We start from the raw sequence: 113,131 nt of genomic DNA on the forward strand, positions 1-113,131 counted from the left end.
CCGGCGGTTCTCCGACGACGTGCCGCACCAGGGGCGTGCGCAGACCGACCTTCGCGGGCGAGCAGTCGGTCCGGGTCCGGTTGGGCAAGAGCAGAAACTCGTTGAACGTCCTCGAGACCTCGGCGATGACCTGTGCCACTCGTTCCTCCAACCCCGTCGGCCGGAACCCGTCTGCCCGGCCGTGATGGCCGCCCCGTGTTCCAAGACCCGGGCAGGCAGACGGCGGCTGACAGCTGCGGAAGTGTCACGCGCTGCGGCAGAGCCCTGACTTGCCCGCGGTTCGCACCGGAGGCGGCCGTGACCTGGCACCTTATCGACTGCCCCGCCGCCGCGCGAATCCGATCGGGTTACCCTGCTGTCCGACAGGGCCGGGGCCCCAGGGCCCGGGCCACCGCCCCCGCAACACGCACGAGGAGCGCCCCGTGGCCGAACAGGTACCCGCCGGCCGGCCCACCCTGGAGGCGGTGGCTGCGCGCGCCGGAGTGTCCAGGGCCACCGCGTCCCGGGTCGTCAACGGCGGCGACGGCGTCCGCAGCCACCTGGTGGACAAGGTCCGCGCGGCCATCCTGGACCTCGGTTACGTGCCCAACCACGCGGCCCGCACGCTGGTCACCCGGCGCACCGGCGCGGTCGCCGTGATCATCGCCGAGCCGGAGATCCGGATCTTCTCCGACCCCTTCTTCTCCCGGCAGATCCGCGGCATCAGCAAGGAACTGACGGCGCACGACACACAGTTGGTTTTGCTCCTGGTCGAGCACCGCGGGGACTACGACAGGATCGAGCGGTATCTGGCGGGCGGCCACGTCGACGGTGCGCTCGCGTTCTCGCTGCACACCGACGACCCGCTGCCCGCGATCACGCGCCGGATCGCCATGCCCACCGTCTACGGCGGGCGTCCCGGCTGGACCGGGCAGGCGGAGGGGGCCGCACCGTACGGTCCGCTGTCGTACGTCGACGCCGACAACCGCGGGGGCGCGCGCGAGGCCGTACGGTACCTGCTGTCCCGGGGGCGGCGGCAGATCGCGCACATCGCCGGGCCGCCGGACCAGACGTCGGCGACCGACCGGCTCGACGGGTACCGGGACGTACTGCTCGACGCGGATCCGGCGCTGGTCGCCGAGGGGGACTTCACCGCGGCCGGCGGAGCCCGGGCGATGGCCGAACTCCTGGAGCGCTGCCCGGACCTCGACGCGGTGTTCGCCGCGAACGACCTGATGGCGACGGGCGCGCTGGGCGTGCTGCGCGAGCGGGGCCGGTGCGTGCCGGGGGACGTGGCGCTGGTCGGCTTCGACGATGCCGAGCTGGTGGCGGAGAGCGCCGATCCGCCGCTGACGACCGTACGCCAGGACATCGAGGGCATGGGGCGGCTGATGGTCCGGCTGCTGCTGCGGTCCCTGGATCCGGCGCACGGGTCGCACCGGGTGCCGGCATCCGTGATCACCCCGACCTCGCTGGTGGTGCGCGGATCGGCCTGAGGCTCCTCTTTCGGATCGGGCATGGTGGCGGGCCCCGCACCCGGGTGGGTGCGGGGCCCGAGGCCTGCCGGTCGTGCGGGTCCTCCGTGCGGCTAGCCCGTACGGGAGGCGCCCGGACGCTCCCAGCGGTAGAACTCCTGGGCCATGGCGTCCTTGGGGCTGCGCCAGGTCTCCGGGTTGTGCGGGCTGACGTAGGCGGTGAGCCGGTCGCTGAGGTCCCGGAACTCCGGGTGGCCGGTGACTTCGGCGATGGCCGGGCCGGGGGGCCGGTCCGACTCGATGAAGTGCATGTACACGTCGCCGAACTGGAAGAGGCTGCGGCGGGTGACCCCGACGAGGTGCGGCAGCTCGCCCGCGTCCGAGGCCGCGAAGAGCTGAGCGATGTCGGGGGCTGACTGCGGCGCCATGCGGGCCACGATGAGAGCGCGGTGCATCCGGTGTGCTGCCTTTCGTCTCAGACGCGGCTGGCCGCGGGCGTGCGGCTCTCGCGTTCGCGTTGTTCGATCTTCTCCCGGATCAGTTCCAGCTGGATCTTGGAGTTCCGGTTGATGTTCGCGGTCATCCAGGCGTCGTCGACGGGAGCCTGCGGCTTCATGGCGAAGTCCTGGGTCCACACCATCCGGGTGCCTCCGGGGACCTCGAAGTACTGCCAGTGGATGTCCATGTGCTCGAACGGACCGGTCTCGACCCGGCGGGCGCGCACGGTGCGGCTGACGGGGTCGGGAGTGCGTTCGGAGACCCAGCTCCACACGGTGCCGTTCTCGTCCGGGTGCATCGTCAGGCGGAAGCGGGTGGTGGGCCCGTCCTCCTCCAGGATCTCCAGCGAGGCGTACTCGCTGAACAGCTTGGGCCAGCTGGGGAGATGGTTGGTCATCTCCCAGACGGTGTCCATGGGCGCCTTGACGACGATCTCGTTCTCGGTGTGTCCTGCCATCTCAAGCTCCGGTCATGAGGCTGGTGTTGACGAGTTCGAGGAACTCTTTGGGGGTCTTGCAGCGGTCCGCGTCGGTGGGCAGGGCCCGGCCGCGCTGGTTCTCCAGCAGCCCGACGATGCCGAGCAGGCCCAGCGAGTCGAGGCCGTAGTCGTCGAACAGGGAGTCCGGGCGGTTCTTCATGTCGGCCGGGTCCACGGTGATGCCGGCCCCGGACTTCATCAGGGCGGCCAGCTCCTCGACGGTCAGTCGTTCGGACATGAGCGGCTCCTTCTGTCTCTAGGAGGGGATTTTGATGACGAGCGCGGCGTTGGAGCCCATGAGGCCCCGGCTCAGCACGAGCGCGGTGCGCAGCTGCGCCGGGCGGGCGCTGCCGGTCACCACGTCGAGGTCGTGGCACACGTCGAACACGTTCGGCGTGGGCGGGACGATGCCGTGCTCCAGGGCGAGGACCGCGGCGGCGGTGTCGAGGGCCGGGGCCGCGCAATAGGCCCGGCCCGTCCCGGTCTTGGGCGCCGTGACCGGCACCTTGCGCCCGTGTGCTCCGAGGGCGGAGAGGATCGCCGCCGCCTCGGCCCGGTCGGCTTCGGGGGTGCCGAGCGCGTCGGCGAAGACCACGTCCACCTCCTCGGGGGCGCAGCCCGCGTCCCGCAGGGCGCCCTTGATGGCGTGGGCCAGACCCTCGGCGGACGCGTCGGCCCGTTCGGGGTGGTGCGGGCCGGTGAAGGTCGCCGCGTGCCCGGCCAGGAGGGCCCGGACGGAGGCACCGCGGCGCAGGGCCGCCTGCTCCTCCTCCACCAGGAACATCGCGCCGCCCTCGGCGGGTACGAAGCCGCATGCCTTCTCGGTGAAGGGCCGGTAGGCCCGCTCCGGGTCCTCGTGGGTGCTCAGGGACTCGTAGCCGAGCTGGCAGACGATGGAGTACGGGGCCAGGGGCGCCTCGGTGGCTCCGACCAGCATGGCCTTGCTGCCCTGGTTGATGGCCCGGGCGGCGTGCGCGAAGGCGTCGAGTCCGCCCGCCTCGTCGGCGGCGACGACCCCGCAGGGGCCCTTGAGGCCCCGGCGGATGGAGATCTGCCCGGTGCTGGCCGCGTAGAACCAGGCGATCGACTGGTACGGGCCGACGTAGCGCGGGCCCTGGCCCCAGAGGTGTTGCAGCTCGCGCTGGCCGAACTCGCCGCCGCCCGACCCGGCGGCGGTGACCACGCCGACCGAGAAGGGGTCGTCCTCGTAGTCGGCCCGGCCGAGCCGGCCGTCCTCCAGGGCGAGGTCGGCCGCGGCGAGGGCGTGGTGGGTGTAGCGGTCGGTCTGGACGAGATAGCGTTCCTCGACCACCGAGGCCGCGTCGAAGCCCCGTACCTCACCCGCCACGCGCAGCGGGAGGTGTTCGCAGCCCTCCCGTGTGACGCGGCCCAGGACGGAGGCTCCCGACTGGGTCGCCTTCCAGAAGGCCTCGGCGCCGATGCCGTTGGGCGCGACCACTCCGATGCCGGTGATGACCGTACGGACGCTCACGAGACCACCTCCTCCTTGCGCTCGTCGGGGCGGGTCATGACGACCGCGGACTGGAAGCCGCCGAAACCGCTGCCCACGGAGAGCACGTTGCGCAGCTTGCGCTCGCGGGCGACGCGCGGGACGTAGTCCAGGTCGCATTCGGGGTCGGGGGTCTCGTAGTTGGCCGTGGGCGGGACGACCTGGTGGGTCATCGCCAGGACGCAGGCGGCCAGTTCGATCGCCCCGATGGCGCCGAGGGAGTGCCCCACCATGGACTTGATGGAGGTCATCGGCGTCTTGTAGGCGTGGTCTCCCAGGACCTTCTTGACCGCCGCGGTCTCGTGGCGGTCGTTCTGCTTGGTTCCGGAGCCGTGCGCGTTGACGTAGTCGATCTCGCGGGCGTCGGTCCGGGCCTGGGCGAGGGCGGTTTCGATGGCTCGGGCCATTTCCAGGCCCTCGGTGGTCAGCCCCGTCATGTGGTGGGCGTTGCCGAAGGTGGCGTAGCCGCCGATCTCGCAGTAGACGGTCGCGCCGCGGGCGCGGGCGTGTTCCAGCTCTTCCAGGACGAGGACGGCGCCGCCTTCGCCGAGGACGAAGCCGTCACGGTCGGCGTCGAAGGGCCGGGAGGCGTGGGCGGGGTCGTCGTTGTTGGGCGAGGTGGCCTTGATGGCGTCGAAGCAGGCCACGGTGATCGGCGAGACGGGTGAGTCGGAGGCGCCGGCGATGCAGACGTCCATCTTGCCCTCGGCGATGGAGTGGAAGGCGTAGCCGATGGCGTCGAGCCCGGAGGTGCAGCCGGTGGAGACGGTCTGGACCGGTCCGCGTGCTCCCGTCTTCTCCGCCACGGCGGAGGCCAGGGTGGCCGGGGTGAAGGCGCGGTGCAGGTGGGCCCCGGCGAGCCGGTGGTCCACGTCCCACCAGTCTCCCGACTGGCTGACGGCCACGTAGTCGTGCTCCAGGCGGGTGGTGCCGCCCACGGCGGTGCCGAGGGAGACTCCGGTGCGCCAGGCTTCGTCCGTGGTGAGGTCGAGTCCGGCGTCGCGCACCGCCTCGGCGGCGGCGACCAGCGCGAACTGGATGTACCGGTCCGCGCGGGCCGCCTCCTCGGCGCCGAGGCCGTGTGCGGCGGGGTCGAAGTCGACCTCCGCGGCTATCCGGGAGCGGAAGCCGGTCGGGTCGAAGAGGGTGATGCCGCGGGTCGCCGTACGCCCGTTGGAGAGGAGCTCCCAGAAGGCGGAGGCTCCGATCCCGCCGGGGGCGACGACGCCTACCCCGGTGACGGCCACGCGTCGGCGGGTCACGAGACCGCTCCCGCGCGGTCCGGGGGCCGCTCCCAGGCGGATCCCTCCGGGTGGACGGCCTCCTCCGTGTCCACGTGCCCGAGCTTGGGGTCCGGGGCGAGCGGTCCGAGGTGGAAGACCATGCGGGCCTCGGTGCCGCCGACGTTGCGGAAGCGGTGGCGCACGTTCATCGGGACGAGGAGTCCCTGGTCGGTGAGGAGCGGGTGGGCCTCGCCGTCGAGGTCGACCTCCAGCTCGCCGGCGACCACGTACACGAACTCCTCGGAGTACGGGTGGTAGTGCTCGGCGATGTGCTCGCCCGGCGCCATGACGGCCAGGCCCATGAAGCCGCTGGTGCAGCCCACCGAGGTCGGTGTGAGGACGGCCCTCAGGTCGCCGCCGCGCCGCGTGTTGGGCTGCGTCTCGCTGAGGTCCACGATGTGCGGTGGGCGTTGTCTGGTCATGGCGGGGGTTCCTCCTGGCGGTGGGGAGCCTGGACGGGGCTGGTGGGTGGGGGGGTCCGGGGATGTGAGGTCCGGGGGCCGGGTGGGCCGGCCGGGGGCGGCTGCGGGTCAGCCTTCGGCGGGGGCCCTGCGGTCGGTGATCAGGCTCATGGTGTGGCGGACCGCGGACTCGGCGGCCCCCTCGGATCCGCTGACGGGTCCGGCCATCAGGCGGGCGAGTACGGCCGCCTTGCGCGGGCCCCGGACGCCGAAGGCGGTTTCCAGCCCGGCGCCGTGCGGGCTGCGCACGTCGATGAGGCGTACGACGATGTCGTCGCGCTGGAAGATGCTGCTGCTCACGGTCGGGGCGTCGGGCCGGTGGGCGGCTTCCTCGTCCTGCCGGGCGAGGAACCGGGCCAGTGCCGGTCCGCAGCCGGGCTTGGCCGGGTAGAACAGCGCGTGGCGCCGTACGTCGGAGCGGTCGGCGCCGCCGGCCTCGCGCGCGGCGACGTGGTGGACGGCCGGGAGCGCGGCCTTCATGAAGAACATCCGGGCGGACTCGGGATTGCCGAGGTCACGGTCCTGTTCGAGGTGGGGGTTGATGGCCTCCTCGACGGCCCGTACCTCGGGCTGCTCGGAGACGTGCCGCAGGGCTGACATCAGGTCTCCGCGGACCTCCACCGTACGCACGACCCGGTTGCCGTGCATGAACAGGGTGGTGCGGCAGAGCCGGGTGTGGCCGTCGACGTCGGCCGCCGGGGAGGCGTAGCTGGAGAGGAGGGCCGCGACCTCCTTCTCGCTGCCGGGCTTGACCGTGAAGGTCAGGGCGTGGCGGACGATGTCGGCGCCGAGCCTGGGCGCTTCCTGGAGCCGGGCGCCCGTGGGCCGCCGCGCGTCCTGGTAGCCGCGGCCGGTCTCGCGCAGGACGGTGTACTTGAGCGGGCGCATGGCGCGGGCGCAGGCGCCGAGGGGGCGCACCTGTTCGGCGTGGTGCTCGCTGTTGACCCAGGCGAGGTACTGCGGTGCGCTCTCCCACTCGCTGGTGATGAGCCACTGCGAGGGGTTCTCGAAGGACTGGCAGAGCTGGTCGCTGATGTGGCCCGGTTCCGACGCGATGTCGTGGCGCAGTTGCTCGTACGCCTCGAAGAACCGCTGCTGGGCTCCTTCGTGGAGGTCCATCAGCAGGACCACCCGGAGCATGGAGCCGTCGAAGGCGGACTGTGACACCCGTTCGGACAGGGTGGTCGTCATCTGCTCACTCCTTCGTGAGGGCCCTGGGGGAGGGCGGGGATGTTCATCGCGTACGGACCCTCGTCCGTCCTCGGCGGTGACCGCCCCGGGCCTGCGGCCGTCGCGGGGACGGCAGGCCGGCGTGTCTTCGGGGGAACCGCTGTCGCTCATCGTCATCCGGGTGCGGACGTACCGCTACATCTCCGCATCAAGCGGGTGACAAGCGGCGTATCTCCTGAGCTTGGCCGGCGATCGGGGGCATAAAAGAGTGCACTCCCCCCACACAGAATTCAGGAGCTCGCAGCTGATGGAAGACACGGCAGATGTTCGCGTACCGGTTCTCGTCGTGGGCGGCTCCCTCGTGGGTCTGTCCACCTCGCTGTTCCTGAGCCGTCACGGCATCAGGCACCTGGTAGTGGAGAAGCACGCCGGCACCTCGGACCACCCGCGCGGGCGCGGTATCAACGCCCGGACCATGGAGCTGTTCCGGGTGGCCGGGGCGGAGGGCGCCATCCGGCAGGCGGCGTCCGCGCTGGAGAACAACATGGGCATCCTGCAGACGGAGTCCTTGCTGGGCGGCGACCACAAGTGGCTGGTCAAGGCCATCGACCCGGCCGGGGCGCTCAGCAAGTTCAGCCCGACCGGCTGGTGCGTGTGCAGCCAGAACAACATCGAGCCGATCCTCGCCGCGCAGAGTCGCGCCCAGGGCGCCGACGTGCGGTTCTCGACCGAGCTGATGAGTTTCGACCAGGACGAGACCGGGGTGAACGCGCTGGTCAAGGACCGGGAGACCGGTGAGCACATCACCGTGCGCGCCGACTTCCTGATCGCGGCGGACGGCCCGCGCAGCCCCGTGCGCGAGCAGTTGCGCATCCCCCAGTCGGGCAGCGGCGAGCTGTTCCACAACGTCAGCGTCACCTTCCGCTCGCGGCAGCTCGTGGAGGTGCTGGGCGACCTGCGGTTCATCGTCTGCTACCTGATGAAGCCGGGTGCGGACGGGGCGCTGCTGCCGGTGGACAACGACACCCAGTGGGTCTTCCACCTGCCGTGGCACCCGGACCAGGGGGAAACCCTGGAGGACTTCACCGAGGAGCGGTGCAGGGAGCAGATCCGGGCCGCGATCGGCGTACCGGACCTGGACGTGGAGATCGGCGGCAAGGCCCCCTGGCACGCTGCGGAACGGATCGCCGAGCGGTACTCCTCCGGTCGGGTGTTCCTGGCCGGCGACGCGGCTCACGAGATGTCCCCCACCGGCGCCTTCGGCTCCAACACCGGCATCCAGGACGCGCACAACCTGGCCTGGAAGATCGCGGCGGTCCTGAACGGCTCGGCAGGCATGGAACTGCTGGAGACCTATGGAGCGGAGCGGCACCCGGTGGCCGTGGCGACCGCCCAGCGCGCCTCGGCCCGTTCGGCGGAGCACAGCCACCCCGGGTACGCGCCGCCGCCCACCATGGGCGGCGGACCGGGCAGCGGGGTCCTGACGACGGCCATGGCCTACGGGTACCCGAGCGGGGCGTTCGTCGGCGGGGCGCCGGACCGCCCGGTCATCCCGGAGGGGATGCGCATGAAGGGCGACCCCGGCACGCGGGCCCCGCACATGTGGCTGACGCGGGCCGACGGTGAGCGGGTCTCCACGGTGGACCTGTACGAGCGCGCGTTCGTGCTGCTGTGCGGCGCGGGCTCGCCGTGGCGGGCGGCGGCCGAACGGGTGGCCGAGCGGCTGTCGGTGAAGCTGGACGCGTATTCCATCGGGTCCGCCGCCATCGGGTCCCCGAGGGCTCCCGGCACGGATCTGGTGCAGGAGGAGGGAGCCGACTGGAGCGAGGTGCACGCCATGTCCCCGGAGGGCGCCGTGCTGGTGCGGCCGGACGGGTTCGTCGCCTGGCGCTCGCAGGGGCCGGTGGCCGATGCCGAGGCCGCGCTGACCGAGGCGCTGTCGACGGTGCTGCGCCGGGCCTGACCGGCCCGGACGCCGATTGGTCCCCCTGCCGCCGGCCCGTAAGCGGGCCGGGGGCAGGGGCGTTCATGGGTGCTGCCGATCCCGTGCGGGTCGCGTCAGCCGCAGGCCCAGCAGCCCGCCCAGCAGCCGGAGCCGCGGTGCGCGGGGCGCCGGCGGCGGGCGGCCCCGGCGGGGGACGTTCCCGCTCCGGGGGCCGTTCCGGCTCCGGGGGCCGTTCCCGCTCCGGCGGAGTTGCGGCGGGCGAAGCAGGCGACCACCACCGCGATCGCGGCGAGTTCCTCGGGGTCCGCCACGCCCTTCTCCACACGGAGCAGGCTGGCCATCGGGGGCATCTGGGCTATCGGGGCGTCCTTCAGCATCGGCTCGGCCTCTCGCACAGGCGGATAGCAGGACCCCCCTCGCGGAATCACCAAGGACTCCGGACTCTGCCGACGCTAGCGGGGCGCGACACGCCCGGCATACCGGGCAGTTGCGCGAAAGCCCAGGTCGCAGCCGTGTCGACCGGGTGACGCCGGGGCCGTTCGCGGCGCTCGGCGATTGGGCCGTCCGAGTGGCGGCCCCCCGGAAATCCCGGTGCGGACGGCGTGGAGCGCCGCCTAGGCTGAAGGAATGAGCACCCGCACCTTCCGCATCACCGTCCGGGGGTCCTTCGACGGCCTCACCGAGGAGCAGCGTGCCGCGCTCCTCGCGGACGCGGCCCGGCACGACATGCTGACGGCCGAGTTCACTCCCGAGGGGCACCTCACGTACGACGTGGCGGCCCGGCCCTTCTTCACCTTCCGCTTCCTCGCCGAGGGCGAGGCCGAGGAGGACGTCCTGGACGCGACCGCCCATGCCGAGCTCGCCGCCGAGACCTGGCTGACGGAGCACGGGTACGGCTTCAAGCGGATCAGCTCGCAGGCCCAGGACCTCACCCTGGCCCCCATGAGCAAGCGGCAGCGGCAGGCGGCCGCGCGGGGGGACTCCTGAGCGGGAGTCCCGCGCGACCGCCCGCGGGGAGCGCGCCGGGCCGGTTCAGCGGGCCGTGCACTTCTTCCAGGAGAAGTGGTAGACGCTGTTGATGCTGCCGTCGGTGGAGTCGAGCGCCATGTAGCTGGTCGTCGAGGGATCCGAGGTTCCGACCTCGGCGCGCAGTTCGGTGTTGATGTTGAAGTTGCGCAGTTCGCCGCAGGGGGCGAAGACCAGGGCCTCGATGCCCGTGGTGTCGGTGGCCTGCCAGTTGTCGTCGAGCCTGCCCTGGAACTTGTGGGTGCGGTAGTCGGTCTGCTTCATGCCCTGGAAGTAGTAGCTGGCCTTCTGGGTGCCGATCGCGCCCTGCTGGAGGCTGCCGAATCCCCGGTAGTCGACCTGGGCGACGGCGTAGGTGTACCCCTGCGGGACGTGTACGAGCAGGGAGAGCAGACAGTTCTTGCGGCCGTCGGTCGGGGCGCTGTTGCCGCCCGCCATGGCCAGGTACTCGCTGTAGGTGACGGTGAAGGCCGAGTTGTCCTCGGCCACGGCGACGGTGGCGCTGCCCGGCCGGCACCCCGAGCCGTTGATTGTGGAGACGTCGACGGTCACCCGGTCCTCCGGCGCGGCGGGGGCCGCGGGGGCACCCGCCGCCCCGGCGGCGGAGGCGGGCAGGAGGGTGAGGAGGCCGCCGGTCACGAGGACGGCGCCGAGCGCGGAACGCAGTGTTCTGATCACGCGGCCATGCAATCGGTCCCTACCCGGCCGGTGGGGGAACGGGTGCGCGGCCTCACTCCGATGGCCGGGCCATTTCACCGCAGAAACGTTCGGGCAGCGTTGCGGGGAGGGCCGAACGGCTCATCGGCACGGCGCCGAGCACGTCGGATCACCCTATTCATCCCGGTATTTCCTATGCTGAGCGCCCTACGGAACCGCCCGCGCCGAGGAGCCCCATGCGCCGCCTGCACCGGTCCGCCCTGCTCTCCGCGACCGCGGCCGTCTGCGCCCTGGTCCTCGCGACCGCCCCGGCCGCGGCCGGGATGCCGGGGCACGGCACGGACGGCGGGACCGATGCGGCCGAGCCGGCCGATGCGGCCGAGGCCGCCGTGATCGGCGCCGGTCACGGGCGCGCCCACGCCGATCTGCGCCGCGCGGCCAAGGGCGCCGTGGAGTACCCGCAGGCCCGTCGCAACGCGAGTCTGGCCTCGCTCGCCGCCTCGCAGCGCGAGGCCAACTCCGCTTTCACGCCGGCGGTCTCGGGACGGTTCGCCGCGTACTTCCCCTCCCCCGACTTCGGTGTGCACGTGGCCCAGCTGCCCACCGGCAAGGTGCTGCTCTTCTCCTTCTCCCGGGTGGAGACCGACCCCACCAAGGAGACCGGCCCCACGGACCGGATCGGTCCGGCGAACGCGGGCCGCGCCTATCTGTGGGATCCGGCGAAGGGGACGGGAGCGCGCGCGTTCAAAAAGGTCACCCCGCCCGTCGTGCTGATGCCCGACGGTACGCACGCCCCGCGTCCCGCGCCGTTCTTCTGCGCCGGGCACTCCTTCCTGCCCAACGGGATGCTGGGGGTGTTCGGCGGCAACACCGGCGGGAAGGGCGGCAGCGGGGCGAAGCTGTCCTTCGTCTTCGACCCGTGGACCGAGGGCTGGTACCGCAACCGCGATATGGCGGTGGGGCGCTGGTACCCGTCGGTGGTGACCGGCGCGGACGGCCGCCAGATCATCATGTCGGGCCAGTCGGAGCGCGGCACGGGGACACCGACCCCGGTGGTGGAGCGGTTCCCGGCGCTGGGGCAACCGGTGCCCTGGCGCCCGTACGACATCCCGCTGGACCTCTCCGTGCAGCGGATGCGCTCCGACGCACCGTTCCGCAACGACTACCCTCACCTGTTCTCGCTGCGCGACGGCATGATCTACGGCCTCGGGCGCGACGCCGACCAGCAGTGGCTCTTCGACCCGCGCGCGCAGACCCGTACGGACCTGCCCAGGCGGCCCGCCGATTTCCGGGGCTACGGCTCCGCCGTGCCGCTGCCGGCGGGGCTCCGCGGACCGGACTCGGTGCTGGTGCTGGGCGGGGATCCGCTCGACCCGAACACCTACCGGCTGTCGGGCGGCGCCTGGACCACGGAGGAGCCGCGCGCCTTCGGCCGGACCCAGGACGACACGCTGATCCTGCCGGACGGCACGCTGCTGACGGTCAACGGGGCGAAGGACACCAGGGATTACGGGTTCGGGCCGTTCAACCCGAAGGCCGATCTGAAGTTCCGCCAGACCGAACTGCGGGGTGCGGACGGGCGCTGGCGGCTGGGGCCGGCCCAGCGGCTTCCCCGGGGCTACCACTCCAACGCCCTGGTGCTGCCGGACGGCCGGGTCATGGTCACCGGGGACGAGCTCCAGCAGATCGCCAACGACCCGGACATCAAGGACGGCATGGACGGCTCGATCGAGATCTACGAGCCCGCCTACCTGCACCGGGGAGCCCGGCCGGTGCTGGACCGGGTCCCGGCGGGCGAGATCGCCCACGGCGCGGAGTTCTCCGTGGAGAGCTCGACGGCCGCCGGCGTACGGCGGGCCGTGCTGCTGGCGCCGACCACGGTCACCCACGCGGTGAACACCAGTCAGCGCCATCTGGAGCTGCGGATGACCGGTGTCCGCGGCCGCACGATCGGGCTGCGGGCGCCGGCCACCTCGGCCGACGCCCCGCCCGGTTACTACATGCTGTTCCTCCTCGACGCCGAGGGTGTCCCCGGTGCGGCGAGGTGGGTCAAGCTCGGCAAGCGGTGAACCCGCCTGCCGTCAGCCGCCGCTGATCAGGAACTGCGAGCCGGGTTCGATCAGGATGTTGCCCTGGGCGGATCCGGTGATGGTGACGTTGGACAGGATGGCGTTGCCGCGCGCCCCGCCCATGGCCAGGATGCCGGACCCGTTGTTGGACTTGTCGATGGTCACGTTCGTGATCTTGACGTCGGGCATGACCCCGCCGCCGGTCTTGAACTGGATCCCGTCGTAGGTCGAGTCGTGGATGTCGGTGTCGCGGATGACGACACCCGGGATGGGCAGGTTCGACGGGAAGAGGGTGATCGCGCCGAACTCCTGGTCCTCGTTCCAGAACGCGCCGCCGGTGCGGAAGAGCCCGTTGCCCGCGATCAGGGTCTGCCCGGAGAAGGGCAGCGGGTCGTGGTCGGTCGCCAGCATGATGCCGGGGTAGTTCATGGTGTCGTAGATCAGGTTGTTCTCGATGGTGTTGCCGTAACCGCCGTACAGGGCGATGCCGTTGGCCCGCCACGGCAGCTGGATGGTGTTGTTGCGGAAGTGGTTGTCATGGCCGATGTCCACCGACTGGTCCTTCACGTACTTGCTGGACCACACCGCGAGGGCGTCGTCGCCGGTCGTGCGGAAGGAGGAGTTGAAGACGGTGGAGTTGCGGGTGCCGTTGGCGAAGTTGATGCCGTCGGCGTAGGTGTCGCGGATCCGCACGCCGTTGAACTCGATGCCGTCGCCGGGACCCCACAGGGCCGGGATGTTGTCGTAGTCACGGCCGACCCAGACGCCGACGTTGGCGTGCTCGATCCACACATTGGTGATCTTGGTGTTCTTGCCGAAGCGCCCGTTGAGGCCCACGCCGCCCTCGGCGTTGCCGTCGCCGCCGCGGATCCGGCCCGATCCGAAGATGGCGATGTCGGAGATCTGCGTGTTGTCGTCGATCTCGAAGCCGAAGTTGCCCTCGTGCGGGTGGTTGATGCCGCCGGCGTCCTGCGGCTGGGTGAGCGTGTAGAGCTGCGAGTGCCACATGCCCGCGCCGCGGATGGAGACGTTGCTGATGCCCACCTGGTTGAACTGGCCCCGGTTCAGCGGGTCGTCGGTGAGGATCTTCTGCTCCTGGCGCCACTGGCCCTGCGGGATCCAGACGCAGGCGATCTGCCCGTTCTGGTCCGCCGTCACGGCCTTCTGGATGGCGAGCGTGTCGTCGATGCCGTCGTTCGGGATCGCCCCGTAGTCGGTGATCGAGGTGCACTCCGCGGGCTTGGACGCCGCCGGGGCCACCTGCTCCAGGTCGATCAGGTCGATGACGTAGTACGAGGCCGTGTCGCCCGCGTCGCGCTGGAGGCGGAAGGTGGTGCCCGGCGGGTAGCTCTGCGCGAGCAGGGCGTGCGACTCGTCGAAGAGCCTGCGGGCGTCGCCGCCGGGGGTGTTGGTCAGACCCTCGGGGCTGTCGGTGCTGCCGTAGAGCCAGCTGTGCTTCGAGGAGAGGTTCAGCTTCTGGGCGAAGCTGCCGTTGACGTACAGGCTGATCGTGGCGTCGGCTCCGCCGCCGTTCGCGGCGTCCGGGATCGAGTTGCGCACGACGATGGAGTTGGCCTGGTTGGTCGAGGTGAACTGCACGTACTGGCCGGCCGAGGAGAGGCGCACTGACTCGCGGCCCGAGGACTCGGTGGCGAAGTTGGTGTGCCCGAAGGTGCGCTTGGCGTCGCTCTGCAGCAGGGTGCCGGTGTAACTTCCGGCCTCCGCCTCGTACTCGGTGTACGGGAGCGCCGCACCACGGCCGACGACCACGGCGCGGGAGTGGCTGTTGTTGGTTTCGTTGGTCTCGGTGACGAGATTGGTCCCGTCGGCGGTGGCGGTGAGGGTGGCTCCGCCGCTGACCGCCGTCCAGGTGCCGTTGATGGGCACGTTGACGGTTTCACCGGCGGGGATCGCCGGGGTGGGGCCGTTCAGGGTGGTGGATCCGGCGACCAGCCGGGTGATGGTGCCCGCGCTCACCGCGCTGGTGCCCCGGTTGCGGACTGCCACGGTGAAGGAGACCGCGGCGCCCACGGCCGGGTTGGCCGGGTTGGTGGCGATGGAGAGGGCTTCCAGGTCGGGGCCGGGGGCCTGGCCGACGACGAGCTTGGCCGCGGCCGTACGGCTGTTGTTGGTGTCGTTCTGCTCCGGAACGGTGCCGGCCGGGTCGACGACGGCGGAGACGGTGTAGCTGCCCATCGGGCGCTTGCCGACGGCGACCGGGACGGTGGCGGAGGCTCCGGCCGCGAGGGCGCCGACCGGGGCGCTGCCCGCGACGGCGCCTTCCAGGCTGACGTTGACGGTGGTGGCCGGGGAAGCGGCCGTACCGGCGTTGCGGACGGTTGCGTTGACCGTGACGGCGTCGCTCTCGGAGGGGGTGACCGGGGACCAGGCGAGGTCCGTGACCGTCAGGTCCGGATTCGGGGCGGCGGCGCCGATGACCTGGAACTCGGCTGCCTGTCCGCCGCCGGCCCCGGTGTTGCCGGAGAACTTCAGCTGGACCTCGGCGAGCCGGCCGGTGACGGGAACGGTCACGGTGTTCTGGTTGCCGGCCGGGCTGAACGCGTAGTCCGCGCGGGCCTTCAGGGTGGTGAACCCGCTCGCCGACTGCTCCCGGCCCAGGATCTCGAAGCTCTGGGTGCGGTTGCCCCAGGCGGGGTCGGGGTTGAGCTTGAGGACCACTCCGGTGACATCGGCGTTGGAGCCCAGCTTCACGGTCAGCGTGGACTGCTGGCCGCCCGCCTCCCAATAGCTGGTGACGCTGTCGTCGTTCGCGTTGGCCGCGACGAACGACTGGGTGGTGGAGGAGGCCTCGATGGGCTTGCCCTTGGCGAGGTTCACGCCGACGGGCGGCGGAGTGCCCGGGTCCCCGGGATCGCCCGGGTCACCGCTGCCGTTGGCGGAGTACACCTCGAGCTCCGATATCTGCGCGGCCTGCCAGCCCGTGTTGGCGGAGACGTTCACCCGCACGTAGCGGACCGTCGCGGCCGTGAACCCGATGGTCACCGCGTTCGACTGGGCGGGGTTGAAGACCCGGCCCGCCGAAGCGGACAGGGTGGTGAAGGTGTTCCCGTCGGTGCTGCCCTGCACGGTCAGCGTCTCGGTCCGCGTCTCCCACGGGGCGGGCAGCTTCAGCACCACCTGGTCGACGGCGACGCTGCTTCCGAGGTCCACCTGCACCCAGGTCGGGAAGGTGCCCGAAGGCCCCTCCCAGTACGAGCCTTGGTTGCCGTCGGTGACTCCCGGGGCCCCGTACCCGCCGAGGGAGCCGCTCGCAGAAACCGACTTGCCGAGGGCGAGGTTGGGTCCGCCCGCCGCCGCGGCGAGGCCGACGGGCAGGAGTCCGACCGACATCAGTCCCGCCACCACCGCGCCGGCCACCATCAGCCGGCCGCCTTGCTTCCATCTCATGCTGTCCTCTGTTCCATGAGGGGACCCGGCCCGACGCAGCCGCGCCTGCCGCAAACTTGCGTACCGTTATTAATTTTTTGAGTGATCTGATCGCAGTTATGCGGCCATGGCGCCACAGGTTTCTAGCAGATGACGACTTTGTCAACGCTTCGCACACGGAGGGGAGTTCGGATCACACCCCGGGCCAGCCGCGCTCCAGGTGGTCGAAGGCCACATCCAGGGCGCGCCCCGGGTCCGGCCGCGTGCCTGCGAGATCGGGAACCTCCAGGACGTAGCGGGCCAGAATCCGCAGCGAGTCGTCCCCCGACGGGAGTCCGCACTCCTCGGCGATGACCCCGGCCAGGGCCTCCTCGCAGCCCGTCCACATCCGCCGGGCGTAGGCGCGCAGCGCGGGCGTGGCGACGACGAGCTGCGTCTTGCGGAGGAACTCCGGCGCCGGGTCCGGGTCGAAGGGACCGCGGCCGGCGAAGAACGCGCGCAGCGCCGCCAGGACCGACACCCCGTCGGCCCGGCCGCGCACCGCCAGGGCCAGGGCTTCCTCCCGCTCGGCGCCGTCCTCCAGGATCAGCGCCTCCTTCCCGCCGGGGAAGTGTGCGAACAGGGTCGTCAGGGCCGTGTCGGCGGCCTCGGCAACCTCGGCGACCTTGACCTGGTCGAAGCCCTTCTCAAGGAAGAGCCGCAGGGCGGCGTCGGCGAGGGCCTGCCGGGTTGCGGCCTTTTTGCGTTCGCGTCGCCCGGAGCCGTCCGGTTCTGCCTCTGCCTTGTCGATGCGTGTCATGCGACCAGCATAGAGCCGCATCCACTAGCCACTGCGAAAGTGTATCGATTGCACTTTCATAGTCATTGTGCTCTTCTGGAAGGGGGTCGCCGGGCCCCACTCCCACCCCACTCCCACCCCACCCCCTCAGCACCGGCGCACCACTCACCCGGGCTCACCGAAGGAGCACCACCATGACCACCCACCACCCCCTCGCGATCATCGGCGCCGGTCTCGGCGGCCTCACCCTGGCCCGCGTCCTGCACGTGCACGGAATCGAGGCGGCCGTCTTCGACCTCGACGCCTCACGCACCGCCCGCGACCAGGGCGGCATGCTCGATCTGCACGAGGAATCCGGCCAGGCCGCCCTGCGCGCGGCCGGGCTCCACGAGGACTTCCGGGCGCTCGTGCTCCCCGGCGGCCAGGCCATGCGGATCCTCGACAGCGGCGCGGCCGTCCACCTCGAGCACGCCGATGAGCAGGACGGCGCGGACCGCGGCCGTCCCGAAGTGCACCGTGCCGCGCTGCGCGACCTCCTCCTCGACTCGCTCCCCGTGGGAACGGTCCGCTGGGGTGCCAAGGCCACCGGCGTACGGGCCCTCGCCGGCGGCGTCCACGAGGTGGCCCTGGCCGACGGGTCCGTCTTCACCACCGGCCTGCTCATCGGCGCGGACGGCGCCTGGTCGAAGGTCCGCCCGCTGGTCTCGTCCGCGCTCCCCCGGTACTGCGGCCTGTCCTTCGCCGAGGCGCACCTGTACGACGCGGATGTCCGCCATCCCGCGAGCGCGGCCCTGGTCGGCGGCGGGATGATGTTCGCGCTCGACGAGGGCCTGGGCCTGCTCGCCCACCGCGAGCCGGGAGGCACCGTGCACGTCTACGCCGCCCTGCGGACGGGCGAGGACTGGGCCGCCGGTTCCGCCCCGGAGACGGAAGCCGTCCTGGAGCGGTTCGCCGGATGGGACCCGCGGCTGCGCGCGCTCGTCGCCGGCAGCGACGTCCCGCTCGTGGGACGGCCGATTCACGCGCTGCCGGTGGGCCACCGCTGGGCCCGCACCCCCGGCATCACCCTGATCGGCGACGCCGCACACCTGATGTCCCCCTTCGCCGGGGAGGGCGCCAACCTGGCCATGCTCGACGGCGCCGAACTCGCCGCGGCCCTGGTCGCCCGCCCCGGGGACCGGGAGGGGGCACTCGCCGTGTACGAGGAGGCGATGTTCCCCCGCTCCGAGGCCGCCGCGGCCGAGTCCGCGGACAGCCTCGACCTGTGCTTCGGCGCCGGAGCGCCCCGGACCCTGGTGGAACGGATGGCCTCCTACGCCGGCTGAGCCCGGCCGGGCTCCGTCGGGTCCGGGGCCGGGGCCGGGGCCTGCGCCGGGGCCAGGCGGACCACCGCCGCGCGCCCGGAGCTCCGTAGCACGACCTCGCGCGGTCCGGTCGTCAACGCCGCGTCGTACGGCCCCAGTTCGGCGGAGCCGTCGACCTCGGCCGTCCCCTCCAGGGCGACGATCAGCAGGTTCTCGCCGGGCCGGACGGCGAGCGCCAGGTCGCCCCGTACGACGGCGGTGTCGGCGCTCACCACGCCGCGGCGGTACATCACGTTGAAGTTCACCACCGGCCCGCCCAGCAGCCGGCAGCCGGTCGGCTCGTCGCCGGGGAACCGCTGGGGCGCGTACCGCCGGTCCACGAGGCGTCGTGCGCCGCCGATCTCGAGGTCCATGCCGGCGCCCTCCGCGAGGGTGAGCGTGCGGTCCACGCCGGGGAACACGGAGAAGGCGCCGTCGGCGGTCACCTCCGCGAGGCTGACCCGCCAGCCGAAATCGTCCATCCCTGAGCCCTCGGGGCCGGCGGCGATCTCGCGGGTCACTCCCCCGCCGTTCTTCCACCGGGCCGCCGGGCGGTCGGCCGCCCGCAGGATCCGGATCACTGCTTCGCTGCTCATGGCACCCTTCCGGGCCCGGGGAGATCCTTTACGGGCCCGGTCGAGCCTATCCAGCCGACGGCCGGCCGGTGCGCTCAGCCGACCGCGAGGTCGTCACCGCAGAGCGACCTTCTGGTAGGCGGCGGCGATCGCGTCCACGCTGGTGCAGCTGTCGGCGATCAAAGCCGCCCCCGGGCCCTGCCGCGTGCGCGGCGGGGCCCGGGGGCGGCTCGGTGGTGAGGTGGCGCCGCTCCGGTGATGCGGTGCGGGCCGGTCAGTCGATCACCGCATCAGGCGTCGGCCTTCCCGGCAGACGGCACGGGGGTCTTCGCGGCGGACTCCGCGATGGCCACCGGCGCCGGGCTCCCCGCGGCCGCCGGAGTGGTGGCGCCCGTAGCGTCCGTCCGCGGACCGTGCGCCCCGCGCAGGCCGATTCCGCTGATCACCGCGACCAGGCCGAAGGCCACGGCGCCGATGACGAAGGTGAGGGTGAAGCCGGATTCGGCGGGCAGTGCGGGAACTCCCGCCGGGAGGTGTTCGATCGTCTTCGAGGCCAGGATGGTGGTCACGATGGCGCTGCCGATCGCGCTGCCGGTGGAGCGCGAGATCGAGTTGATGCCGTTGGCGATGCCGCTCTGGTGGTGCGGGACGCTCGCCATGATCACGGCCGGCATGGCCGCGTAGCCGAAGCTGACGGCCGCGCCCACGATGAGGCCGGCGCCGATCACCGAGACGCTGTGCCCGTGGTCCAGGGCCAGCCAGCCGAAGCCGGCGGCCCCGAGGGCCGCGGCCACGGCCAGTGCGGCGCGCGGCCCGCGGTGGCGGACCAGCTGCCCGCCGATCGGCGAAGCGAGGAGCGAGACGATCGCGCCGGGCAGCAGGAACTCCACGGAGGCCCGCAGGATGGAGGCGTCGAAGCCGTAGCCGGTCAGGGCCTTCGGCATCTGGACGAGGTAGGAGACGCCCAGGAAGTTCGCGAACATGCCGAAGCCGACGAGGATGCCGGCCAGGTTGGCCATCAGGACCGGACGGTGGACGAACATCCGCATGTCGACGAGGGGCTCGCGGACCTTGAGCTCGGTGAACACCCAGACGGCGGTCATGACGACGGCGCCCGCGAAGCTGCCCAGCGTACGGCCGGAGGCCCAGCCCCACTCGTGGCCCTGGGAGATCGGCAGCAGGAGCAGCAGCAGGGCGATGCCCAGGGTGAGCGCGCCGAGGAAGTCCGTACGGCCGCCGGTCTTGTGCCGCGTCGCCGGAACCAGGAAGACGACGGCGAGCAGCGCGAGCACGGCGAAGCCCGTGGCCATCCAGAAGGCGTTGCGGTAGTCGGCGTCGCTGCCGGAGGTCAGCAGGCCGGTGGCGACGAGCGCCAGGCCGCTGCCGAACGCGAGGGTGCCGCTGACCAGGGCCATCGCTCCGGGGAGCTTCTGCGGGCGGACCTCTTCGCGCAGCACCGAGAGGGCCAGCGGGAAGATCGCGGTGGCGGCGCCCTGGAGGACGCGGCCGAGGAGGAGCAGGGGCAGGGAGGACGCCAGCGCCGCGATGACGGAGCCCGCGACCATGACGCCGAGTACGGCCACCAGCGTCGGCTTCTTGCCGTGCTGGTCGCCGAAGCGGCCGAGCAGCGGCGTGAAGACGGCGGCGGACAGCAGGGTGGCGGTGGTCACCCAGCTGACGTTGGCGGTGGTGGTGCCGAGATCACTGCGGATCAGTCCCAGGATCGGGACCGGCAGCGTCTGCATCATCGACACGACCATGGCGGCCAGGCTCAGGGCGAAGACGATGACCGTCTCGTTCCGGCGGCCGCCGGCCTGGGTGGCGGCGGAGGGGGTGGGGCTCATGGCAGGGGGACCTTTTCAGTGCTTCAGATCGCAGATGTTTGACGTCATCAAGTACTTCGACTCCAGCAGACGGTAGACCTCAATAGTTAAGGTGGTCAAGTAAAAGGTTGATAATGTGAAGCACCTTGAGTACGCTCCGGGCATGAGCGCCACCACCCCCCACGCCGCCCCGACCAAGCTGGAGCTGCTGGAGCTGCTCGCCGCGATCGGCACCGCCCAGTGGCGGGATTTCGCGTCGGCTGCCGCGCACCACGGCCTCACCTCCACCCAGGCGAAGGTCCTCGCCCAGCTCAACGGCCCGCTCCCGATGCGGGGCCTCGCCACCCTCCTGGTGTGCGACGCCTCGAACGTGACCGGCATCGTGGACCGGCTGGAGGCCCGCGAGCTGGTCCGCCGCGAGCCCGACCCCGCGGACCGGCGCGTCAAGAACGTCGTGGCCACGGACGCGGGCCGCGAGGTGATCCGCCGGGTGCGCGAGGAGATGCAGGCCACGCACGGCGCCCTCGACGTCCTGGACGACACCGAGCGCGCGACGCTCCACACCCTGCTCGAGCGGCTGCGGCCGACCCTGGAGAAGGACGCCTGAGACCGGTCCGGAGTCGCCTCGCGCGAACGCGTTGGCCAGGGGAAACACCACCTGACAGACTGCAACGGCTTCAGAACATTCCAGGAGGACGCATGTCAGAAGAATCAGACACCCCGCAGAACGAATCGCCGGCCGAGGAGGCCAAGCGGAAGTTCAAGGAGGCCCTGGAGCGGAACGCCGCCAATACCCAGTCGCAGCAGGCGCACCAGAGCCGGGCGAAGATCCAGGGCGCCGGCGGCAACCCCGGGGGCAAGAACAAGAAGGTCCGCCGCAAGACCGGCTGACCGCCGCGGCGTCGCGTTGCCGCGACACCGCCCCCGCCGTCCCCGACCGGGTCCGGGACCGCGTACGGTCCGGATTCCGGTCGGGGACGGCACCCCCCAGCGCACGGGGCGCGAACCCGGGGCGCACGCGCACGTACGCACTCGGGGAGCAGGATCCGCCCGCCCGTCTGCATTGGGTCAATCGGCCGACGCGCGACCGCACCGGTGGAGTGCAAGGTTGAGCCACTCGGGTGATGGGTGATAACCCCCGGTGTCCACGGCAGTTGAGCAGCTCGTCCCGCCGAGGGCAGCTATCTCATGCGACAGTGCGACAGAAGAAGGATCTCCCACATGCTCAAGAAGTTCATGGCCACCGCAGCCGCCACCGCCGCCGTTCTGGGTGCCGGTGCCGCCGTAGCCTCCCCGGCGATGGCGATCGGCAACGACAACGGCGTCAACACGGTCAACGGCAACGGCGCCTCGCAGGTCTTCGGCAACCAGGAGACCGGCGGCGCCATGAGCCCGCAGATGTCCGCCATCCAGGGCTCCCTGAACAAGCTCTGCGTCGGCCTGCCCGCGAAGGTCAACGCCCAGTCGATCCTGGCGCTGGTCAACGTCGGCGTCCAGGACATCCCGATCGCGTCCAACCCGCAGAACCAGCAGTGCGCCGAGAACTCCACCCAGGCCAAGGGTGACGAGACCGCCTCGCACATCCTGGACAACATCCCGGTCCTCTCCGGCAACCTCTCCGCCGGTAGCTGACCCCCACAACCCGGCGCCGGTGCACCGCCCTTCGGGGCGTGGCACCGGCGCTTCGTTTTGGTCTAGACCTTGACAGGTCCAGACCATCCTCGCTTCAGTGGGCGCAGTTGTCCGTTGCCCCCCACGGCAACTCCCCCCACTGAAGGAGAACTTCCGTGAAGCGCACCCTGCGCCGCCGCGCCCTCTCGCTGGCCGCCACCGCGGCCGTCACCCTCGGCCTCGCGATCGCCCTCCCCTCCTCCCCCGCCGCCGCGGCTCCCGCCTGCGCAGGCGCGTGGGCGACTTCGGCCGTCTACACCGGCGGCGCGACCGCCTCGTACGGCGGTCACAACTGGCTGGCCAAGTGGTGGACCCAGGGCGAGACCCCCGGCACCACCGGCCAGTGGGGCGTCTGGTCGGACCAGGGCGTCTGCGGAGGCGGAACGACCCCGAACCCGGACCCGACCACCCCCAACCCCTCCGGATTCGTGGTCAGCGAGGCCCAGTTCAACCAGATGTTCCCGAACCGGAACCCCTTCTACACCTACAACGGCCTGGTCGCAGCCCTGTCGGCCTACCCCGGCTTCGCCACCACCGGTGACGACACCGTCAAGCGGCGCGAGGCGGCGGCCTTCCTGGCCAACGTCTCGCACGAGACCGGCGGGCTCGTGCACATCGTCGAGCAGAACACCGCCAACTACCCGCACTACTGCGACACGAGCCGGTCCTACGGCTGTCCCGCCGGACAGGCCGCCTACTACGGGCGCGGGCCCATCCAGTTGAGCTGGAACTACAACTACAAGGCGGCCGGCGACGCCCTGGGCATCAACCTCCTGGCCAACCCCTACCTGGTGGAGCAGGACCCGGCCGTCGCGATGAAGACCGCGCTCTGGTACTGGAACACGCAGAACGGCCCGGGCACCATGACCGCCCACGCGGCCATGGTGAATGGCGCGGGCTTCGGCGAGACCATCCGCTCCATCAACGGCGCGCTGGAGTGCAACGGCGGAAACCCCGCGCAGGTGCAGAGCCGGATCAACACCTACCAGAGCTTCACCCAGGTCCTGGGCGTGACCCCGGGGAACAACCTCAGCTGCTGAACCGGGCCGGCCCGTCTTCGGTCACCGTAGCCGCAGCGTGGTGGCCAGCTGGGCCCGGGACCGGACGTCGAGCTTCTGGTAGATCCGGGTCAGCCGGGCCTCCACGGTCTTCACGCTGACGAAGAGCTTCGCGGCCGCCTCCTGGTTGCTGGCGCCCTGGGCCACGAGCACCGCGAGGCGGGTCTCCGCCTCCGTCAGGGCGGCCAGGGGCCGGCCCCCGCCGCCGCCCTCGCTCCCGGACGCGGACGGGGACGGCTCCCTCGCGAGCTCCGCCCACGGGGTCGCGCCGGCCCGGGCGAAGGCCTCGGCGGCCGCCGTCAGCGCGGCGCGGGCGGGTGCGCGCCGGCGCCGGCGGCGCTCCACCCGGGCGAGGGCGAGCAGCGTACGGGCCCGCTCCAGGGGCAGTTCGAGGCGTGCGAAGCGCTCGGCGGTGTCCTCCAGCAGGGCGACGGCCGCCTCGGCGTCACCGTGCGCGGACAGGCACAGCCCGCGGGCCCGGTCGAGGGCTGCGATCACGCTGGTGCGGCCGAGTGCGAGGGCCGTCGTACGGACCCGGGCCTGCAATTCGGCGGCCTCGTCGGGCGCGTCGGCGGCGACCAGGGCTTCGGCCAGCTCTCCGTGCCAGCGCAGGATCGAGGGGTCGACCACCTGCTGGGCGGCTTCCAGTTCGGCCACGCGGCGCAGGGTGACCACTGCCTTCGCGGCCTCGCCCGTGGCCAGCTCGACCAGGCCGAGCACGTACAGGCCGCGGGAGAGGAAGATCTGGTCGTGCTCCTCCTCGGAGGCCTGGATACCGCGCCGGGCGTATCCGGCGGCGCGCGGGAATCCGCCGCCCATGACCTCGGCCATCGCGGCGACGTACCAGGCGGGGCCGGGCGAGAGGCCCGCCTCGACGGTCAGCCGCAGGGCGGCGCGGGCGTGGGCCGTGGCCGCGGCGCACCTGCCCCGGCGCAGTTCCACCTCCGTGAGGCTGCGCAGCACTTCGAAGACGTCCTCGGCGGATCCGGTGCGCCGCACCGCGGGCAACAGGACCAGGAGCTGGCGTCCGGCGTCGGCGAGCCGGTCGTCGAAGAGGGCGTGGCGGACGGCGAGGTACTGCGGGGCGTTGCGCATGCCGAGCGGCACTTCGGGGGCGGGCAGGGCGAGTGCCTCGGCGAGGATCTCCTCGGCGTCCGGATCGCCGAGGATGCGGCCCATCCGGGCCCGTACGGTCAGCGCCATGGCCTCGGCGACCTGGTCGCCGCCCCTTCGGGCCAGTACGCCGGCCTGCGCGGCGGCGTCGCGGGAGCGGACGGGGTCGCCGTCGCTGAGGTTGTGCTTCCAGGCGAGCCGCAGCCGGATGGCGGCCTGCAGGGCGGGGTCGCCCTCGGCGTCGGCCGCGGCGTGCGCGAAGGTCTCGTCGAGGGATCCGAGGGCCTGGCCCTCGGCGTCGATGACGGCGAGGCGGGCCCGCACCCGGTCGGCGGGCGAGGCGTCGCGGGCGAGTACGGCGCGGGTGGCGCGGCGGGCGAGGTCGGCGCGGCCGGCCCAGCCCGCGTCCTCGGCGGCGCAGACGAGCCGGGCGAGCTCCTCGCCGGGCAGGTGGCAGGGGGTCCGGTCGGCGGCGAGCAGGCCGAGCTCGGCGGCCAGGTCCCGCTGGCCGCGGCGTCTGCAGGAGGCCGCGGCTTCGGTGATCTCGGCGGCGAGGGTCTCGTCGGGGGCGTCCACGGCCAGCGCGCGGTGGCGTACGGCCTGAACGGGGTCGTCGACGGCGGCGGCCAAGGCGGCGTGTCCGGCCGCGCGTTCCGGCCAGCCCGCGTCGGCGGCCAGCGCGGTGGGCAGGGCCCCGGCGGTGAACCGGATCGTGCCGTCCTCTTCCACGGTGAGCAGCGCGGCCCGTTCTGCCACGGCGAGCTCGGCCTCCGCGTCGGGGCGCCCGGCCCGCCGCAGCAGCGCGGTGGTGGGGCGGGCGGCGAGGGCGGCGTACAGCAGGGTGCGCCGGGCCTGGGCGGGGACGGCTCCGAGGAGCCGTCGGGCCACTTCGCGGGCCTGTCCGGAGACGGGCAGCGGATCGGCGTGGTGGGCGCCGCCCTCGCGGGAGCCGGCGGCTTCGGCGAGGGAGTGGCCCAGCGCCAGGGCGAGGCGCGGGTTGCCTCCGCTGGCCTGGTGGATGCGGCCGGCGAGGCGGGCCGGGAGCCCGCGGCGCACCAGCAGTTCGGCGACCTCGTCGGTGCCGAGCGGGGGCACCCGTATCTGGGGGGTGTCCGGTCCCCAGAGGGCCTCGCAGAGCGGGGCCCCGCCCTGGACGCATTCGGCGGCGAGGACCCGTACCCGTGGCGGGGTCAGGCGCAGGGCGAACCGGAGCAGGTCGGTGCTCTCCGCGTCGAGCCACTGGGCGTTGTCGAGGGCGAGCAGGACGGGTCCGCGGGCGGCGAGGGAGCGCAGCACCTCGACGACGGCGAGGCGCAGGGCGACGTGGTCGCGGCCGACGCGGGGTGCGTCGGTTTCGCGCCGCAGGAGGGCGATGGCGGTGCGCTGCGGTCCGGAGAGGCATTCCAGCGCGGCGGCGGGGACGGAGGCGAGGAGGGCGGCGGCGGAGGCTTCCGGTATCCACCGGTCGGCGGCTCCGGGGGCGAGTCGCAGCACGGTCTCGTGGCGCAGCGCGGCGGCCTCGGTGAGGGCGCGCAGCACCTCGGTCTTGCCCGAGCCGGCGGGCCCGGTGAGCAGGGCACGTCCGTGCGTGGTCAGCGCGCGGTCGACCGCCTTGATCAGTTCACCGTGTCCGACGGTCGTGTCGGCGTTCCCCGTCGCCACCACCACGCACAGCCACCAGCCTCTCGCTTGCCCGTTCCTGTGCCCTTCCTGTGAGACGCGACAATACGAGGTCGGATGCCCGGCGGGCCCGGATTGTGACGCAGAATTCAGTCACGTGACAGGAAAACCCTCCGGACCTGCCGATACGTGGGGTATCGGCAGGTCCGGCGGGCTCGTTTGGTCCGTACTATCGCACCGTCAGGGGTGTTCCGGGTGCGGGTGGGACCGGGCTCAGAAGGTCAGGCTCCAGGAGTCGATCTTTCCGGTGTCGCCGCCGGCGTTGTCGTTGACGCGCAGCTTCCAGGTTCCGTTCGCGACTTCGGAGGAGGCGTTGACGGTGTAGACCTGGTTGATGTTGTCGGCGCTGCCGCCGGTGCGGTTGTGCACCGTGTAGACGGTGCCGTCGGGGGCGACGAGGTCGACCTTCAGGTCACCGATGTAGGTGTGGACGATGTTCACGGCGACCTTGAGGGTGGCCGGGGCGTTGCCGGTGACACCGGTGACGGTGACCGGGCTCTCCGCGGTGGCGTTGTCGCCGATCGCGAAGTCCGTGGTGTTCTCGAAGCCCGGGGTGGGCGGGGTGGAGGTCACGGCGGCGACGCTCGCGGCGGCGTCGGCGAGGCCGGTGCCGCAGCCGCCGGTGCAGGTGCCGGCCAGCGGACGGGCGTTCGTCTTGATCGCGGACTCGATCTGGGCGGGGGTCAGCGCGGAGTTCGCCGACTTCAGCAGGGCGGCGAGGCCCGCGACGTGCGGGGCGGCCATGCTGGTGCCCTGGTAGGGCTCGTAGTTCTCGGCGCCGGGGGTGGTGGCGCCGGTGTTCAGGGTGGACCAGATGCCGTTCTCGGGCGTGGTGATGGTGCCGGGCGTGTCGGTGGCGCGGCGGGTCTCACCGCCCGGGGCGGCGACGTCGACGATCGCGCCGTAGTTCGAGTAGAAGGAGCGGTCGCCGGTGCGGTTGCTGGCGGCGACGTTGATCACGTTGTTGCAGCTGGCGGGCGAGAAGCCGGCCGCGTCGGCGTTGCTGTTGCCGGCGGCGACGACGACGGTCGTGCCACGGCCGACGGCGGCGTTGATGGCGTTCTGGTACGTGGCGGTGCAGGCGCCGGAGCCGCCGAGGCTCATGTTGATGACCTTGGCCGGGGTGGCGTTGGCCGGGATGCCCGAGACGGTGCCGCCGGATGCCCAGGTGATGGCGTCGACGATGTCCGAGGTGGCACCGCCGCACTTGCCGAGCACGCGGACGGGCTGGATCTTCGCACCGTACGCGATGCCGGCGACGCCCTTGGCGTTGCTCGTGGCGGCGGCGATGGTGCCGGCGACGTGGGTGCCGTGCCAGGAGGAGTCACTGGCCTTGGAGCCGGTGCCGCACTCGCCGGCCGCGCTCCAGTCGCCCTGGTCGGCGGGGTTGTTGTCGCGGCCGTTGCCGTCGCGGGCGGCGGTGGAGCTGGAGATGAAGTCGTAGCCCGCGACCACGTTGGCGGCCAGGTCGGAGTGGGCGACGTAGCCGGTGTCGATCACGGCGACCGTGACGCCGGAACCGGTGGTCGTGTCCCAGGCCGCCGGAACGTTCATGCCCGCGGTGGGCTCGAAGAGGTCCCACTGCCTGGCGTACTCGGTGTCGTTGGGGGTGACGGCGAGGGCGTAGGCGCGGGAGTCGGCCTCGACGTAGGCGACGTCGGGGTCGGCGCGGAACTGGGCCATGACGGCGGCCGCGTCGGCCGGGGCGCCGAGGGTGACGAGTGCGGCTCCGGTGCCGAGGCGGCGCTCGAAGGTGGCCTTCTTCGAGGCCTTCTTGCCCTTGGCCGCCACGTCGGCGGCGGCGGCGGAGTTGGATCCGGCCTCGGCGGCCGAATTCTTGTACCCGACGATGAGGTTCTCGACGGGGGCCGCGGCGGCGGGGGCACCGGCGGCGGGCAGGGTCTGCGCGCCGGGGGCGGGATCCGCGGCGGTCAGCGCCAGGGAGGTGGTGGCGGTGCCGGCGAGCAGGGTGACGGACATCGCCACCACGGATATGAGCCTGCGTCGTCTGGATGCGTGCACGGTGTTCCCTTTCGCGGGCCGCCACAGGATGCGCCGGGACGGCCGGTTGGTGCAGTGTGGGAGGTTGACCGGCGGCCGCGGGGCCGGAACGGGCTGGTCAAGCCCGCCCGGCCGCCGCTGCTGCACACCACGTCGTCGCCTGCCGCAGCGTCGGGGCTGGGCAACGGTGGCACCGGCGAAGGACCGACTTGCCAGCTTCACGCCATGTGGGGTGGGCGCGGGGGCTGTTCGGACGGGGAGGATCGCCGGTGGGCAGACAGTAGGCAAAGCGGGGATGAACGCGATACGGGGAAAACCCTTGTCCGCACCCTGCCGGGCCCCCCGTAGGGTGGCCGGATCCCGACGGGCGGACGGCAAGAGGCCGTCCGGTACGGGGAGATGAGGAGGTCGGGGACGTGACAGAGCTCTATCCGCCGGTCGAGCCCTACGACAAGGGGATGCTCGACGTCGGCGACGGGAACGTCATCTACTGGGAGGTCTGCGGCAATCCGGACGGCAAGCCCGCGCTCGTGGTCCACGGCGGTCCGGGGTCGGGGTGCACCGAGCACGCCCGCCGGCTCTTCGATCCGGCACGCTACCGGGTCGTCCTGTTCGACCAGAGGGGATGCGGCCGCAGCACCCCGCACGCGAGCGATCCGGCGACCGACATGCGGCACAACACCACCGGCCACCTGGTCGCCGACATGGAGCGCCTGCGCGAGCACCTCGGCATCGGCCGCTGGCTGCTGTACGGCGGCTCGTGGGGCTCCACCCTGATCCTGGCCTACGCCGAGCGCCACCCGGAGCGGGTCTCGGAGATCGTCATCGCGGCCGTCACCACCACCCGGCGCTCGGAGATCGACTGGCTGTACCGCGGCGTCGGCCGGTACTTCCCCGAGCAGTGGGACCGATTCCTCGCCGGCTCCGGCGGCACGGCGCGCGACGGCGACCTCGTCGGGGCCTACGCGCGGCTGGCGGCCGATCCCGACGAGGAGGTACGGGCGAAGGCCACGGCGGACTGGTGCGCCTGGGAGGACGCGGTGCTGTCCGGCGAGACGAACGTCGCCTCCCGGCCGTACACCGGCAGGCCGGCGCCGGCCCGGGTCGCCCTCGTGCGCATCTGCTCGCACTACTTCTCGCACGGTGCGTGGCTGGAGGAGGGTGAGCTGCTGCGCGGGGCCCACCGGCTGGCCGGGATCCCGGGCGTACTGATCCACGGCCGGTTCGACATGGGCAGCCCCCTCGACACGGCCTGGGAACTGTCCCGTGCCTGGCCCGGCGTGGAGCTGACCGTGGTCGAGGAGGCGGGACACATGGGCGGCCCGGCCACCCTCGACCACGTGCTCGGCGCCCTGGACCGGTTCGCGGCCGGCGGCTGAGGTCCTTCGGGCGGGCCCGCCCCGACCGCTCAGGCGCCGACCGCTCAGGCCCCGACCGCTCAGGCCCCGACCGCTCAGGCGCCGGGCGGGTCCGACGGCGGGTTGAGCCTGCGGAAGTACGTCCAGCTGGTCTCGTTCGGCTCCGTCCACTTCTCGGGGGCGTGGGCGAACTCCGGGTGGCGGGCCGCGATGTACGCGCGGGTCCGCTCCGGGGCCTCGGCGTAGGAGTCGAGTTTGCGGCCCCGGCAGTGGAAGACGAGCCCGCCGGGGCGCGGGCCCTGTTCCATCCAGGGGAGCCAGGGCGACATCCGGGTCCAGGACATGGTGGACGGGACGCCGGGTGCGTCGGTGGCGAGGACCGAGGCGGGGGCGAAGAACTGGAAGAGCTCCAGGGCCCGGTAGGTGTCGTCGGCCGAGTTCGCGGGGTATTGGGAGACGGGCAGCGGGGAGGGGTAGGCGAGCGGGATCTCCAGGCTGAAGCAGACCTGGTCCCCCAGTTCGGTCATGGGGACCGGGAAGGGACGCCACTTCTGGTTGGCGGGGTCGTTCCAGACGTGGACCACGGGCTTGTCCTCCCAGGTCTCCAGGATCTCCCGGCTCAGCGGGTCCAGGTAGAACGCGGCCTCGCGGGTGAGGAGCTGGTAGGTCCCCGGCGTCTCGTCCTCCACCAGCCGGGCCACGTTGACGCCTTCGAATCCGAAGAGGCGCCGGTAGGGCTCACCGGGGCCCCAGGCGTGGACGTCACCGGTCCACCAGAAGGTGACCTCGGCTCCGTCGAGGGAGGCACGGGTACGGGCAAGGGCCTGGAGCAGCTCTTCTGGTGTCATACCGCCCCACTCTGCGCGGTCGGCCCGTAACGGGCAAGGACCGGACCGGCCATGCGGGGTGAACCGGCCGAGCGGGGGGAGCGGCCGAGCGGGGGGGAGCGGCCGGACCGGGGCAGCCGGCCGGTGCGGAAAAGCCTTTCCGCTGCCCGCTCCGGGCGATCTAGTCTTCGGCCCATGCCATCGACAGTTCGACTCCTGATCCTCGTCACCACCCTCCCGGGCCGCGGCCGGGAGCAGGTCGACGCCTACGAGCGCCTCGCGCCCGTCGTGCGGGCCGAGGAGGGTTGCATCCGCTACGACATGCACCAAGTGAGCGGCGATCCGGACCGGTTCGCCCTCATCGAGGAATGGTCCTCGAGGGCGGCCCTCGCCGCGCACGACGTCACCCCGCACATGATCGAGGCGGACGCGGCGAGCCCGGCGTTCCGTGCCGGATCCGCGGAGGTGATCGAGCTCGACGCGGCACCGCTGGCCTAGCCCGTCTCTTTCGGAACTCGCCGGTCAGGCCGGGCCCAGGAGCTCGATCTCGCGGGCCGCGCGCGGGGAGTGGACGCCCCGGTTGAGGGCTTCCGCGTACCGCAGTTCGGCGGCGGCCTCCGGCTCGTGGCCGCCCAGCCGGTACAGCCGGGCCCGTTCCACGTGGGTGAGCATGATCGCGCGTTCCTGCTGGGCGGGGCGGGAGGCCAGCGAGGCGTCCAGGGCCGCGTGGGCCGCGGGGTGGTCTCCGAGCAGGCCGAGGACCACCGCGCGCTTGAACTCCAGGGCGGCCGGGCGGTAGGTGTGGAAGGGATCCGGCTCGCCCACCGCGGCCCCCTGCGCCAGGTCGGCCGCGTCGAGCCAGGCGAGGGCCTCCGCCCGGTGCCCGAGGGCCGCGTGCACCTGGGCCGCCTGGGCCGCGACGAAGGCCCGTACGGCGTCGGGCGCGCGCGGGGCGATCTCCAGTGCCTGGCGTACGTAGGCGAGGGCGACGGCCGGCTGGTTCTGGTCCAGGGCGTCCTGGCTGAGCATCCGCAGGGCGATGGCCTGGGTGGAGGGTTCCCCGGCCAGCTCCGCGAGGGAGGCGGCACGGCTCAGGGTCCGGCGCGCCTCGGCGAAGGAGCACTGGTCGGCGTAACTGCGGGCCAGGAGCAGCACCGTGCGCGCCGCGTGGCCGATCTCGAGGGCGGACAGGGCGCCTTCGGCCCCGGTGGCGGTGAGGGCCGTGCGGAAGGTGCTCTGGAGGTACGCGAGGAGTACGGGCGCGGTGGCGTCCCCGCCGAGGGCGTCGACCTGGCCGGTGAAGAAGTTCTCGGCGGCCCGGCGCAGTTCGGTGTGGGACAGGGCGGGGACCCGGCCGGCATCGGGCCGGTCGCGCTGTTCGGGGACCCGGTGCGCCTCTGCGCCGCTGCGGGGCCTGCGGTGCGGGTGCAGACCGGGCACGGTGGCGAGGAGTTCCGCCGCCAGGGCGTGGAGTCCGGGGGCCGGATCGCCGCCGGAGGGGTCGGTGCCAGGCTGCGCCGGGGCGCTGTGGTGGGAGCCGGCGTGCTGCATGCCGGCCTGGTGCATGCCGATGTCGGCCGGGGCGACGGGACGGTTCAGCCGGGCGGCGAGGATCTCGCAGAGGAGACCGGGGACCGGGTCGCGCGGGGTGCTGCCGCGCAGCCAGTGGGCGACCGAGGTCCGGTCGTAGCCGGTGGTGAGGCCGGCCGCCTGCGCGCTCGTGTTGAGCCGCCGGGCCAGGGCTTCGTAGGTCCAGCCGGTTTCCCTGATCAGGCGGTGCAGGAGGTGGTTGGCAGCGGGCACGACGGTGGTCCTTCCTTGCGATGCGGGTCGCTCGAGAAGGTTGCTTTGCCGTATGAACAGTCAAACGGGGGCAAAGGTTGCGGGCCCCGTGCCGCGTGGCCCGAGCGTGCAACACCTTCAACGGATTCCGGCGCCCCGGCCGGTCGGTGACCGTCCTGCGGACGCCCGGTTGACGCAGGCGGGGGTGGGCGGCAACCGTGACCCGCATGGGGAACGAACGCCGACTGCTCACGCTGCTGATCTGCCTGGTGCTCGGCGCCGGGCTGACCGCCGCCGTACTGGGGGCCGCGCGCGCGGGCGGGCCGCGGCAGCCGGCCGGTGCGGACGGGCCCGTACCGGCCGACTTCGTGGACTTCCGGGAGGTCCCGCCCGGGCCCCCCGAACCCTCCGCGGCCGGTCCGCAGGCCTCCACGGGCCGGGTGTCGGTGGATTGCGGCCGCAACGAGGAGGGCCACTACAACGAGGACAACCTCGTCGTCTCCCCCGGCCTGCGTTCCGGCGCCCACCACACGCACGGCTACGTCGGGAACCTGTCCACGGACGCCTTCTCCACCGACGCTTCCCTGGACGCGGCCGCCACCAGCTGCGCGGGCGGGGACCGTTCCGCGTACTACTGGCCGGTGCTGCGCCGCACGGACCGTCCCGGACGCCGGCCCCACGAGGGATCCGCGGGCCACGGCAACGCGGGCGCGATCCTGCCGGAGGCGGCGGTGTCGGTGGAGTTCCTCGGCAGTCCGGTGAGCAAAGTGGTGGCGATGCCCCGGTTCCTGGGAGGGCTGACCGGTGACGCGGTGGCCTTCACCGCGGACTCCGACGAGGACGTGCGGGCGCGCTGGGGCTGTTCGGGCTCCCCGGACCGGTCCACCACCCGCTATCCGCGCTGTCCCGAGGGCGAGCGCCTCACCCGTACGCTCACCTTCCCGAGCTGCTGGAACGGTCTGGACACCGCGAGCCCCGGGCACCGGTCGCACCTGCGCTTCCCGGCGGCGAACGGTGTCTGCCCGCAGGACACCTTCCCCGTGCCGCGCTTGCGGATCTCCCTCGCCTACGACGTGCCCGCGGGGGCGCCCATCGCGCTCGACTCCTTCCCGGAGCAGCGCCACAGCCCGGAGACCGACCACGGGATGTTCGTGAACGTGATGACCGGCCCGCGGATGGACGAGGTCGTGGACTGCCTCAACCAGGGCCGCACCTGCCTCACCTGAGCGGCGGCGCGAACCACCGGCTTCCGGGTGACGCAGGTCACGTGAACCCGGTGCCCGTGCGTGGCGTGTTCTGACCGCACCAAAAAAGCGAGGAAGACGGAGAGGGTGAGATGGCCGGACCACTGTGGCCCCGCACTCGGCGGGGCTCGACCGACGAGGCACTGATCAAGTCCGTGTACGAGGAGCACGGTCACGCCCTGCTCGCGTACGCGACCCGGCTGACCGGCGACCGGGCCGCGGCCGAGGACATCGTCCAGGAGACCCTGATCAGGGCCTGGCGCCACTCCGAGGTCCTGGTGAACGGGAAGGGTTCCGTACGCGGCTGGCTGCTCACCGTGGCCCGCAACATCATCACCGACCGCTACCGGGCGAAGGCGGCCCGGCCGCCGGAGGTGTCCGGATCGCCCGCCCGTCCGCCGGTGGAGGCGGACCACGCCGACGCGGTGGTGGACGCGATGACCGTCCTGGGTGCCCTGGACCAGCTGTCACCGGAACACCGGGACGTGCTGACGGAGTTGTACTACCGCCAGCAGAGCGTCGCCGAGGCGGCCGACGCCCTCGGCATCCCGGCCGGCACGGTGAAATCGCGCTCGCACTACGCGCTCAAGGCGCTCAGAGAAGTCTTCAGGGACAGCACACGCACGGGCGGCCCGTCTCCGCGGCCCGGCGGACTGCAGGAGGTGGTGGCATGAACGGGCAGCGGCACGAGGAGGAACTGCTCGGCCCGTACGTTCTCGGCGTCCTGGACGACGCGGAGGTCCGCCGGGTCGAGGAACACGTGGACGGCTGCGTGCAGTGCCGTCAGGAGGTGACGGCTTTGCGCGAGATGGAGGCGGCGCTGGGCGAGGTGCCCCCCGAGGCGTTCCTCGACGGCCCGCCGCAGGGCGGGGACCTGCTGCTCCAGCGCACCCTGCGCCAGATGCGCCAGGAGGTCGACGGGGCGCGGCGGCGGCGTACCGCTTTCACCGGACTGGCCGTGGCGGCCTCGCTGACGGCCGTCTTCTGGGCCGGTACGCAGTTGGGCGGCGGGAGCACCGGCGTCGAGGCCCGGCCGCAGCCGCCGGTCTCGGCCGAACCGTCGGCGCCGCCGGAGGGAACCAAGGTGGCCTCCGCGACGGATGCGGTCACCGGCGCGCGGATGACCGTACAGGTGACCCCGGCGGCCAAGTGGGTACGGGTGCGCGCCGCGGTGACGGGGATCCCGGCGGGCGAGCGCTGCCGGATCGTCGTGGTCTCCCGGGACGGCAAGCGGACCACGGCGGGCGGCTGGGTGGTGGGCACCGCGGCCCACGGCGAGGGCAAGGGCGCGGCGCTGGACGGCTCGGCGGCGGTGGACCCGGCGGACGTACGGGCGGTCATGGTGGAGAACGAGTCGGGCACGGCGTTCGTGTCCGTACCGGTGCCCGCGTAGGCGGCCCTGCTGCACGCCGCGCGGCGGAGGTCGCGAACGTGACGGAGCCCGGGAGCATGTCCAGCTCCCGGGCTCCAGCTTGCCACCCATTTGCGCACACCGGCGGCGTTTAAGAGCCGCGGATCATCTTGAGATCGACGTGTTCTGCCGTTGAACTACAGCGCCACGCAAGAGGCGCCGGGGGGACTTGAACCCCCATCCGTCGATGTTCGCCCGCGCTCGGTCGATCCGGTGTTCGGCGGCGAATACTGAGACTGGAGCGAGAATCTGAGTTTGACGGGGCCGCCTCTGCCGGGCTTGGGCCACCCCCGCACGTGGTGCGGGGGGAGGGATTCGAACCCCCAACTGACACCCCTCGATCAGCTTCAACATCAGTTTCAGCTTGCGCTCATCGCGCACCCTCCGCTCGCGACGGAGGGCGAATGTGGGGGCTACCGGAAGAGGTAGCCGAATACCGCGTCACCGATCCGCTGGTCGGTGACCTCGCTGTTGTTCGCCTCCTCGCGGGCGAACTTGACGGACTGCTGGAGCTTCTCGACCCGGTCGAGGAGCTCGTTGACCCGCCGGGCGGGCAGCGCGCCGGAGAACTTCACCGTGGTCCAGTAGCCGACCGCCACGTCCTCGTAGTACACCTCGACCTGCGCCGGGTGCTTCTCCGTGGCCTCGGCCTTCACGTGGTTGCGCGGGACCTTCTTCGTGCGGATGGTCCGCACCGCGTCCGTCTTCCACGCGTCCGTCGAGGGGTCCAGGCTCCACGACTCGGAGGCGTCGAGCACCGGCAGCTTGCGCACGAAGGTGTGCAGGTCGGTGAGCTGCTTCTCCAGGAACAGCAGGTACGGGACGGGCACCTGGGGCAGCAGGACCGTGCCGTCGACCACCACGTCCGCGACGGCGGACCGGTTCGCCCAGTCCTTCGTCGCGGTCACGTCGAAGAGCCGGGTGAGGGTCGAGGCGGTCGCCCGCAGGGCGTCCTCGGCCTTGATCTGAACTCGGGTGGACTCGGGCGGGAGCTGCTCGCCCTCCTCGTCCTTGGGCTGGTAGGTCCGGGAGATGCCGGCCAGCAGGGCGGGCTTCTGCACGTCCTGGTGAGCCTGGGTGAGCTCCTGGAGGGCCTTGGACTTGACGCCCTTTTCGACTGCGATGATCTGATTCAGCTTCGGCACACCGCGAACCTAACAACCGCGCCGCGACAGCACATCCGATTAAAAGACAGCAGCCCGCCCCCTCCTGCACCGAGGGGGCGGGCCTCCCCGGTCAGGCCAGGCGGACCGGGAGGTCGAAGAGGTCGTTCTGGGTGAGGATCGGCTTGTTGCGGAGTTCGGCCGCGGGGACGGCCAGGGTGAGGTCCGGGAAGCGGGCGTAGAGGGCCGGGAGGGCCACCAGGGCTTCCAGGCGGGAGAGGGCCGCGCCGGGGCAGACGTGGGGGCCGTGGCCGAAGGAGATGTGCCGGTTCGGGGTGCGGGTGGCGTCGAACCGGCCCGCGGTCTCCCCGAACTGGGCCTCGTCGCGGCCGAGCGCGCCGAAGGAGACGATCAGGCCCTCGCCCTTGGGCAGGATCCGGTCGCCGACCTCCACGTCCTCGGTGGCGAAGCGGATCAGGACGTGCGAGGTCGGGCTGGACCAGCGCAGGGTCTCCTCGATGACGTTCTCCCAGGAGACCTCGCCCTTGAGGACGAGGGCGCGCTGCTCCGGGTGGGTCTCCAGGGCTACGACCGCGTTGACGATCAGGCTGATGGTGGTCTCGTGGCCGGCGGCGACGATCAGCTGGAGGGTATTGGTGATCTCCTCGGTGCTGAGGTGGTCACCGTCCTCGGAGGCCTCGATGAGGGCGCTGGTCAGGTCGTCGCCCGGGTTCTCGCGCTTGGCCTCGACGATGCGGGAGAACAGCGCGCCGAGGTCCGCCATCATCTGCGGCACCTCCTCGGGCAGGGTCTGCGTGGAGAAGAACTTTTCGAACAGGGTCTTCAGGCGCGGGTGTTCCTCGGCGTCGACGCCCATCAGGTCGCTGATGACGTTCATCGGCAGCGGGTACGCGAACTGCGCCTTGAGGTCCACCGTCTCGCCGGCCGGCAGCCCGGCCAGCTTGTCCAGCATGCCGGTGGTCAGGGCCTCGATGCCGGTGCGCAGCTTCTCCACCCGGCGCACGGTCAGGGCCTGCGCGACCAGGGTGCGCAGCCGGCGGTGGTCCTCGCCGTCCACGGTGAGCATCGAGCGGCCGGGGTTGGCGAGACCGATCAGGGGCCAGTCCATCGGGATCTCGCCGCGCTGCCAGGCGCCCCACACGTCGATGTCCTTGACGATCCGGGGGTCGGTGAGCAGCTTGCGGGCCTCGGCGTGGTGCGTCACGGCGTACACGGCCACGTCACCGGGGAGGACCACCTTGACCAGGGGACCTGCGGCGCGCAGCGCGGCGCTCTCGGCGTCGAGGTCGGCCACGAAGGGGTCCAGGACGATGGCCGCGGGGCCGGAGTGGTCGATCGGGCACGTCATCGGGTGGCTCCAAGGGCGGGGGTCGGGGTATAGGTCACGGGCAGGGCGGTCAGCCCGCGCAGCCAGGGCGAGGGGCGGCGGGCCAGGTCCCCGGCGGGCACGGCGAGGTCCACGTCGGGCAGCCGGTCGAGGAGCACCTCGATGCCGGTGCGCGCGATGACCTCGGCGACCTCCTGGGCGGGGAAGGGGCAGCGGTGTTCACCGTGCCCGAAGGAGAAGAAGGCGTTGTTGCCGCCGGTCAGCTCCCCGGCGTCGGTGCGCACGTGCGGGTCCGCGTTGGCGGCGCCGATGCCGAGCAGGACCAGGTCGCCCCCGGCGATGCGCTGTCCGCCCAGGTGGGTGTCGCGGGAGGTCCAGCGGCCGGCCACGTTCTGGGTGGGGGTGTCCTCCCACAGCACCTCGTTCATGGCCTCTCCGACACTGTGCCGGCCGCCCGCGAGGGAGGCGGCGAAGCGGTCGTCGGTGAGCATGAGGCGCAGCGAGTTGCCGATCCAGTCGGCGGTGGGCTGGTGGCCCGCGGCCATCATGACCATGAGGTCCTGGGCGACCTCCTCCACGGTGAATCCGGACCGGTTGGCGAGCATCCGGGACACCACGTCGGCTCCGGGCTCGGCGAGCTTGGCGGAGAGCAGCGCGAACATCGACTCGGCGAGGTGCTGCTGGCCGGCCAGGGCGCCCTCCCGCCCGTTGATCATGTCGTTCATGGCGCGCACGAGTCCGGGGCCCTGTGCGTCGGAGAACCCGTAGAGGCGGGCGAGGACGCGCAGCGGCAGCAGCATGGCGTACTCGCCGACGATGTCGCAGGAGCCCTTGCCGCACAGTTCGTCGATCAGCTGGTCGGCGAACCGCTCGGCGTGCCCCTTGAGTTCGAAGGGGTCGACGGCTTCGAGGGCCTCGGAGATGACGGCGGCCCGCTCGCGGTGGCGTTCGCCGACGGTGTAGAGGATGGAGGGCTGGCGGCGGCCGATCATGGGGAGCAGCGGCCAGTCGGCGGGGATGCGGTCCCACTGGTTCCACAGCTCGGAGTCCCGGGAGAAGAGCACGGGGTCGCTGGTGACCTGGTGCAGTTCGCGGTAGCCGAGGACCAGCCAGGCCGGTACGTCTCCGTCGAGGACGACCGGGGCGACGGCGCCGTGGTCGCGGCGCATCTCCCGGTAGAGCTCGGCGGGGTCGGTCTGGAACCGGGGGCCGCCGAGGTAGACGGGCTGGTGCTCGGAGGCGGCGGGGCAGGTCACGGGGTGGGCTCCGGGGTCTGGGACAGGGGGCTCGGCTGGAGGCTCGGCCGGGTGCTCGACAGCGCGGCCGTCTGGAGGTGCTGGACGAGGGAGATCAGGACCTGCTTGCTGGACTCCCGGGAGCGCGCGTCGCAGAACACCAGCGGGATGGCGTCCGGCAGGTCGAGGGCGGCGCGGATCTGCTCCGGGGTGTGCTCGGGACCGCCGAAGTCGTTGCATGCCACGACGAAGGGCGTGCCGTGGTGTTCGAGCCGGTCGATGGCGTACCAGGAGTCCGCCAGGCGCCGGGTGTCGACGAGGACGACGGCGCCGAGGGTGCCGGAGAAGAGCCGGTCCCACAGGAACCAGAACCGTTCCTGGCCGGGGGCGCCGAACAGGTAGAGCACGTTGCGGGCGTCGAGGGTGATGCGCCCGAAGTCGAAGGCCACGGTGGTGGCGCTCTTCCCGGCGATCCCGTGGGTGTCGTCCACGGCCTCGCCGGCCTTGGTCATGGTCTCTTCGGTGTTCAGCGGGCGGATCTCGCTGACCGAGCGGACCATGGTGGTCTTGCCGACGCCGAAGCCGCCCACGATGACGATCTTCAGTCCGTTGTCGGCCGTGCTGCGCAGTGCCTGGCGGTGCCGGAGCGGTTCGGCCCCCGGGGGCACGGCGCTCGTCGGCGACGCGGCTTGGGGGGTCGTCGCGTCAGAGATTGCGGAGTCCAACGAGCACCTGCTCCAGGATGTCGGGGTCGGTAAAGCTGTACGCGGAGTTCCCCGTACGCGGGTGCCGGGCGCGGATCCGTCCGGTGCCGAGCAGGTCGGCCAGCAGGATCCGTACGATCGAGACCGGGAGTCCGAGCTCGGCCGCGATCTCCACGACGGCCGTGGGGAACTGACACATCCGCAGGATCGCCGCGTGCTCGGACTGCATGCCGGGCACCGGATCGCTTTCGGCGACGACCAGGGTGACCAGGTCGAAGACATCGGATCCGGAGCGGCTGCGGCCACCGGTGAGGGTGTAGAGCCGGTCCGGCGAATCGTCCCGGCCCGGCCGGGGCCGGCTCATCCCCGGGGCCTGGCGATGAGGTGTTCGCCGAGCTGCTCGACCAGTTCGGACATGTTGTGGCCGACGAGTCCGGCGTCGGCGTCCTCGCCCGCGACGAGCGCGAGGTGCGCCCCCTCGCCGGCCTCGACGATGAACAGGATCCCGCCGTAGAACTCGGCCATGGCCGAGCGGACGCCGCCGGTTCCGTCGCCGAACTCGATGGACGCCCCGTGGGACAGGCTCTGGATGCCGGCGGCGATCGCGGCGAGCTGGTCGGCCTGGTCGACGGAGAGCTCGGGCGTGCGGCACAGCTTGAGGCCGTCACGGGAGAGCACGAGGGCGTGGCGTGCGCCCGGTGTGCGCTCCAGGAGGCCTTCGAGGAGCCAGTTGAGCGTCTCGTCGGTGGTGAAGCCGGTCATGATCGCGTGTTGCCTTCCGGGTCTGGGGTGTGCTCGGGCTGCTGCTCGTCGCCGGGGGCGCCGGCCTCGCCTGAGGCTGCTCCGCCGGGTGCCGCGGCGCCGCGGACGGCCTGGCGGAAGCTGCCGAACCGCGCGGCCGACCGGGACGCCCCGCCGGGCGCGGCGGCCGTGGCAGGGGCCGGGGCGGAGGCCGGGGCGGTACGGGTCTCGGTGCCCGCGCCGTCCGTGCCCTCTGGGTGGGCCGCTGCCAGGGTCCGGCCGCGGCGGCGCTGGGGCAGGCCGCTGTCGCCGAAGTGCGGGTGCTCGTCGGTGGATTCGGACTCGGCGCCGGCGTGGGCGCCGGCGTCAGGGCCGGTACCGGTACCGCTGCCCGTTTCACCGCCGACGGCGGTCCCGCGGTCCGCCGCCGTACGGTCCTGCGCGCGGACGGTGTCGTCCTGACCGGCGGCGGTGTCGTGCACGGCCTCGGGCTCGGGCCCGGCCGCGGCGGGAGCTCCGGGCGCCGCGGGAGCCTCCTGCGCGGACCGGGCGGACGGCTGCGCCGGGATGGCGAGCGGCGCGGCGGGGGCTTCGGCGGGCGTGCGGCTGATGAGCTCCTGCGGGAGCATCATCAGTGCGCCCGTACCGCCGCGGGCGGAGGGCCGGAAGGAGACGGTCAGTCCGTGCTTGCGGGCGAGGCGGCCGACCACGGCGAGGCCGAGCCGGGTGCCGGACAGTCCGGCCAGGTCCAGGGAGGCGGCGGTCACGGCCTGCTCGGCGCGGCGCAGTTGGACCTCGCTCATGACGAGGCCGCTGTCCTCGACGGTGATGACGATCCCGGACGGCACCTCCTCCACGTAGACGTGGACCTCGGCGGTCGGCGGGGAGAAGTTGGCCGCGTTGTCGAGGAGTTCGGCGAGGGCGTGCATGACGCCCTCGGCCGCGTGACCGGCGACGGCGGCGTCGCTGGTGGAGTGGAGCCTGACCCGCTGGTAGCCGCCGATACGGCCCATCGCGCCGCGCAGGATCGATTCCATGACGATCGGCTTCGCCCAGCGGCGGCCCGAACGGGCCCCGGTCAGTACGGCGATGGAGTCGGCGAGGCGGCCGGCCTGGGCGGTGCGGTGGTCGAGGTGGAGCAGGTCGCCGAGGACGTCCTCGTCGGCGTGCCGGTGCTCCATGTCGCGCAGGTCGGCGAGCATCGCCGTGGCGAGGGCCTGCATCCGGCCGGCGGCGTTGGCGGCCGCGGCCATGGCGGCGGCCCGGCCGGACTCGGCGCGGCGCAGCTCACCGCCGAGCCGCTCGCGGGAGGCGTTCTGGGCGGCGGCGAGTCCGTCGAGTTCGGCGGCGTGCGCGCCGGCCAGGTGCTCCAGCGTGGCGGAGTGGTCGCCCGTCAGGCGCTCCAGTACGGCGGTGTGTTCGGCGGTGAGGCGGGTGCGTTCGGCCGTGTGCGCGGCCGCGTCGCGGGCCGCGTCGGCGATCAGCCGGGCGATGTGCCCGTCACGGGCGACCAGTTCGGCGCTCAGGCCGGAGATGCGGCGGCGCTGCGTCCTGGAGGCGCGTGAGCACCAGGTCACCGCGAAGGCCGCGACCGCGAGCAGCAGGACGCCCGCGCCGGCGAACCAGCCGAGGGCGGTGGCGATGGACGACGGGGCCGCGGCCACCGCCGCCGTGGTGAGCGCGCCACCGGCCACTGCGGTGATCAGCAGGGCCAGCGCGGAGGGGCGAAGGGGGGAGGGCGACGCCGTCATCAATCAAAGCCTCATACCGGGCGTAAATGGAGGAGAAGGTTCCTGGCAACGAGGCATCACTATAGGAGAGTTGTTGATCGCTTTGGGCAGCTCCTGACAAGTTTTCCACTCAACCGCGACCGGTAAGTAGCCTTCTGGGGCGCTTTGACCGGAAGGGAAATCGCCGGCTCGCGATATCCGACCCGCCCGCGTCTCGGTGGCCGGACGGCGGCCGGACGGCGCCGGGAGGCCACCGGAGGCGATCCCGCCCCGGCGGCGCCGTTGCGGATGGCTGCGTACACGGACCGATCATCACATTGCGGCCCATGACATCCTGTGACGTCACAACTCGCCGGACGGGATCGGCGGACGTCCGGGGAATATGGGGAAGGTCCATGAGGCTCTGCTTCCTGGTGGAGGAGCACTATCGCCACGACGGCATGCCGAACGAGGTGGTCGGGCAACTGAAGTCCTGGGGCCACCGGGTGGAGGTACTGCGACCCGGCGGCTCACTGCTGCGGATGAGCGAGGCGGTGGAGGCCGGCGCCCATGACGCCTGGGTCCTCAAGACGGTGTCCGGCGGGCCGGGGCTGACCCTGCTCGAAGCCGCCGCCGCGGCCGGTGCCACTACCGTCAACGACGCCCGAGCGATCCGGGGCGTACGGGACAAGGCGCTGGCCGCCGCCATCGGGCGCGGCCGGGGGCTGCCGCTGCCGCCGACGTACGCGGCGGCCCTGCCGGAGCTGCTGGCCGAGATCCCGGCGTCGGAGTACCCGCTGGTCGTCAAACCCGCCGACGGCAGCTCCGGGCGGGCAGTGCACCTGGTCTCCTCTCCCGAACGGCTGGCCGCGGTGCTCCCCGAACTGGCCGGCGAGGGCATGCTCGTCGCGCAGCCGTACGTGCCGAACTCGGGCACCGACCTCAAGGTGTACGCGGTCGGCGGGGAGCTCTTCGCCACCGAGCGCCACTCTCCCCTGCACCCGGACGCCTCCGTCCCGGAGCGCCTGGTCCCGCTGTCCGCCGAGATCGCGGAGATCGGAGCGCGGGTCGGCGAGGTGTACGGGCTCGACCTGTACGGGGTGGACGTGCTGCTGGGACCCGACGGGCCGGTGGTCGTGGACGTGAACGACTTCCCGAGCTTCCGTCAGGTTCCCGACGCGGCGGCCCGGGTGGCCCGCGCGGTACTGGACCTCGCCCGGGGCGCCGGTTCGCGGCCCGGCGCCGGAGTCGCGGCCGCGCTCCCCCTCCGGCCCGGCCAGGCGATGTCGATCCCCCTCCAGGCCACAGCGGCGGCGGGAGCCACCGCTGCCGGTGCCGTCGCGGTGGTCACCCCGCCGCCCGCACCCACGGGAGAGCCCGTATGAGGATCGGCCTGATCACGGACAACCCCGGGCATCCGCTGCTCTCGGCGGCGGCCGGCCTCCTTCGGGCCGCCGGACACGGGGTGGAACTGCTGGATCCCGGCGCACCGGACACGGCCGCCGGGGAACCGGCCGACGCGTACCTCCTCAAGGCGCACACCCCGCAGGGCCTGGAACTGGCCCTGCGGCTGGAGCGGCTCGGCGCCCCGGTGGTGAACTCCGCCGCGGCGACCACGCTCTGCCAGGACCGCACCCTGATGGCGGAGCTGGCGGTCCGGGCCGGGCTGCCGTTCGCTGAAACCCGTACCGTCGGCGCGCTCGCGCGGTGGTCCGCCGGGGTCTCTCTGGACTCCCCCGTGGTCGTCAAGAGCCGCCACAGCCGCCGTGCGGACCTCGTGGCCCTGGTCGACGACACCGCGCACCTCGGGAAGTTGGCGCACGACTGGCCCGACGAGCCGGTGGTGGTCCAGGACTTCGCCCCGAACAGCGGCTGGGACCACAAGCTCTGGGCGATCGGCGACCGCGTCTTCGCGGCCCTGCGCCGTTCGGAACTCTCCCCGGAGGGCCGCGGCCCGACCCTGCCGCTGGCCCGGATCCCGGACGGTTGGGCCGATCTGACACGCCGGGTCGGCGAGGTCTACTCCCTGGACGTCTACGGCGTGGACATCATCGCCACCGCCGACGGCTCCCCCCTGATCGTGGACGTCAACGCCTTCCCCGGCATCCGCGATCAGCCGGGCGCCCCGCAGGCCCTGGCGGACCTGGCCCTGCTCCGGGCCTAGGCCGTCGCCTTCCGGTCGGCAGCGGCCGTCTCGCGGGTGCGGTAGAGCGGGGCGAAGGCGACCAGGAGGAGCACGGCTCCGAGGGGTATGAAGTCCTTGCCGGCCAGGGGCACCACGGCGTTGGCGAGGACCAGAACGGGCGCCCACGGCTTCAGGACGCGGCGTGCCGCGAGCTGGCATACCAGGATCAGTTGGCCCACGAAGAACAGCAGCGGACCGAACTCGTAGACCACCGGAAGCATGCCGGGTATGTCCTGGACCTTGGTGAACATCTCTTCCATGGCACCCCGGTCCGCTGACATGAAGCCGACGACGAGATCGATCGCGAACTGCCCCGCCAGCGACACCGCTCCCGCCACGCCGGTCCACAGACCCACGGTGGACAGCTTGCCGCCGCCGGTCATCGCCCGCATCGCGGCGAATCCCTGGACGAAGAGGACCAGCGCACCGAGGAAGCACAGGTGTCCGAGGCTCCAGGCGAAGCCCGGACCGCGGCTGCCGTCGAGACCGTCGAGGATGCGGATGACGCCGTAGGCCCCTGTCAGAACAGGTGCCGCGAAGAAAGCAGTTCGGGGTGTGGTCATACGCATGACGCTACGGGCGCGATACCCCGAGTCACATCGGGTACCGACCCCTGAGTTGTCCCCTAGACAACTCGCCCCGTGTACGGCGCCGGGATGACGGCCGTTCGTCATGGGCGCGTCACGGAACCGCCACAGCGGCGTATGGCGGGAACCTGCTCGGGTCAGCAGGCCGTGTACCCGCACGTGAGTGCCGGTGCGTGACCGGTCGTGAACCTCGGGGAGCACCCAATGCAGTACACAGCAGGCATCGGCCGGACCGCGGCGGCTCTGGCGACGGCCCTGGCGGCCGCGGCCCTGATGACGGGCTGTACGCCGACCGGCGACGGCGACGGCGGGGCCGCGGGCCCGTCGACGCCGCCCACGGCTTCGCGGCCGGCCGGGGCGACGCCCACCGGCGGCGACAAGGGCGGGACGACCAGCGGCGGGACCGGAGGTTCCACGGGCGGCGCATCGCCGTCGGGCAGTGCGTCGTCCTCGGGCGGCTCCTCCTCCGGCGGAACCGGCGGAACCGGCGGAACCGGCGGAACCGGCGGAACCGGCGGCGCCACGAAGAAGCCCTGCGCGATCGGCGACGTCAAGGTCTCCGAAGGGCACCAGGCGGACGTCCGCCCGCCGGGCACCGGAACCGGGGCGGCCGTCGTCTCCGTCACCAACACCTCCGCGTCCCCCTGCAAGGTGTACGGGTACCCGACGGTCGCGGCGGCGGGCAACGGCTCCCCGGAGAAGAACAAGCCGCTGGCCACCACCCACACCGGCCCCGACGCGGTCAACGTGGTGCTGGCCCCGGGCGCCCGCGCCTGGACGAAGCTCACGTTCGTCCAGGTCCAGGGCGAGGCGGACGGCTACTGCGCGTCCGGCGCGACCCCCGGCTCCTACCCGACCGTGGTCATCGGGGTACTCGGCGCCGGGAAGCACCAGATCGCCATGGACGACGGCGTGTTCGCCTTCTGCGACGACAAGGTGACCGTCACCGCCTGGTCCTCCGCCAAACCGTCCTAGGACGGACGGGCGCCACCGGGCCGCGGGTCAGAGGGGCTTCAGGCGGGTGCGCAGCAGGCAGAACTCGTTGCCCTCCGGGTCGGCCAGGGTGTGCCAGCTCTCGGCGCCGGTCTGGCCGACGTCGGCCGGGCGGGCGCCGAGGGCGAGGAGGCGCTCCAGCTCGGCGTCCTGGTCGCGGTCGACGGGGTTGACGTCGATGTGCAGGCGGAGCTTGCCCCGCCGCGGGTCGCTGCTCGGGCTGAGGACGAGGGTGGGCTGCGGGCCACCGAAGCCCGTGCCGGGCGGCCCGATCTCGATGCTCCCGTCGTCCTCCCGGGCGAGCTCCACGTAGCCGAGGGCCTCGCTCCAGAACGCGGCGAGGCGCTCGGGGTCGGCGCAGTCGATGACCAGCTCACTGATGCGGCTTACCATGCCCGCCAGTGTAAGGAGACCTCCCCGGCGACGCTCGGGCTACTTGATGACCTCGACCTTCTTGTCGCCCGCGGCCGCGTGGGCCGACGCGCTCGCACCGAGGGCGGTGACGGCGACGGCGAGCAGGACGGATACGGCGGCGGCCGCGGCGCGCCGGTGGGTCGCCTTGCGGGTCGTCTTGCGGGTCATGGGGTCCCCCTGATGGTGTGTGGTGGTCGTCCCGGCAGCTTCGCATCCGGGCCCGGGACCGGCAAGGGAGCCCGGGTCGGACGGATCAGGCGAGTGGAGGCGGTCGGCGTGCGCGCGATGGTGTTCGAGCGGTACGGGGAGCCCGGCGCGGTGCGGAACGTGGCCGATCCGGTGCCACCCGTGGGCGGGGTGGTCGTACGGGTCGAGGCGACGGGACTGTGCCGCAGTGACTGGCACGGGTGGATGGGGCACGATCCGGACATCACGCTCCCGCACGTACCCGGCCACGAACTGGCCGGTGTGGTCGAGGCGGTGGGCCCGGGAGTCGCCAACTGGCGCGCCGGGGACCGGGTGACGGTGCCCTTCGTCTGCGCGTGCGGAAGCTGCGCCGAATGCGCCGCCGGGCAGCACCAGGTGTGCGCCAGGCAGACGCAGCCCGGATTCACGCACTGGGGGTCCTTCGCCGAGTACGTGGCGCTGGAGCACGCCGACGTCAATCTGGTGGCCGTGCCCGAGGAGCTCTCGTACGACACCGCGGCCGGACTGGGCTGCCGGTTCGCGACGGCCTTCCGGGCCGTCGTCGCGCAGGGGCGGGTGGCGCCGGGAGAGTGGGTCGCCGTACACGGCTGCGGCGGGGTGGGGCTCTCGGCCGTGATGATCGCGGTGGCGGCCGGGGCCCGGGTGGTGGCCGTGGACACCGCCCCGGCGGCGCGGGAGCTCGCACGGGCCTTCGGGGCCGCGCACTGCGTGGATCCGGGGCGGGGCGACGCGGCCGAGGCCGTACGGGAGTACACGCGCGGCGGTGCGCACCTGTCGCTGGACGCACTCGGATCCGCGGCCACGGCGGCGGCGTCGGTGGCCGGGCTGCGCCGGCGCGGGCGGCACGTGCAGGTCGGGCTGCTGCCCGCGGCGCGGGGGGCCGCGGCGCTGCCGATGGAGCGGGTCATCGGGTGGGAGCTGGAGATCCTCGGCAGCCACGGGATGGCCGCGCACGCCTACCCTCCGATGATGGAGCTGGTCCGCTCCGGTGCGCTGCGGCCGGACCTGCTGGTCACCTCCACGATCCCGCTGGACGGGGCGCCGGCCGCGCTGGCGGCCATGGGTTCGACGCCGGGACCCGGAATCACGATCATCCGGCCGGGGGCCGACGCGCGGAACTGAACCGGGCGGCCGGGCTCCTGAGTTCGCGCGGCTGGTGCGGCTTGTACGGCCTGTGGGGCCTGTGGGGCCTGTGGGGCTTGTGGTGCGCAGAGGGCATGGCTACATTCTTTGATTACACGTGTAAGCACGAGATGTGGCCACACCGCAATCGGCCATACCCCTCGGCACGCGCCACCCCCTCCCCGCCCCCTCGTCACCCCTCGTCCCCCTCTTTTCCCCGCCGCGAGAGGCAGCACAGCCATGTCCACGATCCCCGTCGACCCACCCCTCGAAGCCGGCGCATCGGCGTCCGTGACGGACCGGGGCAGCAGGCGCACCGGCACCGTCACCCTCGGAATCGCGCTGCTCGGCTCCGCCGCCGCGCTCGCGCTCGTCGTGCGGAGGGACGTCACGCGGCCGCCCTTCCAGGGACTCGACGACCGCTGGCTGTCCTGGATGGGCGGACCCCACGAGGGGTTCCCCTCCGTGGTCGCCACGCTGCTGAACTGGTTCGGAGGCCCGGTGGGCGCCGTCGTCCCGCTCGCCCTCCTGGCCTTCCTCCTCGTCCGGCGGCGCTGGGTTTCGGCGGGGTTCCTCTTCCTCGTCTACATGGCCGGAAACATGCTCGTCGTACAGGGCCTCAAGCACCTGGTGGACCGGCCGCGCCCGGAGAATCCGCTGGTCCGGGTCGACCACGGCTCCTTCCCCTCCGGGCACGCGGCCAGTGCGGCGCTCCTGGTGGTCATCGTCGGCGTGCTCCTCGTCCCGGCCGCCCGGCGCCGGGCGTGGTGGATCGGCGGCGCCGTTTTCACGCTGGCGATGATGTGGAGCCGCACCTGGCTGCACGCGCACTGGCTCAGCGACACGGCCGCCGGGGCAGTGGCCGGCGCGGGGGCCGGGCTGGTCGCCTGGTGGCTCTGCGCCCCCGCGCTGGCCCGGGAGGCCGGGCGGGGCGCGGAGCGTGCGCGCGCCCGGCGGCGGTCGGCGGAAGCCCAGCCCCCCGTCCACTGACGGCGGGAGCCGTACGGGTCACACGTGCGGGCTTCCCGGCACGGCGGCCGCCCGACCGCGGCGCAGCCGCAGCGCGGTCAGGACGGCCGCCAGGGCGGCCACCGCCAGCGCGCCTCCGAGGGTCAGGATCCAGACCGGGACGCCACCGGCCGTGAGCAGCTCGTCGGTGTAGTCGACCCGGCGGTACGGGGCGTCAGCGGCGGAGGCGCGCAGTTCGTGGTCGCCGTCGATCCGGGACGGGACCGGGAAGCTCTGGTCGATCGCCGTCAGGAACACCGGCTCCGCGCCCGCGAATTCGGCGACCGGTCCCGTCGGGGTGATCCGCCCGGCGAAGGTCACCTCGGGTGCGTTGCCGCCGATCGCGGACACGGGTTCCATGCGGTGCTCGGCCAGGACGTACAGGCCCAGGGACTGGGCGGTGGCGGCCAGCCGCGACAGCCGCATCGGATAGACGAGCCGGTCGCTCTCGAAGCGGATCAGGAGCGGGTCCAGGGTGCCGCTCAGGGTGGCGCCGGGGTCCCGGGGGGCGAGGCGTACGGCGACGTACTCCCAGCGCTGGTCCACGTACGGCTTCAGCTCGGCGGAGAGCCGGTCGGGGAGCTCGAAGCCGTTCGACCTCAGCCAGTCGCCCAGCGCTTCCGGGTCGGTCGCGGTCAGGCGGGCCACGTCGAAGTCGCCGAGCCGCTCCCGGCCGATCACGCCGACCCGCGGCTCGCCGCTGCCGGGCGGCGCCGCTCCGGCCGCGTCCCCCCGGCCGGAGTCGAGGGGCCAGTCCCCGCGCCGGGGCCAGAAGTAGCCGCGGGTGCGGTATTCGGGTCCGGTCAGGTCCACCAGCTGCGGGAAGAGCGCGACGTCGCCGAGGCGCACCGTGGCCCGCCCCGGCACCGGCATGATCCAGGCGGCCCGCTTGGCGTCGCCACCGACCGTGAACCGCATCGCCACCTGTTCGGTCCGGCCGTCCCAGCGGACCACGGAGGCTTCCCGGGAGACTCCGATCCGGGAGCTGCCGTCGGGGACCATCGCCCCGCAGCCGCAGGCGTAGGCCGGGCTGACGAGGGACCCCAGCTGGGTCGCGAGCAGCGCGAACAGCAGGAGTCCGGCCCTCCGCCTGATCCACAGGGCCGCCCGGGCCTTCACCGTCCGCAGCCTTGCCGCCCGGGCCTTCACCGTCCGCAGCCCTGCCGCCCGCGCCGCTGCCGCCCGCGCCATTGCCGTCCGCACCGTCTCCCCCACGCTCCTCGATCAGCGGTCCGCGGGCACACGTCTCCGCGGGCGCGTCTTTGTCAGGGCCCGTCCGCCCCGGTCTCAGACGGCCGGCGCCGCGATCCGGTTCCGGCCACCTGCGCGCCACCTGCCGGTCACCTGTTCCTGTCACGCTGCGGGCACCCCAGAGTTGTATATACAACTTTCCCGAGCATGGCAGGAGCCACGATGTCCGTACCGGCGATCACCCGTCCGCCCGCGCCCTGGCTGCGCGACAACTGCCCCTGTGCCGAGTGCCGTGACCCGCGTACCGGCCAGAAGCTGCTCCAGATCACCGAGCTGCCCGCGGGCCTGGCCGTCGGCGCCGTGCGCGAAGCGCCCGCCCCCGACGGCGGGCCCGGTTGGGAGGTGGAGTGGCGGCCCGACGGCCACCGCTCCGTGTATCCGGCCCGGTGGCTCGACTCCCACGCCCCGGACGGACCGGCCTACCGCGCGGCCGGGGACGGGCGGACCGAGGCGGACAAGGAGCTGTGGACGGCGGCGGACCTGGCCGGGCGGATCCCGGAGGCGCGCTGGGACGCGTACATCGGGTCGCGCGAGGTCCGCGAGCAGGTCCTCGACGGCGTGGTCCGGCTGGGCTTCGCCCTTCTGCGGGAAGTCCCCTGCCGGGACCGGATGGTGCTCGACGTGGCCCGCACCTTCGGCTTCGTCCGCGAGACGAACTACGGGGAGCTCTTCGAGGTTCGCGTGGAGGCAGACCCCAACAACCTCGCCTTCACCGGCGCGTTGATCACCCCGCACACCGACAACCCCTACCGGGACCCCGTCCCGACCCTCCAACTGCTGCACTGCCTGCACAACGAGGCCCGGGGCGGCGACTCCGGGCTGGTCGACGGCTTCCAGGCCGCCGCGCTGCTGCGCGAGCGGGATCCGGAGGCCTTCGCGGTACTGACCCGCGTACCGGTGGAGTTCGCCTTCGCCGACGCCCGCTGCGAACTGCGCGCCCACCGGCCGCTCATCGACGTGGACCCGCTCGGGCGGATCCGCGAGGTCCGCTTCAACAACCGCTCCATCTCCACGCTGCACCAGCCCCCGGCCGTACTGGAGGAGTTCTACGCGGCCTACCGCCTCTTCGGCGAGCTGCTGGAACGTCCCGAGCTGCGCCTCGACTTCAGGCTCGCGCCCGGCGACTGCGTGGTCTTCGACAACACCCGCCTGCTGCACGCCCGCACCGCCTTCGCCGAATCGGGCGGACGCCACCTCCAGGGGACGTACGCCGATCTCGACGGGCTGCTCTCCACCCTTGCCGTCCTGCGTCGCGAAGGAGCCTCCGCGTGAACGCCACCGACGCCACCAGCACCCCGGCCCCCGGCGCCGTCGACGCGCTGGCCCGCCTCTTCGAGGGCGAGGGCAGCGCCGAGTACTTCGGCGAGGCCGTCACCCAGGCCGGACACATGCTCCAGGCCGGGGCCCTCGCCGAGGCCGCCGGGGCCCCCTCCCATCTGGTGGCGGCCGCGCTGCTGCACGACATCGGGCACTTCCACGGAACCGTGACCGGCCGCGACCTGATGGAAGGCGGGCAGGACAACCGGCACAGCCACACCGGGGCCGACTGGCTGGCCCGGTGGTTCGGGCCGGAGGTGACCGAGCCGGTCCGGCTGCACGTGGCCGCCAAGCGCTACCTGTGCACGGCCGAGCCGGGCTACTTCGGCCTGCTCTCGGAGGCCTCCGTACACACCCTGCGCATCCAGGGCGGCCCGATGACCTCCGAGCAGGCGCGGGCCTTCGAGGCGCTGCCGGGGGCGGCCGACGCGGTGGCCGTGCGGCGCTGGGACGAACAGGCCAAGGACCCCGAGCTGGCCACTCCGGACTTCGACCACTTCCGGCCGCTGCTGGAGGCCCTGCTGAGCAAGAACGCCTGATCAAGGCCTGGTCGAGGCCTGGTCAACACCTGATCAGGAACTGAGCAGCCGGCCCAGCGCGCTGGCCGCGGAGGTGTGCACGGTGAAGGCCACCGTCCCCGGCAGGTAGCGGTCCTGCGACCACTCCACCGGGACCCCCGCCGGGTCGGTGGAGCGGCGCCTTTCGCGCAGCAGGGCCTCCCCCGCCGGGCAGCCCAGCAGCCGCGCGTCGTCCGCGTCGGCCGCCGCGATGTCGATGGTGTGGTGGGCGTCGGCGAAGCGGACCCCGTGCCGGGCGAGTTGCTCGGAGTACGAGACCGTGTCCGGCGGCATGCCGGCGACCAGGGAGCCGACCGGCTCGGGGTACGTCGTGCGCTCCACCATCACGGGCGCTCCGGACAGGGTGCGCAGCCTCAGCACGCGGTACACGGGGGCGCCCGCGTCGATCCGTAGCTGCTCCGCCTCCTCGGCGTCGGCCGCGCCGCGGTCCACGGCCACGGTCCGCCCTCCGGGCTCCCGGCCGAGCGAGCGGGCCCAGCGGGTGAAGCTACGGAGCTCCGCGACTCCCCCCGCCTCCCCCGCGCCGCCGCCGAGGACCACCCGGCGGGTGCCGCGCCGGGAGGTGATCAGCCCGTCGGTGCGCAGGGCGGCGAGGGCCTGGCGCACCGTACCCCTGGAGACGCCGTAGCGGCGGGCGAGCTCATCCTCGGCGGGCAGCCGCGCGCCGGAACCGTACTCGCCCGCCGTGATGGCGGTCCGCAGGTCCCCGGCGACCTTCAGGTAGAGCGGTGTCCTGGGTGCTGGGTCGCGCGGTGCCTCGTTCACGGACACAGCCTGTCATGGCCGGGGCGAGGCGAAAGGCCCGGGAGGTCGGGACGTTTCGCCCGGTATTGAGACGATGCACGTCGTCTAAATTCGAACCGTGACCGGAAGGACCGGTGGCCGTGGCCCGGCCCGCACGGCGCGGGCCGCGCAGCAACGCGTAGAGGAACCACCCATGTTCGGCATGACCATCGACACCACCCCCGACACCGCCGCCGGCGGCCCGGCGCTGCGCCTCGACCCCGAGGGCGGTCCGTTCCGTGCGCTCGCGGCGGTCCGGATCCAGGTTCCGGCCGGCGGGACGATCCCGGCCCACGCGCACGGAGCGTCCGAGCTGCTGCTCACGGGCGTCACCGGGACGGTGGAGGCCTCGTGCGGGTGCGGTGCGAAGACGGTGGCCCCGGGCGCCTTCGCGATGCTGCCGGCCGGCAAGGAGATCACCCTGGTCAACCACGGCACCGAGCCGGCGACGGTCCTGGCGGTGTTCTCGCAGAGCGAGTTCACGCAGGGGCTGCCGCGCGCCGCGGCGAAGGGCTGCGGCTGCCAGGGGCACGGCGCCTGACCTCCCGGTCCCCTTCGGGCGGGCCGCTCTTTACTGGCCACCGGCCTGATCCCATACTTCTCCCGTGAGAACGACGGAGAAGCAGCCCCGCACCAGCCCTCTGGTGCCCGACGCGGTGGCCCGGGAGATCGCCCGGCACGACTGGAACTCCATCGCATGCGGCTGCGGCCGCCCGGCCGGGCATCTCGGTCATCTCGCAGACACCTTGTGGGACGCGGCCGAGGGGCACCCGGCCGCCTTCCGCGCCCTGGAGGGCCACGCCTTCCACACCGGCGTCCTGCGGCCGCCCGCCCCGGCGGTGTGCGGGGTCCTGATGGCCGTCTGGTTCGCCGGCCCGCCCCGGCAGTCGACGCGCGAGGCCCTGCTGTGGGCGCTGCTGCGCCTCCTCGGCGCCGAGGACGACGGTTCCTCGCACGAGGCCGGTCTGTACGGCCAGTGCGCCGCGCACATCCGCTCGGGCCTGCCAGGACTGCGCGACACCGCGGCCCGGTGCCCGGGCTCCGAATCGGCCGCCTACGCGGACGGCATCCTGAGCCTGCTCGACCTCACCGTCTAGCCACGTCGCGTCACACCCCCAGCGGAGCGACCAGGCAGGCCCGCAGGATGTCCGGGGTGACCTCGGTGAGGGAGGACGCGAAGGTGCGTACCGGCGACGGAGGGACCTCCAGCAGGGACGGAACCACCAGGACTCCGCAGCCGGCCGCCTCCGCCGAGGCCGCGCCGTCCGGGGAGTCCTCGACCGCCACGCAGCTCCACGGCTCCGCGCCGAGGCGCGCCGCGGCGGCCCGGTAGGGGTCCGGGTGCGGCTTCGTCAGGGACGTGTCGTCGGCGGAGAGCGTGAAGGCGAAGGGGACATGGGCGAGCGAGCCGCCCACCACCGAGTCCACGACCACCCGCGGCGAGGCGCTGACCAGTGCGAACGGCAGGCCTTCCGCCTCCAGGGCGGTCAGCAGCCGCTGCGCGCCGGGCCGCATCGGCGCGCCCTGCTCGACGCGGCCGAAGAAGCTGTCGGTCAGGGCCCGCGCCACCTCCTGGGCGTCCCCCGCGCGGGCGACCCGTACGAGGTGCGCGGCGGTGTCCTCGACCGCCCGGCCGACCACCTCGGGCGCGTCCGCGTCGGTCAGGGCGTGGCCCAGGCCTGCAGCGATCTCCGCGGTGGTCCGCCACCACAGGACCTCGGTGTCGACGAGGGTGCCGTCCATGTCGAAGAGGACGGCGGCGAGTCCGGTCATGAAGCTTCCCCCGGGTCTGAGGCGGTGTCCGCGGCCGTGGCGGCCGCGGTGGCGACGACGAGGACGGGGCGCTCGGCCAGGCCCACGGTCGCCCGCGCTCCCGGTACGAGGGCTCCGGCCTCGCGCGAGGGCAGGTCGGCCTTGATCCGGATGCCGTCGGGCAGGTCCAGGTGGAGCCGGGTCACCGACCCGAAGAACGAGGCCGATACGACGGTGGCCGCGCCCTCCGCATCCGCCGTCACCGTGATGTTCTCAGGCCGTACGAGCACCTCGACGTCCGGGGTGGAGGGCACCGGGCCGTCCACCGGCAGCCGGGAGCCCGCCACTTCGACCGTTCCGGAGCCGGACAGCCGGCCGGGGAGCCGGTTCATGGTGCCGACGAACTCGGCGACGAACGGGGTCGCGGGCCGCTCGTACAGTTCGGCGGGGGCGGCGCACTGCTCCAGGCGGCCCGCGTTGAGCACGGCGACCCGGTCGGCCATGGACAGCGCCTCCTCCTGGTCGTGCGTGACGAACACGGTGGTGATGCCCAGGGAGAGCTGGAGCCGGCGGATCTCCTCGCGCAGGCTGGCCCGTACCTTCGCGTCGAGCGCGGAGAGCGGCTCGTCGAGCAGCAGGACGCGGGGGCGCAGGGCGAGGGCCCGGGCGAGCGCGACGCGCTGCTGCTGGCCGCCGGACATCTGGTGCGGGTAGCGGTCGCCGTGGTCGGGCAGGCCGACCAGGTCGAGGAGTTCGGCGGCGCGCTCGCGGCGCGCGGCCGCGCCGACCTTGCGGACGCGCAGGCCGAAGGCCACGTTGTCGCGGGCGTTGAGGTTCGGGAAGAGGCTGTACGACTGGAACACCATGCCGGCGTCGCGGCGGTTGGCCGGGATCCGCGTGATGTCCTGTCCGTCGAGGAGCACTTCGCCGGAGTCGGGCTGTTCGAAGCCGGCGACGACGCGCAGCGCGGTGGTCTTGCCGCAGCCCGACGGGCCGAGCAGGGCGACGAGTTCGCCGGGCTCGATGGTGAGGTCGAGTCCGTCGAGGGCGACGGTGGAGCCGAAGGCGCGGCGCAGACCGCGGAATTCGACGCGCGCTCCGCCGGGGGCCGCTTCGCCATCCGCGGACTTCCTGGCCTCGGGAAGGGTGAGGGACATGCGGGTCAGGACTCCTTGCCGGAGGTACGGGAGGTACGGGAGGTACGCGCGGGCCCGGCGGACACGGTAGCGGGGGCGGTGCCGGCCCGGGAGAGGAGGAGCAGCAACAGCCAGGTGATGAGGAGGCTGAGGACGGAGACGGCCACCGACATGCGGGCGTGCGCTCCGGAGATCGACACGATCCACACGGCGAAGGGCTGGAAGCCGAGCAGCGAGGCGATCGTGAACTCGCCGAGGACCAGGGCCAGCGTGAGGAAGCCGGCTCCGGCGAGCGCGGCCCGCAGGTTCGGCAGGATCACGCGCAGGACCACGTACGGCCAGCTCGCGCCACAGCTGCGGGCGGCCTCGACCAGGGTCGGGACGTCGACGGCGCGCAGGCCCGCGTCCAGGGAGCGGTAGACGAAGGGCAGGGCGAGCACGGTGTACGCGAGGACCAGGACGACGGGGAAATCCGGGTTCTGGACCGCGAGGAATGTCTGGTAGAGCGGAGTCGCCGAGAGGTGTTCGGGACCCCAGCGCAGCACCGTGGTGATACCGGTGACCAGCGCGATCGGCGGCACCACCAGCGGCATCATGCACATCACCTCGACGACCGGGCGCAGGCGCGGCGAGCCGATGCGTACGGCGACCAGCGCGGGCACGGCGAGGAGCAGCGAAGCGGCGATGGTCGCGGCGGCGAGGCCCAGCGAGAGCAGCAGGCTCTCGGTGAACCCTTCGGCGGAGAGCAGTTGGGTGTACGCCTCGAAGCTGATGCCCTGGCCGGGGACGTGCACGGTGAACACGAAGGAGGCGAGGAGCGGGAGGACGAAGTACGCGCCCGCGAGCGCGAGCACCGCTCCGCGCCACACCCGGGGCCGGGTGCGGGGGCGCGGTCGGCGCGGCGTGCGGGCCGGGGGTTCCCGTCGGTCCCGTTCCCCGTCCCGGGCGGCGAAGGCCGGACCGGCGGCGGGGGCGGCCGTGGTGTGCGCGACGGCCGTGGCCGCCGGGGCGGCCCCGTCGTTCGGGGCGGGCGTCGGGGTCATCGCAGCCATCGGGCGCTCCGTCGCTGGAGGGGCAGGTAGACCGCCATGACCAGGCCGGCGATCACGATCATGTCGAGGCCGAGGGCCAGGGCCACGTTCTCCTGGCCGGTCAGCACGTTTCCGGACAGGGCGTCCGCGATCTTGAGCGTGACCAGCGGGACGGAACCGCCGACGAGTGCGGCGGCCGTGGCGTGCGCGGCGAAGGCCGTGCCGAAGAGCAGCACGAACCCGCCGAGCAGGGAGGGCGCGAGGACGGGCAGGCCGACGTGACGCCAGAACTGCCATCCGCTCGCCCCGTTGTTCTGGGCGGCCTCGCGCCACTGCGGGCGCAGTCCGTCCAGCGCGGGGACGGTCACCAGCACCATGAGCGGGGTCAGGAAGTAGAGGTAGACCACGGTGAGGCCGGTGAAGGAGTAGAGGTTCCAGCCGAGGCCGGTCAGGTCGGCGAGCTGGGTGACGACCCCGGAGATCCCGACGGTGGCGATGAACGCGAAGGCGAGCGGGACCCCGCCGAAGTTGGCGAGGACGCCGGAGGCGGTCAGCGTCGCCCCGCGCAGGGCGCGGGAGGGGGAGGTGACGACGGCCTGCGCGATGAGGACGCCGAGCACGCCGGCCACGAGTGCGGTGAGGCCGGAGAGCTGGACGCTGCCGATGAGCGAGCCGAGGTAGGGGCCCTGGAGGGACCGGGCCAGGTGCTCGCCGGTCGCTTCGGTGGCGCCGCTCGCCGGGTCCGTACGGGTGACCGCGCCGAAGGCGATGGCGCCCAGCGGGACGCCGAAGCACAGTCCGGTGAAGGCGAGGAGCGGGAGGGCGGCGAGCCAGGTGCGCGGGCCGCGCCGCCGGCGGCGGGTGGTGCTGCCGCCGGCGGTCCCCGTCGAGTGGGGGAGGGTGGTGGGGGCGGACATCAGCTGAGGGCCTTGTCCCACTTCTCGGCGAGGGCGGCCTTGGCCTTGTCCAGCTCCGTGGAGGCCGGGAAGGTCGGGGTGCCCTGGACCTGCGGGAGCTTGGTGACGGCTTCCTTGTCGACGGTGCCGGCCTGGGTCATGGCGGGCAGCAGCACGGGGCGGGCGAAGCCCTTCAGCCACAGGTTCTGGCCCTCGGTGCTGTACAGGAACTCCATCCAGAGGCGGGAAGCAGCCGGGTGGGGGGCGTCCTTGTTGATGGCCTGCGAGTAGTACTGGGCGTAGACGCCGTCGGTGGGGATGGCCACCTTCCAGTCGACGCCCTTGCCCTTGAACTGCTCGGCGTAGCCGGCGTTCAGGTAGTCCCAGTCGATCGAGATGGGGGTCTCGCCCTTCTCGACGGTGGCCGGGGTGGACTCGACCGGGATGAAGTTGCCGCTCTTCTTCAGCCGGCCGAAGAAATCGATGCCGGGCTGGATGTCGGCGAAGGAGCCCTTGTTGGCGAGGGCCGCCGCGTAGACGCCGCCGAAGGCGGAGCCGGACTTGGTCGGGTTGCCGTTGAGGGCGACCTTGCCCTTGTACTCGGGCTTGGCCAGGTCGGCGAAGGACTGCGGGCAGTTCGGGATGCGGGCGGCGTCGCAGCCGATGGAGACGTAGCCGCCGTAGTCGTTGTACCAGCGGGCGTCCGCGTCCTTCTGGGCGGCGGGGATCTGGTCCCAGGCGGTGACCTTGTACGGGGCGAAGAGGTTCTCGGCGGCGCCGCTGCGGGCGAAGGCGATGCCGAGGTCCAGGACGTCGGGGGCGCGGGTCTGGCCCTTGCGGGACTTGACGGCGGCGATCTCGTCGGCGCTGGAGGCGTCCGGGTTCTCGGCGTTGATCTTGACCTTGGGGTACTTGGCCGCGAACGCCTTCTGGATCTCGCCGTAGTTCGCCCAGTCGGCGGGCAGCGCGATGACGTTGAGCTCGCCCTCCTTCTCGGCGGCCGCGACGAGGCCCTCCAGGCCGCCGAAGTCGGCGACCGAGGTGGCGGCGGCGGGCTGGGTCTTGTTCTTGCCGTCGCCACCGGCGGAGCCGGCGGTCTTGTCGGGTGCGGCGCCGCACGCGCTGAGCGTGGTGAGCACGGCGGCACTGAGCAGGACGGCCGCACCGCGACGGGCGGAGGAACTGAGCACGGTCTCTCCCGGAGACGAAAACGCATGAAGAACGCGTGGAGGGGGATTCACTTGTCTGAACAAGTTGGCTCCAGTTCGCCCTGGGTCGCTGTACGGACGGTGAACGGCGGCTGTCCCCCGGTGCACGTCTCGACGAAGACCGCAGAACGGCCGGATACAGCCGTGACGGACAGCCCTCAAGATGATCTTCAGAGGGAGCGCGGCCTAGGCTTGCGGGCGGGCGACGCACTCCCGGCGGCAGGGCCCGCACACACATCGACGCGAGGGGGAACAGGACAGCATGGCTACGGTGCGGTATCTGGAGATCGCCGAGGCACTGCGCCGGTCGATCCTCTCCGGGCAGTACCCGGTGGGTGCCCAACTGCCCTCGGAGAGCGATCTGGCGGCGCTCTGGTCGGCCTCCCGCGGGACCGTCCGCCAGGCCGTGGCGACGCTCGCCGCCGAGGGGCTGATCGGTTCCCGGCAGGGGGCACGCAGGATCGTCCTGCGCCACGAGCGCAAGCACAGCTTCGGTGAGCTCAACAGCTTCGCCCAGTGGGCCGAAGGGGTCGGCCACCAGGCCGCGAGCCGCTTCCTGTCGCGCACCCGGCGCCCGGCCACCGCCGAGGAGGCGGACCGGCTGGCCCTGCCGGCCGGCACGGAGGTTCTCGCCGTACTGCGGCTCCGGCTGCTCGACGGGGAGCCGACGATGGTCGAACGGACGGCGTACGCCGACTGGGTCGCGGCGGCGGTCGAGGCGATGCCCGAGGACTGCCGCTCCGTCATGGACGGGCTGGCGAACGGCTCCGGCATCGTCGCCCACTACGGCGAGCACCTCATCGACGCGCTTCCGGCCGGCAGCGAGGACGCCAGGCTGCTGGAAATCCGCCGCGGCAGCCCGCTTTTGCGCCAGCGGCACGTCTCCGCGACCCGCACGGGCCGCCCCATCGAGTGGTCCGACGACCGCTACCGGGCGGGAAGCGTCACCTTCAGTGTGAACAACTCGGCAGTAGCAACTCCGTTGGAGCGCCGGGCCGGGGACCGCTAGGCCGTCTCTTTCGCGCTGCGCCGCGGGTCGTCGTGCCCCTGCCCCCGGGCCGGCGGCGCGGCGCAGTGGCGCGCGCGACCCGGGGGCTTGGTTCAGCGGTCGGGGGCCGTCAGCGGGCCAGTGCGCCGAACTCGGTGCCGGTGGCCACCTGGGGGTCGACCGGCGGGTTGACGACGCGGGTGGGCGAAGTGCCGGCGACCTTGCCGTCCTTCGTGCCGACGGACCAGACCTGCGGAACGGTCGCCGCGACCGCGAAGGTGATCTCCGGCTGCTTGTCGTTGTTGAGGTCGGTGGCCTTGAGCAGCGAGGGGATGCGGTACGTGCCGGCGGGGGCGGGCAGGCCTGGCGCGTTGTGGGCGTACCAGGCGGCGCCGGTGCCGGTGACGCCCTTGGGCGTGCCCTTCAGCACGTAGAGGCCGCCGCCGGTGACCTCGCCCTTCCGTTCGCCCGGGGCGCCGACGATCAACTCGGCGTATCCGTCCAGGTTGAGGTCGGCCGCGGCCAGTGACTGGCCGAAGCGGTCGCCCGTGCCCACACCGCCCGGGATGCCGGAGGTGTCCTCGGTGAACGTCTGGTAGCCGCGGGATTCGTTCACACCCGTGGCGGAACCGAAGCTGACCCGGACCAGACCCGCCGCGCGAATGGTATCGATCTGGCTCTCCGAGTCACCCACGGCGATGTCGCCGTAGCCGTCCCTGTCGAAGTCGCCGATGGCGACGCTGCCTCCGCCGCGAATGGTGACCGGGGTGAGGCGCAGTCCGGACGTCCCGCCGAAGAGCACGCGGCCCCGGATCGGTGCGCTCGGGTCCTGCCTCTCGCCGAGGACGACGAGGTCGTCGATGGCACCCTTGTTGATCCGGCCCACCGCGATCCGGTTCTGCGCCTCTCCCGGCAGGAAGACGGGGTACTGGCGGCCGAGGTCCAGCCGGTGGGTCGAGACGGGCGATCCGTCCGCCGTGAAGGGCCCCCGGAACAGTTCGAGCGTGGTGGAGTAGCCGACGAGGAGGTCGGTCTTCCCGTCACCGGTGAAGTCACCGGCCTTCAGGACGACGCCGAAGCCGATCCTCTTCAGCGGGTCGGCCAGTGAGATGGCGTCCTTCAGCCCCGTGGCACTGCCCCAGATCAGGGTGACGTGGCCGGGCCGCGTGCCCCGGTCGTAGTTGTCCCGGGTGCCCACGACGAGATCCGCGTAACCGTCGGCGTTGAAGTCGCCGGTGGTGAGGACCTCACCGAAGCGCTGGTCCTTCTTCGGGTCGCCCGGCATTCCGGGGCTGTTCTGGGTGATGACCTTCAGGCCGGTCTTCTGGGCGCCGTACTTGCCGCCGTAGGAGACGGTCACGTAGCCCGCGTTGCCCACCGATGTGGTGGCGCCGTCCGCGCCCTTGACGTTCACGGAGGCGCCCGGGTCGGCGATCGCCAGGTCGTGGTAGCCGTCGCCGTTGAAGTCGTCGGCGTACCGGGTTGCCGCGGGCCCGGCGGTGGCGGCCGCCTCCGCCTGCGCGCCGGTGGAGACCAGCAGGCCTCCGGCAAGTGTGGTGACCGTCGCGAGGACCGCGATGGCGTGACGGGTGTGGCGTCGCACGTCCGTTTCCCCCTGGAGATTCGATCGAACATTCGCCTCTAAGACCCCTGCCGGGCCAGGAGGGTTGTACGGGTTTCCGTGCCGCTGCGCTCCGGCTGTTCCACCCGGAGCCGGTCCCTCCCGGTGCTCATCGCCCGATCACCTCGGCCGTCTCCCCGATGGCCTCCGGGAGCCAGTCCTCGAGCCGCCGGAAGCGGAAGCCGAGGGCGGCGGCCCGGCCGTTGTCCATCGCGTAGGCCCGGTCGAAGGAGAACGGTGAGGCCTCGGACCCGGCCGCTACGGTCCGCAGGCGCGGCGCCCGCCCGACCCGCTCGGCCACGGCCCCGGACAGCCCGAGCACGTCGAGCTCTCCGTGCGAGGCGGCGTTCACCGGCCCCGTGAAGTCCCGCTCCCCCGCCCAGCGGAGGAAACGGGCGATCTCATGGTGGTGGACGAAGGAGGTGGGGTACGGGGCTTTGTGCACGACCACCGGGATCCCGGCGCGGACCCGCTCCACGTAGTGCGCGAGGCGGCCGGTGAACTCCGCCCGGCCGCCGCCGAGTACGTGCGCGGCGCGCACCGCCACGAGGCCGAAGGCGGGCTCCGCCCCCAGCACGTCCTCGGCCCGCCGCTTGCCCTCGGCGTAGGCCCGCGCCCCGGGGGTGGGCGGCGCGGGGTCGTGGACCTCCATCGTCGAGGTCATCACGTACCGCCCGGTGCGCCCGGCGAAGACGCGGCGGGCGGTCTCCGCCTGCCCGGGCGTATAGCAGACCTGGTCGAAGACCACGTCGAAGGTGCGCTCCCCCAGCGCCGCCCGGAGCCCCGCTTCGTCCTCCCGGTCGGCGACCAGGTGGCCGACGCCCCGGGGCGGGGCGGTGGAGCCCCGGTTGAGGACGGTCACCTCGTTCCCTGCGTCCCGCTCCAGGGTGACCAGGTGCTTTCCGAAATAGCGGCTTCCACCGATGACGAGGATCTTCTTCATGTCCGGGACTCTGCCGTTGTACCGTCCCCAGCGGAACTACCGGAATGCTGATCTCGTCGTAAGGGAAACTGATGATCGATGTGCAGCGGCTGCGCATCCTGCGCGCCGTGGCCGAGCACGGAAGCTTCAACAAGGCCGCCGGGGCGCTGCTCCTGACGCCCTCGGCCGTCTCCCAGCACATCGCGGCGCTGGAGCGCGGCCTCGGTCACCCCGTCGCCGTGCGCAGCACCCGCGGGATCACGCTCACGGAGCCGGGCCGGCTGCTGGTGGAGGCGGCGGAGGCGGTGTCGGCAGAGCTCGACCGGGTGCGCCACGAGATCGACCGGGTCACCGCCGAGCGGCCGCGGCTGACGGTCGCCACCTTCGTGAGCGGGGGCCGGAGGCTGCTGCCGGGCGCGCTCGCCGGGTTCGTCTCCGCGCATCCGGAGGTGGAGCTGACGGTCCTGGAAGCCGAGCCGGAGGAGGCGGTGCCCATGGTCCGCTCGGGCGCCGCCGATCTGGCGCTGACCTACCACTTCGACGGACCGCTTCCGCTGCCTCCCGGGGCGGCGCTCGACTGGCTGCCGCTGACGGAGGACCCGCTGGCGCTGGTCCTGCCCCCGGGGCACCGGTTCGCCGGGCGCGCATCCATCGCTCCGGCCGAGCTCGCCTCCGACCGCTGGGTACTGGGCTGCCTCAAGACCGGGGCGTACCTGCGCCGGTACGCGGAGCGGGCCGGTTTCGACCTCCGGGTGGCGGCTTCCACCACGGACTACTTCTTCGCGCGCTCCCTCGTCCAGGCGGGGGTCGGCGTCGCGCTGATCCCCCGGGTCGCGCTGCCGCCGGGGGACGGGGTTGCGGCCGAGGGCGGGGACGGACACGGAGACGGGGGCAGGGACGGAGAGCAGGGTGGGGATCGCGACCCGGACACCGCCCGCGCGACCGTCGTACCGGTCGAACCCCCGTCCCCCGCACGGCACATCGGGGTGCTGTCCGCGCGCCGCCGCCGTCCCCATCCCTACGCGGGGGCGCTGTCCGAGGCCCTGACCGGGATGGTGCACAGCTGAGCCGACCGGCCCGGGGGCGTCTTGCCGGTCGGGCCGGCAACCGGTCAGGGGGCGGCGGTCAGGGGGCGGCGGTCAGGGGGCGGCGGTCAGAGGGTGGCGGTCAGGGGGCGGCGGTCATCGAGCCCTCCAGGGTCGTGGGCTGCTCGCCCTTCGTGACCGTGACGGGGATGCCCCCGGTGAGCTTCTCCAGCTTCGCCTTGAACTCCGCCGAAGCGGCGCCCTCCTTCGTGGAGGTGACCTCGACCGCCGCGCCGTTGCTCCCGGAGACGCTGTAGATCGGGAAGCCGGCCTCCAGATCGATCAGCTTGTCCCCGGCTGCCTGGAGGGTCCGGTGCGGGTACTTGCTCAGGTACAGGTCGGCCAGGGCCGGATCCGCTTCCGGATCGGCCGCGTGCGCCGCCGCCACGAGGAGCCGGCCGCGGGCGATGTCGGTCACGCAGAGGGCTACCCGGCCCGACGGGTGGTCCACGATCTGGGTGGAGTAGACGTCGGCGAAGTCGCCGTAGCCCAGCTCTCCGATGGCCTGCGAGAGCTGCTCGGCCTCGGGGGTGTTGACCGGGGTGCCGTCGATCAGCATCGGCGGCGACTGTGACGCGGTGGGGTCGATCACCGGGCACGGTGCGGCGGCCGCGGGCGGGGCGGGAGCCGCCACGGGATCTGCCCGGTCGGCCACGTCGGCCTTCCCGCAGCCGGTGAGCAGCACGGCGGCGGCGCCCACGCTCACGGCAGCGGTGACGGCCGCCTTCGCCTTCATCACCCGCAGGAATCCTTCGCTGACTCGACGCATCGTCGGTCTCCCCCTCGTTCTCCGGTGCCTGATCGGCACGGCTCTGACGCACGCCCGGCTCCGCCGGTTCCGCGTCCGCCTCCATGGTGATCGCCTCCACACGGGCGGCTCCGAGTATGGGGGTCAGGACCGTGGGCGGCGCAAGCGCCCCTCCCTAGGCTTCGGGCCATGACGAGCGAACCTCCTTCCCCCACCGGTCTCCCGGGGCGAGTCGCCCTGGTGACGGGCGGCGGCAGCGGCATCGGCCGGGCCTGCGCGGTGGCCCTGGCCGGGGCCGGGGCCGTGGTGCACGTCGCCGACGTCGACGCGGCGGCGGCCGAGGCCGTCGCCGGCCTGATCGGCGGGCACGCCCACGTCGTCGACCTGACCGATCCCGCCGCCGTCGGGGAACTGCCCGCCGCCGTCGACATCCTGGTCAACAGCGCCGGGCTCCAGCACGTCGCCCCGATCACCGAGTTCCCGCCCGAGCGCTTCGCCCTGATCCAGCGGGTGATGGTCACCGCGCCCTTCCTCCTGCTGCGTCACGTGCTGCCGCACATGTACGCCGCCGGCTGGGGCCGGGTGGTCAACATCTCCAGCGTGCACGGGCTGCGCGCCAGCGCGTACAAATCGGCCTACGTGGCGGCCAAGCACGCTCTGGAGGGGCTGAGCAAGGTCACCGCGATCGAGGGCGCCCCGTACGGGGTGACCAGCAACTGCATCAGCCCCGGCTACGTCCGCACCCCCCTGGTCGAGGGGCAGATCCTGGACCAGGCCGCCGCCCACGGCATCGACGCCGGGGACGTGCTCCGCGAGGTGCTGCTGACCCGGTCGCCGATCAAGCGGCTCATCGAGCCCGAGGAGGTCGCGGCGGCCGCCCTGTGGCTGTGCGGTCCGCACACCGGATACGTGACGGGCTCCTCGCTCCCCCTGGACGGCGGCTGGGGCGCGGGCTGACCCCGTCCGGGTGACAGCCCGTGCGCCGCGCCGCGGGGAGCACCGCGGGGTCCCGTACGGTCCCGCACGTGACCGATGCGCACCAGCCCCAGAGCCCGAAGTTCCCGACGGACCCGGCCGCCCCGGATCCCCTGAACGTCACCACCGGAGCCGACCCGCTACGGGTCCTCGTCCTCGCGGGGTCCTCCCGCGAGGGCTCCGTGAACGCCCGGCTGGCCGCGCTCGTCGCCGGTCAGGTCGAGCGGTCGGGCGCCGTCGCGGACCTCGCCCGGATCGGGGACTTCGTGATGCCCACCTACGACGGCGACGCCGAGCAGACGGACGGGCAGCCCTCCGGGTCGGCCGCCCTGCGCGAGCGGCTGCTCGCGGCGCAGGCCCTGGTGATCGCCTCGCCCGAGTACAACGCCTCGGTACCCGGCGTCGTGAAGAACGCCGTCGACTGGGTGTCCCGGTTCCGGCCGCAGCCCTTCAAGGACAAGCAGACCCTGCTGGTGTCCGCCTCCCCGTCGATGGTCGGCGGGAACCGCGGACTCTGGGCGCTGCGGGTCCCGCTCGAACACCTCGGGGCCCGCGTGTACCCCGACATGTTCAGCCTCGCCATGGCGCACTCGGCCTTCGGCGAGGACGGCGAGCTGACCGATCCGGGCTTGCGCGAGCGGCTGGCCGACACGGTCGATTCCTTCCTCGCGCTCGCCGAGGCGGACACCCGCTACCTGTGCCTCCAGCGCCGCTGGTACGAGTTCCTGGGCGACGAGAGCAACGCTCCGGTGACCCAGCGCACCGAGGGCTGACCGGCTGCTCAGGGGGTACCTGAAGGAGCGATCCGCGCGCGGGTTAGCATATGAGCGCCGCCTAGCTCGAAAGATAATTCTGTGACTGTCAATGACGACTCGTTCACCAACTGGAAGAACCGCGAGAAGATCGCGGAGTCGATGATCCCGATCATCGGCAAGCTGCACCGGGAGCGGGACGTCACGATCCTGCTGCACAGCCGCTCCTTGGTGAACAAGTCCGTGGTGAGCATTCTCAAGACCCACCGTTTCGCGCGCCAGATCGACGGCGAAGAGCTCTCGGTCACCGAGACCCTGCCGTTCCTCCAGGCGCTCACCACCCTCGACCTCGGTCCCTCGCAGATCGACCTCGGCATGCTCGCCGCGGCGTACGCGACGGACGACCGTGGTCTGTCGGTGGAGGAGTTCACCGCCGGCGCCGTCTCCGGCGCCACGGGTGCCAACAAGATCGAGCGCGGCGAGGGCCGCGACGTGGTCCTCTACGGCTTCGGCCGCATCGGCCGCCTCGTCGCCCGCCTGCTCATCGAGAAGACCGGTTCCGGCAACGGCCTGCGCCTGCGTGCCATCGTCGTCCGCGGCGGCGGTGAGGCGGACCTCGTCAAGCGCGCCTCGCTGCTGCGCCGCGACTCGATCCACGGCCAGTTCCAGGGCACGATCACCGTGGACGAGGCGACCAGCACGATCATCGCCAACGGCAACGAGATCAAGGTGATCTACGCCAACGACCCGTCCGAGGTCGATTACACGGCGTACGGCATCAAGGACGCCATCCTCATCGACAACACCGGAAAGTGGCGCGACCGCGAGGGGCTCTCCAAGCACCTGCGCCCCGGTATCGACAAGGTCGTCCTGACGGCTCCGGGCAAGGGCGACGTCCCGAACATCGTGCACGGGGTCAACCACGACACGATCAAGCCGGACGAGCAGATCCTGTCCTGCGCCTCCTGCACCACCAACGCGATCGTCCCGCCGCTGAAGGCGATGGCGGACGAGTACGGCGTTCTGCGCGGCCACGTGGAGACCGTCCACTCGTTCACCAACGACCAGAACCTGCTGGACAACTACCACAGCGCCGACCGCCGCGGCCGCTCCGCGCCGCTCAACATGGTCATGACGGAGACCGGCGCCGCCTCGGCCGTCGCCAAGGCGCTGCCGGACCTCAAAGCCCCGATCAGCGGCAGCTCGATCCGCGTCCCCGTCCCGGACGTCTCGATCGCCATCCTCAGCCTGCGCCTGGGCCGCGAGACCACCCGTGAAGAGGTGCTCGACTACCTCCGCGAGGTGTCGCTGACCTCTCCGCTGAAGCGCCAGATCGACTTCACCACGGCGCCCGACGCGGTCTCCAGCGACTTCATCGGCTCGCGTCACGCCTCGATCGTCGACGCGGGCGCCACCAAGGTCGACGGGGACAACGCGATCCTCTACCTCTGGTACGACAACGAGTTCGGCTACTCCTGCCAGGTCGTCCGGGTCGTCCAGTACGTCTCCGGGGTCGAGTACCCGACCTACCCGGCGCCGGCGGTCTGATCCCCCAGGCCCCGCAGGACCGGATGCACCGCACGCCCCCCGAGTGGCCCCAGGTCACTCGGGGGGCGTCCGTGCGTCCCGGCCCGGGGCCGCGGCGGCGCGGGCCGCCGCGAGCTGGGTGCGCGAGCGGACGCCGAGCTTGCGGTAGACGCGGCTCAGCATGCCCTCGACGGTCTTGACCGAGATGAACATGTGCTGGGCCGCCTGCTGGTTGGTGGCCCCCTGGCAGATGAGGTCCGCCAGGCGCGACTCGGACTCCGTCAGCCTGCCCGCGCCCGGTGCCGGACCCGGGGCCGGGCCCGATCCGCCCGCCCGGTCGAGCAGCTCCCGGGTGAGTTCCTGCCAGGGACGGGCGCCGGTGTCGTCGAAGACGGCCCGGGCCGCCTCCCAAGCCGCCCGGGCGGCCGCCTGGCGTCTGCGGGCCCGTTCGACCCGGCCCAGGGAGAGGAGCGTACGGGCCTGCTCCAGGGGCAGCCCCAGCCGTTCGAAGGCGGCCGCCGTCCGGTGGAGCAGGCCGCTCGCCTCCTCCGCGGCGCCCCCGCGGGCCAGCAGGATCCCGTGCGCGCGGTCCAGTGCCGCCCCCGGTCCCGAGTCGGCTCCGGCCGGGCCCGCGACCGGGCGTGCCCGCTCCAGCAGGTCGCGGGCCAGGTCGAGCCGGCCCGAGCAGGTGAAGGCCTCCACCGCGTCCGGCTGCCAGCGGAACATGCCGGGGTCGGCCGAGGGGACGTGCCGCTCGGCCTCGGCGACGGCCGTGAGGGAAGCCACGGCGTCGGCCACGTCCCCGGTGTGCAGCTGGACCGCGCCCATGACCCAGAGGTTGCGCGACACGTACAGCCCGTCGCCCTCCTCCTGTGAGGCGCGGGCCCCGCAGGACGCGGTGCGCAGGGCGGCCGCGAAGGATCCGGCGGCGCTCTGGGTCAGCGCCGCGGTGTACCAGGCGGGGCCCATGGACAGTCCCGCCCCGGTGGACAGCCGTACGGCCTGATCGGCCCACGCGAGCGCGGTGGCGCAGGCGCCGAGGCGGGTGTCGACCTCGGCGAGGCTGCGCCAGATGTCGACCAGGTCCTCGGCGTCGCCCTCGTGCTCGGCGAGCGCGAGCAGTTCCACGAGCCGCCCGCGCGCCTCGGCCAGCCGGTCGTCGAAGACGGCGTGCCGGGCGGCGAGGTACTGGGCGCTGTTGCGGATGCCGGAGTGCTGGGCCGGGATCCCCAGGGCGAGCGCCTCGGCGAGGGTGCCCGGCGCGTCGGCGGTGCCGAGGACGCGTTCCATCCGGGCGCGCATGGTCAGGGCGGCCGCCTGCAGGGGGCGGTGGCCGCCGGCGGCGGCGAGTTCGGCGGCCCGGCCTGCCGCGCGCAGGGCCCGCTCGGGGGCCGCGTGCGCGACGTTGGCGGCGATGGCCGCGCGGAGCTCCACGGCGGCGAGGAGGTCGGGGTGGCCGGCCGCCAGTTCCCGGCACCGGGCGAGCAGCGGCTCCAGATCGGAGATGGCCTGGCCGTGGGCGTCGACGACGGCCAGCAGGGCGGTGACCTGGTCGGTGGGTTCGGCCCTGCTCGCGGTCAGGGCGTCGGCCGCCTGCCGGGCGATGTCGACGGAGCCGGCGCAGGCCGCCTCCTGGGCCGCGTACGAGAGCCTGCGGATGCGTACGGCGGACCGGGCCGGCGGGGTGATCTCGGCGGCGAGCAGGAACAGCTCGGCGGCCAGGGCCCGCTCGCCGGCCTCGCGGGCGGTGGCCGCCGCACTCTCGGTGTCCTCGGCCAGCCCCTGGTCGGGCAGGTCCGCGGCCAGGGCCCGGTGGCGCACCTCGTGCACGGGGTCTCCGACGGCCCGCGCGAGCGTCAGGTGGGCCGCCGCCCGCAGGGGCCTGGCCCCGGAACGGGCGGCGGCCCGGGCCAGGGCCGCCGCCGCGAAGTGCACGGCGCTCGCCGGGTCCACCCTCAGTACCCCGGCGGCCTGGGCCTGGGCCAGGTGTTCCTCGGCGTCGGACCGGCCCGCCCTCAGGAGCAGCGGCAGCGAGGGCCGGCTCGTCAGGGCGGCGAGCATCAGGGTGTGCCGGGCCGGTTCGCCGAGCGTGGCGTGCAGCCAGGCTCCGGCCGCGTCGACCGTCTGCTCGGCCATGGCGGGCCGGTGGCGCTGCGACGCGGGCAGCCGTGCAAGTGCCGTACAGGACACGGAGGTCAGCAGGGGGTGACCGCCGCAGTGGCTCTGCAGCGGGCCCGCCCAGCGGGTGGGCAGGCCGTGCGCGTCGAGCAGGGTGGCCGTCTCCTCCGCGTCGAGCGGGTCCACGTCGACCTGGGCGGGGTGGCCGCCGAGCAGCCGGGCGGCGCACTGCGCCCGGCCGTGGACGCGTTCCGTGACGATCGCGGTGAGACCGGGCGCGGCAAGGGTGCGCAGGGCGTAGCCGAGGACGTCGGCGCTGGCCGGGTCGAGCCATTGGGCCCCGTCCACGGCCAGGATCCAGCTCCCCCGCGCGAGCAGCGCCGTCACCGCGAGGCGGGCGGGCAACTGCTCGGAGGCGGCGAGCGGTTCGTCGGCGCCCCGGTGCAGGATCCGGTCGATCACCTCGTTCTGTCTGCCGGAGAGCGCCGCGAGCTGGTCCGCGCCGCAGTGGGACAGCATCTGGGCCAGCGCGCCGAAGACGTGCTCGCGGTCCTCTTCGACCGTCGTGACGCGCAGCACCGTCCGCCCGGAGCCTGAGCCTGAGCCTGAGCCTGAGGGCAGGGTGCGCAGCACGTCCTCCAGGACGGTCGTCTTGCCCGCGCCCCAGGGGCCGGCGAGCGCCACCCGCCCGTCGCGCTCCAGCACTCCGGCCGCACGGGCCGCCGCGCCCGGGACCGCGCGCCGGGCTCCTGCGGGCGGCGCGGGGTTGGGGTTGGGGTTGGGGAGGTTGCAGGGGTCGGCGCGGTTGCCGAAGGAGCTGTCTGCCGTCACGAGGAGGCACCGTAGGCGGCGTCGGTTCCCGTGACAACGCCGGGTTCCGCCGGGCCGGGGGATCAAGGGTTTCCCCTGATGCCAACGGATGCCGCTCCCCGCGATGGTGGTGCGACGGCGGGCCGTCCGCGCTCCGGGTACGGGGTGGCAGACCCGGAGCACCACTGCCCTCCACGGGAGGAGCGGGGGCGTGGTCCGGGCGGCTCGCCGTCAGCGTGCCGGGCCCGGCGCGACGGGCCCGGCACGCCGTACGCGCGCCGGCGCGTGCCGCCGCCCGCGCCGCGCGCGTGAACGCCGGCCGGTCGGCGCGGGAGGGCAACGCGGGCCGGGACAGAGCGGGTTGGAGCGGGTTGGGCAGCAAGGGATTCCTCCGATGCTCCCGACACTCGCCCGGGATCACTCTGTTGGCCACCCCGGAGTGCGCAGACGCGGCTCCCCGAGATGCGGGCTCCGGGGACGTGACCGGTCCCGTGCTCCCCCACGGGCCCGCATCCGTACCGGCCTACCCCTCCGGTCCGCCCCCCATGAAGGGATTTCCGTGCGAAATCTGTCGAACAGGTCCAAGTGGGCCTCCGTTACGGCCGCCTCCGTCACCGCCGTGGTCACGCTCGGCGGCCTGGGCGTCCTGCCCGCACACGCCACCGCGGCCGCGCAGCCCGAACCGTCCGTGTCCCCGCAGGTCCTCGAGGCCATGCAGCGCGATCTCCGCCTCTCCGCCGGAGAGGCCCGCGACCGGATCGCCGACGAGGCGGCGGCCGGCAAGGCGGCCACCCTCATCCGGGGCCGGGTCGGCGACCGGGTGGCGGGCATGTGGTTCGACTCCTCCACGGGCCGGCTGAACGCAGCCGTCTCCAACGCGGCGGACGCGGCGCTGGTGCGGGACGCGGGCGCGGTGGCCCGGCAGGCCCGGTACAGCCAGGCCGAACTGGCCGCCACCGCCCGGACCGTGACGCGTGACATCGGGTCCGGGATCCCGGGAGTGGTGTCGTGGGGTCCCGACGTCCGGAACAACCGGATCGACGTCACGGTGGACCGGACGGCGCGCAACGCCTCCACGGACGCCTTCGTGGCCCGCCTCGCCGCGCTCGGCGGCATCGTCCACGTCACGGAGACCTCCGACGGCCCGCGCCAACAGGCCGACGTGACCGGCGGCGAGAAGTGGGTGCCGGGCAGCGAGAGCCCGTGCTCCATCGGCTTCGCCGCCACCCGGGTCACCGGGGGCACCAAGACCTTCCTGACGGCCGGTCACTGCACCAACGACGTCAACCAGCCTGCCTACGGCAAGGACGGGACCCGTGTGGGTACGTCCAACAAGGACGGGCAGAGCAGCGTCAACGCCCGGGAAGGCGACATGGGCGTCGTCGACGTGGACCAGTCGGGTTGGAACCTCTCCCCGTACGTCGCGGGCGACTCTACCCACACCGCCGTGGCCGTCACGGGCTCGGCCGACGCCGTGGTCGGCACCGCGATCTGCCGCTCCGGGCAGACCACGGGCATGAGGTGCGGCGAGGTCACCAAGGTCAACCAGAGCGTGGACTACGGCAACGTGGTCATCGACGGACTGTCGTACTCCAACGCCTGTTCCGCGGGCGGCGATTCGGGCGGCGCGTACGTCACCGCGACCGGCGGCAAGGCCGTCGGCCTGCACTCCGGCGGCGGCAGTGCGACCTGCACCTCGGGCAGCGGTGAGAAGTTCACCATCTTCCAGCCCGTGGTCGAGGCCCTCGCCAGGTTCAACCTGGCCCTGGTCGTGACCACCCCGCAGCCCGGCAACGTCACCGTCGCCGCGGTCTCGGCCCAGAACGGCGTCATCGGCGCCCGGATAGCCGAGCTGAAGAACTCGGCCGAGGGCGGCACCGCCCCCTACACCTGGTCCGCGACGGGCCTGCCCGCCGGGCTGGCCATCGCCTCCTCGACCGGCACCATCACGGGCACCCCCACCACGGCCGGGACCTCCAACGTGACCGTCACCGCCACCGACAACGCGGGCAAGACCGGCTCCGCCTCCTTCTCCTGGACGATCACCACCGCGGGTACGGCCCTGTCCGTGACCAACCCCGGCAGCCAGAGCTCCGCCGTCGGCGCCGCGGCCAACCTGACGGTCAAGGCCACCGGTGGCACCGCGCCCTACGCCTGGTCCGCGACGGGGCTGCCCGCCGGCCTGAGCATCGGCTCCTCGACCGGCACCATCACGGGCACCGCCACCACGGCCGGGACCTCCAACGTGACCGTCACCGCCACCGACAACGCGGGCAAGGCCGCCTCCGCGACCTTCTCCTGGACCGTCAGCACCGTCACGGGCACCAGCCCGGTCCTGACCAACCCGGGCAACCAGACCGTCTACATCGGCAAGCCCGTCACCCTCGGCCTCCAGGCCACCGGGGGCACCAAGCCGTACGCCTTCAAGGCCACGGGCCTGCCGGCCGGCCTGAGCATCAACGCCGCCACGGGTGTCATCACCGGCTCTCCCACCACCTGGGGCTTCGGCGGCAGCACCCTGACCGTGACCGACGCGGCGGGCAAGTCGTCCTCGGTCAGCGTCACCTGGAACGTCTACTTCTAGTCCGGTTCCGGATGGCGTGAGCACCTGACCCCGCCCCTCACCCCGACCAGTCTCCTCACCCGTTCCATTCGGTGCCGGCCGCCTCCAGACCCCGGAGGCGGCCGGCACCTCCCCGCGGTGCCCCGGCCGACACCCCGGCCGGGGCACCACCCTGGTGCGCGTGTCCGGCCCGCGGCTCAGAGCCAGGCGGCCCGGTCCGTCCCCCAGCGGGAGGGGCCCCGCTCCCACCCGCGGCCACCGAGCGGCGAGGCCGCGTACCGCAGCGGCCCGTATCCCGACGCGGTCTCGCGCAGCCACGGTTCCGGGGCGTATCCCGGTACCGCGGCGCCGGCCCCCTGGACCTCGCGGACCAGCCACGAAGCCGTGCCCGCCAGGGAGAACCGCAGGGCCTGCCCACCGCCCTCCGCGAGGGCCCGTAGCACCCCGGCGGCCGCCAGGTACCCCGTGCCGTGGTCCAGTGCCTGCGCAGGCAGCACCCCGGGGCCGTGCCCGTCACCGCAGGCCGCGGAGATCCCGTACCCGGCCTGCACGAGCGAGTCGAAGCCCCTGCGGCCCGCCCACGTGCCCCGCCGACCCCACGCGCACAGCTCGGCCACCACCAGCCCCGGCCGCCGCGCGAGCAGTTCCTCCGCGCCCAGCCCGTACCGCTCCAGTGCCCCCGGCCGGTATCCCGTCACCACCACGTCGGCGCCGGCCAGCAGCCCGTCGAACACCGCCCGGTCCCCCGCCTCGCCCAGGTCGAGCAGGGCGGAGCGCTTCCCGAATCCGGTGTCCGCGTACGCGTCGTCCGACTCCGGGAGTCCCGGGGAATCGATCCGCAGGACGTCCGCTCCGAGCGCTCCGAGGGTCCGGGTGGCCACCGGCCCCGCGATGACCCGGGTCAGGTCGAGCACCCGCACCCCCGCCATCGGCGGCCCGGCGCCCTCGGCGACCTCTCCGAGGGGCCGCCCGCGCGCGCCGGAGCCGGTCCGCTCCACGAGGGGCTGCGGCGCGCCGTACCCCTCCGTCCTCACGGACACCGCCAGCCCACCGGCCGCGTAGACCTCCTCCTGGACGTCCACCGCCTGCCGCCGGGCGATCGCCGAGGCCACGCCCTCCCGGGTCCCGGCACCCAGGACGCGTACCAACGCCGACTCGTGGTGCGGATAGTTGGCGTGCGTACGGACCCAGCCGTCGGCGGCCCGCCAGAAGCCCGACAGCGGCGCGAAGGTGACGGGCGGCCTGCCGTCCACCAGCAGGTGGCGCTCGCTGACGAAGGCCGTGGCCACGGCCCCTTCGTCGATCAGCAGCGGCGCCACGTCGTCCGCACCGCCCCCGGCCCGTACGGCGGCCAGTTCCGCGGCCGCCAGCGCGCACGCGCCCACGGTGGCCCGCGCGAGTTCCCGTACGGGCAGCGGCCCGTCCCCCAGCCCGCTCGGCCCCCGGTAGCCGACCCGCCCCACCAACTCCTCGGGGCCGCTCAACGCGGCCCACGCCTGTCCGGTCCCACCATCACGACTCGCCATGCGCCCATCCTGCCCGCAGCCCCGCGGCCCCCGCGGGGCGGGCCCGGACCCGATCGGGCGATGTAGCGCTCCAGGGCGTCTCGAATTCCCCCGTACGGCGTTACACGACCCGGAACATGAACATCGCCTCGGCTGCCTCGTCTTCCGTCGCGGCGCAGCCGGCGCGTGCGGGTCCGGGGCGGCCGGCGGCCCGTACGAGGGAGCACGATGACCGACCCGACCGCGGTGGACACCTGGCGTGGAAGGCTTGCCGCACCTTGCCGTGACGTGTGCGAGGCGCCCGCGTTCTCGCTCACCGTTTTCGCGGTGATCCTCTTCAACGCCGCACTCCTGGGGGCCGAGACGTACAGCGGCCTCTCCGCCGAGTACAGCGGCCTCCTTTCGGCGACCGAGCGTTTCTGCGTGATCGCCTTCACCCTGGAGATGCTGATCCGCCTCGGTGCGCACGCCGACCGGCCGAAAGCTTTCTTCCAAGACCCCTGGAACGTCTTCGACTTGCTGGTCGTCTCCTCGGCCTTCATCCCCTTCCTCCGGGAGAACACCACGCTGCTGCGGCTGCTGCGGCTGGCCCGGGTCCTGCGGACCGCCAAGTTCATGCCCCAGCTGCGGGTCCTGCTGGTCGCGGTGGGCCGCAGCCTGCCCGGCACCGTCAGCTTCCTGTTCGTGGGCGCGCTGATCGTCTACGTGTACGCCATGATCGGCTGGATCTGCTTCGCCGGCCACGACCCGCAGCACTACGGGTCCATCGGCCGGGCCGCGCTGACCCTGTTCCTGCTGATGACGCTCGAAGGGCTCGGGGACGCCGTCCACGCGGGGCTGGCCATCTCCCCGCTGAGCCTTCTCTATTACGCCTCCTACGTGCTCTTCGGGTCCTTCGTACTGGTCAACGTCCTGATCGGCGTGGTCCTCAACGCCCTCGAGGAGGCACGGGAGATGGAGGACGAGGCCGAGAAGGAAGAGAAGCGGGCCCTGCTCCTGGCGGAGCAGTCGCCGCCGGACGCGGCCGACGAGCTCCTCCTGCGGATCGCGGCGGTGCGCAGCGCGCTCGACGACATGGAGACCCAGCTCGACGCCGTGCACGCCACATCGGCGGCGGCCGCCTCCGCTCCGCCGGCCCACGCCTCGGCGGGCGCCCGCTAGGGCCTGTCGTCACACTCCCGTCGTCGCCCGAAGGGCGGCCTCGCGGCGTCTGGTGCGTGCTCTCGGCGTGCCGGGCGTCGCGGGCCCGGCGTGATCGGCAAGACACCCCTCGGACCGGCCGGGCCCGGCGGGTCCGCCTTCCGCCGGGCGGCCACCTCGGCGGGGGTCCGGGTGTGCGCCCACTTGGCCTCCGCCTCGGCCCGGGTGATCCGCACGCCGCCCGGGGGCAGTTCCGCGGTCATCGGGCCAGGCTATCGAGCGGCGCCGTCCCGCGGGGGCACCACGGAGGTGCGGCGGGCGTCGAGGAGTGCGGCGAACTCGGCGAGGGTGACGTCGCGGAGTTCCTCCTCGTCGACCTTGACGTCCAGTTTCTCGTGGAGGGCCATGGCCATCTCCACCACCATGAGCGAATCGGTCAGCAGGTCCCCCATCCGGGCACCGGCGTGCACATCCTCGGGTGAGCATTCCCCCATCGAAAGGAGGATTTCGCCGATCAGATCGATCATCGATCCGGTCGAATCGGGGGCGGAAGTGGTCATGAAAGCTCCTGTTTGCGATATTGCGGCCATTGCGCCAAGGTGGCGCCGACGACCGGCGGGAAAAGGAGAATACTCGTGTCGGAAAGCATGCCCGATGTGACGGGAGTGGGGGCCGCCGAGTTCCGTTACGCGAAGGAGCGGCTGGGTGAAGCCGGGGAGAGTGCGTGGGACCGGCTGCTCGACTGGCTGATGGACGACTATTTCCGCCTGGAGGTCACCGGTGGGGAGAACATTCCGCAGGAAGGACCGGCCATGATCGTGGCCAACCACTCGGGGGCCTGGGGGCTCGATGCGTTCGTCCTCGTCAAATCACTCACCCGTATTCTGAACCGACCCCTGAACGTTCCGGCCGCATCTCTTACTTTTCGATTTCCGGTGATCGGTTCGTACGCCCGGAAAATGGGCGCCTTTCCGCTCGACCCGACGCTCGGGCTGGAACATCTGACCGCCGGGGAACTCGTGGCGGTGTTTCCCGAAGGGATTTCCGGCCTGGAGAAGCCCTTCCGCAGCCGGTACCGGCTGCGCCCGTTCAGTCCCGGGTTCGCGGCGACCGCCGTCCATGCGGGTGCTCCCGTCGTTCCGGTGTCCGTGATCGGCGCCGAGGAGGCGTACCCCAAATTCGGTGGCGTCCCCGCCCTGGCCCGCCTGTTCGACCTCCCCTACTTCCCGCTCACCACGGTCCTCCCGCTGCCGGCGAAGTGGCTCATCACCGTGGGCGAGCCGATTCCCGCACCGCCCCGGCCCGAGTCCTACTCCGCCCGCAGGGCCGCGGCCCGCCGGCTGTGCGACGAGGCCCAGGAGGCCGTGCAGTCCCTGGTGGACCGGGAGCGCGGCAGGCGCGAGACGCCCTTCTGGTAGCCGGGCGGCGACCGCTCGCCGCCCGGTCCCACGCCTCAGTCCGCCAGCCGGGTCGCCGCCCTCCGTACGCCGTCGGCCGCCCGCGCGCACCGTCCCGCGTGGTCGAGCAGGACCATGCGAAAGCTCTCCCCCGCCTCGTCCTGGTCCCAGCCCTCGGCCCCGGCGCAGGCCGCGAGGCTCTCCGCGTGCGCGGCCAGCCGGTCCGCGCTGGTCTGCGCGAGGGCCCCGTAGGACGCGGGCGTGCAGCCGCGTACCGGGACGGGCAGTGCCGCCGGCCTGCCGACGGTCACCCTGACGTCGCCCCGGCCGCCCGGGAGTTCCCGGAGCGAGACGAGCAGCGAACGCGCCTCGAGCGTGCCCGGGAGCCGGCCGGCGGCCAGCCGCGGCGAGACCACGAAGGGCCGGGCGACCGCGGTGACCGCACGGACCAGCTCCTCGGCGACGAGCACCGCGAGCCGGGTCGCCGCGCACGCGCCGGGCGCTCCGCACAGCGGCGAAGGCCAGACTCCCGGCCCAGCGCCGCCCTTCGGCGCGGGGAGCCAGCCCGGCGCGCACAGGATCTCCGTACCGGCGCCGATCTCGAGGCCCTCCCATACGAACGGAGTCCGTACCCGGTGCACGGCAGCGGCCACCGGGGGGTAGAGGCACAGCGCCCGGGCCACGGCCTCCTCCGGGGCGGCCGCCGGTTCCACCGTGTGCAGGGCCAGGGCCTGCAAGGTCGTGGCGGTGGCGGCCGCGGTGACCAGGGCGAGCGCGTGGGCCACCGCCGCGGCCACGGTGTCCGCGCAGGCTCCCCCCGCTGCCAGCCGTCCGACCAGGGAGTCCGGGTCCGGGCTCTCCTGGTAGCGGGCCGTCCTGCGCCGGAGGGCGGCCTCGAGGTCCGCGCGGGCACCTCGGCCGTCCGCGGCGGCGGCCCGCGTGACGATCTCGCTCAGCAGGGTGTCCTCGGCGGCCGCCTCGCCCGCCACCAGGCGGCGGCCCAGCCCCGCCATCGTCCGGCTCCAGGCCTGCCACTCCAGGGTGCCGTCCCCGCGCCGGCCCTCGACGGCCTCGTCGACGTGCCGCGCCACGAGCGCGGGCAGTTCGTCTCCCGGTGCGACGGTCTCCCAGGTCAACGCCGTGTGCGGGGACAGCCCGTACCGGTGCCCGGCGGCCGTGAGCCCGACCGCGGGCTCCAACGCCCGCCCCTCGTCCGCCCGGACGAGGAGGGATTCGGACGCTTCGGGGGTCAGCGGTACGAGGAAGTTCCCGAAGGGCGTCCGCAGCCGGACCGGGTGCCCGGAGCGGGTGCGCCGCAGGTGCTCCAGCAAGGCGCGCCGCACCCCTTCGCGGGTCAGGGCCTCCAGGCCGAGCGCGCGGGCCGCTGCGTCCGTCCAGGGCAGCCGCTGGGCGACCATGGCCGCGCTGAACACGGCGCTCTCCAGGGCCCAGGCCGTCTCGGGGGGTCGCGGGGCGGTCTTCGCCGTGGAGTCGCCGTCGTGGTCGGAGGTCATCTCGCGGTCTCCCTGGGTCACTTGTCGCGCAGCATGTAGGGCTGGTTGCCGACGATGCGGCCGTCGTAGGCGCTGATCAGCGCGTTGACCTTCTCCCGGTGGTGCGCCATGGGGCCGCGCAGAGTGTCCGAGTAGGCCTGCGGAGCGTGCGACAGCGGGTAGTCGTACGACTCGTCCAGCCAGGCCAGTTCGACCCAGCTCGCGGGGATGTCGTTGGGCGAGGCCGGGCCGCGGCCGTCGATCATCGGGATCACGTCGTGGTTGTTGACCAGGCTGATCACCTGGGTGGTGTGGTCGGCGGGCCGTTTGCCGTCGATGGGCGAGCCCACCGCGATCACGTGCGTGATCTGGTAGCGGGAGGAGACCTCCACGTCCGCGGCGAGGTTCATCGCGGTCATGCCGCCGAGGCTGTGTCCGACGATCATGAGCTCCGACCCGGCCGGCACCCCGGCCCGTACCAGCAGCTTGCGCGCGGCGCGCGTGTACGTCGTATCGGTGCGCAGCAGCCCGTCGAACGCTCCGACCAGGTCCTGCGGGGTGCTGTTGCTCAGCAGGGCGAAGCTCGTTCCGGGCAGCAGCAGGACGTGCCGTACGGCGCCGTCCGCGCACTCGACGCGGCGCAGCAGCACCAGCCCGTGGTTGCCCAGGGCGCCGATGTCGTTGACGTAGCTGACGATGTCGTTGCCGGACGTGGCCAGCACCTTCGCCAGGATGGAGTCCGCGTCCGCCCGTTCGGCCCGGCCGGGGCCCGGGTTGAGGTACTTCAGCAGGGTGCTCGGCAGCCCGAGGAACGGATCGGTGGTCGGCACTCCGCCGGCCAGAGTCACCCAGGAGAAGTCGTCGTTGACCGGGTTCTCGTCGAGCAGGCCCAGCAGCGCGGACAGTTCCATGATCACGGGGCTCATCGTGGTCAGGGCCCGGGTGACCCCCAGACGCTCGACGAGCGCGTGCATGGCGCGCAGCGCCTCCAGCCTGTTCCCGGCCACCATGGCGTCGGTCAGCCGTCTGGCGAGCGGCGAGTCCAGATTGGGGTGGTCCGAGGCGATCGCCCTGATCCGCAGGGCGAAGGCGTCCACGGCCATCGCCACGGCGGCCGGCCTGCGGTGCGTCAAGTTCCCCGCGATCCGGGCCAATTCACCGGCCAGCCCGCCGTTGGCCCCGAATCCGAGCCCCGCCGGGCTCGTCAGCGCACGCGCGCACGACACCGCCGTACCGAGCGCCCAGGCGGGGCGGCGCAACGCCTCCAGCCCCAGCCGCCAGCTGCTGACCGCGCCCGTCAGCTCGGCGGCCGCCTGCTTCGCCGTGAGGGCGGCGTCCGCCAACAGCACCGAGGCCGCGAGCAGCAGCTCCGGATCCGTGCGGCGCGGACCCTGCCCGGCGGCTACCGCGCTCCGTGCCGCCGCCGCTGCGGCCCCTGTGCCCGCGCCGGCCTCTGCCGGGGTCGCGGAGCCGGACGCGGCCGCGACCCCGGCGGGGTCCGCGGGCGCCTCCGCGGACCTGCGCCCTGAGGGCGCCGAGCGAGCCGCCGTGCCCACCGCTTGAGCGGTCATTTACCCACCTCCCGTACCTGCGCAACGGCTTCGCCTGGGTTCCGTTGCCCGAACGGGCATGCTGGCATCGCGCACGGTCCGTTCCGCGCGGCGATCCCCCGTCGCCGCCCGGCCCGCGCCCGCGCCGTGGACGCGGGAAACCGCCGGATGCCCGTGAGGACCTTGGCCCTCGGGGCATCCGGCGGCGTGGCGGCACCCCCCGGGCCGCCGCCCTTTCGGTGACCACCAAAGGATGAGCTCCGTGCTCACGCGTTGACGCGCGCGCGGATCACCCCCGTACGGACCACCGGGTCTCGTCTCCCGTTACAGCGGCCGGGAGGGCTGGTCGCGCCAGAAGCCGCATTGGTGCTCGGCCCCGAACGCCCGGTCGAGCCGGTCCCCCGCGGGCGCCAGTGTCAGTACCGTGCCGCCCGGTCCGGTCGCCGGCCAGGGGGTCTGACCCGCGACCACGGGAACCCCGTGGCGGGCGAAGGCACCCCAGTAGCGCTTCATCCTTGTCGCCAGGGCCACTTGGACGGGGGTCAGGGGCCGCTCGCCCATCGTGAAGTCGTGCAGGTAGGCGAGTTCGGCGCTGTGCGCGTTCGACTCGTCCAGTCCGGGGACCTGCGCGCCCGCCAGCGTCGGCGAGTCCGGGTCGTCGAACTCGTAGGCGAAGGTGGGGACCTGACGGGCGAACGACTGCGCCGTCCGGGCGGTTTCGCAAGCGAACGTCGAATCGGTCATGACCGCCGACAGCGCCAGGTACGGGGATCCGTGCGCGGCGACCGGGTAGCGGGCCAGGACCTCCGGCCCGGCCTCGCCGTAACCCGCGAGGACCTGCTGCGCGTACTGCTCCGCCGTCAGGGCGGGCTGGGTCAGCGCGACGAAGAAGCGCGCTTCGGAGCGGGTGCTCCCGATCAGGACCGGGACCTTGTTCCAGGACCCGGCCGAGATCGCGGCGGCCGGATCCCGCGGCAGCAGCCCGTCGCCCGATGCAGGGCCCGAAGTGGCCCGCGTACGGGCCGCGTCCACCAGCGACTGCCCGGAAGCGGCGCGCAGGCACGCCACCACCCCGGCCGGTTCGGCACAGCCGGCGCTCGCGGCGAAGGCCCGCGCCTCGGACTCGGCCCGCGCGCCGTCGGGAGTGCGCAGCAGCGTGCAGGGCCCGCTCTGCAGGACGGCCCGGTGGAACAGCCCGGCCGCCGGCGGGGCGGCGAGCAGTCCGCACACCGAACCGCTGCCCGCGGACTGGCCGGAGACCGTGACGTTGCCCGGGTCGCCGCCGAAGGCCCCGATGTTCTCCCTGGTCCAGCGCAGCGCCTGGATCTGGTCCATCAGGCCGAAGGAGCCGGAGCGCAGGGCGTTCTCCCGGCCCAGTTCGGGAAGGCCCAGATAACCCAGCTGCCCGAGGCGGTAGTTGATGCTGATCACCACGGATCCGGTCAGCTCGGCCATGGTGCGACCGCCGAACTGGGTGCCGGTGCCCTGGCTGTACGCGCCCCCGTGCATCCAGAGGATCACCGGCAGCCGGGCCCCCGCGCGGGCCCGGCCGGGCCGGTACACGTCGAGGTACAGGCAGTCCTCGCTGACGGCCGAGGGATCGCGCAGCCCGAACGGCGAGAACTGCAGGCAGGCGGGGGCCTGTTCGACGGCCTCGCGCACTCCGTTCCAGTGCCGGGCCGCCTGCGGGGCGCGCAGCCGGTTCTCCCCGACCGGTGCGGCGGCGTAGGGCACGCCGAGGAACTCCTGCGCCCCGTCGTGGACGCGGCCGCGCAGCGCGCCCTGCGCGACGGACACCACCGGGCGGGCCGAGCCGGCCGGCGGGCCGCCGGGGAGGCCGCCCGGAGAGGCGTGCGCCGGGAGCGCGGTCGCGATCAGCGCGGCGAGGGCGAGTGCCGTGCCGAGTAAGGGTCTTGCCGTGGAAAGCCGGGTGATCCGGTGCGAGAGCCGCTGCATCCGTACTCCTGAGTGGTGGACCTTCCGGGGGCGGGACGGGGCGCGGGACGCCCACCCCGCCCCCGGAGGGCCGGCTTGTGTGGTCGACGGGGCCTTGCCCGCGGGCGAGGCCCGGCTAGGGGCGAAGCCCGGCTACCGGAGCTGTCCGGCCTACGGGCGGAGCCCGGCGAGCAGGGCCGCGGTGACGGCGAAGTCGACCGGTCCGGTGTTCCAGTCGGCGTTCATCGGGCTGACGGCGATCTTCCCGGCGCTCACGGCTTCCACGTCGCTGCCCCGGGCCGGGGTCTTCAGGTCCACCGTCACGCCGACCTTCCAGGTGCCGTCGCCGGCATCGGTGAAGTCGGCCTTCAGGAGCGCCTGCGCGTCCTGGAAGGTGGTGGCCACACCGGCCGGGGTGCCCTTGCCGTCGGCACCGATGACGGGGTGGTTGACGTTGAGGCCGACGCCCTGGGGCAGCAGGGGGCCGGAGCGGGCCCGGAAACGCAGCCGGTCGATCAGCTTGACGGCGAAGTCGAGCGTCGGGCCCATCGCGTTGACCGTGGTCACGGGGTCGGGAGCCGAGAGGCCGCCGGTGCTCAGGGCGATGGCGGGCACGCCCGCGTCCAGCGCGGCGACGGCGCCGCCGACCGTGCCGGAGTGGCTGGCGAGCGCGGCCACGTTCGGGCCGAAGTTGGTGCCCGACACGACGAGATCGGGCGCCCGCCCTTCGAACACCTCGGAGAGCCCGAAGTTCACCGAGTCGCCGGGGGTTCCGTCGACCGCCCACACCTTCGGCTCGGGGTGGCGGACCGCGAGGGATGGGGAGTTGGAGGTCTTCGTGCCGGCTCCGCTCTGGTTGGTCAGCGGCGCGACGATGGTGACGTCGTGCCCGGCGGCGGTCAGCCGCGCGAAGGCCAGCCGGATGCCGGGCGCGTTGTAACCGTCGTCGTTGGTGAGCAGGATCCGCAGCGGGCCCGCGGGCACCGGTGCGGGCGCCGGCCCGGCCTGCACCTCGGCCGCGGCGGCGGGCACCGTACCGGCGAGGGCCGGCGCGCAGAGCAGCAGGGCGGCCAACGGCAGAACTCGCTTGCGTTGCAAGGAAGGCTCCTTCGGAGAGGAATTGCAAACGGGGAAGGGCGAATCGGGATTCGGGAACTGGAAACCGGGTGAGGGTGGGCTGGAAGGGTGGGGCCCGGTGGGCTCGCGACCCTCGGCGCGAACCCACCGGAGTGCGGGCCGGGCCGCCGCCCGGGAGGGGCGGCCCGGAGGTTGAGGGAAGCCCGGGGCCGAAGACCTTTACGGGGCCACGGGGCACGGGGCCACGGGGACCGGCGGGATCAGCGCACGCTGCGAATGGGGAGGATCGCCAGGGCGCCGATCAGCGAGAGCGCCCCGCCGACCAGGAACAGCGGGGTGTAGCCGCCCAGGGTGGTGACCACGGCGGAGGCGACGAACGGGGCGATGATCTGGGGCCCGGCGTTCGCGATGTTCAGTACGCCCATGTCGCGGGCGGCGTCCTCTGCCCGGGGCAGCACCAGGGTGACCAGCGCGGTGTCGACGGCCATGAAGCAACCGAAGGCCAGGCCGTTGAGCGCGCTGAAGACGAGCATGCCCGTCCACGTGGGACTGACGACGGGGACCACCATGACCAGCCCGGCGAGGGCCGCCGAGACGCCGACGAAGACCTTGCGGCGGTTCCAGCGGTCGGACAGCAATCCGCCGACCACGGTGGAGACGGCCATCGCGACCATCGACACGGGGGTGAGCACCGCCATCGCGGCGGGCGGCGTCAGCCCCGCGGGGAGCGTGATGTGGTCGCCCAGGATGTAGAGCTGGTAGCCGACCACCGAGAAGTACCCGAGGACCATCAGGGCGCGCCCGATGAAGGCCCACCGGAAGTCGTGGTTGGCGAGCGCCGAGAGGAAGGCCTTGAGCTGGGCCCCCTTGGGAGCGGCGGGCGCGTCCGGGGCGGGCTCGGAGCGCGGTACGTCCCGGCAGAAGCTGGTGAGCAGCAGCGCGGCCGCGGCGATGACCCCGCCGAAGACGAGGTAGCCGGTGCGCAGGTGCTCGGAGGTCTGGGAGGCGATCAGCACGCCGACCGTGCCGCCGATGGGCAGGCCCAGCCCCACCAGCGCGGACGCGGTACCTCGCCGGGCGGCGGGCACCCGGTCGGGCACGATCGCGGTGACGGCGGCCTGGTAGATGTTCATGGTCGCCTGGACCAGGCACCAGCCGATCCCGACGAGCAGTGCGGTACTGACGCTGCCGAGGAAGGCGAGGCCGACGAGCGAGCCGAGCGCACCACCCAGGACCCAGGGGTTGCGGCGGCCGCTGCGGTCGGAGAGGGCGCCGGCGATCGGATTGAACGCGGTGGCGAAGATCGCGCTGATACCGCCGATCAGGCCCAGCACCGCCACCTTGTCGTCGCCGGCTATCGCCTCGATCTGGGTGGGCAGGAGGACGGAGCCGACGCCCATGTAGACGGCCATCATCGCGGAGTTCGCGACCAGCAGGAGGAGCAGGAGCCCGCGTCCGCGGGAAGGTTCGGGATCCGCCGGGGCGGGCGGGTCGATGATCTCGTTCGTAGCCATGACGACTCCTCGGGGGACGGAGCGGGGAGGTGGCGTGGGGGGACCGCCGGAGGTGCGGTGCGCGGGGAGGGCGGAGACGCCGAGGGTGCGGTTGCGCACGAGGGCGTCGCCGGGCAATGCCGCGCCGAGCGCGAGACGGCTGACGCGGTGCGGTTGCTCGGCGCGATGCGTGCGGTGCCTGGCGGTGCGGTGCGGTGGGAATGCGGTGTGGAGCAGTGTTGAGCGGTGTCGTGCGGTGCTGCACTGTGCGGCTGACTCGATGTTGTTACACGTGTCACTTCAGGTGCCTGGACACTGTGTAGCACTCAGCCACCGGTCTAGCCAAGGGTTGGCGCAGACCTCCGTACAGATCGTGACCCGTGGACGAAGTCCAGGTCGATCACGTGTAACCAGCCGAATGCGGCCTGCGGACGAGTCCGACCCGGCCGAGAACTCACTTGCACTTGTGGCGATGGTCACGCTTCCGCAATACTCCGTGCCGCACCGCGCCGACCCCCACCGCACCCGGCAGAGCCCACCCACCCCTGCGGGGCTCACCCGCCGCGCCGCCGCACCTCGCCGGCGCACCTGGGGCCGGCGCACCTGGGGCCGCCCAGCGGCCTGGAGCCGAGCCGAGCCGAGCCGAGCCGAGCCGACCAACCCTGCCGATCCGGCAGACCCCGGCAGACCTGACCGACCCAGCCGACCCAGCTGATCCGGCCGACCCGGCAGACCCAACCGAGCCGATCGAACCTGCCGACCCAGCCGACCCAGCAGACCCGGCGGACCCGACCCGGCCTGCGGGTCCGCGGGCGGCCATCGGCTCGCCCGCCTCAGCCCGTCCCTCCGCACACCATTCCGGCATCGGCCGCACCCCCATCCCCTTCGCACTCCCCCCCGCACCCCTTCCCCACGGCTCCACCCAGCCCCTTCCACTCGGCTCCCCGATGCGTGTCATCACGCCGCCCTCGACGCGCCCGCCGTACGCGCAGCTCCGCCCAACCCATCCACACCGCTCCGCCCATCCCCCCTTCCGCATGCGCCGCACCGTGCGCATCCACATGCCGCCCTCGGCACACCGCCCGGGCACGTCCGCGCGGGCACAACCGCGAGGGCACGTCGGCTTCCGCTCGTCCGCTTCCGCTCGCCCCCGCGCTTCGCGCCCGTCCCCGCGCTTCGCGCCCGTCCGCCGCCTGCCATGCGCCCCCAGCGCCCGGGAGGCGGCAGCGAAAGGTTCCTTCATGTCGGACTTCTTCGGTCACGCCCTCACTCCGCCCCCTCCTCCGCCCCCGCTCCCCGTCCGGCCGTCCAGAAGGCCGGTCCCCGCAGCTCCGCCCCGGCACGCCCTCACCTGGGGACTACTGCTGACCCTGCTCTCCGTCCTGATGGGAGTGCTCCTGCGCGTGGACGAACAGCCCTTCTTCCAGGGGCTCGACAACGCATGGGCCGCTTCGCTGGAGGGCTCGCCCGCGGACACCGCCAGCGGGTTCGCCACCGTTCTCGACCGCCTGGGCGGGCCACTGGGCACGGTCGTGCCGCTGCTCTTGATGGGCTGCCTGTGCATGTACGGGCGCTGGCGGTCGGCGCTCTTCGTCTTCACCAGCGCGGTCTTGGCCAACATGCTCCTGGTACTGCCGCTCAAGCAGCTGGCCGACCGACCGCGGCCCCCGCACACCTGGGTGCTGGTCAACGACGGCTCGTACCCCTCCGGCCAGGTCTTCAGCGCGGTGGCCCTGGTGATCGCAGCCGCGGTGGTGCTGTTCCCGCCCGGTGGCCGGCGCTGGTGGTGGCTGTTCGGCGCGGGCTACACCGGCGCCATGATGTGGAGCCGCACCTGGCAGCACGCCCAGTGGCTGAGCGACACCTTCGCCGGCGCCCTCGCCGCCGTGGGAGCCTGCCTGATCCTGTGGCGGGCGTTCGCACCCCTGCTGGAGACGGAGGCCGAACGCATGGCCGCCGACACCCTCTGGGTGTGACCCCTCCGCGACCGTGAAGCCGATTCGGCCGGAACGCCCGCCCGAACAGTCCGCACAGTCCCGGCCGATCCCGCCGTTCAGGCGGACCAGCGGTCCCGGCCGGGGCGGTACGACCCCGCCCCGGCACAGCGCCACAACCGACACCGGGCAGCCCGGGCGAGCCGCACGGGAAGTCCGAACACCGAGGCGCTCCGGGCCGTCAGGCCGAGGGGGTGGGCCCATCCATGCGGTCCGGGCGGCTGCACGCCCGGCGCGCCACGGGGCAATCCCGGTAGCCCCTGCAGCCCCTGTCGGGCCGGTCGGGCCATCCAGGAAGCTCGGGGCACCCGCGAGCGCGCGGCCCAGCTCTCGCACGGCCCGACCGGCCCGGCCCGCGCAGGCCCGGGGGCCCGTCGGCCACGCTCGAATATCGCGAAACATTGACGGTCGTAGAATTCGCGCCATACTCTCGACGGGTCGGCGCGCGTACGGCGCGCGGCCCAGGAAGGATCGACTCATGGCACCCACTCCAGGACCCGCACCCGCTCACCCCGTGGCCCATCCGCCCGCGGGCCCGCTCCTCGGTGCGGTCGAGGACGGGCTCGCCGTTTTCCGGGCCGTGCCCTACGCCGCTCCCCCGGTCGGCGAATCGCGCTGGCAGCCCGCTCGGCCGCATCCGGGCTGGAGCGACACCCGGGACGCGACCGCCGACGGGCCCAGTGCCCCACAGATGTACATGGAGGGCGGCGACCCCGTCCTCGGCGGGCACGGTTCTCCGCCCTTCGACGAGGACTGCCTGACCCTCGACATCTGGACGCCCGCGGTCGACGACGCCCGGCGGCCCGTGCTGGTCTGGATCCACGGCGGCGGCTTCGTCTCCGGTTCCGGATCGCTGCCGAACTACTCCGGCGCGACCTTCTCCCGCGACGGGGACCTCGTCGTGGTCAGCATCAACTACCGCATCGGGCCGCTCGGTTACCTCTACACCGGCACCGCGGACGAGCCGGACGGATCCGGCGCCAACCACTGGCTGACCGACCAGCTCGCCGCCCTGCGCTGGGTGCGGGAGAACATCTCCGCCTTCGGCGGCGACCCCGGCTCCATCACCGTCGCGGGCCAGTCGGGCGGCGCGGTGTCCACGGCCGCCCTCGCCGGACTGCCCGAAGCCCAGCACCTGATCCGGCGGGTGATCCTGATGAGCCCGCCCTTCGGGCTGGACCTCCCCGCGCCCGACGGCTACCGGGAGCGCACCGCCGCCTACCTGGAACTCGCCGGGGTCAAGAGCCTGGCCGAGCTGCGTACCGTGCCCTGGCCGGAGCTGATCGGCGCCATGGGCGGGCTCTTCGCGCTGACCACGCGCTGGGGGTACTGGCCCACACCGTTCCTGCCCGTCGTCGACGGAGTCACCCTGCCCCGTCACCCGGCGCAGGCCCTGCTGCACGGCGCCGCCGCCGGCATCGAGGTGATGATCGGCTGGACCCGGGAGGAGGCCAACTTCGGCTTCGCCCTCAACGAGGCCTATGCCGCGGCCACCCGGGAGCAGGTGACCGACCGGATCGCGGACACCTTCGGTCCCGAGGCCGCCCCCGGGGTCTACGCGGCGTACGAGCGCGCCCGGCCGGGCGCCGGTCCGGCCGGCGTCCTGATGGACCTCATCACCGACGAGCTCTTCCGGGTGCCCGCCCTCCGGCTGGCCGAAGCGCGGGCCGCGGCGGGCAGCCCGGTATGGGCCTACCAGTTCGACTTCCCCGCGGCCGCCTACGACGGCCGGCTCGGGGCGGCGCACTGCCTCGAGCTTCCCTTCGCCTTTGCCAACTTCGACCAATGGGCCCACGCACCCCTGACGGCCGGACTCGACCCCGCCGCCCGGGACGGTCTCGCCCGCACCATGCACGAGGCCTGGATCGCCTTCGTCCGCACCGGCGACCCGAACCATCCCGGCATGCCGAGGTGGAACCCGTACGAGACGGACACCCGCACCACGATGCGCTTCGACTCCGTGGTGACCGCGCTCGACGACCTCGCCGGGGACTCCCTGCGCCTGCACGAAGGGGCACCCGACCGACCCGCGTGACCCCGGCGCCCCCTTCCCCGCCCTCCCTTCCGCCTGGCCCGCCCATCCGGGCGGGCCCGCGCTCCCTTGATCTAACTCGTGTAACCTTCGAAAGGAAGGCATCGAGCCGATCAAAAGGAGCGTCGACCGACGTCATGGCAAAAGACACTCCTGTTCCGGCGTCCCCGACCAGCGCCGACGTGGCCCGACTCGCCGGGGTGTCCCGCGCGACGGTCTCCTTCGTCCTCAACGACACCCAGGGCCACCGCGTGGGCGAAGCCGCCCGCGCGCGCGTCCTCGACGCCGCCCGGCAGCTCGGCTACGTCCCGCACGCCGCCGCCCGGTCCCTGCGGGCCGGCCGCAGCAATCTCGTCCTGATGCCCTCGTCGATCTCCGCGGTCGGCCGCCTCGTCAGCGACTGGGTCGACGACCTGCACAGCGAGCTGGACCGGCACGGCTACACCGCGGTCCTGCACGCGGGGCGCTTCGCCGATCCCCTCGACGCCGCCCGCGCCTGGGCCGAACTGCGGCCGGCGGCCGTCATCGCCCTCGACGGCGACCGCCTCACCGCGCAGGCCGCGGAGCTGCTGCGGCGCGCCGGAGTGCGGGGGCTGATCGCCTTCGCCGCCCGTCCCGTACCGGGGGTGCACACCATCGGCTTCGACCACGCCGTCATCGGCGCCACCGCCGCCGAGCACCTGATCGCCCGCGGCCGGTCCCGTATCGGCGTGGTCATGCCCCAGGAACGCGGCCTCGGCGTGTTCGCCGCGCCGCGGCTCGCCGGCGCCGAATCGGTCGCCGCGCGGCACATGGCCACCGTGACCCCGGTGGAGCTCTCGTACACCCGGGAGTCCGCGACCGCGCTGGCGCGGCGCTGGCGGAGCCTCGGGCTGGACTCCGTGTTCGCGTACAACGACGAGTACGCCGCCCTGCTCCTCCACGCGCTGCGGGCCGAGGGGATCTCCGTACCTCAGGAGGTGGCGGTCGTGGGCTCCGACGACCTGGTCCTCGCCGGGCTCCAGGAACCCCCGCTGACCTCGATCCGCCTGAAGCTCGCCTCCCCCGCCCTGGTCGCCGAGGCCGTGCACGAGCTCATCGAGACCGGCGACACGGCGCCCGTACCCGAGATAGAGGCGATCCTGGTCCAGCGCGAGACCTCCTGAGACTCCCTCACGCTCCTTCGCCCCCCTCACCCTCCTTCGCCCCCCCTCTCGCTGCTTGACCCCTTCGCGCTCCTTGAGCCGTCGGCACGCCTTCGTGCTCCGTCCGGGCTGTCCGCCCGCCTGTATGGATCAAGCCCGGAAGCCGAAGGTGGTCGCGCGTGGTCGGCTGGGCTCGGCTGGTCGCGGTCCCCTGACGGCCGGCCCACAGCGCAGAAGGAGGAGTTCCCCGATGTCTCGTCGGCATGTCTCGGCCGTCCTCGGCCTGGTGGCGGGCGCGTTGGTGGCGGTCCCCGCCCCGGCCGCTCACGCCGCCGCGGTGCAGGTTCGCTGCTCCGTTCCCGATCTGATCGCGGCCATCGGCGCCGCGAACGGCTCGCCCGGCCCGGACACCCTCCAGCTTGCGCGCGGGTGCACGTACAAACTGACGGCCCCTGACCCCGAGAGCCCCGGCAACGGGCTGCCGGTGATCACCAGTGAGATCACCATCGACGGACGCGGGGCCACGATCAGGCGGGACGAGCGCGGGCACAAGGTGCCGAAGTTCCGGATCCTCCTCGTCGGCCCGACGGGCGACCTCACGCTCACCCGCACCACGATCAGCGGCGGCTTCGCCACGGACTGCCCCGCCTTCCCCGATCCCCCGGGCCTGGCCTGCGGCGGCGGCATCTCCAACACCGGAAGGATGAGCGTGACCCGCAGCAAGATCAGCGGCAACACGTCCAAGTCCGACGTGTTCGCCCAGGGCGGCGGAATCGACAGCCCCGGCACCGCAACCGTGAGCGAGAGCGAGGTGACGGGAAACCAGGTCGTCTACAGCGGCAGCGACCTCGGCGGCGGCGCCGCGGGCGGCGCGATCGTCAACGACGGTCCGCTCACGCTCACCGCCTCCCGGCTGACCGGGAACACGGCAACCGTCACCAAGGACACCCAGAGCTTCGCCTTCGGCGCCGGCCTGATCAGCTTCGCCGAGACCACCGTCAAAGACACGGTCATCAGCGACAACCGTTCCTTCGCCCCGGGCGGGTTCGCGCGTGCCGCCCTCTCCAACGGCATCCCGGAGCCCGGAAGACTGACCGTCACCGGCGGCGCCGTCACGGACAACACCTCGGACGCTCCGCACGGATTCGCCCAGGGCGGCGGCATCGCGAACAACGCCCTGATGACCGTGAGCGACGTGAAGATCAGCGCCAACCGGGCGATCGCGAAGAACGGCACCGCGCGCGGCGGTGGCGTCCGCATGGGCCCGATCGGCACGCTCGACCTGACCGACAGCCAGATCACCGGCAACACCGTCGAGGCGCCGGGCGGCACGGCTCAGGGCGGCGGCATCGACAACCCGGACGGCGGCATGCTGACGGCCAAGCGCAACAAGGTCCTGCGCAACACGGCCACCGCGAAGGACGGTACCGCGCAGGGCGGCGGCCTCTTCCACGCCGGGGGAGCCGAGGGGCTGGGCACCACCACGCTGGAGGAGAACGCCATCCAGCACAACCGGGCGGGTGACGGCGGCGGCATCTTCAAGGGGTCCGGCGTCCTCACGCTGAACGGCGATGTCGTACGCGCCAATCAGCCGAACAACTGCAGCCCCACCGGCACGGTTCCCGGCTGCACCGACTGACGGGACTCCCGGAGCCGGGCCGTTCCGTCGGGGGCGTGACGCCCGCACCTTCCGGCCGGGCGCCGTCCGCCGGCCGGCCGGCCCTCGTCTCGGGTCCCCCCGTCCGCCGACGGGACGGGGGGACCCGACCGGTCCGGCGGCAGCGGCGGCCGCGGGCGCCCCCGTGCGGAGCGCCCGCAGCCGGCGCCGCGCCCTCCTCGGCTACGGACCTCAGGCGCCCAGGTGGCGGGCGAGGAAGGCGACGCTGTCGGTGACGATGCGATCGACGTCGGGAGAGCCGAGGAAGATGTGGTCGGCGCCTTCCACGGGGGTCAGGACGACCTCGCCCCCGGCCTTCTCCAGAGCCGCGGCGAGCTCCTCGCTCTGGCTGTAGGGGACCAGTCCGTCCAGGGTGCCGTGGATCAGCAGGAACGGCGGCGGGTCCGAGCCTTCCACGGCGTAGGTGACGGGGCTCGCGGCCCGTGCCAGCTCGGGGCGTTCGGCGACGGAAGCACCGAGGAGGGCTTCGTACGGGTCGGGGAACTCGGCTCCGCCGGGCAGCGGCGGGAACGCCGGCATGGGGTGATCGGCGAGGGTGACCAGGTCGGAGACCCCGTACCAGTCGACGACGGCCCGTACGGCGGTGTCGCCGGCGCCCACTCCCTGCGTGCCCTCCAGCGCCTCGGCGTCCGCGGTGGCCGCGGAGACGACCCCGGCGAGGGCCGCGAGGTGGCCGCCCGCGGACTCGCCCCAGACCCCGATCCGGTCCGGGTCGATGCCCAGTACGGTGGCGAACCGCCGGACGTAGCGGATCGCGGCCTTCACGTCGTGCAGCTGGGCCGGGAACGGGGCCTCCAGGCTGTGCCGGTAGTCGATCGAGACGAGGGCCAGCCCCGCCTCCAGCACCGACCCGTGCAGCAGCTCCACGGGCACGGTCGGCGGCGGGTAGCGCCGGTCGCCGTCCAGCCAGCCGCCGCCGTGGATCCACACCACCGCCGGGAAGGGGCCTTCACCCGCCGGTACGTGAACGTCGAGCAGGCGGGGACGGTAGCCCGGCGAGGTCGCGTACGTGATCCCCTCGAAGCGGCGGACCCCGTCCGCGTCCACGACGGCGGACACGGGGGTCCGGAACGGCGGAGGCGGCCAGGTCATGTCCGCCGGATCGATCGCGGCGGGGAGCGATTGCGTCATTGCGGCCCTTCCAATCTGTTCGGCCCCCGGGGGGCCGGGGGGTTCGGGTTCGGGTGCGGGTCCCACCGCGGCCGAGCGAGCACGGAGCGCTACGGACAAGGCTTCGTAACGTATGTCCGAAATGCTTGCGCGGAGCCGGGTGGGAGACCTAGCGTGTTACACGTGTAATCACGACTCTAGCGACGCGTTTCCGCAGACCACAAGAGCACGGGCAGTCTCAGTTCCCCGGCAGTTACACGAGCCACCGCGCGAATGTCGTCGCCTTCCCCTCCGGGAGCACGCCATGCTCACCTCCACACCCCCCGCCACCCAGCCCGCCACGCACCCCGTCCCCGCCCCGGCCGACCCGGCCTCCGCCGCCGCGTCACGGGCCCGCGGCTTCGACCACTGGGCCGCGGAGCCCACTGCGGCGACCGTCCCCCTGATCCGCTCCCGGGTGCGCTCGGTCCTCGACGGCTGGGAAATCTCCGCCGACATCGCGGACGTCCTGCTGCTGGCCGTGAGCGAGCTGGTCGGGAACGTCGTCCTGCACGCCGCCGACGCGGGCCGCCTGCGCGTCGGAATCTCCCTGCGAGGGGGATGGCTCCAGCTGGAGGTCGCCGACGGAGCCCCCTCCCTGCCGCGGCTCCCGCACCCGCGCGGCGAGGCGGACCTGGACACCGAGAACGGGCGGGGCCTGCTGATCGTGCACCTGATGGCCACCGAGGCGGGCGGCCAACTCAGCGTCCAGGCGGATGAGTTCGGCAAATCAGTACGAGTGCGCGTGCCGGCCGTCTGACAGGCGGATCGGCATGGATCGACGCAGATCTGCACGGATCGGCATGGACCGACGCGGATCAACGCGGATCGCAGGCGCGGGAGGGGTCGGAAGAGGCCCGCCGGAGAGCCACCCGGGGGCACGATCACCTCACAAAAATATGGCGAGGAATTGACGGCCGCCAATTTATCGAGATACTTGCCCCATCTCCCCCGCTGCTCCCTGATTGAGGTGCCGCCCCATGGAGCTCTCCCCTTCGGCGCATGCCGATACCTTCTGCCGCGACCGGCTCCCGCCGTTCGACCTCTGGCCCGAACTCCACTTCGACTTGCCGGAGTTGGACTATCCGGACCGGCTCAACTGCGCCCACAGCCTCCTCGACGACGCCGTCGAGCGCTGGGGACCCGACCGCCCCTGCCTTCTGACCCCCGGCGAGCGCTGGACGTACGGCGAGCTGCTGCGGCGTGCCAACCAGGTCGCCCAGGTGCTCACCGAGGACCTGGGACTGCTCCCCGGGAACCGCGTACTGCTGCGCGGCCCGAACAACCCCTGGCTCGTCGCCGCCTGGTTCGGCGTGCTCAAGGCGGGCGGCGTGGCCGTCACCACGGTGCCGCTGCTGCGCGCCGCCGAGCTCGCCGCGCTGTGCGAGATCAGCCTCCCCGCCGTCGCCCTGTGCGACCACCGCTACCTCGAGGAACTCGAAGCGGCCGCCGCGCTCGCCGAGGGCTCCGCCGAGTACACCGCCCCGCACGTGGTCGCGTACGGCGGCCCCGGCGAGGACGACCTCACCGTCCGCTGCCCGGCCAAGACCGGGGTCTTCACCTCCGTGGACACCGCCGCGGACGACGTGGCCCTGATCGCCTTCACCTCCGGCACCACCGGGCGCCCCAAGGCGACCCTGCACTTCCACCGGGACGTGCTCGCGAACGCCGACACCTTCTCCCGGCACGTCCTGCGGCCGGAGCCCGACGACGTGTTCACCGGCACCCCGCCGCTCGCGTTCACCTTCGGGCTCGGCGGTCTGGTGGTCTTCCCGCTGCGCGTCGGAGCCGCCACCCTGCTCCTGGAGACCGCGACGCCGGGGCAGCTGGCCGACCTCGTGGCAGCACACGGGGTGACCGTCCTGTTCACGGCGCCCACCGCCTACCGCGCGATCCTGGCCGCGGGTGCGGCCGGCCTGCTGGCCGGGCTGCGCCGCTGCGTCTCGGCGGGCGAACCCCTTCCCGCCGCCGTGTGGGAGGAGTTCCACGCCGCCACCGGGCTGCGCATCATCGACGGCATCGGCGCCACCGAGATGCTGCACGTGTTCATCTCCGCGGCCGACGAGGACATCCGTCCCGGCTCCACGGGCCGGCCCGTCCCCGGCTACCGGGCCGCCGTGGTGGACGCAAACGGAGAGCCCGTTCCCGACGGGCAGCCCGGCCTGCTCGCCGTCACCGGGCCCACCGGCTGCCGCTACCTGGACGACCCGCGCCAGACCACGTACGTCCGGGACGGCTGGAACATCACGGGCGACACCTACATCCGCGACGCCGAGGGCTACTTCTGGTACGTGGCCCGCAGCGACGACATGATCGTCTCCTCGGGCTACAACATCGCGGGGCCCGAGGTCGAGAAGGCGCTGGCCGACCACCCGTACGTGGCGGACTGCGGCGTCGTCGGGGTCCCCGACGAACGGCGCGGGATGCTCGTCAAGGCGTACGTGGTGCTGCGCGCGGGCGTCCCGGCCGCCCCGGAGACCGTCCGCGCACTCCAGGAGCACGTCAAGGCGGCCATCGCCCCCTTCAAGTACCCGCGTGCGGTGGAGTTCGTCGCCGAGCTCCCCCGGACGGAGACCGGAAAGCTCCGGCGGGCCGAACTGCGCACCCGGGGAGGGGATCCGGCCGGGGCGACCCCCGCCGCCCCGGCACCGGACGACGGCGGCTGCGCCGCCGGGTGTCCCGAGGCGCAGGTCCCCCACCTGCCCAGCGTGGTGGTCGAGCGCCGGGTCGAGTGGACCGACACCGACGCGGCGGGCCACTACCACCACTCCACCGTGATCCGCTGGGTCGAGGCGGCCGAGGCCGTGCTGCTGCGCCGCCTGGGCCTGTCGCACCTCTTCGGGAGCACGCCCCGGGTCCACTTCGAGGCCGACTACAGGGCCCGGCTCTGGTTCGGCGAGGCCGTACGGACCGAGCTGCGGGTCACCAAGGTCGGTACGAGCTCCCTCCACTACGCCTTCACCGTCCGCGGCGAGCAAGGCCCGGACAGCCCGGACAGCCCGGAGGGCCCGGTGGACACAGAGGGCCGAGTGGGCACAGACGGCACGGAGGGCCGGCACGGTGCGGTGGCCGCCACCGGACGCATGGTCATCGCCCACTCCGCGGCCCGCGCGAGCGGGACCACCCCGTGGCCCGCCGAGGTCCGTGAGGTCCTGACGAAGGCCGGCCGGCAGGCCCCCGAACTGATCGAGAACAACCGAGGAGGCGCCCCGTGCGCATAGCAGTCATCGGAGGCGGGCCGGGCGGCCTGTACTTCGCCGCCCTGGCCAAGCAGATCTCCCCGCACTGGGAGGTGACCGTCTGGGAGCGCAACGCTCCCGACGACACCTTCGGCTTCGGGGTGGTCTTCTCCGACGAGACCCTCGACGGCATCGCGCAGGCCGATCCCTTCGTACACGCCGCGATGTCGGCGGAGTTCGCCCGCTGGAGCGACATCGACGTCCGCCACCGCGGCCGGACGCTCACCTCCGGCGGGCACGGTTTCGCCGCTCTGGGCCGGCGCCGGCTGCTGGAGATCCTCCAGCAGCGCTGCGCCGCCCTGGAGGTGGACGTCCGCTACCGCACGCAGTCCCCTCCGGCGGAGCAACTGGCCGCGGAATACGACCTGGTGGTCGCCTGCGACGGGGTGCGCTCGGCCACCCGGGCCGCCTACGCCGACACCTTCGGCGCCGATCTCGACGAGCGCGCGGGCCGCTACATGTGGCTGGGCACGGACAAGGTCTTCGAGGCCTTCACCTTCATCGTCGAGGAGCGGGACTTCGGCACGCTCCAGGTGCACGCGTACCCGTATGACGACACCCGCTCCACCTTCATCGTGGAAATGGACGAGGACACCTGGCGGCGCGGCGGCTTCGCCGGGTCGGCGGGCCCGGACCTGGCGCCCGGCGCCAGTGACGAGGAGGGGATCCGCCGCTGCGAGGAGATCCTCGCCGGGCACCTGGACGGCCACCGGCTCATCCCCAACAACTCCAAGTGGCTGCGCTTCACCACCGTGCGCAACCGGACCTGGCGGCACGGCAACACCGTGCTGCTCGGGGACGCGGCGCACACGGCCCACTTCTCCATCGGTTCCGGCACCAAGCTCGCCATGGAGGACGCCCTCGCGCTCGCCGCCTGCCTGCACGAGCACCCCGGTGTGGAGAGCGCGCTGGCCGCCTACGAGGAAGAGCGCAGGCCGGTCGTGGAGTCCACGCAGCGTGCGGCGCAGGCCAGCCTGGAGTGGTTCGAGAACATCGACCGGTACACCGGCCAGGATCCGCACCAGTTCGCCTTCAACCTGCTGACCCGAAGCCGCCGGGTCACCTATGACAACCTGCGGGTGCGCGACGAGGAGTTCACCACCGCCGTGAACGCCTCGGCGCCGGTCCCGCCCATGTTCCGGCCGTTCCAGCTCGGCGGCCTGCGCCTGCGCAACCGGATCGTCGTACCGCCCATGGCCCTGTCCACGGCGGTCGACGGGGTCCCGGGCGAGTTCGACCTGGTCCACCTGGGCACCCAGTCCCTCGGCGGCGCGGCGCTGGTCGTCGCCGGCATGACGGCGGTCAGCGCCGACGGCCGCACCGACGCGGGCTGCCCGGGGCTGTGGACCGACGAGCAGGAGGCCGCCTGGGGCCGGATCACCGCCTTCGCGCACGGCCAGTCCGACACCTGCCTCGGCATCCAGCTCACCCACGCCGGCCGCCGGGCCGCCGGGGGGCCGCTCCTGGCCGCCTCCCCACTGTCCTGGGAGGAGGGCGGCCGGGTGCCCCGCGAGGCGAGCCGCGCCGATATGGACCTGGTCGTACGGGACTTCGTGCGCGCGGCCGAGCGCGCCGACCGGGCCGGTTTCGATGTACTGGAACTCCAGTACGGGCACGGCCATTTGATGTCAGGGTTCCTGTCCCCGCTGACCAACCTGCGCACCGACGAGTACGGCGGAGCGGTCGCGAACCGGCTGCGCTTCCCGCTCGAAGTGCTGGGCGCGGTACGGGCGGTGTGGCCGGCCGGGAAGGCACTCCTGGTTCGGGTCTCGGCCGCCGACTGGGCGGAGGGCGGCCTCGACGAGGCGGACGCGGTGCACATCGCGCGCGCCCTGGCCGCGGCGGGCGCCGACGGGATCGACGTGTCGACCGGAGAGGTCGTGTCCCACGAGCGGCCGTCCTTCGGCCGCAGCTATCAGACCCCGTACGCCGACCTGATCCGCAACACCACCGGGGTGGCGACCATCGCCGTCGGCGCGATCTCCACCTACGACGACGTGAACTCGGTGATCCTGGCGGGCCGCGCCGACCTGTGCGCGGTGGGCCGCGCACAGCTCCACGACCCGCTGTGGACCCTGCACGCGGCCGTGGCCCAGGGGTACCGCGGGCCGGCCGCGCCGTGGGCCCGGTCCTGGCGGGCCGGCAGCGCCCGGCCGCCGGCCGCGCGCACCGACCGGGTGCCGCCCCGCCTCGAACTGCTGCGGCGACCCGCCGCACCGGTGCACCAGCGATGGCTGCCGCGCGTCGCCGCGCCGGCCCTCTGAACGGAACGGCAGAGGCCCATGCATACCCGCGAGACCCGCTCCCCGAACGACTTGCCCCGCTTCACGGCGGCCGCCGTCCAGGCCGCTCCCGTCTACCTCGATCCCGCCGCCACCGTCGACAAGGCCGTCGCCCTGATCGCGGAGGCCGCCGGGAAGGGTGCCGAACTCGTCGTGTTTCCGGAGGCGTTCGTTCCCGGTTACCCGTACTGGAACTGGACCATGAACCCGGTCCAGGGCTCGCCGTGGTTCGAGCGCCTGCAGCGCGCGTCCATCGACGTCCCGGGCCCGCACGTCGACACCCTGCGCGCGGCGGCCCGCCAGTACGGGGTCGTGCTGGTCATCGGCGTCAACGAACGCGCCCCGCACAGCCTGGGCGTGCTCTACAACACGCTGCTGACCATCGGCCCCGACGGCGAACTGCTCGGCGTGCACCGCAAGCTGGTGCCCACCTGGGCGGAGAAGCTCACCTGGACCGGTGGCGACGGCAGTTCCCTGCGCGTCCACCAGACCCCCGTCGGCCCGGTCGGCGCCCTCGCGTGCGGGGAGAACACCAACACCCTGGCCCGTTTCACCCTCCTTGCCCAGGGCGAACTCGTGCACGCGGCCTGCTACATCGCGCTGCCCGTGGCGCCCACCGACTACGACATGGCCGAGGCCATCGCCGTCCGGACCGCGGCCCACAGCTTCGAGGGCAAGGTCTTCTCCATCGTCGCCTGCTCCACCGTCTCCCCCGAGATCGTCGACGCGGTCGCCGGTGAGGACGAGGCGGTGCGGGCCCTGTTCGCCCGGCCGCGCAGCGCCCTGTCGGGCATCTTCGGCCCCGACGGCCGCCCGGTCACGGAGCCCCTCGTCGACGTCGAGGGCATCGTCTACGCCGACATCGACCTGAACCGGTGCATCCAGCCCAAGCAGATGCACGACATCACCGGGCACTACAACCGCTTCGACGTGTTCCGCCTCGAAGTGGACAACCGGCCGCGCGTGCCGGTCAGTTTCACCGTCCCGCACACGGCCCAGCCGGCCACCGCCACCCCCGAGGAGGACGCATGACCACCGACCAGGACGACACCGCGCTCGGCCGAGCCCGGGTGTCCGACACCCCCGAGCTCACCGCCTACTACGGCGAGCTCGAAGCCCTGGAGGCCGGTGCGCTGTGGACGGTGGCCAACGACATCGAGCCCTGGTACCCGCAGCCCAAGTCCGTTCCGGTGCTGTGGCGTTACGAGGAGTTGCGGCCCCTCGTCCACAAGGCCCTCGGCCTGGTCCGGGCCGACGACGCGGGCCGCCGCGTGGTGATGCTGGTCAACCCCGGCCGCAGGGACGTCAGTGCCGCCGCCGGACTCCTCTACACCGGGCTGCAGATCATGGGTCCCGGCGAAGCGATGACCGCCCACCGCCACCAGGCCGCGGCGCTGCGCTTCGTGCACGAGGGCACCGGCGCGTGGACGATCGTGGACGGCCAGAAGCTGAAGGTCGGCCCGCGCGACTTCGCCATCACCCCGAACGGCACCTGGCACGAGCACGGCAACGATTCCTCCGACGCCCCGGTGATCTGGCAGGACGGTCTGGACATCCCGCTGGTCAACGCCTTGGACGCCGGGTTCTACGAGGTCCACCCCGAGCTGTACCAGCGGCCCGGGAAGGTGGTCAACTCCTCGGTCCTGACCTACGCCGCGAACCTGCTCCCGTACGGATCCGAGAAGTGGACCCGCCCCTACTCCCCGCTGCTGGCCTACCCCTGGGAGCAGACCTACGAGGCCCTGCGCGGCCTGGCCTCGGCCACCGGGGGCTCCCCGTACGACGGGGTCATCGCGGAATACACCAACCCGCTGACCGGCGGTTCGGTGATGCCCACCATGAGCGCCCACATGCAGCTGCTGCGCCCGGGGCAGGCCACCAAGGCCCACCGCCACACCGGATCGGTGATCTACACGGCGGCCAAGGGGCACGGTGTGTCGGTGATCGCCGGGCAGCGCTTCGAGTGGAAGCAGGGCGACGTCTTCTGCGTCCCGTCCTGGGCCTGGCACGAGCACCACAACCTCGGCCAGTCCGAGGACGCCTGCCTGTTCTCCTTCAACGATTTCCCCGTCATGCGCTCCCTCGGCTTCCACCGCGAAGAGGCCTACCCGGACAACGGCGGGCACCAGCCCGCCTCCTGAGCCGCGTCGCCGCACCGGACCGCCGGCCCTGACACCGGTCCCGGTGCGGCGTCGCACCCCCGCGCTCCCGTACTTCCTCCCCTGCTCTGCCCTCACCTCTCCCCTAGGAGCCACCGATGCGACTGGTGACCTACACGACCGCGCCGATGACCGCCACCGCCGACCGCCTGGGCGCCCAGGTCGACGGCCTGGTGTACGACCTCGCGTCCCTCGCCCGGCACGCGGGCGTCGAACTGCCCGCCGACCTGCTCTCCTTCGTCCGGGCGGGCGCCCCCGCCCGTGAGACGGCCGCCCGCCTGCTGGCCGGCGATCCCACGGACCGCCCCGCCGGGGCCGTGCACCGGCTGGAGGACGTGACCCTGCGTGCCCCGCTGCGCCCCGGCAAGATCATCGGGGTCGGGCTGAACTACGTGGAGCACGTGGAGGAGTCCAGCCGGACCCTCGACACCGACAAGGACCTGCCGCCGCGTCCGGTGCTGTTCAGCAAGCCCGCGACCGCCGTCACCGGCCCGGGGGCGCCGATCCTGCACAACGCGGACCTCACGACGCAGCTCGACTGGGAGTGCGAGCTCGCCGTGGTCATAGGCCGGGCCGCCTTCCGGGTGACCGAGGAGGAGGCGTACGGCCACATCTTCGGCTACAGCATCGTCAACGACATCAGCGCCCGCGACCAGCGCCGCTCGGGCCAGTGGTTCTTCTCCAAGGGCCAGGACTCCTACGCCCCCTTCGGCCCGGCCGTGGTCACCGCCGACGAGGTCCCGGACCCGATGGACCTCGACCTCGAACTGCGGGTGAACGGCGTCACCAAGCAGAAGTCCAACACCCGCCACATGCTGTTCCCCATCGCCCGGCTCATCGCCGACATCAGCTCCGGCGTGACCCTGGAGCCCGGCGACGTCATCGCGACCGGCTCCCCCTCCGGCGTCGGGGCCGGCATGGTCCCGCCCGAGTTCCTCGTGCCCGGCGACACCGTCGAGGCCACCGTCGAGATCATCGGAACCCTCGCCAACCCCGTCGTCGACGCCCGCTGAACCCGGCCGGACCACACCCCCGCCGGACACCACCCCGCCCGACCCCCGAGGAGCACCCGTGTCGCCCCGCACCTACCGCATCGGCCAGATCGTCCCCAGTTCCAACGTCACCATGGAAACCGAGGTGCCCGCGATCCTGCGCGCCCGCATGGAGATCGCGCCCGACGACCGCTTCACCTTCCACTCCAGCCGCATGCGCATGACCCATGTGACGCCCGAGCAGCTCAAGGCCATGGACGCCGATTCCGACCGCTGCGCCGTGGAACTCTCGGACGCGCGGGTCGACGTGCTCGGCTACGCCTGTCTGGTCGCCATCATGAGCATGGGGCTCGGCTACCACCGGACCTCCGAGGACCGCCTGCACACGCGCACCGTGGAGAACGGGGCCCCCGCCCCCGTGGTCACCAGCGCCGGCGCCCTGGTCCACGGGCTGCACACGATGGGCGCCAGGAAGGTGGCCCTGCTGGCCCCGTACATGCGCCCCCTGACCCAGACCGTCGTCGACTACCTCACCCACGAGGGCATCGAGGTCCTCGACTTCCAGGCCCTGGAGATCCCGAACAACCTCGACGTGGCCGCCCACGACCCGGCCAGGCTCCCCGGCCTGGCCCGTGCCCTGGACTACGCGGACGCGGACGCGGTCGTCCTGTCGGCCTGCGTCCAGATGCCCTCGCTCGGCGCCATCGAGGAGGCCGAGCAGCTGCTCGGCAAGCCGGTCGTCTCCGCGGCCGTCTGCACCGCGCACCAGATGCTGCGCGCCCTCGACCTGCCGGCCGTCGCCCCCGGCGCCGGCCACCTGCTCTCCGGAGCGTACGCGGAGGCTCCCCTGCACCGGGGGGCGCGGGCCTCGGGGTGACCGGAGACGGCCCGGCCGCCGCCCCTCGATAGGATCACCACCCCACACCACGGGAAGGTGATCATGTCGGACAGCCCCCTCAGGCCCAGCTCGTTGATCAGTACGGTCTACGGGGCCTTCGTGCGCGGGAGCGGCGGCTGGATCTCCGTCGCCGACCTGATCACGCTCATGTCGGAACTCGGCGTGGAGAGCCAGGCCGTGCGCTCGGCCATCTCCCGGCTCAAGAAGAAGGGCGTTCTCGAACCGGAGCGCCGCGGAGCCACCGGGTACCGGCTCAGCCCGGCCGTCCACCCGGTCTTCGACGCCGGTGACCGGCGCATCTTCGCCAGCCTCGAACCGGCGGACCTCGACGACGGCTGGGCCATGGCGGTCTTCTCCGTACCGGAGTCCGAGCGCTCCCACCGCTACCAGCTGCGCACCAGGCTGACCTGGCTCGGCTTCGGCAACATCGCCCCCGGCGTGTGGCTGGCGCCGGGCCGGCTCCTGGAGGACGCGCGCGACATGCTCGTCCGGCTCGGCCTCAGTGAGTACGTCCACCTGTTCGCCGCCGCCGACTACGCCGCGTTCAGCGACCTGCCGCAGGCGGTCAGCTCGTGGTGGGACTTCCCCGCGATCCAGGCCCAGTACGCCACATTCACCGGCGCGTACGCGCCCGTCGCCGCGAAGCTCGCCCTGCAGGACGGCATCGACCCCGCCGAGGCCTTCCGTCACTACGTGCCGATGCTCACCGAGTGGCGCCGGCTGCCCTACCTCGACCCGGGCCTCCCCGCCGAGCTGCTGCCGGCGGACTGGAACGCGGTGGGCGCCCGGCAGGTCTTCCAGCAGCTGCACGAGGTACTGGCCGGTCCGGGCCTGCGGCACGTACAGGACGTGACGGGTCCTTCCGAGGGGCGAGGCGCCTGAGGGAGCGCTCCTTCAGGACGATTCGCGGACCACGAGGTCGTTCGGCATGACCACGCGGTCCCTGGGGCCGCCCTCGATCAGGCCCAGGAGCAGCCGCACCGTGGCCGTGGCCTGGTCGGCCATGGGGCTGCGCACGGAGGTGAGGGCCGGGACCGTGTAGGCGGCGGCCTCGATGTCGTCGAAGCCGACGACGGCCACGTCCTCGGGGACCCGCAGACCCACCTGCCGCAGGGTGCGCAGGGCTCCGATGGCCATCAGGTCGTTGGCCGCGAACACCGCGTCGAGCTCCGGGTCGTCTTCCAGCAGCTGCCGCATGGCCTCGGCTCCGGAGGCCCGGGTGAAATCGCCCAGGGCCACGATGGACCGGCGGCCGGTGTCGCGCAGGGCGGCGCGGTAGCCGTCGAGGCGCTCGCGGGATTCGAAGAGGTCCAGCGGCCCGGTGATGGTGGCGATCCGGCGCCGGCCCCGTTCCAGGAGGTGGCGTACGGCGAGCGCGGCGCCCGCCGCGTTGTCCAGTTCCACGTACGGCACGTCCTGGGCGCAGGTGCGGTTGAACGAGGCGACCGGCAGGCCCGTCCTGGCCAGCGCCGCGGGGAGCGGGTCGGTGCCGTGCAGGGCGACGAGCATGACGCCGTCCACGTGCCCGCCGGCCACGTACTCCTCGACCCGGGCCCGGCTCCGGTCGGATTCGGCGAGCATCAGCACGACCTGTTTCCCGGCGGCCTCCAGTGCCCTGCTGACCGCGCGGACGACGGTGGAGAAGAGGGGGTCGTCGGAGACCACGCCCTGCGGAGGGTCGGAGACGACCACGGCGACCGCGTGGGTCCGGCGGGTGACCAGGTTGCGGGCGGCGGCGTTGGGCACGTAGCCCAGTTCGCGCACGGCCCGCAGGACGACCTCGCGGATCTCGGGTGCGACCGTGGCCTCCCCGTTGACGACACGGGAGACGCTCGACCGGGACACGCCCGCGCGGGCGGCGACCACTTCCAGCGTGGGTCTTCTCATACCGGCCCGTTCCGTTCGGCGAGCGCGCCGCCGGGTCGGACGGACGGTCCGCGGGAGCGTTCTCCGGCGATGGTGGACCGAAGCCTGATCGGCTGTCAACAGTCCCTGTTTCCGAGGGTGTCGTCCGCGACGGGAGTCAGGATGGTCACTCGCCCGGATCCTCCCTGGTCAGCACGGATCACCGCGGGGTGCACGGGTGGTGAGAGAGCGCTCCATCAATGGACGAACCCAAGTCGTCCGTATGTCCGCAGGATGACGGGACACCTTGACAGTCCTGAGGGCCCACCCCATCCTCACCCCTCAGGGAGCGCTCCCCGATGCTTCTCCTCCGCTCCTTCCCCCCTCGTTTGCAGGAGCCGCCGTGCCTCCGTCGCTGCGCCGCCTCGGCTTACTCTTCGCCGTCGCCTTCACCCTCCTCAGCTTGAGCGCCCTCCCCGCCTCCCCCGCCCGAGCCGCCGAAACCCTGCTCTCACAGGGCAGATCCGTCACCGTCTCCGGTAGCGAGCCCGGCTACAGCCCCGCGAGCGCCGTCGACGGCAACGCCGGCACCCGCTGGTCCAGCGCCTTCTCGGACCCGCAGTGGATCCAGGTGGACCTGGGGTCCGCCGCCACGATCAGCAGGGTCTCCCTCAACTGGGAGGCCGCGTACGCCAAGGCGTTCCAGATCCAGGTCTCGGCCGACGCCGCGAACTGGACCACGGTCTACGGGACGACCGCCGGCGCCGGTGGCATCCAGAACCTGACCGTCACCGGGACCGGCCGCTACGTGCGGATGTACGGGACCCAGCGCTCCACCGGATACGGCTACTCCCTCTGGGAGTTCCAGGTCTACGGGACCGCCGGCACCGGTGACGGCGGCGCCGGCGCGCTCCTCTCGTACGGCAGGACCGGCACGGCCTCCTCCTCGCAGGCCGACGGGAACTGCTGGGAGTGCACCCCCGCCCGGGCCTTCGACCGTGACCCCGCCTCCCGCTGGGCGACCAGCCCCGCCACCGGCTGGACGGACCCCGGCTGGATCTCCGTGGACCTCGGCGCGCCCGCGCAGATCCACAAGGTGGTCCTCCAGTGGGACCCGGCCTACGCGAAGTCCTTCCAGATACAGGTCTCCCCGGACGGGAACACCTGGACCCCGGTCTATTCGACGACGGCGGGCACGGGCTTCAAGCAGACCCTGACCGTCTCGGGCTCCGGGCGGTACGTCCGGATGTACGGCACCGAGCGCGCGACCCCGTACGGATACTCCCTGTGGGAGTTCCAGGTGTACGGCACCGGCGGCGCCCCGGTGACTCCCCCGCCGCTCCCCCCCGGACCCCGCGAATCCGCCGAGGCTGGTGTGGAGCGACGAGTTCGACGGGCCCTCGGCCGGCAAGCCCGATCAGACCAAGTGGCGTGCGGACCCGGGCACCGGGCAGAACGGCGAGCTGGAGTACTACACCGACCACCAGAACGCCGCGACGGACGGCGCGGGCCACCTCGTCATGGAGGCCCGCAAGGAGGCCACGCCCGGCAAGGGCTGCCCGCCCGACCCGCTGACCGGCAGCACCACGTGCCAGTACACCTCGGCGCGGATGAACACCGGGGCCACGTTCCAGTTCACGTACGGGCGCGTCGAGGCCCGGATCAAGGTCCCCAAGGGCAACGGGCTGTGGCCGGCGTTCTGGATGATGGGCGGTGACTTCCTGACCGGGCGGCCTTGGCCGTACAACGGCGAGATCGACATCATGGAGGTCCTCGGCAAGGACGTGAAGACCTCGTACTCCACCGTCCACGCGCCCGCCTACAACGGCGGCGGCGGAATCGGCGGCCCCTACAAGCTGCCCCAGGACGCGGACTTCTCCGACGACTACCACGTCTGGGCCGCCGACTGGAACAGCAAGGGCATCGTCTACAGCCTGGACGGGCGGACCGTCTTCACGCTCGAGAAGGAGCAGGTGGAACGCACCCGCGGGCCGTGGGTCTTCGACCACCCCCACTACATGATCCTCAACCTCGCGGTGGGCGGTGACTGGCCCGGCCCGACGGACGCCACCACGCCGTTCCCGGCCCGGATGCTCGTCGATTACGTGCGCGTCTACCAGTGACCCGCTGACCGGCAGGGGGCTGCCCGCGCCAGCGCCGCCGGGCGGCCCCCTCCCTCCGTTCCGCCTTCCCCCGACCCGGCTCGACCCCACCCCACCCCACCGGCAGGCAAGGATCCGCCATGCGAAAACCCCGCTTCACCCTCCACGCCCTCCTCGCGGGCGCCCTGGCCGCGGCCTTGGCCGCGAGCCTCGGAGCCACGGTGACCAGCGCCCCCGCCCGGGCCGCCGACATCGTGCTCGTCCAGGCGGAGTCGTACGCGGCGCAGTCCGGCGTACAGCTCGAAACGACCGGCGACACGGGCGGCGGCCAGAACGCCGCGTACCTCGCGGGCGGCGACTGGATGCGCTTCGACAACGTCGACCTGGGCGCCTCCGGCCCGCTGACCGTCTCGGCCCGGGTGGCTTCCGCCATCGGGGGCGGCGGAGCCGTCGAGCTGCGCACCGGGTCCGTGACCGGTCCGCTGCTCGCGCAGTTCGACATCACCGCCACCGGCGGCTGGCAGAGCTGGGCGACGCGGACCGCCGACGTGGCCACCCATCCCGCAGGCCCCCAGTCGGTGTTCGCGGTCCTGCGCGGCAGCGGGGCCGGGGACTTCGTGAACATCAACTGGTTCTCGTTCGCCGCCGGTTCCTCGCAGGGCTGGGTGAAGGTGGACCAGGCGAAGTGGGACGCGCAGCTGGCCTCCTTCCGGGCCATGACCCCCGCGCCGGTGCCCTCGAACGCCGTCCGGGTCCCGGAGTTCAACGCCACCTGTGTCTACAGCCATTCCAAGCCCGACGACCCGATCGTGGCCCCGGGCCTGCCGGGTGCGTCCCACATGCACAGCTTCTTCGGCAACCGCAGCACGGACGCGTTCAGCACGGCGGAGTCCCTGGCGTCCCACACCGCGACGAGCTGCACCCCCGCCAAGGACCTCTCCAGCTACTGGATCCCGACCCTCTACGAGCGCGGGAAGGCCGTCGAGCCCGAGGGGATGATCGTCTACTACGGGTCCCGGCTGACCGACCCCACGGCCACGGTGCCGTTCCCGCAGGGCTTCCGGATGATCGCGGGCAACGCCAAGTCGCAGGTACCCACTCCGGCCGGCTCGGTGAACCAGTTCTGGTGCGCGGGCGAGGGCGGCGAGATCGGCCGCAGCGCCGACGGCAACTGGCCGGTGTGCGCGCCGAAGGCCAAGCTCGTGTACCAGCTCGTCTTCCCCGACTGCTGGGACGGCAAGCACCTGGACAGCCCCGACCACAAGTCGCACGTCTCGTTCACCACCGTCAACGGCAAGTGCGGGGGCGCCTACCCCGTGGCCATCCCCTCCGTCTCCTTCGTGATCGGCTACCCGACCGGCGGCAACCCGGACGGCCTCTCACTGTCCTCCGGCATGGCCTCCTCCATCCACGGCGACTTCTTCAACGCCTGGGAGGACGCGGCCCTGGGGCAGCGCGTGAAGGACTGCGTCGTACAGAGCGCCAAGTGCAACTCCGCCGGTACGTTCTGACCCGCCGGCCCGCGTGCGTGCTGCTGCTCGCGGCGCTCCTGGTCACCGGCTGCACGGCGCAGCCGGTGGCCGGGACGCCGCGGGCCGCGGCCTTCAACGCCACCGACATCGCCTGGATCCAGCTGATGATCCCGATGGACGAGCGGGCCCGGCTGCTGACGGACCTGGCGCCGGCGCGGGCCGGTGATCCGGCGCTGGCCCGGTTCGCGCAGCGGGCGGCGGACCGGCAGGAGGCCGAACTGACGCTGCTGCGCAGGCTCCTGGCCCGGTCCGCCGCGCCCGACACCCGCCCGCACGAGGGGCACGACATGCCGGGCATGGTGTCCGCCGACACCGTGCGCAGGGCGGGAGCGCTCTCGGGGGAGGAATTCGACCGGGTCTTCGCCGCCGCCCTGCGCGCCCACCTCACGCAGTCGCTGCTGCTCTGCGCGGGCGAACGCGCCTCGGGCGGGGCCGGGGAGGCCCGGGAGCTCGCCGGGGAGCTGGAGAAGGCCGGCTCGGAGCAGCTCGCCCTGCTCGACGCGGCACGCTCCGGCAAAAGTTGAGAATTGTTCACTTTCCATTGACAGGGCGGGTCCGGGGACCCGAAAGTGCCGTGACCGTCCCCGATCGAAGCGAGTCCGCATGGCCACGTCCGTACCGCCGCTCCCGCCCGTGCCCCGTTTCCCGGCCGGTTTCCGCTGGGGCGTGTCCGCCTCCGCCTTCCAGATCGAGGGCTCGCCCACCGCCGACGGCCGGGGGCCCTCCTCCTGGGACGCCTTCACCCGGGAGCGGGGGCGCGTCAAGGACGGCTCGCACGCGGAGGTGGCCACCGACCACTACCGCCGCTACCGCGAGGACGTGGCCCTGATGGGCGGACTGGGCGTGGACGCCTACCGGTTCTCCGTCTCCTGGTCCCGGGTCCTGCCCGACGGGCACGGGGCCGTCAACCGGGCGGGGCTGGACTTCTACGACCGGCTGGTCGACGAGCTGTGCGCCGCGGGGATCGACCCGGCGCCCACCCTCTTCCACTGGGACACCCCGCTCGCCCTGGAGGAGCGGGGCGGCTGGCTGGAGCGCGACACCGCCGAGCGGTTCGCGGCGTACGCCTCCGTGGTCGCGGAGCGCCTCGCCGACCGCGTGCCCATGTGGATCACCATCAACGAGCCCGCCGAGGTGACCCTCCTGGGGTACGGCCTCGGCGAACACGCCCCGGGCAAGCAGCTCGTCTTCGACGCCCTGCCCGCCGCCCACCACCAGCTACTGGCCCACGGACTGGGCGTACAGGCCCTGCGCGCGGCGGGCGCCCGCCACATCGGCATAGCCGCCTCGCACAGCCCCGTGTGGGCCGCCGGCGAGAGCGAAGAGGACCGGGCCGCCGCCGCGTTGTACGACACCCTCACCAACCGCCTCTTCGCGGACCCGATCCTGACCGGCGCCTACCCGGACGGTCTGGAATCCCTGCTGCCCGGCCCGGTGGCCGAGGACCTCAAGGCGATCTCGGCCCCGCTGGACTGGTACGGGGTCAACTACTACAACCCGATGCTCGTCGGCGCCCCCACCCCGGCCGGCGCCTCCGCCTTCGGCGGGATCGAGATCCCCTCCGGCCTGCCCTTCGCCATCCGGGAGCTCGAGGGGTACGAGCGCACCGACTTCGACTGGCCGGTGGTCCCGGACGGGCTGCGCGAACTGCTCGCCACCCTGCGGGAGCGCTACGGCGACCGGCTGCCGCCGCTGTACATCACCGAGAACGGCTGCTCGTACGGGGACGGCCCGGATCCGGGCACAGGCCGGATCGAGGACGCGCGCCGGATCGCCTACCACGAGGGGCACGTGCGCGCCCTGCACGAAGCGATGGCCGAGGGGGCCGACGTCCGCGGCTACTTCATCTGGTCGATCCTGGACAACTTCGAATGGGCGGAGGGCTACCGGCAGCGGTTCGGCCTGGTCCACGTCGACTACGAGACCCTGGCCCGGACCCCCAAGGAGTCGTACGCCTGGTACCGCGACCTGATCAAGAGCGGCAGGTGACCGCCGGGCCGAAGGCCTCGGCGGCCACGGAGGCCGCCACCCCGCCGGGCGGCCGGTGGGTGAGCGCGCTGTCCCTCGCCAACCTGGGGGTGTGGGTCGGCTGGTTCGGCCCGCTCCAGCTGCTGCTGGCACGCCAGGCCGAGTTCCTGGCCCCGGAGAACAAGGCGTCCACCCTCGCCCTGGTGACGGGGCTGGGGGCCGCCGTCTCTATGGTCGCCAATCCCGTCTTCGGCGCGCTGTCCGACCGTACGACGGCGCGCGCGGGCCGCCGCATCCCCTGGGTGGTCGCCGGTGTGGCGGGCGGGGCGGCGGGCCTGGTGGTCCTCGGGCTGGCCCAGAGCGTGGCCGTGGTGATCGCGGGCTGGTGCCTGGTGCAGCTCGCCCTCAACGCCGCCTTCGCCGCGCTCACCGCGGCCGTCCCCGACCAGGTCCCGGCCCGGCAGCGCGGGCTGGTCGGCGGCTGGCTCGGCGTCTCCCAGGTCATCGGGATCCTGGTCGGCACGGCGCTGGCCACGGTCGCGGGCGGGATCACCGCCGGCTACCTGGCCTGCGCCGCCTTCTCGGTCCTCGCGGCCGCGCCGTACGTGCTGATGCGGCGGGACTCCGTGCTCGCCCCCGCCGCCCGGCCGCCCTTCCGGTGGCGCGGCTTCCTGACCGGCTTCTGGATCGACCCGCGCCGCCATCCCGACTTCGGCTGGGCCTGGCTGACCCGGTTCCTGATGAACCTCTCGTACTCCATCAGCACGATGTACCTGCTCTACTACCTGACCGACGCCGTGCGCTACCGGGGCGACCCGGACACCGGGGTCCTGATCCTCACGGCGCTCAACGCCCTCACCCTGCTGTCCACCGTGGTGATCAGCGGCGTCCGGTCGGACCGCAGCGGCCGCCGCAAGTCCTACGTGATCCGGTCCGGGCTGGTCATCGCCGCGGCCACGCTGCTGCTTGCCGTCTGGCAGACCTGGACCGGCGCGGTCGTGGCCTCGCTCGTCCTGGGCCTCGGCTTCGGCGTGTACACGGCCGTGGACTTCGCCCTGCTCACGGACGTGCTGCCGGCCGCCGAGGACCGGGGCAAGGACCTGGGCGTCATCAACATCGCCAACGCGCTGCCGCAGGTGCTGGCACCGGTGATCGCGGCCCCGGTCGTCACCCACCTCGGCGGATACACGGCCCTGTACGCGCTGGCCGGTGGTCTCGCCGTGGCGGGATCGCTGCTGGTCAGGCGGATCCGCTCGGTTCTCTAGGCGTACTCCATGGCGGCCGGTCGCGGCGCGGGTGGTCACCGCTCGCGCAGGCGAGCGCGGTGCCGACGGACGGCGTCCCGGCTGCCGCAGCGTGGTGAGCAGTACCGCTGGGTGCCGTTCCTCGAGGTGTCGACGACGACGTTCGTGCAGGGGTGGGCCGCGCACCGGCCGAGGCGGTGCATGCCGCGCGTGGTCAGGTGCAGTGCGGTGCCGACGCTGAACACGGCGTGCAGGACCCGTGCCAGGTCGTCGTCGACGTCGCGATAGTGCAGGTGCCACCCCTCGCCGTTGTGGTCGGTCAGGCGTGGATATGCGGTCGCGGCGGCCATCTGCCCGTTGAGGATCTCCGCCCGCTCGTTCGGGTCGCGGGCGTCGACGACCCGGATCCAGTCGTCGAGCACGGCCCGGCAGCGGGCGTGGTCGTCGGGCCGCTCGGGGAAGGACATCGTCATGCCGAACTCGCGGGTCCGCTCGACGATCCCGTCCCGGGTGTCGGGCCATTCGTCGGCCAGGGAACGGGCGAGGAGCACGGCGTACTCGCCGTAAGGGTTGAGATGCACAAGGCCATTACATCAGGGTGGGGGCATGTCCCTCACCTCGTTGTCCTCACCCGTTTCCGGCGTGTCCGCCTTCGGGATGGCACTCACCGCCCTGGTCATGGTGCTGACCCCCGGGCCCAACATGATCTACCTCGTTTCGCGCAGCATCGGCCAGGGCCGCACCGCGGGGCTCGTCTCCCTGGCCGGCACCGGCGTCGGCTTCGTCGTCTACATGCTGATGGGCAACCTCGGCCTCGCAGTCGTGTTCGTAGCGGTGCCCTGGCTGTTCATCGGTTTCAAAGCCGCCGGCGTCCTCTACCTGGCCCACCTCGCCTGGCAGGCCCTGCGGCCCGGCGGCCGCGGCATGTTCGAGGTCCGCGACGTTCCCCGCGACAGCCCCGCCCGGCTCTTCCGCATGGGGCTGGTGACGAACCTGCTCAACCCCAAGGCCGCGATCATGTACCTGACCCTGATCCCGCAGTTCATCGACCCACATCGCGGGCATCCGACCGTGCAGGGCCTGACCCTCGGTTCGGTCCAGATCGCGGTGAGCCTGACCGTCAACGCCCTGATCGTCGTCGCCGCCGGCGCCATCGCCGCGTTCCTCGGGCAACGCCCGAGCTGGGCCGCCGTGCAGCGCCGCATCACCGGCACCCTCCTGGGCGCCGTGGCACTTCTCCTCGTCCGCGAGGTGCCCGCTCGAGCCCGGGCCTGACCGCCCCCAGGCGCCGGCGGGCGTCCGGGAGCGGCCCCCTCCGTTGCACCGCCGGCGTGAGACCCGGCACATTTCTCACCCTTTTGGTCCGATTTGGACCAGACTCGTATGGTTCGGATTCCGAAGCGACAGGGAGAGACATGCGACGCGCCCACGGCCGTACGGCCACCACGCGGATCGCCCTGCTATCGGCCGGTACGGCCGCCGTGCTCGGCCTCGGCGGCCTTTCCGCCGGTTCCGCGGCCGCCGAGGGCACACCCGCCCCGGACCGGACCTCGGAGCCCACGGCCACGGCCCCGGCCACCGCCGCCGCCCCTGCCACCGCCCCGGCAGCCGTCGGGCAGCAGGTCCTCTCCACCTTCACCGTGGCCTATCCCGCGGCGCCCTACCGGACCCACAACATCGCCCGCGCCGTGGAACTCATCAACGGGGCCGTCGTCCAGCAGGGCGACGTCTGGAGCTTCAACCAGGCGGTGGGCGAGCGGACCGAGGAGAACGGCTTCGTCGACGGCATCATGATCAACGACGGCCGGTACGTGAAATCCCCCGGCGGCGGCGTCTCCGCGGTCGCGACGACCATGTACAACGCCATGTTCTTCGCGGGCCTGAAGCCGCTGGAGCACGGGGCCCACTCCTTCTACATCGAGCGGTACCCGGAAGGCCGCGAGGCCACCGTCGCCTGGGGCACCCTCGACCTGCGCTGGCAGAACGACTCGGGACACCCCGTGACCGTCCGGGCCTCCTCCAGCTCCACCTCGGTGACCGTCACCCTGCTCGGAACGAAGCAGTACGACGAGATACGCGCCACCAAGGGCCCGCGCACCCACATCACCCCGCCGGCGAAGCGCACCGTCACCGGGCCCACCTGCGAGCCCCAGACCCCGCTGGAAGGGTTCGACGTCTCCGTCGACCGCGTCTTCGTCCGGGGCGGCCACGAGGTCGGCCGCGAGACGTTCCGTACGCACTACACCCCGCGCGACGAGATCATCTGCGCCCCGGAGTCCCCCACGGCCACGCCCGGCGCGACCCCGTCGGGCTCCCCCGGGACCCCGGCCGCGCCCGTCACGCCCGGCACCTCTCCGGCTCCCACCACCTCCCCCTCGGCCACCGCTCCGGGCACGTCCACCGCACCCACCGCATCCACCGCGTCCGGCAGGGGCAGCGGCAGCACCGGCACGGCGCCCACGCCTAGGGCGTGATCAGGATCTTTCCGCGCGCCTCGCCCCGGTGGAGCCGGTCGATGGCGTCCGGGGCCCCGGCGAGCCGGCAGGTGAGGTGGACGGCCGGGGACAGGGTGCCGTCCTCGACGTGCCGGCGCAGGACCTCCAGGTCCGCCTGACGCTCGGCGGAGATGAACCCCTTGAGGCCGTGGCGCACGAAGGGGTTCAGCAGGGCGGCCCACAGGACCCGGCCCATGCCGCCCAGCCAGGGGCCGCCGCCCTCGCCTCCGACTATCACGAGCGTCCCGCGCGGGGTCAGGGCGCGTCGCAGGTGCGACAGGGCACGGTTGCCCGCGATGTCCAGGATGAGGTCGTAGCGGCGGACACCGTCCGCGAACTCCTCGCGGGTGTAGTCGATGACCTCGTCCGCGCCGAGCCCGCGCACCAGCTCGGTCTTCGTGGTGCTGCACACTCCGGTGACGTGCGCCCCGTACGCCTTGGCCAGCTGCACCGCGAAGGTGCCGACCCCGCCCGCGGCGCCGATGACCAGGACCCGCTGCCCCGGCCGTACGCGCCCCGCGTCGCGCAGCGCCTGGAGGGCGGTGAGCCCTGAGATCGGGAGGGCCGCCGCCTCTTCCAGGGGCATCCCGGCGGGCCTGAGCGCCAGCTTGTCCTGCCTGGCGGTGGCGTACTCCGCGAAGGAGCCCTCGCAGATCCCGAACACCTCGTCCCCCACGCGGAAGTCGCTCACCCCCTCGCCGACCTCCTCGACCCGCCCGGAGACCTCCCGGCCGCGCACGGGCACGCCGGGTGCGCGCAGTCCGTAGCCGAGGAGACGCAGCAGGTAGG

The 113,131-nt window shown here is 73.0% G+C and carries 98 protein-coding genes and 3 pseudogenes (2 of these 101 cut by a window edge); 51 read left to right on the plus strand and 50 right to left on the minus strand.

Going from position 1 to position 113,131, the window contains the following annotated elements; translation table 11 throughout:
- A protein-coding gene (locus tag ACFYM0_RS09745) for an IMP dehydrogenase (RefSeq protein WP_388498634.1) crosses the window boundary here: on the minus strand, positions 1-139 show its beginning. It extends 1,358 nt beyond the left edge of the window; 139 of the gene's 1,497 nt are visible here — the first part of the coding sequence; it begins with the start codon at positions 137-139; its stop codon lies beyond the left edge, outside the window.
- Positions 140-422: 283 nt separating this feature from the next.
- Here ACFYM0_RS09745 and ACFYM0_RS09750 point away from each other — a divergent pair, with 283 nt between their 5' ends.
- Positions 423-1,475, plus strand: coding sequence for a LacI family DNA-binding transcriptional regulator (locus tag ACFYM0_RS09750; RefSeq protein WP_388498637.1), 1,053 nt, complete (start codon positions 423-425; stop codon positions 1,473-1,475).
- Positions 1,476-1,567: 92 nt separating this feature from the next.
- On the opposite strand, the gene ACFYM0_RS09755 is transcribed toward ACFYM0_RS09750, so the two are convergent.
- The 7 genes from ACFYM0_RS09755 to ACFYM0_RS09785 form a co-directional block, all read right to left on the minus strand.
- Positions 1,568-1,909: a TcmI family type II polyketide cyclase gene (locus tag ACFYM0_RS09755; protein WP_388498640.1), complete on the minus strand. Its 342-nt coding sequence runs from the start codon at positions 1,907-1,909 to the stop codon at positions 1,568-1,570.
- A 20-nt stretch (positions 1,910-1,929) separates the two neighbouring features.
- Positions 1,930-2,409 (minus strand): SRPBCC family protein, encoded by a 480-nt coding sequence (locus ACFYM0_RS09760; protein WP_388498641.1) that lies wholly within the window; start codon positions 2,407-2,409, stop codon positions 1,930-1,932.
- Position 2,410: 1 nt separating this feature from the next.
- Complete coding sequence (locus ACFYM0_RS09765; protein WP_112448182.1) at positions 2,411-2,668, minus strand: phosphopantetheine-binding protein; 258 nt, start codon at positions 2,666-2,668, stop codon at positions 2,411-2,413.
- An 18-nt stretch (positions 2,669-2,686) separates the two neighbouring features.
- A complete protein-coding gene (locus ACFYM0_RS09770; RefSeq protein ID WP_388498643.1) occupies positions 2,687-3,922 on the minus strand; it encodes a ketosynthase chain-length factor in 1,236 nt (411 codons plus the stop codon).
- The gene (locus tag ACFYM0_RS09775) at positions 3,919-5,202 is read right to left on the minus strand and encodes a beta-ketoacyl-[acyl-carrier-protein] synthase family protein (protein ID WP_388498646.1); all 1,284 of its coding nucleotides are present in this window, start codon (positions 5,200-5,202) and stop codon (positions 3,919-3,921) included. Before ACFYM0_RS09775 ends, ACFYM0_RS09770 begins: the two co-directional genes overlap by 4 nt.
- Positions 5,199-5,645: a cupin domain-containing protein gene (locus ACFYM0_RS09780; RefSeq protein ID WP_243333070.1), complete on the minus strand. Its 447-nt coding sequence runs from the start codon at positions 5,643-5,645 to the stop codon at positions 5,199-5,201. The genes ACFYM0_RS09775 and ACFYM0_RS09780 overlap by 4 nt, the downstream gene beginning before the upstream one ends.
- Positions 5,646-5,753: 108 nt before the next feature.
- Positions 5,754-6,875, minus strand: coding sequence for a SchA/CurD-like domain-containing protein (locus ACFYM0_RS09785; protein WP_388498649.1), 1,122 nt, complete (start codon positions 6,873-6,875; stop codon positions 5,754-5,756).
- Between the two features lie 286 nt (positions 6,876-7,161).
- On the opposite strand from ACFYM0_RS09785, the gene ACFYM0_RS09790 reads away from it, so the two are divergent.
- Positions 7,162-8,817 (plus strand): FAD-dependent oxidoreductase, encoded by a 1,656-nt coding sequence (locus ACFYM0_RS09790; protein WP_388498652.1) that lies wholly within the window; start codon positions 7,162-7,164, stop codon positions 8,815-8,817.
- Between the two features lie 95 nt (positions 8,818-8,912).
- Here the strand turns inward: ACFYM0_RS09790 and ACFYM0_RS09795 are convergent, their stop codons facing one another.
- Positions 8,913-9,194 carry an acyl-CoA carboxylase subunit epsilon gene (locus ACFYM0_RS09795; protein WP_388498655.1) on the minus strand — a complete coding sequence of 94 codons (282 nt, stop codon included), beginning with the start codon at positions 9,192-9,194 and terminating at the stop codon, positions 8,913-8,915.
- A gap of 232 nt (positions 9,195-9,426) precedes the next feature.
- On the opposite strand from ACFYM0_RS09795, the gene ACFYM0_RS09800 reads away from it, so the two are divergent.
- On the plus strand, positions 9,427-9,786 hold the full coding sequence (locus ACFYM0_RS09800; protein WP_388498658.1) for a DUF6204 family protein: 360 nt from the start codon (positions 9,427-9,429) through the stop codon (positions 9,784-9,786).
- 45 nt (positions 9,787-9,831) lie between these two features.
- Here the strand turns inward: ACFYM0_RS09800 and ACFYM0_RS09805 are convergent, their stop codons facing one another.
- On the minus strand, positions 9,832-10,503 hold the full coding sequence (locus ACFYM0_RS09805; RefSeq protein ID WP_388498661.1) for a DUF4360 domain-containing protein: 672 nt from the start codon (positions 10,501-10,503) through the stop codon (positions 9,832-9,834).
- A gap of 215 nt (positions 10,504-10,718) precedes the next feature.
- Between ACFYM0_RS09805 and ACFYM0_RS09810 the strand changes: the two genes are divergently transcribed.
- The gene (locus tag ACFYM0_RS09810) at positions 10,719-12,551 is read left to right on the plus strand and encodes a galactose oxidase-like domain-containing protein (RefSeq protein WP_388498664.1); all 1,833 of its coding nucleotides are present in this window, start codon (positions 10,719-10,721) and stop codon (positions 12,549-12,551) included.
- Positions 12,552-12,563: 12 nt separating this feature from the next.
- On the opposite strand, the gene ACFYM0_RS09815 is transcribed toward ACFYM0_RS09810, so the two are convergent.
- Entirely contained in the window at positions 12,564-15,959 is a 3,396-nt protein-coding gene (locus tag ACFYM0_RS09815) for a CARDB domain-containing protein (protein WP_388498667.1), read from the minus strand.
- A 172-nt stretch (positions 15,960-16,131) separates the two neighbouring features.
- Entirely contained in the window at positions 16,132-16,737 is a 606-nt protein-coding gene (locus ACFYM0_RS09820; protein WP_388498668.1) for a TetR/AcrR family transcriptional regulator, read from the minus strand.
- Positions 16,738-16,910: 173 nt separating this feature from the next.
- Between ACFYM0_RS09820 and ACFYM0_RS09825 the strand changes: the two genes are divergently transcribed.
- Positions 16,911-18,041 carry an FAD-dependent oxidoreductase gene (locus ACFYM0_RS09825; RefSeq protein ID WP_388498670.1) on the plus strand — a complete coding sequence of 377 codons (1,131 nt, stop codon included), beginning with the start codon at positions 16,911-16,913 and terminating at the stop codon, positions 18,039-18,041.
- On the opposite strand, the gene ACFYM0_RS09830 is transcribed toward ACFYM0_RS09825, so the two are convergent.
- Positions 18,029-18,655: a HutD family protein gene (locus ACFYM0_RS09830; RefSeq protein ID WP_388498672.1), complete on the minus strand. Its 627-nt coding sequence runs from the start codon at positions 18,653-18,655 to the stop codon at positions 18,029-18,031. The two genes, ACFYM0_RS09825 and ACFYM0_RS09830, sit on opposite strands and share 13 nt — an antisense overlap.
- A gap of 269 nt (positions 18,656-18,924) precedes the next feature.
- A complete protein-coding gene (locus ACFYM0_RS09835; protein WP_388498674.1) occupies positions 18,925-20,478 on the minus strand; it encodes an MFS transporter in 1,554 nt (517 codons plus the stop codon).
- A 142-nt stretch (positions 20,479-20,620) separates the two neighbouring features.
- Here ACFYM0_RS09835 and ACFYM0_RS09840 point away from each other — a divergent pair, with 142 nt between their 5' ends.
- The 4 genes from ACFYM0_RS09840 to ACFYM0_RS09855 all read left to right on the plus strand — a co-directional run bounded on the left by ACFYM0_RS09840 (position 20,621) and on the right by ACFYM0_RS09855 (position 23,168).
- Positions 20,621-21,064, plus strand: a complete 444-nt coding sequence (locus ACFYM0_RS09840; protein ID WP_388498677.1) for a MarR family winged helix-turn-helix transcriptional regulator — start codon at positions 20,621-20,623, stop codon at positions 21,062-21,064.
- Positions 21,065-21,156: 92 nt separating this feature from the next.
- On the plus strand, positions 21,157-21,348 hold the full coding sequence (locus ACFYM0_RS09845) for a DUF5302 domain-containing protein (RefSeq protein WP_388498679.1): 192 nt from the start codon (positions 21,157-21,159) through the stop codon (positions 21,346-21,348).
- A gap of 330 nt (positions 21,349-21,678) precedes the next feature.
- Entirely contained in the window at positions 21,679-22,089 is a 411-nt protein-coding gene (locus tag ACFYM0_RS09850) for a rodlin (RefSeq protein WP_388498681.1), read from the plus strand.
- Between the two features lie 167 nt (positions 22,090-22,256).
- Positions 22,257-23,168 carry a glycoside hydrolase family 19 protein gene (locus ACFYM0_RS09855; protein ID WP_388499342.1) on the plus strand — a complete coding sequence of 304 codons (912 nt, stop codon included), beginning with the start codon at positions 22,257-22,259 and terminating at the stop codon, positions 23,166-23,168.
- Positions 23,169-23,189: 21 nt separating this feature from the next.
- Here the strand turns inward: ACFYM0_RS09855 and ACFYM0_RS09860 are convergent, their stop codons facing one another.
- Entirely contained in the window at positions 23,190-25,967 is a 2,778-nt protein-coding gene (locus tag ACFYM0_RS09860; RefSeq protein ID WP_388498683.1) for an AAA family ATPase, read from the minus strand.
- A 225-nt stretch (positions 25,968-26,192) separates the two neighbouring features.
- Positions 26,193-27,959 carry a S8 family serine peptidase gene (locus tag ACFYM0_RS09865; protein WP_388499344.1) on the minus strand — a complete coding sequence of 589 codons (1,767 nt, stop codon included), beginning with the start codon at positions 27,957-27,959 and terminating at the stop codon, positions 26,193-26,195.
- A 437-nt stretch (positions 27,960-28,396) separates the two neighbouring features.
- On the opposite strand from ACFYM0_RS09865, the gene pip reads away from it, so the two are divergent.
- Positions 28,397-29,359 (plus strand): prolyl aminopeptidase, encoded by a 963-nt coding sequence (pip, locus tag ACFYM0_RS09870; protein ID WP_388498686.1) that lies wholly within the window; start codon positions 28,397-28,399, stop codon positions 29,357-29,359.
- Between the two features lie 74 nt (positions 29,360-29,433).
- Here pip and ACFYM0_RS09875 read toward each other — a convergent pair whose 3' ends face one another.
- Entirely contained in the window at positions 29,434-30,186 is a 753-nt protein-coding gene (locus tag ACFYM0_RS09875) for a DUF1838 family protein (protein WP_388498688.1), read from the minus strand.
- Between the two features lie 174 nt (positions 30,187-30,360).
- Here ACFYM0_RS09875 and ACFYM0_RS09880 point away from each other — a divergent pair, with 174 nt between their 5' ends.
- Positions 30,361-30,663, plus strand: coding sequence for a putative quinol monooxygenase (locus ACFYM0_RS09880; RefSeq protein ID WP_388498690.1), 303 nt, complete (start codon positions 30,361-30,363; stop codon positions 30,661-30,663).
- Positions 30,664-30,687: 24 nt separating this feature from the next.
- Here the strand turns inward: ACFYM0_RS09880 and ACFYM0_RS09885 are convergent, their stop codons facing one another.
- Positions 30,688-31,968: a tetratricopeptide repeat protein gene (locus ACFYM0_RS09885; protein ID WP_388498692.1), complete on the minus strand. Its 1,281-nt coding sequence runs from the start codon at positions 31,966-31,968 to the stop codon at positions 30,688-30,690.
- Positions 31,969-32,174: 206 nt separating this feature from the next.
- Here ACFYM0_RS09885 and ACFYM0_RS09890 point away from each other — a divergent pair, with 206 nt between their 5' ends.
- The 3 genes from ACFYM0_RS09890 (at position 32,175) to ACFYM0_RS09900 (ending at position 34,584) form a co-directional block, all read left to right on the plus strand.
- A complete protein-coding gene (locus ACFYM0_RS09890; protein WP_388498695.1) occupies positions 32,175-33,173 on the plus strand; it encodes a DUF1996 domain-containing protein in 999 nt (332 codons plus the stop codon).
- A 110-nt stretch (positions 33,174-33,283) separates the two neighbouring features.
- Positions 33,284-33,865 carry a sigma-70 family RNA polymerase sigma factor gene (locus tag ACFYM0_RS09895; RefSeq protein ID WP_388498698.1) on the plus strand — a complete coding sequence of 194 codons (582 nt, stop codon included), beginning with the start codon at positions 33,284-33,286 and terminating at the stop codon, positions 33,863-33,865.
- On the plus strand, positions 33,862-34,584 hold the full coding sequence (locus ACFYM0_RS09900) for a zf-HC2 domain-containing protein (protein WP_388498700.1): 723 nt from the start codon (positions 33,862-33,864) through the stop codon (positions 34,582-34,584). Before ACFYM0_RS09895 ends, ACFYM0_RS09900 begins: the two co-directional genes overlap by 4 nt.
- Positions 34,585-35,015: 431 nt before the next feature.
- Here the strand turns inward: ACFYM0_RS09900 and ACFYM0_RS09905 are convergent, their stop codons facing one another.
- The 7 genes from ACFYM0_RS09905 to ACFYM0_RS09935 form a co-directional block, all read right to left on the minus strand.
- Entirely contained in the window at positions 35,016-35,747 is a 732-nt protein-coding gene (locus tag ACFYM0_RS09905; RefSeq protein ID WP_388498702.1) for a hypothetical protein, read from the minus strand.
- Positions 35,748-35,838: 91 nt separating this feature from the next.
- The gene (locus tag ACFYM0_RS09910; protein WP_388498703.1) at positions 35,839-37,074 is read right to left on the minus strand and encodes a cytochrome P450; all 1,236 of its coding nucleotides are present in this window, start codon (positions 37,072-37,074) and stop codon (positions 35,839-35,841) included.
- Positions 37,071-38,309, minus strand: a complete 1,239-nt coding sequence (locus tag ACFYM0_RS09915; protein WP_388498706.1) for a cytochrome P450 — start codon at positions 38,307-38,309, stop codon at positions 37,071-37,073. Before ACFYM0_RS09915 ends, ACFYM0_RS09910 begins: the two co-directional genes overlap by 4 nt.
- A complete protein-coding gene (locus ACFYM0_RS09920) occupies positions 38,306-39,013 on the minus strand; it encodes an ATP/GTP-binding protein (protein ID WP_388498709.1) in 708 nt (235 codons plus the stop codon). Before ACFYM0_RS09920 ends, ACFYM0_RS09915 begins: the two co-directional genes overlap by 4 nt.
- Positions 38,994-39,356, minus strand: coding sequence for a DUF742 domain-containing protein (locus tag ACFYM0_RS09925; RefSeq protein WP_388498712.1), 363 nt, complete (start codon positions 39,354-39,356; stop codon positions 38,994-38,996). The genes ACFYM0_RS09920 and ACFYM0_RS09925 overlap by 20 nt, the downstream gene beginning before the upstream one ends.
- Entirely contained in the window at positions 39,353-39,754 is a 402-nt protein-coding gene (locus ACFYM0_RS09930; RefSeq protein WP_327250714.1) for a roadblock/LC7 domain-containing protein, read from the minus strand. The genes ACFYM0_RS09925 and ACFYM0_RS09930 overlap by 4 nt, the downstream gene beginning before the upstream one ends.
- A complete protein-coding gene (locus ACFYM0_RS09935) occupies positions 39,751-41,484 on the minus strand; it encodes a sensor histidine kinase (RefSeq protein WP_388498716.1) in 1,734 nt (577 codons plus the stop codon). The genes ACFYM0_RS09930 and ACFYM0_RS09935 overlap by 4 nt, the downstream gene beginning before the upstream one ends.
- A gap of 374 nt (positions 41,485-41,858) precedes the next feature.
- Here ACFYM0_RS09935 and ACFYM0_RS09940 point away from each other — a divergent pair, with 374 nt between their 5' ends.
- A complete protein-coding gene (locus tag ACFYM0_RS09940; RefSeq protein ID WP_388498719.1) occupies positions 41,859-42,827 on the plus strand; it encodes a RimK family alpha-L-glutamate ligase in 969 nt (322 codons plus the stop codon).
- Complete coding sequence (locus ACFYM0_RS09945; protein WP_388498722.1) at positions 42,824-43,606, plus strand: RimK family alpha-L-glutamate ligase; 783 nt, start codon at positions 42,824-42,826, stop codon at positions 43,604-43,606. Before ACFYM0_RS09940 ends, ACFYM0_RS09945 begins: the two co-directional genes overlap by 4 nt.
- On the opposite strand, the gene ACFYM0_RS09950 is transcribed toward ACFYM0_RS09945, so the two are convergent.
- On the minus strand, positions 43,603-44,190 hold the full coding sequence (locus tag ACFYM0_RS09950) for a hypothetical protein (protein ID WP_388498725.1): 588 nt from the start codon (positions 44,188-44,190) through the stop codon (positions 43,603-43,605). The two genes, ACFYM0_RS09945 and ACFYM0_RS09950, sit on opposite strands and share 4 nt — an antisense overlap.
- Positions 44,191-44,418: 228 nt before the next feature.
- Here ACFYM0_RS09950 and ACFYM0_RS09955 point away from each other — a divergent pair, with 228 nt between their 5' ends.
- Complete coding sequence (locus ACFYM0_RS09955; RefSeq protein ID WP_388498727.1) at positions 44,419-45,189, plus strand: DUF4232 domain-containing protein; 771 nt, start codon at positions 44,419-44,421, stop codon at positions 45,187-45,189.
- 27 nt (positions 45,190-45,216) lie between these two features.
- Here the strand turns inward: ACFYM0_RS09955 and ACFYM0_RS09960 are convergent, their stop codons facing one another.
- Positions 45,217-45,600 (minus strand): VOC family protein, encoded by a 384-nt coding sequence (locus ACFYM0_RS09960; RefSeq protein ID WP_388498730.1) that lies wholly within the window; start codon positions 45,598-45,600, stop codon positions 45,217-45,219.
- A gap of 39 nt (positions 45,601-45,639) precedes the next feature.
- Positions 45,640-45,789, minus strand: a complete 150-nt coding sequence (locus tag ACFYM0_RS09965; RefSeq protein ID WP_388498733.1) for a hypothetical protein — start codon at positions 45,787-45,789, stop codon at positions 45,640-45,642.
- Between the two features lie 108 nt (positions 45,790-45,897).
- Between ACFYM0_RS09965 and ACFYM0_RS09970 the strand changes: the two genes are divergently transcribed.
- Both ACFYM0_RS09970 and ACFYM0_RS09975 read left to right on the plus strand, forming a co-directional pair.
- The gene (locus ACFYM0_RS09970) at positions 45,898-46,950 is read left to right on the plus strand and encodes an alcohol dehydrogenase catalytic domain-containing protein (RefSeq protein WP_388498736.1); all 1,053 of its coding nucleotides are present in this window, start codon (positions 45,898-45,900) and stop codon (positions 46,948-46,950) included.
- 240 nt (positions 46,951-47,190) lie between these two features.
- On the plus strand, positions 47,191-47,940 hold the full coding sequence (locus ACFYM0_RS09975) for a phosphatase PAP2 family protein (RefSeq protein WP_388498739.1): 750 nt from the start codon (positions 47,191-47,193) through the stop codon (positions 47,938-47,940).
- Positions 47,941-47,958: 18 nt separating this feature from the next.
- On the opposite strand, the gene ACFYM0_RS09980 is transcribed toward ACFYM0_RS09975, so the two are convergent.
- Entirely contained in the window at positions 47,959-49,161 is a 1,203-nt protein-coding gene (locus ACFYM0_RS09980; protein WP_388498741.1) for a DUF2330 domain-containing protein, read from the minus strand.
- Positions 49,162-49,356: 195 nt separating this feature from the next.
- Between ACFYM0_RS09980 and ACFYM0_RS09985 the strand changes: the two genes are divergently transcribed.
- Together ACFYM0_RS09985 and ACFYM0_RS09990 are read left to right on the plus strand one after the other, a co-directional pair.
- The gene (locus tag ACFYM0_RS09985) at positions 49,357-50,481 is read left to right on the plus strand and encodes a TauD/TfdA family dioxygenase (RefSeq protein WP_388498743.1); all 1,125 of its coding nucleotides are present in this window, start codon (positions 49,357-49,359) and stop codon (positions 50,479-50,481) included.
- A complete protein-coding gene (locus ACFYM0_RS09990) occupies positions 50,478-51,065 on the plus strand; it encodes a phosphonate degradation HD-domain oxygenase (protein WP_388498746.1) in 588 nt (195 codons plus the stop codon). Before ACFYM0_RS09985 ends, ACFYM0_RS09990 begins: the two co-directional genes overlap by 4 nt.
- A 33-nt stretch (positions 51,066-51,098) precedes the next feature.
- Here ACFYM0_RS09990 and ACFYM0_RS09995 read toward each other — a convergent pair whose 3' ends face one another.
- Positions 51,099-51,869, minus strand: coding sequence for a GntR family transcriptional regulator (locus ACFYM0_RS09995; protein ID WP_388498748.1), 771 nt, complete (start codon positions 51,867-51,869; stop codon positions 51,099-51,101).
- Positions 51,870-52,041: 172 nt separating this feature from the next.
- Between ACFYM0_RS09995 and ACFYM0_RS10000 the strand changes: the two genes are divergently transcribed.
- Both ACFYM0_RS10000 and ACFYM0_RS10005 read left to right on the plus strand, forming a co-directional pair.
- A complete protein-coding gene (locus ACFYM0_RS10000; protein ID WP_388498750.1) occupies positions 52,042-52,428 on the plus strand; it encodes a cupin domain-containing protein in 387 nt (128 codons plus the stop codon).
- A gap of 64 nt (positions 52,429-52,492) precedes the next feature.
- Positions 52,493-52,984: a hypothetical protein gene (locus ACFYM0_RS10005; protein WP_388498753.1), complete on the plus strand. Its 492-nt coding sequence runs from the start codon at positions 52,493-52,495 to the stop codon at positions 52,982-52,984.
- A gap of 10 nt (positions 52,985-52,994) precedes the next feature.
- On the opposite strand, the gene ACFYM0_RS10010 is transcribed toward ACFYM0_RS10005, so the two are convergent.
- The 5 genes from ACFYM0_RS10010 to ACFYM0_RS10030 are packed head-to-tail and all read right to left on the minus strand — an operon-like array spanning position 52,995 to position 57,892.
- A complete protein-coding gene (locus tag ACFYM0_RS10010) occupies positions 52,995-53,660 on the minus strand; it encodes an HAD family hydrolase (RefSeq protein ID WP_388498755.1) in 666 nt (221 codons plus the stop codon).
- Positions 53,657-54,796 carry an ABC transporter ATP-binding protein gene (locus tag ACFYM0_RS10015; protein ID WP_388498757.1) on the minus strand — a complete coding sequence of 380 codons (1,140 nt, stop codon included), beginning with the start codon at positions 54,794-54,796 and terminating at the stop codon, positions 53,657-53,659. The genes ACFYM0_RS10010 and ACFYM0_RS10015 overlap by 4 nt, the downstream gene beginning before the upstream one ends.
- A 5-nt stretch (positions 54,797-54,801) precedes the next feature.
- Positions 54,802-55,827, minus strand: coding sequence for an ABC transporter permease (locus ACFYM0_RS10020; protein ID WP_388498758.1), 1,026 nt, complete (start codon positions 55,825-55,827; stop codon positions 54,802-54,804).
- The gene (locus ACFYM0_RS10025) at positions 55,815-56,723 is read right to left on the minus strand and encodes an ABC transporter permease (RefSeq protein ID WP_388498760.1); all 909 of its coding nucleotides are present in this window, start codon (positions 56,721-56,723) and stop codon (positions 55,815-55,817) included. Before ACFYM0_RS10025 ends, ACFYM0_RS10020 begins: the two co-directional genes overlap by 13 nt.
- A complete protein-coding gene (locus ACFYM0_RS10030) occupies positions 56,723-57,892 on the minus strand; it encodes an ABC transporter substrate-binding protein (protein WP_388498762.1) in 1,170 nt (389 codons plus the stop codon). The genes ACFYM0_RS10025 and ACFYM0_RS10030 overlap by 1 nt, the downstream gene beginning before the upstream one ends.
- Before the next feature lie 280 nt (positions 57,893-58,172).
- Between ACFYM0_RS10030 and ACFYM0_RS10035 the strand changes: the two genes are divergently transcribed.
- The gene (locus tag ACFYM0_RS10035; RefSeq protein ID WP_388498764.1) at positions 58,173-58,919 is read left to right on the plus strand and encodes a GntR family transcriptional regulator; all 747 of its coding nucleotides are present in this window, start codon (positions 58,173-58,175) and stop codon (positions 58,917-58,919) included.
- A gap of 109 nt (positions 58,920-59,028) precedes the next feature.
- On the opposite strand, the gene ACFYM0_RS10040 is transcribed toward ACFYM0_RS10035, so the two are convergent.
- Both ACFYM0_RS10040 and ACFYM0_RS10045 read right to left on the minus strand, forming a co-directional pair.
- On the minus strand, positions 59,029-60,501 hold the full coding sequence (locus ACFYM0_RS10040) for an FG-GAP and VCBS repeat-containing protein (RefSeq protein ID WP_388498765.1): 1,473 nt from the start codon (positions 60,499-60,501) through the stop codon (positions 59,029-59,031).
- 127 nt (positions 60,502-60,628) lie between these two features.
- Positions 60,629-61,462 carry a reductase gene (locus ACFYM0_RS10045; RefSeq protein ID WP_388498767.1) on the minus strand — a complete coding sequence of 278 codons (834 nt, stop codon included), beginning with the start codon at positions 61,460-61,462 and terminating at the stop codon, positions 60,629-60,631.
- A 71-nt stretch (positions 61,463-61,533) separates the two neighbouring features.
- Here ACFYM0_RS10045 and ACFYM0_RS10050 point away from each other — a divergent pair, with 71 nt between their 5' ends.
- The gene (locus tag ACFYM0_RS10050) at positions 61,534-62,508 is read left to right on the plus strand and encodes a LysR family transcriptional regulator (RefSeq protein WP_388498769.1); all 975 of its coding nucleotides are present in this window, start codon (positions 61,534-61,536) and stop codon (positions 62,506-62,508) included.
- 100 nt (positions 62,509-62,608) lie between these two features.
- Here the strand turns inward: ACFYM0_RS10050 and ACFYM0_RS10055 are convergent, their stop codons facing one another.
- Complete coding sequence (locus ACFYM0_RS10055; RefSeq protein ID WP_388498771.1) at positions 62,609-63,295, minus strand: hypothetical protein; 687 nt, start codon at positions 63,293-63,295, stop codon at positions 62,609-62,611.
- 168 nt (positions 63,296-63,463) lie between these two features.
- Here ACFYM0_RS10055 and ACFYM0_RS10060 point away from each other — a divergent pair, with 168 nt between their 5' ends.
- The 3 genes from ACFYM0_RS10060 to ACFYM0_RS10070 all read left to right on the plus strand — a co-directional run bounded on the left by ACFYM0_RS10060 (position 63,464) and on the right by ACFYM0_RS10070 (position 66,549).
- On the plus strand, positions 63,464-64,231 hold the full coding sequence (locus tag ACFYM0_RS10060; RefSeq protein ID WP_388498773.1) for a 3-hydroxybutyrate dehydrogenase: 768 nt from the start codon (positions 63,464-63,466) through the stop codon (positions 64,229-64,231).
- 131 nt (positions 64,232-64,362) lie between these two features.
- Positions 64,363-65,022: an NADPH-dependent FMN reductase gene (locus ACFYM0_RS10065; protein WP_388499347.1), complete on the plus strand. Its 660-nt coding sequence runs from the start codon at positions 64,363-64,365 to the stop codon at positions 65,020-65,022.
- 81 nt (positions 65,023-65,103) lie between these two features.
- Positions 65,104-66,549, plus strand: a complete 1,446-nt coding sequence (locus tag ACFYM0_RS10070; RefSeq protein ID WP_327250739.1) for a glyceraldehyde-3-phosphate dehydrogenase — start codon at positions 65,104-65,106, stop codon at positions 66,547-66,549.
- 54 nt (positions 66,550-66,603) lie between these two features.
- Here ACFYM0_RS10070 and ACFYM0_RS10075 read toward each other — a convergent pair whose 3' ends face one another.
- Positions 66,604-69,477, minus strand: coding sequence for a LuxR C-terminal-related transcriptional regulator (locus ACFYM0_RS10075; protein ID WP_388498775.1), 2,874 nt, complete (start codon positions 69,475-69,477; stop codon positions 66,604-66,606).
- Positions 69,478-70,015: 538 nt separating this feature from the next.
- On the opposite strand from ACFYM0_RS10075, the gene ACFYM0_RS10080 reads away from it, so the two are divergent.
- Complete coding sequence (locus ACFYM0_RS10080; RefSeq protein ID WP_388498778.1) at positions 70,016-72,040, plus strand: putative Ig domain-containing protein; 2,025 nt, start codon at positions 70,016-70,018, stop codon at positions 72,038-72,040.
- Positions 72,041-72,216: 176 nt separating this feature from the next.
- On the opposite strand, the gene ACFYM0_RS10085 is transcribed toward ACFYM0_RS10080, so the two are convergent.
- Positions 72,217-73,545, minus strand: a complete 1,329-nt coding sequence (locus tag ACFYM0_RS10085; protein WP_388498781.1) for a CoA transferase — start codon at positions 73,543-73,545, stop codon at positions 72,217-72,219.
- Between the two features lie 207 nt (positions 73,546-73,752).
- Between ACFYM0_RS10085 and ACFYM0_RS10090 the strand changes: the two genes are divergently transcribed.
- Positions 73,753-74,685, plus strand: a complete 933-nt coding sequence (locus tag ACFYM0_RS10090; protein ID WP_388498784.1) for an ion transporter — start codon at positions 73,753-73,755, stop codon at positions 74,683-74,685.
- Between the two features lie 251 nt (positions 74,686-74,936).
- On the opposite strand, the gene ACFYM0_RS10095 is transcribed toward ACFYM0_RS10090, so the two are convergent.
- On the minus strand, positions 74,937-75,224 hold the full coding sequence (locus tag ACFYM0_RS10095; RefSeq protein WP_388498787.1) for an acyl carrier protein: 288 nt from the start codon (positions 75,222-75,224) through the stop codon (positions 74,937-74,939).
- A 75-nt stretch (positions 75,225-75,299) separates the two neighbouring features.
- Here ACFYM0_RS10095 and ACFYM0_RS10100 point away from each other — a divergent pair, with 75 nt between their 5' ends.
- Positions 75,300-76,082, plus strand: a complete 783-nt coding sequence (locus tag ACFYM0_RS10100; RefSeq protein ID WP_388498789.1) for a lysophospholipid acyltransferase family protein — start codon at positions 75,300-75,302, stop codon at positions 76,080-76,082.
- 35 nt (positions 76,083-76,117) lie between these two features.
- Here the strand turns inward: ACFYM0_RS10100 and ACFYM0_RS10105 are convergent, their stop codons facing one another.
- From ACFYM0_RS10105 to ACFYM0_RS10125, 5 genes are all read right to left on the minus strand, one after another.
- Positions 76,118-77,575 carry a hypothetical protein gene (locus ACFYM0_RS10105; RefSeq protein WP_388498791.1) on the minus strand — a complete coding sequence of 486 codons (1,458 nt, stop codon included), beginning with the start codon at positions 77,573-77,575 and terminating at the stop codon, positions 76,118-76,120.
- 17 nt (positions 77,576-77,592) lie between these two features.
- On the minus strand, positions 77,593-79,125 hold the full coding sequence (locus ACFYM0_RS10110) for a hypothetical protein (RefSeq protein ID WP_388498793.1): 1,533 nt from the start codon (positions 79,123-79,125) through the stop codon (positions 77,593-77,595).
- Between the two features lie 303 nt (positions 79,126-79,428).
- On the minus strand, positions 79,429-81,060 hold the full coding sequence (locus ACFYM0_RS10115) for a carboxylesterase/lipase family protein (RefSeq protein ID WP_388498796.1): 1,632 nt from the start codon (positions 81,058-81,060) through the stop codon (positions 79,429-79,431).
- Positions 81,061-81,210: 150 nt separating this feature from the next.
- On the minus strand, positions 81,211-82,137 hold the full coding sequence (surE, locus tag ACFYM0_RS10120) for a 5'/3'-nucleotidase SurE (RefSeq protein WP_388498798.1): 927 nt from the start codon (positions 82,135-82,137) through the stop codon (positions 81,211-81,213).
- A gap of 239 nt (positions 82,138-82,376) precedes the next feature.
- Entirely contained in the window at positions 82,377-83,630 is a 1,254-nt protein-coding gene (locus ACFYM0_RS10125) for an MFS transporter (protein ID WP_388498800.1), read from the minus strand.
- Positions 83,631-84,850: 1,220 nt separating this feature from the next.
- Between ACFYM0_RS10125 and ACFYM0_RS10130 the strand changes: the two genes are divergently transcribed.
- The 4 genes from ACFYM0_RS10130 (at position 84,851) to ACFYM0_RS10145 (ending at position 90,398) form a co-directional block, all read left to right on the plus strand.
- Complete coding sequence (locus tag ACFYM0_RS10130) at positions 84,851-85,585, plus strand: phosphatase PAP2 family protein (protein ID WP_388498803.1); 735 nt, start codon at positions 84,851-84,853, stop codon at positions 85,583-85,585.
- A gap of 496 nt (positions 85,586-86,081) precedes the next feature.
- Entirely contained in the window at positions 86,082-87,638 is a 1,557-nt protein-coding gene (locus ACFYM0_RS10135; protein WP_388498805.1) for a carboxylesterase/lipase family protein, read from the plus strand.
- Positions 87,639-87,772: 134 nt separating this feature from the next.
- Positions 87,773-88,780, plus strand: coding sequence for a LacI family DNA-binding transcriptional regulator (locus ACFYM0_RS10140; protein ID WP_388498808.1), 1,008 nt, complete (start codon positions 87,773-87,775; stop codon positions 88,778-88,780).
- A 229-nt stretch (positions 88,781-89,009) separates the two neighbouring features.
- The gene (locus tag ACFYM0_RS10145) at positions 89,010-90,398 is read left to right on the plus strand and encodes a hypothetical protein (RefSeq protein WP_388498809.1); all 1,389 of its coding nucleotides are present in this window, start codon (positions 89,010-89,012) and stop codon (positions 90,396-90,398) included.
- Between the two features lie 210 nt (positions 90,399-90,608).
- Here ACFYM0_RS10145 and ACFYM0_RS10150 read toward each other — a convergent pair whose 3' ends face one another.
- Entirely contained in the window at positions 90,609-91,568 is a 960-nt protein-coding gene (locus tag ACFYM0_RS10150) for an alpha/beta hydrolase fold domain-containing protein (RefSeq protein ID WP_388498811.1), read from the minus strand.
- Between the two features lie 283 nt (positions 91,569-91,851).
- Between ACFYM0_RS10150 and ACFYM0_RS10155 the strand changes: the two genes are divergently transcribed.
- The 9 genes and pseudogenes from ACFYM0_RS10155 to ACFYM0_RS10195 all read left to right on the plus strand — a co-directional run bounded on the left by ACFYM0_RS10155 (position 91,852) and on the right by ACFYM0_RS10195 (position 102,038).
- Positions 91,852-92,346, plus strand: coding sequence for an ATP-binding protein (locus ACFYM0_RS10155; protein WP_388498813.1), 495 nt, complete (start codon positions 91,852-91,854; stop codon positions 92,344-92,346).
- A 220-nt stretch (positions 92,347-92,566) separates the two neighbouring features.
- A pseudogene (locus ACFYM0_RS10160) lies at positions 92,567-94,222 on the plus strand (AMP-binding protein); the annotation flags it as partial.
- A gap of 129 nt (positions 94,223-94,351) precedes the next feature.
- Positions 94,352-94,807: pseudogene (locus ACFYM0_RS10165) on the plus strand (acyl-CoA thioesterase); the annotation flags it as partial.
- Positions 94,798-97,089, plus strand: coding sequence for an FAD-dependent monooxygenase (locus tag ACFYM0_RS10170; RefSeq protein WP_388498815.1), 2,292 nt, complete (start codon positions 94,798-94,800; stop codon positions 97,087-97,089). The pseudogene ACFYM0_RS10165 and the gene ACFYM0_RS10170, both read left to right, overlap by 10 nt.
- Before the next feature lie 18 nt (positions 97,090-97,107).
- Entirely contained in the window at positions 97,108-98,139 is a 1,032-nt protein-coding gene (locus tag ACFYM0_RS10175; protein WP_388498818.1) for a carbon-nitrogen hydrolase family protein, read from the plus strand.
- On the plus strand, positions 98,136-99,248 hold the full coding sequence (locus ACFYM0_RS10180) for a cupin domain-containing protein (RefSeq protein WP_388498821.1): 1,113 nt from the start codon (positions 98,136-98,138) through the stop codon (positions 99,246-99,248). The genes ACFYM0_RS10175 and ACFYM0_RS10180 overlap by 4 nt, the downstream gene beginning before the upstream one ends.
- Before the next feature lie 116 nt (positions 99,249-99,364).
- A complete protein-coding gene (locus tag ACFYM0_RS10185) occupies positions 99,365-100,279 on the plus strand; it encodes a fumarylacetoacetate hydrolase family protein (protein WP_388498824.1) in 915 nt (304 codons plus the stop codon).
- A 112-nt stretch (positions 100,280-100,391) separates the two neighbouring features.
- A complete protein-coding gene (locus ACFYM0_RS10190; RefSeq protein WP_388499350.1) occupies positions 100,392-101,135 on the plus strand; it encodes an Asp/Glu racemase in 744 nt (247 codons plus the stop codon).
- Between the two features lie 63 nt (positions 101,136-101,198).
- Positions 101,199-102,038, plus strand: coding sequence for a PaaX family transcriptional regulator C-terminal domain-containing protein (locus ACFYM0_RS10195; protein ID WP_388498826.1), 840 nt, complete (start codon positions 101,199-101,201; stop codon positions 102,036-102,038).
- A 12-nt stretch (positions 102,039-102,050) separates the two neighbouring features.
- Here ACFYM0_RS10195 and ACFYM0_RS10200 read toward each other — a convergent pair whose 3' ends face one another.
- Complete coding sequence (locus tag ACFYM0_RS10200) at positions 102,051-103,043, minus strand: LacI family DNA-binding transcriptional regulator (protein ID WP_388498829.1); 993 nt, start codon at positions 103,041-103,043, stop codon at positions 102,051-102,053.
- 421 nt (positions 103,044-103,464) lie between these two features.
- On the opposite strand from ACFYM0_RS10200, the pseudogene ACFYM0_RS10205 reads away from it, so the two are divergent.
- The 5 genes and pseudogenes from ACFYM0_RS10205 to ACFYM0_RS10225 all read left to right on the plus strand — a co-directional run bounded on the left by ACFYM0_RS10205 (position 103,465) and on the right by ACFYM0_RS10225 (position 109,868).
- Positions 103,465-105,124, plus strand: a pseudogene (locus ACFYM0_RS10205) (discoidin domain-containing protein).
- A 119-nt stretch (positions 105,125-105,243) separates the two neighbouring features.
- Entirely contained in the window at positions 105,244-106,614 is a 1,371-nt protein-coding gene (locus ACFYM0_RS10210) for a DUF1996 domain-containing protein (RefSeq protein WP_388498832.1), read from the plus strand.
- The gene (locus ACFYM0_RS10215) at positions 106,590-107,159 is read left to right on the plus strand and encodes a DUF305 domain-containing protein (protein ID WP_388498834.1); all 570 of its coding nucleotides are present in this window, start codon (positions 106,590-106,592) and stop codon (positions 107,157-107,159) included. Before ACFYM0_RS10210 ends, ACFYM0_RS10215 begins: the two co-directional genes overlap by 25 nt.
- A 79-nt stretch (positions 107,160-107,238) precedes the next feature.
- Entirely contained in the window at positions 107,239-108,624 is a 1,386-nt protein-coding gene (locus tag ACFYM0_RS10220; protein ID WP_388498836.1) for a GH1 family beta-glucosidase, read from the plus strand.
- Entirely contained in the window at positions 108,621-109,868 is a 1,248-nt protein-coding gene (locus ACFYM0_RS10225; protein WP_388498838.1) for an MFS transporter, read from the plus strand. The genes ACFYM0_RS10220 and ACFYM0_RS10225 overlap by 4 nt, the downstream gene beginning before the upstream one ends.
- A gap of 35 nt (positions 109,869-109,903) precedes the next feature.
- On the opposite strand, the gene ACFYM0_RS10230 is transcribed toward ACFYM0_RS10225, so the two are convergent.
- On the minus strand, positions 109,904-110,428 hold the full coding sequence (locus tag ACFYM0_RS10230) for a CGNR zinc finger domain-containing protein (RefSeq protein ID WP_388498841.1): 525 nt from the start codon (positions 110,426-110,428) through the stop codon (positions 109,904-109,906).
- Between the two features lie 25 nt (positions 110,429-110,453).
- Between ACFYM0_RS10230 and ACFYM0_RS10235 the strand changes: the two genes are divergently transcribed.
- Complete coding sequence (locus ACFYM0_RS10235; protein WP_388498843.1) at positions 110,454-111,122, plus strand: LysE family translocator; 669 nt, start codon at positions 110,454-110,456, stop codon at positions 111,120-111,122.
- A 140-nt stretch (positions 111,123-111,262) separates the two neighbouring features.
- Positions 111,263-112,321 (plus strand): VanW family protein, encoded by a 1,059-nt coding sequence (locus ACFYM0_RS10240; protein WP_388498845.1) that lies wholly within the window; start codon positions 111,263-111,265, stop codon positions 112,319-112,321.
- Here ACFYM0_RS10240 and ACFYM0_RS10245 read toward each other — a convergent pair.
- Positions 112,311-113,131: the 3' portion of an NAD(P)-dependent alcohol dehydrogenase gene (locus ACFYM0_RS10245; protein WP_388498847.1), read on the minus strand. Its footprint extends 151 nt past the window's final position; 821 of the gene's 972 nt are visible here — the last part of the coding sequence; its start codon lies beyond the right edge, outside the window; the stop codon is at positions 112,311-112,313. The genes ACFYM0_RS10240 and ACFYM0_RS10245 overlap by 11 nt on opposite strands.

It is taken from the genome of Streptomyces sp. NPDC006487 (genome assembly GCF_042870555.1).
In the GTDB taxonomy this organism is placed as follows: Bacteria; Actinomycetota; Actinomycetes; order Streptomycetales; family Streptomycetaceae; genus Streptomyces.

Coding starts and splice junctions, on each gene's coding strand:
- ACFYM0_RS09755 (WP_388498640.1), bottom strand. CDS start 1,909: ATGCACCGCGCTCTCATCGTGGCCCGCATGGCGCCGCAGTCAGCCCCC.
- ACFYM0_RS09760 (WP_388498641.1), bottom strand. CDS start 2,409: ATGGCAGGACACACCGAGAACGAGATCGTCGTCAAGGCGCCCATGGAC.
- ACFYM0_RS09765 (WP_112448182.1), bottom strand. CDS start 2,668: ATGTCCGAACGACTGACCGTCGAGGAGCTGGCCGCCCTGATGAAGTCC.
- ACFYM0_RS09780 (WP_243333070.1), bottom strand. CDS start 5,645: ATGACCAGACAACGCCCACCGCACATCGTGGACCTCAGCGAGACGCAG.
- ACFYM0_RS09785 (WP_388498649.1), bottom strand. CDS start 6,875: ATGACGACCACCCTGTCCGAACGGGTGTCACAGTCCGCCTTCGACGGC.
- ACFYM0_RS09790 (WP_388498652.1), top strand. CDS start 7,162: ATGGAAGACACGGCAGATGTTCGCGTACCGGTTCTCGTCGTGGGCGGC.
- ACFYM0_RS09800 (WP_388498658.1), top strand. CDS start 9,427: ATGAGCACCCGCACCTTCCGCATCACCGTCCGGGGGTCCTTCGACGGC.
- ACFYM0_RS09810 (WP_388498664.1), top strand. CDS start 10,719: ATGCGCCGCCTGCACCGGTCCGCCCTGCTCTCCGCGACCGCGGCCGTC.
- ACFYM0_RS09815 (WP_388498667.1), bottom strand. CDS start 15,959: ATGAGATGGAAGCAAGGCGGCCGGCTGATGGTGGCCGGCGCGGTGGTG.
- ACFYM0_RS09820 (WP_388498668.1), bottom strand. CDS start 16,737: ATGACACGCATCGACAAGGCAGAGGCAGAACCGGACGGCTCCGGGCGA.
- ACFYM0_RS09825 (WP_388498670.1), top strand. CDS start 16,911: ATGACCACCCACCACCCCCTCGCGATCATCGGCGCCGGTCTCGGCGGC.
- ACFYM0_RS09830 (WP_388498672.1), bottom strand. CDS start 18,655: ATGAGCAGCGAAGCAGTGATCCGGATCCTGCGGGCGGCCGACCGCCCG.
- ACFYM0_RS09835 (WP_388498674.1), bottom strand. CDS start 20,478: ATGAGCCCCACCCCCTCCGCCGCCACCCAGGCCGGCGGCCGCCGGAAC.
- ACFYM0_RS09840 (WP_388498677.1), top strand. CDS start 20,621: ATGAGCGCCACCACCCCCCACGCCGCCCCGACCAAGCTGGAGCTGCTG.
- ACFYM0_RS09845 (WP_388498679.1), top strand. CDS start 21,157: ATGTCAGAAGAATCAGACACCCCGCAGAACGAATCGCCGGCCGAGGAG.
- ACFYM0_RS09850 (WP_388498681.1), top strand. CDS start 21,679: ATGCTCAAGAAGTTCATGGCCACCGCAGCCGCCACCGCCGCCGTTCTG.
- ACFYM0_RS09865 (WP_388499344.1), bottom strand. CDS start 27,959: ATGTCCGTCACCCTGCTCGCCGGCACCGCCACCACCTCCCTGGCGCTG.
- ACFYM0_RS09875 (WP_388498688.1), bottom strand. CDS start 30,186: ATGACACCAGAAGAGCTGCTCCAGGCCCTTGCCCGTACCCGTGCCTCC.
- ACFYM0_RS09880 (WP_388498690.1), top strand. CDS start 30,361: ATGCCATCGACAGTTCGACTCCTGATCCTCGTCACCACCCTCCCGGGC.
- ACFYM0_RS09890 (WP_388498695.1), top strand. CDS start 32,175: ATGGGGAACGAACGCCGACTGCTCACGCTGCTGATCTGCCTGGTGCTC.
- ACFYM0_RS09895 (WP_388498698.1), top strand. CDS start 33,284: ATGGCCGGACCACTGTGGCCCCGCACTCGGCGGGGCTCGACCGACGAG.
- ACFYM0_RS09900 (WP_388498700.1), top strand. CDS start 33,862: ATGAACGGGCAGCGGCACGAGGAGGAACTGCTCGGCCCGTACGTTCTC.
- ACFYM0_RS09910 (WP_388498703.1), bottom strand. CDS start 37,074: ATGACGTGCCCGATCGACCACTCCGGCCCCGCGGCCATCGTCCTGGAC.
- ACFYM0_RS09925 (WP_388498712.1), bottom strand. CDS start 39,356: ATGAGCCGGCCCCGGCCGGGCCGGGACGATTCGCCGGACCGGCTCTAC.
- ACFYM0_RS09930 (WP_327250714.1), bottom strand. CDS start 39,754: ATGACCGGCTTCACCACCGACGAGACGCTCAACTGGCTCCTCGAAGGC.
- ACFYM0_RS09935 (WP_388498716.1), bottom strand. CDS start 41,484: ATGACGGCGTCGCCCTCCCCCCTTCGCCCCTCCGCGCTGGCCCTGCTG.
- ACFYM0_RS09940 (WP_388498719.1), top strand. CDS start 41,859: ATGAGGCTCTGCTTCCTGGTGGAGGAGCACTATCGCCACGACGGCATG.
- ACFYM0_RS09945 (WP_388498722.1), top strand. CDS start 42,824: ATGAGGATCGGCCTGATCACGGACAACCCCGGGCATCCGCTGCTCTCG.
- ACFYM0_RS09950 (WP_388498725.1), bottom strand. CDS start 44,190: ATGACCACACCCCGAACTGCTTTCTTCGCGGCACCTGTTCTGACAGGG.
- ACFYM0_RS09955 (WP_388498727.1), top strand. CDS start 44,419: ATGCAGTACACAGCAGGCATCGGCCGGACCGCGGCGGCTCTGGCGACG.
- ACFYM0_RS09960 (WP_388498730.1), bottom strand. CDS start 45,600: ATGGTAAGCCGCATCAGTGAGCTGGTCATCGACTGCGCCGACCCCGAG.
- ACFYM0_RS09965 (WP_388498733.1), bottom strand. CDS start 45,789: ATGACCCGCAAGACGACCCGCAAGGCGACCCACCGGCGCGCCGCGGCC.
- ACFYM0_RS09975 (WP_388498739.1), top strand. CDS start 47,191: ATGTCCACGATCCCCGTCGACCCACCCCTCGAAGCCGGCGCATCGGCG.
- ACFYM0_RS09985 (WP_388498743.1), top strand. CDS start 49,357: ATGGCAGGAGCCACGATGTCCGTACCGGCGATCACCCGTCCGCCCGCG.
- ACFYM0_RS10000 (WP_388498750.1), top strand. CDS start 52,042: ATGTTCGGCATGACCATCGACACCACCCCCGACACCGCCGCCGGCGGC.
- ACFYM0_RS10010 (WP_388498755.1), bottom strand. CDS start 53,660: ATGACCGGACTCGCCGCCGTCCTCTTCGACATGGACGGCACCCTCGTC.
- ACFYM0_RS10015 (WP_388498757.1), bottom strand. CDS start 54,796: ATGTCCCTCACCCTTCCCGAGGCCAGGAAGTCCGCGGATGGCGAAGCG.
- ACFYM0_RS10020 (WP_388498758.1), bottom strand. CDS start 55,827: ATGGCTGCGATGACCCCGACGCCCGCCCCGAACGACGGGGCCGCCCCG.
- ACFYM0_RS10025 (WP_388498760.1), bottom strand. CDS start 56,723: ATGTCCGCCCCCACCACCCTCCCCCACTCGACGGGGACCGCCGGCGGC.
- ACFYM0_RS10035 (WP_388498764.1), top strand. CDS start 58,173: ATGGCTACGGTGCGGTATCTGGAGATCGCCGAGGCACTGCGCCGGTCG.
- ACFYM0_RS10045 (WP_388498767.1), bottom strand. CDS start 61,462: ATGAAGAAGATCCTCGTCATCGGTGGAAGCCGCTATTTCGGAAAGCAC.
- ACFYM0_RS10050 (WP_388498769.1), top strand. CDS start 61,534: ATGATCGATGTGCAGCGGCTGCGCATCCTGCGCGCCGTGGCCGAGCAC.
- ACFYM0_RS10055 (WP_388498771.1), bottom strand. CDS start 63,295: ATGCGTCGAGTCAGCGAAGGATTCCTGCGGGTGATGAAGGCGAAGGCG.
- ACFYM0_RS10060 (WP_388498773.1), top strand. CDS start 63,464: ATGACGAGCGAACCTCCTTCCCCCACCGGTCTCCCGGGGCGAGTCGCC.
- ACFYM0_RS10085 (WP_388498781.1), bottom strand. CDS start 73,545: ATGGCGAGTCGTGATGGTGGGACCGGACAGGCGTGGGCCGCGTTGAGC.
- ACFYM0_RS10090 (WP_388498784.1), top strand. CDS start 73,753: ATGACCGACCCGACCGCGGTGGACACCTGGCGTGGAAGGCTTGCCGCA.
- ACFYM0_RS10095 (WP_388498787.1), bottom strand. CDS start 75,224: ATGACCACTTCCGCCCCCGATTCGACCGGATCGATGATCGATCTGATC.
- ACFYM0_RS10105 (WP_388498791.1), bottom strand. CDS start 77,575: ATGACCTCCGACCACGACGGCGACTCCACGGCGAAGACCGCCCCGCGA.
- ACFYM0_RS10110 (WP_388498793.1), bottom strand. CDS start 79,125: ATGACCGCTCAAGCGGTGGGCACGGCGGCTCGCTCGGCGCCCTCAGGG.
- ACFYM0_RS10115 (WP_388498796.1), bottom strand. CDS start 81,060: ATGCAGCGGCTCTCGCACCGGATCACCCGGCTTTCCACGGCAAGACCC.
- ACFYM0_RS10125 (WP_388498800.1), bottom strand. CDS start 83,630: ATGGCTACGAACGAGATCATCGACCCGCCCGCCCCGGCGGATCCCGAA.
- ACFYM0_RS10130 (WP_388498803.1), top strand. CDS start 84,851: ATGTCGGACTTCTTCGGTCACGCCCTCACTCCGCCCCCTCCTCCGCCC.
- ACFYM0_RS10135 (WP_388498805.1), top strand. CDS start 86,082: ATGGCACCCACTCCAGGACCCGCACCCGCTCACCCCGTGGCCCATCCG.
- ACFYM0_RS10140 (WP_388498808.1), top strand. CDS start 87,773: ATGGCAAAAGACACTCCTGTTCCGGCGTCCCCGACCAGCGCCGACGTG.
- ACFYM0_RS10145 (WP_388498809.1), top strand. CDS start 89,010: ATGTCTCGTCGGCATGTCTCGGCCGTCCTCGGCCTGGTGGCGGGCGCG.
- ACFYM0_RS10150 (WP_388498811.1), bottom strand. CDS start 91,568: ATGACGCAATCGCTCCCCGCCGCGATCGATCCGGCGGACATGACCTGG.
- ACFYM0_RS10155 (WP_388498813.1), top strand. CDS start 91,852: ATGCTCACCTCCACACCCCCCGCCACCCAGCCCGCCACGCACCCCGTC.
- ACFYM0_RS10175 (WP_388498818.1), top strand. CDS start 97,108: ATGCATACCCGCGAGACCCGCTCCCCGAACGACTTGCCCCGCTTCACG.
- ACFYM0_RS10180 (WP_388498821.1), top strand. CDS start 98,136: ATGACCACCGACCAGGACGACACCGCGCTCGGCCGAGCCCGGGTGTCC.
- ACFYM0_RS10185 (WP_388498824.1), top strand. CDS start 99,365: ATGCGACTGGTGACCTACACGACCGCGCCGATGACCGCCACCGCCGAC.
- ACFYM0_RS10190 (WP_388499350.1), top strand. CDS start 100,392: ATGGAAACCGAGGTGCCCGCGATCCTGCGCGCCCGCATGGAGATCGCG.
- ACFYM0_RS10195 (WP_388498826.1), top strand. CDS start 101,199: ATGTCGGACAGCCCCCTCAGGCCCAGCTCGTTGATCAGTACGGTCTAC.
- ACFYM0_RS10200 (WP_388498829.1), bottom strand. CDS start 103,043: ATGAGAAGACCCACGCTGGAAGTGGTCGCCGCCCGCGCGGGCGTGTCC.
- ACFYM0_RS10210 (WP_388498832.1), top strand. CDS start 105,244: ATGCGAAAACCCCGCTTCACCCTCCACGCCCTCCTCGCGGGCGCCCTG.
- ACFYM0_RS10220 (WP_388498836.1), top strand. CDS start 107,239: ATGGCCACGTCCGTACCGCCGCTCCCGCCCGTGCCCCGTTTCCCGGCC.
- ACFYM0_RS10235 (WP_388498843.1), top strand. CDS start 110,454: ATGTCCCTCACCTCGTTGTCCTCACCCGTTTCCGGCGTGTCCGCCTTC.
- ACFYM0_RS10240 (WP_388498845.1), top strand. CDS start 111,263: ATGCGACGCGCCCACGGCCGTACGGCCACCACGCGGATCGCCCTGCTA.